Source organism: Methylobacterium sp. NFXW15 (genome assembly GCF_049887755.1).
In the GTDB taxonomy this organism is placed as follows: Bacteria; Pseudomonadota; Alphaproteobacteria; order Rhizobiales; family Beijerinckiaceae; genus Methylobacterium.
The window spans coordinates 223,724-333,563 of the sequence record NZ_JAGEKG010000005.1 but is presented as its reverse complement, the minus strand read 5'-3'; the positions used below and the strand labels follow the sequence as shown (position 1 = coordinate 333,563).

The following is a 109,840-nucleotide window of genomic DNA, read 5'->3' as shown; positions in this document are numbered from 1 at the left end:
AAGAGGTAGTCGATCTCGCCGCGCTTCAGCGCGCTCTCGGCGGCGGCGAGGTCGGTGAAGTCCCGCGCCTTGGCCTTCGGGAAGAAGGCGCCGAGATAGGCCGCGTGGGCACTTCCCGCGATCACGCCGACGCTCCGTCCGTCGAGATGCGCGGCCGAGGGCACCGGCAGGCCCCTGTCCGTCCGCGCGGCGAAGCGCGCCGGCCAGCGGAAATACGGCCGTGTCGCCAGGAACTTGTTGCGGAGCCCGGCGGTGAGGGGAATGGCGGCGGCGACCACGTCGCCCTGCTTGGATTCGAGGGAATCGAGCAGGGTGTCGAACCGGCGCGATTGCACCGTGCAGGTGATGGCGAGTTTCTCGCAGACCGCGCGGGCCAGTTCCACGACGAAGCCCGTCGGGTTGCCGTCCGGCCCGGCGAAGTGGAGCGGTGGGAATTCGTCGTCGGTCAGGAAGCGCACGGCACGGCCGGTCTGCGGGGCCTCGACCCGCTCGCCTCGGCTGCGCGGGTTCCAGAAATCCGGCACCGCCACGGACGGCACGGGCGCCCTCGCCTCCTGAGGTGCCGCCAGCACCGGAGGGGCAGCGAGGGCGAGCCACAGGGCGGTGCCCACAGCCCAGGCCCGGCTGGCGCTTGACCGTGAGAGACGGGGGGTGCTCCACACGGAGCGGGGACGGGACGGAGGGCTCACCGCCCTCCCCTAGCACGGCTCGAGCCCGCTGCGGGAGCGGAACCTGCGGTGACGATTCTCGTCTCTGCCCGGGACACGTCCCTCGGTCTCCCACCGGACATCGCCTTCCTTCTGTCCGAGGGGGTGGACGAGCGCACGCTCGCCCGCGCCGCGGCGGAGGGCAGGGCCGCCGGGACCGATGCCGCCACGGCGCTGCTCCAGGTCGGGCTGATCGACGAGGAAGGCTATTACCGCGCGCTCGCCCGGACCCTCGGCCTCGCGTATCTCGACGGGCCGATCCCGCTCGCCCGGGACCTTCCCTATCCCGGCTGCCTCCTCGCGGGCCGTGCGCCGTTGGCATCGGGGATGGGCGCCGCCACGGTGATCGCCCCGCGCGGGCAGGCCATCGCGGTCCTGCTCGCCCGAAAAGGCCGTCTGGCGGAGATCGCCCTCACGTCTCCGACGCGGCTGCGCGCGGCCGTGTTCGCGCGGATGTCCGGCCCCATCGCCGCGCTGGCGAGCCAGGGCCCGCAAGGCGCCGCCGCGCCGCTCGCCCGCCCTCTTCTGATCCTCGGCGGCGGGCTCGCGGCCCTCGCGCTGACCCTTGTCCTGGCGCCGCCCCTGCCCGCTCAGGCGCTGGTGATCGTTCTGCAGGCCCTTATCCTGGCGATGATGGCGGTCCGCCTCGCGGCGTTGGCAATCCGGCCGCCCTCCATCGAGGCGCCGCCGCTCCCGGATGCAGACCTGCCGGTCTATACGATCCTCGTGCCGCTCTATCGGGAGCGGCGGTCGGCGTATCCCCTCGCCAAGGCGCTGGCGGCCCTCGACTATCCGGCGGCCAAGCTCGACATCAAGCTCCTGATCGAGGCCGATGATCGCGAGACCGAAGCCGCCCTCGCGCAGATCCCCTTCCCGGCGCGGTTCGAGGTTGTCACCGTGCCGCCGGGCTGGCCGCGCACCAAGCCGCGTGCCCTCAATGTCGGCCTCGCCCTCGCCCGAGGGCGCCTGCTGACCGTCTACGATGCCGAGGACGTGCCGGAGCCGGACCAGCTCCGCAAGGCGGCGGCGCTCTTCGCCGTCGAGCCCCCCACGACGGCCTGCCTCCAGGGCCGCCTCGTCATCGACGACCATGCGGATGGGCTCCTGCCGAAGCTGTTCGCCGCCGAATATGCCGGGCTGTTCGATGTGCTGAATCCCGCCCTCTGCGCCCTCGACCTGCCGGTGCCCCTCGGCGGAACCGGAAGCAAGTGGCAAGCTCCGAAAAATCTAATTATTTCAATGGATATTGGTCCTGCGGTGAGACTTCAGCACAACAGCTGTCCAATAAGCCTACGTGAAATCACGTGGAGTCTACCGCCCGCACTGGATGCGCGAGCGGCGTCCGTGATGGTCAATCCAAAGCCTGTTGCAGACCGGTAACAATCCGCGCGGATATCGTTCGAGCCCGCACAAACCGACTTCAAATCGGCATTTACTGTTTAAGCCTTGCTGGCCTTCCGAGGCCAAACTTGAACAGGCGCGTCAGTAGCCCGATCTGGCGCGCCTGCTTCTTTCAGCGTGGAGCAATGCTGACACAACTCTCCCTCACTATCGGGCCAGCGGTGCTGACAGCGTTCGTGGCCATCCTCTGGGCGACCTACGTCTCACCCTAAGTTCAGCTTAGCCCCTAACTTCGAACCCCGCCCGCCGGGCGAGGTCGTTGGCGAGACCCACCCGCCGCCTTGATCGGGCGAAGGCTTCATCAGCCTCCCGCATCAGCAGGTCGGATCGCGCGAGGTCGTGCCGGGCGAGCCGGATTTGCGCGACCGCGAGCAGGGAGAGGATCAGGCGCATGGCATGCCCTCCTTCCAATCGCAGCCAACCGTGCTGAGAACGAGAGCGGCGCGGGTCGAGGGCAGCGTAGCGGGAGGGTGCTCGAATTTGTCCCGTCGAGGGTTGAGCGTCCGGTTGTCCTGACACCATTCGCGGCGAAACTTCATGATCGCCAGCGAATGGGCGTGGCTGGTGCTTGGCGCCAGAGCGCACCGCTCAATGAGGGCCTCGCCGTACTCGACAGCTAGCCAATCGGTGTAGCGATCCAGAAGGCCGAGGGTGCAGGGCTCGGCGACAGCAGTCGGCGAACCAATAAGCGTCACGCCACCCCCGATGAGAGGAAGCGAGACGAGGCCGCGCAGGAAGCCGCGGCGCTGCACAGGGGCGTTCATGGCCGGTCCCCTACGACCGCCTCATGAGCCTCCTTGTACTGCTCCCTCAATCGCTGCCCGATTGCACGAAGCGGATCGGAGAAGGCCGTCAGGCATTCGGGCTCGATCATGTGCGGGCTCGCCGCCATGTGAGAAAGAGCCTGCGCGTACCGGAGCACGCTGCAGATATCGTCTTCCATCTGAAAGACGGCATGGATGGCTCGATTGCGCTCGATCATGCCCGGCCCCCGGCATCCAGCGCGTCGAGCAGGGCGATGTCGGCCTCGATCCGCTCGGCGATCCGGCGGCGCAATTCGCGAATGCGCTGGCGGTCGGGATCGGCGACATGCATAGCCGCGAGGGCGATGCTGACAGGACCTCGCTGTGCGGAAGGCAAGCGCGGGCGTTCACCGCCGCGAATGGGCGGTGTAAGGTGGTGGATAGCCATAAACAGCACTCCTGGTGCGGTTGGTGGTCAGGGCCGTCACGGTGTTGGTAGCACCTTGGCGGCCCGTACCGTTTCTGATATTGTCAACTCATGTCGTTGTCAATATCAAAAACTAAGAGCAAGGGTGGTCGCCCTCGCACCGACGCGACGCCCATCATGGTGCGCGTGGCACCTGCGCTGCTTATTCCCTTAGATGCCTGGATCGCCGCGCAGCCGGACCCGAAGCCATCCCGGCCAGAAGCTATCCGTTACGCCATTACAGACTGGCTGAAGACACAGGGCTACACGCAGCTCTAAATGCAGTTTGTCTCGGGCTTTCTAATTCGTTCAAACATCGCATCGTATTGCCGGGCTTAGAAATGAACACACTAGGCTTAAGATCTGCGCCGAAAAGTGTTACTTTCGCAATTTACAACACCGATCAGCGGCGCATTCTCAACGTTGAGAACTTGATAATTCCAATAGCTTTTGCGCGACCAGATGCACTAAAGTTCATCAGAGTAAATATATTAGATATTATTCGGGAATATCAGGTTGTAAAAGCGGGCGTACGTGTTGCCGAGTCTGTTGCGCAAGGTGATCATACCGAGAGGACGCAAATAGAGGGAGTGATACAGGAAGCATTCGCAAGCAGCGAACTCAATTCGTATTACATTGGTCAAGTTTCAAACATTTCATCCAAGGTTGGATTTGATCGAAGGTTGTTTAAGAGCTACGTGGACGGCGATGAATGTTTTAATGGAGTCGAGGGCTGGGAAGAAATGAATAAAGTGCAGCGAGAAGCTGTACTGTGCGCCATTGGGGCTGAAAATGCTTAATCCAATCGATATTGCTTGTGTAAGCTTTCGCGAGATCCAAGAAATTGGAGCCGACGGACGTAATTCAAGGACTTTTATTGCTCACGACAATCATTTAGATGCAAGAATCGTTATCAAAAGTATGCTTAAAGCCGGGATGGCGTCATTCGCCGATTTCTTTAGCGAGTCTAGAATTCTGTATCTGAGTAGTCATCCTAACGTTTGCCAAGTACATTATGCATGCTACAACAACGATCAAATCTTCATTGCGATGCCGTTGTACAATCGAGGCTCCCTAAAGCAGTGGATGAGTCGTGAATTTTTGACCATTCGAGAAATCATCGTTGCTGGATGCCAAATACTGAGCGGCCTGTCCAACATTCACTCTAAAGGCTTAATTCATTTTGATATAAAGCCCGATAATATCTTGCTTTCGGATCGAGGCGAAGCATTAGTAGCAGACTTCGGTCAGGCTAAGCAAATTGATTTGAACGGCCAAGCAGCACAAGACAGACTTTACTATAAAACTATCCCGCCGGAGGCTTTTCAGGGAACGGCATCAGACCGTCGCTTCGATATTTATCAGTTCGGACTGCTGTTATATCGTCTCTGCAACGGGAACGATGATTTTTACCAACAACTGTCTCGGTTTGAAAATCAGGGCGTCTTCGATTTCCCATCCTTTCGGCAAGCTGTCATTGACGGAGCTTTCCCAGATAGAAACAAATTTCTTCCGCACGTGCCTCAAGCTTTGCGGCGAGCAATTCAGACCTGTCTTGCGCCAGACGCCGCTAATCGCTTTCAGAGTGCAATCGCCGTCTCAAATTCTCTCGCGACAATTGGTTGCAGTCGCTTGGACTGGCGCTATGATCCAGCAGGAGATAAGCAGACTTGGGTGAAGAACGTAAAGGGAACAACGGTCGAGTTCATTCGAAATTCGGATGGTTCGACCGAAATGTATAGAATATCTGCAGGAGGAAATCGTCAGAGGGTTAAGAAAGAGTTCAAGGCAGCGGCTTCAGACGCACAGGTGAGAACCATACTTGGTCAATACTAATGGCTCAAATTAAAAATGATAGACAAAAGTACATAAGCCGCGAGGCGATGTCCCGCGCAAATGCTGAAGCACGCGCCTCAATCAAGCCTTGTGTTAATGAAATTCGGACTGAGCGTGATTTTGCAGGTTTACAGATTGATGAGAGGGGCTACATCGATTTGAGCAAGCGGAGCAAGTAGTGCCAGATACATTGGCCTGCAATTGCTCATAGTTCGCTTCCTCCTCCCCGCCGATGCGCCTACCCGATCGTTGCTCGGCTTGTTAAGAGCCTTCAGTCCCAGTCAATCTTGAGCGATCGCTCAAAGGCAGCCGCAGGGAGTTCTTTGCCTCTGTGGTCAATGACCACGACCTCGCGGAAGCCGCGTCGTTGCAGCTCCCATGTCTTCTCCATCGCTTGCTCGTCGGTACCGCAGGCAAAGGTCATAGCCCTGCCTTTCGAATCGATCCCCTTCACTTTGAACACGACAACCTCTCTGCCTTAGACAGAGATAGCTCGCACCACGGCATGTTGCACGTCTCGAAAAAGATACAACCGTACCTTGGCAGCGCGCCTCGCACTGGTGTGCGATAGTCAGTCCATGACGAACGTAATCCGCCCCACTTTCCGCCGCGCCGAGGCCGAAGCCCCTCCTGAAACTGTCGAGGCTTTCAGCCCCCTTCAGGTTTACGGTGCCGCTGTCGGCCACTTCGTAGCGCTGATCCGCGCCGAGGACGAGAAGGTCGGCATGACCCTACAGGTGATCATCGGGCGCGAGGGCGGCGGGAATGCGGAGGCGGTCGCGCTCTTTCCCGACAACGCCGAGGGCGAGACGGACGCCGAAGCGACGGCGTTCGCGGTCATCCGTGCGCTGGAGATCGTGAAAGAGGCGATGGTCGGGCCCCAATAGCCCACTACCGCCCCTTCCCACTCCTGGCATACTCCCAGACCGGCACGCCCCACACCTGCCCCGGCTTGTTGCGGCGGGCAGATCCGCGAGCCGTCACGATCCGGGTTGCCTCGACGGCCGAGGGGTGAAGCTCCGTCATCATGAGCGCGCCGCAGTAGTCGATGCGCAGCGTCCCGTGTTCCGGGTGGACCGCGAACAACTCGGCCGCCGTCCACCCCAGCCGGTGCGCCTCGGCCCCGTGCCGATCGCAGAAGGCGATCGCGTCCTCGCGGATCGCCGCCCACTTCGCGGGGACGAGATAGCGGCACGGCGAGGCGTGCGGCGACAAGTTGTCGAGCGCGTCCCGCCACCGGGCGACGGGATCGGGAAGAGGCGACGGGGCGGGACTGACTGACATGCGGCCGAGCTACCGCAGTCGCCTTGCGTGAGCCATGCGGTCACAGGCAATGCCTCCATACCGACGCCGCCCTAGCTTGGCCGTATGGAAGACTTCCTCACCAACGCCTACGTCGCTCAGGACGCGGCCGAAGCCCTCATTGCGCTCGGCTGGCCTATCCAGCCGCACGGCGACGATATGGACCGCTGGCGGATTGGCGACCTCATCATGACGGACGAGGAGTTGATTGGCCTGGCCATGCGTCGTGGGATCCAACCCGTCAGCGAGCAGCTTCAGTAGCTCGGCGGTAGGTCGGGCCGCCGCTGCGAGTCGTAGCGAAGGTCTGTGTACTCGACCCGGCACCCGGGCCGCATCGCCGTCCCCTTGTTCTCTAGGCGGTGGCACGGCTTCGCCAGTTCGCGCCGAACCCGATCCAGGTCCGCGTCGGCACCGAAGTGGGCGACCAGCCGGGCAAGGCGATAGCGCCCCTGTCGAGGGCACAGGTCGCACCTCAGGCGCACCACGACGAACGGGAAATCGGCGAGCGTCTTCGGAAAGGCCATGGATCAGCCCCACCGTAATGACGCGCAAAATGGCGCGTTGCGATCCGATCCGATTTGGAACATCCGTGGAACAAACCCGACCGGTTGCCCTAGTTCAATGGCTTCAGCGGGGCGCGTGGCAGGGCTATGGGGACGGGTGTGGACGCCTTCAAAAACGACCAATGAGAGCGAAGGCTTATGCGGCCCCGGTGCCTCTGCCGCTGCGCGGCAAGCAACTGGCGGCTCTGCGTGCGGTAGCGTCCGCACCCGGTGGCTTGCGCTTTGGCGCGTACCCGAGCGTGATGCCGCTGTTGATGCAGATGGGCTTGGTCGAGGAGCGCCCGGCTTCACGCGTCGCGCACCGCGACGGCAGGGCGTGGTTCCTCACCCCAGATGGGAAGACGACCGTGCGGGCCTACGGCGAGGACGAGGGGTAGGCCCGCACTCGGCGGGACCGGACCGCTCGGCCCCGCCCCGATCCGATCACGGGGCGGGGGAGCGTCCGATCTCACCAGCGGGGCCGGTACGCAACGCGGCCTCATTAAAGGATAATGGATGAGGGTTAGCGGGCCGTCTTTTGTGCGGGCCGTTCGCGGTCCCATACCGGGACCAGGGGACGAAAAAGCCCGCCACGGCTAACCGGGCGGGCTAAAATCCAAACAGCTTGCAAGGGGCGGTTAGAAGATACCCGGCCGCCCGTATCCATAGCCGCGACCGTAGCCACGCCCATATCCGCGACCGGGACCGAAGCGGTGCCCGTAACCATAGCCACGGCCATATCCGTAGCCACGACCACGAAAATGAGGCCGACCATAGCCTCGCGGGCCATACCCGAAACGCGGGCCCCCATAGCCGTACTGAACTTCGTGCACCGCATTACCGGTCTCAGGGACGGCGCCGACGCCGATCTGAGCTGCGGATGCCTGAACAGGTGCGAGGAACATGCTGGCTGCGAACAGACCGGCTGTCAGTGTCGGTACTTTGAACAATGGCTTACTCCGGGCCCCGCCTGCGAACTTGCGGCGTTGCCCAGAGCCAACACGACCACTTCTCAGACCGTTCCAGCCTTGAGATCTCTCAGACCATCATGCCGGGCGCTGCGCCGAATGGATGTCGCGATTTTAGCGAAGCATAGCGCTAGAGCCTACTCTTACTGGGAAAACCTATCGGATCGCTGTCTGGACGTTCCGCAAGCTCATGTCGTGTGCCTGACCCACCCCGCGCGTCACGGCCGAGGCCGTCGCCTGCGGATCGCTCGCTCCGTTGATGTTCACCGTCACCGGGTTGTTCTGAGAGACGGTGCGGCTGTTGTCGTTGCTGGTGGATGTCGAGCCCATCGGCTGCGAGCGCATGTAGTCGCTGGGGTTAAAGGTGTTCGGCGTGGTGCTGAAGCGCGGCGCCGGAGGACCCTTTGGTGCATCTGCCCCGGCGCGATAGGGCGCATAGGGGCCGTTCGAAGCGCCGGGCTCGTAGGCAAATCGGTTGCCGCCGATCACAGGCGCATCCCGATGTTTCTGATACCAGGGCCCCCGGTAGCTCCCCGCACGATAGGCGTTCGAACCGTTGGTGTTATCGGGCACGCCTCCTGACGCAATGGCGCGGATGCGGGATTGAATAAACTCCGTCTCGGATGCGTTGGCCTTTGAGCCTTTCCACGCGGCCTCATACTGGCCCGGCGCCGTCGCAACGTCCAAAAGGTTCTTGCTCGGCCCCCAGCCCTTCGATCCGACCCGGTTCATCATGTTGTTGATGACGGCATCGATACTCTCAGGGTTTCTGCGGATCGCCTCGCCTGCGATGATATCCGCCGTGCGTTGGCTGAGGTCCGCATCCGAGAGCGCGTAGACGGGGCGGTACTTGCCTGCCGCTTCCGGCGCGCGGGCCTGCATGCCGTCCATGGACCCACCGAGGCCGAGGGCACGCTTGACCGCGTTCACGCCGCGCTGGACGATGCCGGGCTTGCCCTCTTTGGCGGTCGTGTCGCCCTCGCCATTCGTCGCTGCCTGCGCCGACAATGGCGTGATGAAGTCCAGAAACTTCTCTCGGAAGTAGCCGGGGTTAATGCCGCCGAGCAGCTTCCCGATGGGGCTGTTGCGGACGTACTCGAACAGCACCACGAACTGATCGTAGAGCACCTTGACCCAGTTTATCAGTTCTTTGATAGCAGCGATGGGCTTGTCGAAGTAGGCTGCGAACGCAGCAACGTTTTCGTCATTCGTGAGGAAGTTGAGCAGGTCTGTCATCCCTTTTGCCACCGCCTCGATGGCGGGCAGGAAGAACGACACGAGCTTGTTCTTCAGCACCTCAATGACGGCACTAAACTCGCCCATCGCACGGCTGATCGACGTGGAGGCGCGAGCCATCTCCCCGCCGTTCACGCCGAAGGTGCGTTGCAGATCTTTATACTGCTTATCGAATTGCGCGATCTCCTTGCGGTAGCGGACCCAATGATCCACTTCATCGGGGGAGATGCCAAATAACCCTGCGATTTGCTGCGATGTGTACTGCGGGTGACGCTTGGTAACTGCGTCTAGCGCATTTGACAGAACCTCGCTGCTATCACCCTGCGTGCTCACCCCGTAGCTGCGGAGTAGCCCGTCGATGCCTGGATTGGAGCGGCGAGCGCGGGCGAAGTTGTCTACCGCCTGAAGCGCGGCCTCGGCGGAACTACCGGTCTGCGCGAACGCATAGCCCAGCGCCTTTAGGTTGTTGACCGAAGCGCCCGACCGGCCGGAGATGTAGTAGAGCCGGTCGAACTCGCCGATGGTGTTCTTGATCGCGACGGCGAGAGCGCCCATCGCGGCACCGGCCACCGTGGCAAAGCCTGCAACCGCGACGCCGACCATCCGAAGCGAGGAAGCAACCTCGGCGGCGCGGAGGGTCTGAGCGGCGACGCGCGCCTTCTCAGCGGCATCGCGCTCGCGAGCGGCTTTGTCATTCGCGACCAGCTGCTTCTCGACGCCTGCGATAAGTTCAGTCGTCCGCTTTGCTGCGCTCTCGTTGGGCTTAAATCCAACCGCGATCAGAAACTCTTTCAGAACTTCCGTAGACATGACTTCAGCCGTTCAGATCAGTTGCGGATGACATAGGAGATCGAGCGGAGCAGCTGCCCCGTATCAATCAAGGGCTTCATGTCCGAGCCACTGCGCCGGTTCTTCTTGCGATGAAGGCGGGCGTAGACGGTGCGCTCAGCCAGCGGCGGCGAGAGGCCAGCGGTGATCCGGCCCTGAATGATGGACACGGCTTTGAGCCCGGCACGATGCAAACCATCGGTCAGGGCTGCTTTCCCCGCCGACACGTCGCCCTGAACGGCAGCGAGGGAGATCCCCTTCGCGAATGCCTTCGCCAGTTCGTCCACGATCATGGACTGGGCGGCTTCCATGCCGGGCATGAGGAATGGGCGCGCTGGGATGTTGGCTTCCGGCGCTCCGTACTCATGGATGTAGCCGAGCGTGGCGTTGTTCGGGCCGCCGTCGCCCCGCTCCGCCTTCTCGGCCGGGATGCCGATTAGCAGCCGTTGCCGGGTCGCAAACTTGCGGACCCTATCGACGTTCAGCATGGCCTCACCGGCCGTGCGAGGCTTCGCCATCAGGAAGCCCCCAGCTTCGGGGACGTCGGCCGGTCGTCGGCAGTTAGGGCCGGGAGGCGCTTGTGAGCGATGGCCAGCACCGCCTTGGCCATCTCGATGTGTACACCGATCTGGCGCGCCCAGTCCTCATCGGGATGCCCCTCCGGCCACTCGCCAGAGGCGATCACCATGTCCGGTGCATCCGGCGCGCGGACGACGATGTTCCACTCGTGCGGTGGCTCGGGCTTCTCGATCCGGCCGAACACGACCGTGAGCGCGCCGGTCGCGGCGTACTCAACGACGTTCTGCATCACGGCAGTCGTCGCGACAGCCCGCTTCAGCCTGACGATCTCACCCATGCCGGACCTCATGCCCTTGCCAGGATGCCCCCGGCACCAACTGCGCCGGGGGCTGTGTCGGAAGACGCCGACTCCAATGGGAAAGAGCCTCGTCGTCTGCTGGCGGTTACTTGGTGAGCGCCACTTGCCAGCTTGGCGCCGCGCGGGGTGAAGCCCGTGAAGGCCCCGCACTCGCTGCGCGGCCGGACCCCGCCCTGTCAGGCAATCCGGTGATCGCGCTGCATCAGGCGGCCGAGCGCGGTGACGGCTCGGCGAATACGTCCTCCGGCATCGGGAGGCGGGCGTCAGGATCGGAGGCGAGACGGTCCCGTACGGCCTGCCACGGGCAAGGGGGCAGGGTTGGGAGACCTGCAACGGTGTGGTGCTCGGCCATGGTCTGGGCCTTGCCGGGCAACCACACGGTCAGCGCGCCGCCAATGGCGCGGTCCAGCATCCGCAGCCGGGTCTTCAGCTTGGCGTACTCGGCGACCGCTGCCGCCGTGGCGGGCTCGGCGACGATGACGGCGCCCGCTGCCTCCCTCACCGTATCGGCCGCCATGCTGTGCGCACTTTCCAGCAGCCGAAGGTCGCTATCGATCACCCCTTCCTGCTCGCGCAGGCGGGCGACCTCGGCGTTCACCGTCTCAAGCTCGGCCTGCATCGCCTCAAGCGGGGTAGCCTCCGGGGGCGTCTCGCCACTCAAGAGCGCATCCAGCCGCGCTGTGTCGCTCGGCGGCGTGCTGCGCCGGTACTTCAGATCGTCTTCCAGAGCGAACCGCCGCGACCAGAGCGGCTGATACTGCTCCATCATAGCGGCCTTCTCGGCGCTCTTGGCCTGTACCAGCGCGGCCCGGCGGTCGCGCTCAAGGATGGCATCGGCAAGCTTCTGCCGCTCCGGCGTGCGGGCCGGGGAGATCAGGGAAAGAGAAGCCTTCGCCATCGGCTTAGTGCTTCTTGAACATGTGCGGGAACGCGGCCGCTGACTCAGTGCGCTCGGCCTCCGTCATGGGCTTGGCCTGCTTGGCTGTCATTGGCTTGACGAAGCCGACGTTCGAGCCGTCCCCGATGCGGAACATGTTCGGATGCAGCGCCAGGATGGCATCGCGATCCGCCACAATGGTCTGCGCGGCGCGCTTTCTCTCGACCTTGTAGCCGCGCAGCGCGCAGTCCATCGCCAGCTTGGCCCGTCGCTTGATCGCGGCATCGGCGGCAATTTCCTTCGCCGGAACCTGTTTTGCCATCATCTCTTCGAGAGTCATCAGATCCTCATCGGGGATCTTGCCCATGCAGAATTCGAGAATGCTTTCCATGGTCTGTGGGGTCATGGGTTATACTCCTTCGAATGCGTGAGGGTCAGTTCGTCCAAGGGACGAAGTTCGCGGATGGGACGTCGCTCGGCTTCTCGGCAACGGGGTAGAGTTCGACCACGCCGCCATCGGCGGGGTTGCCCGTGACGCGGGACGCCGCAGCCCAAGCCGGGGCCATGAGGTCGGAAGGGCTGACGATAAGGAATGACCGGGTGTCGCCCGTGATGCCGGTGTAGGCGGCGGCGTTGACGCGACGGCCACGGCGGCCATCGGCAGTGAGCGCAGCGGTGTCGTAGAGGCAGACGCGATAGGCCATCAGAGCGTGCTCCCGTAGCGGTGGCGGTCGCGGTTTCGACCAGGACCGGGGCCTGCGAAGGCGAGGACGGCCTCGCGGCTGACGATGAGGGGCCTGCGGGCATTTCCAACGCCGACGATGGCGCCCGCTACTGCGTTCGCTACGTCGTCGTGGGCTCCGGGTGCGTGATCGATGCTGTCCCGGCCGCCCCGCGCGGTGCGACGCTCCAAGGTGATCAGCTGCGTCGCCAGTGCGGGGACATCGAGCAGATCGACCTCGCCCGAGTTCAGCTTCGGCAGCAGATCAAGGTAAAGCGCGCTCTTGGGCTTCTCGGCAGGCTCGTAGGTGATGCCGTGGCGCTTGAAGGCTTCACGGGGCCACTCGCCCGCGTACCGGTCGCCGACCACGCTCTTAAGGTGGTAGCGCTTCAGCAGGTCCGAGAACTCCGAGACCACGGCCTCTGGGCTGAAAGGCGCCTTCCGCTCGCGCAAAGCGTCGAGAATGACGCGATCACCTTCCCGGTGAGCGACGGCGATCGTCATCGAGTCCGACGCGCCCCCGCTGGGGTCCGCGAAAGCGAAATAGTGAACCTTCGACAGGGGCGGCCGCTCAACCACGCCGCGAGTGATGGCTGCTTCGACCACCTCGCGGGAGATGAAGCTCTCCACGTCTGACCGGAACTGCGCGAGGTATTCCGCCGATGCGCTCGGCAGATCCCGCTCAAGGGCCTCGTCCACCACCGACTGCGGGATGGTGGGGTTCATCACCCGCGTACCAGCCTGCCAGACGAGCGCGGGGGCCCCGTCCTTGCCGAAGTGCCGACGATGAGCGTCGTAGAGGGCGCCACGCCGAGCATAGGGCGACGAAGCGCACAGCAGCACCGCGCCGGGGATCGTCGCCATAGCAGGGCGCAGCGCATCGAGGATGGCGTAGTCGGGCTCGGCCGCGTCGTCGGTCGGCCAGAACGCGATCTCGTCACAAAGGGCTGCCGCGAGGGTGCGGCCACGAACGGCGCGGTACGAGGACGTCCCGACCTCGATGGTGACGCGGTTGGTGAGGTCGAACTCGTCGGCGGTCTCACGGGCCACCATGCGGGCGAGCATCGGCACCTCAGTGAGAAGGGCCTGCATGTAGCGAAAGATCACCCGCGCCTGTCTGCGGTCGGCTGCGAGGATCAGAATGGTCGCCCGCTCGCCCGGCGAGAGGAACTGGCGGTAGTCGCGGAAGGCGGCGAGGTAGACCGCCGTCAGCGCCATGATGAAGGACTTGCCGCCGCGCCGACCGCAGACAAGCCACGCCTCGCTGTAGGGGGCCTCAGGAAGCGATTGGCGGGCCGTACAGGCGCGGTAGACGTCGGCTTCTGCCTCGGACAGCGGCAAGCCGAACAGGGCACCTAGGAAGGCACGCCAAGCCGTCCACGTCGCCTCGTCCTTGAACCAAGGGGCGAACAGCTTCGGGTCGGTGGTGGCCTGTAGCAGGTTCATACCACTGGCCTCGCGTCGATGTAGTCACGCAGGTCAGGGGTCACATCACGGGCCCGGCGGCGCAGCCCAACTGCTTCGAGCAACCGACGCAGATTTCCGCTCGTCCGCGAATAGAGGTCCAAGGCTTCGGCATCAGCCTCGCCATCGGTAGCGAAGCGCTCCTCCATCCGCTCCAACTCGACGGTGAGGGTAGCGACCCGGCGGACGATGGATCTCTCAGCAGCGGACACCGCACCGTCGCCGCCGAGGTCGGAGATGTGCAGTTCCATGAGGTCGCGCATGCGGCGCGCCCACGTCGAGCGGCCGTCCACGTTCGCCAAGAGAGCCGAGCCGTTCGTGACGCGGCTTCGATGCGACGGCTTCTGCGCAACAATGTTCGGGCTATCTGCCACCGACCCGCGCGCCTTATTAGACATTCGTTGGGTAAGATAGTTTAGATCGAGCGCTAAGTCATTGGCGCATAACGTTTCACTGCGCTCCACTTAGCTGTTTATTCGCCGTGAGACGGCAATGCTGCGAGATTTGCCAGCAAAAACCGGCGAACTGCTTGGCTTCCCGGGCGCCATCAAAGGCCCGATCACGACCGTCTCAACGACCGGACAAACCGGACAAACCGGACAAATGTCCCGGATGTCTGCGTGTCCGTTTCCGGACGGACAGGACAAGGACACTAGGGAGTGTCCTGTCTGTCCGGTCTCGGATGTCCGGTTAGTCCGTGCTCGGTTTCAGCCAGAGGTGGTCGATGCCGCTCAGTGCGACCGAGCCGATCAGACTGCGGCCTAGACAGGTATCGACGGCACGCTTGAATGCCTTCCGCTTGGCTTCCGCGCGCTTGGCATCGTCGTCGCCGTCTGCCGGGTAGATGTCGTTGAAGCTGGCGCGCACGGTTTGCAGGGGGACGGCGCGAACCTCGCCCTGGTCGGCTCCGTAGGGCCACGCGCGGATGCCATGATCAGCAAGGCTGGAAAGCAGCGCCTCCCTGAAAACCTTCAGCGAGGTAGGCCACCGCTCTTTGGCTACCGCAACTGCCGCCGCCGAGACCCGATCTGTCTGCCAGTTGACGATACAGGTGGTGATCGGCTCGCGGTCGTAGGTCTCGCCAACGGTCACGACGTCGAGGGCATAAGGGATCTCGTATCCGCACCGCCCGCCGCGAACCTTGCGGATTGCCATGCGGGTGTTGCTTATGCTGCCAGCCTCGTCGCGAGTAGCGAGCATAGCCAGCACGACGTCGGCGGCAGATTCCTTCGCGGAGCTTCCACGAGTGCCAGTCTCAAGGGCCTTGCCGAAGTGATCGACGCCGAGGACGAAGGCGCCGGTCTTGTGGCTGATGGCTTCCAGCGCGTTCATCACACGCTGCGCTTCGGCGGCCGAGTTCTCGTCCATGAACCCAGCGCCTGCCGCTACCGTATCGACCACGACCAAGGCTAGCGGCAGGTCGAAGGCTTCGGCCAAGTGCTCGGCCGCCATCGTCGCAACCGCCACCAACTGCGGAACCGCATCGGCATCGAGAAGGCGGGGGCATTCTTCGATCCAAGCGAATGGCAACCGCTCCGGCGCCTCCGGCCCAAGCTTGCCCTGAACGAGGCCCCGAAGGCGGATAGGGATCTCGTAGGCTCCCTCGGCGGCGATGAAGAGGACGCCGCCTTGCCGAGCAACCTTCCGACCGGCGAACGGCTGTCCGGTCATCACCGACGCACCAAGATCGAGAACCGCAAAGGTTTTGCCAGCGCCCCACTGACCAGAGGCCAGCCCCTTGCCGGTCTCTGGGATCAGGTCCCGCACCAACCATGCGCGGTCGGCATTCGGATCAGCATCGCCGTGCCAGCGGAGAGCGAAGGCCGCCCCGGCGCGAAGCCTGTCACCGAGACGGGACTCCGGCCGCTGCTTAGGCCGACGCAGGATGTCTGGGTCCGGTCCCGGCCAACCGTGGAATGGATTGGCCGTGTCCATTGTCGGGCCGTTGTAAGCACGCTCGGACATCAAGCGCCTCCTCGTCGGCCAGAGGGCGGGCGCAGCATCTCGACGGCTTGGGTAGCCGTGAGCAGCGAGGCTCCGGCGCACCGAAGGGCATAGGCAGCGCCGCGCGCATCGTTCACAGCCGCGAACCGCACGGCCATGTCCGCATAGTTCGCGGCGAGTTCAGCCGCCTCTCCGATGGCCTCGAAGTTGAGGCGGGCTAGGGCGATCCGGTCGGGCTCAGTCGTTGACGGCTTCATGCGGCACCTCCCTTTGCGAAGGTGTCGGCGGCGAACCGAGCAAGCAGGGCAGCATCGCTGCGCCCGTGGTCCTTCTTCCGGCTGAAGCTCTCGGCCGAAGCCGGGAACAACCGGAGGGCAAGCGCCCGGCTTGCCTCTTTCGGATCGGCAGCCGCGAGGATTCCGTGATGCCGCTTCCAGACGGATGGCGTCACGAGATGGATCGGCAGATGGCAGAGTGCGGCGACGGTCTTCACCGTGGCGAAGGCCGAGCCGATGCCGAATGCCTGTCGGCAGCCGTCGCGAGGCTGCGGGCCTTGCCGCTCGATAGCCGCGAGCGTCGGGCCGAGTTGCTTGATCCGCCGCTCCAAGGTGTGCGGGTCTACCTCGCCGTTCACCACCGGCATGTCCTCGACGGACACGCGTTCGGGGACGGCAGGGAAGTAGAAGGCCACCGCGCCGGTCAGGCCGGGGTCAATCGCGACGATGCAGAGTTCGGGAGGGGTGCTCATGCCCGGCCTCCCATCTGCGCCATCGTCATCAGCTTATCGAACTGGGTGAAGAAGCCGATCTCCACCGCCTCCAAATGATCAGCGAGAAGACTGGCGTCCCGAACCTTCTGCGTCACGAACGACGATTCAATTGCCGCCTTCAAGCCGCCAATAGCCCGCATCAAGAAGATACTCTGCTGCGTCGGCGTGAGGCTCGGACTAGATGAGATCTGAAGATAAACCGTCGCGGCGAAATCGACGCCAAGCGCTCGGACATGATCGATGCCAATCTTCCGAACCTCGGCGCCATCTTGGGCTGCCAACAGTCGTGCGTCGGTCTCGCGCAGGATGTTGAGGAGGGTATCGCTGCTCATCGCGTCGCCCTCCATGTGTCAGAGGTCGCGAAAGCCAGTTCGGCCACAACGCCAGCGATAGATGGCGTCAATCCAAAGCGGCTGATGAGATAGGGGGCTTGCCGAGGCGCCTCGGTTGGCGCATATCTCTCAAAGCGATCTTGCCGGACGCAATTTGAGAGACCCGCCGTCGCCCCGCGATGCGCGGGTTTCTTCATGGCTCAAGCAGCCTCCTGCTCAGCAGCAGCTTCAGCGGCGCGACGGAGCGAGGCCGGAAGCGGGTTGTCCTGAATGCTCTGGCGCCAAGCCATCTCATCCTGCGAAAAGATAATAACTCTCCGTCCGACGCGCGTAGTCTTAGGCGCACGCCCGATAGCTCTCATGTAAAAGTAAGAGCTTTCGCCGATCTTGTTGCGGAAGCAGAACTCAGAGATGCTGTAGGCACCCGTATCTTCTGCTCGAAAATCTCGAACCGGCTTTGGGTTGGTTGCGACGGAGGTCTCTGTCGGAAGCTGAAAACTCCTGCGAGGCATTGGCTAACTCCGCAAATCCACAAGGGGCTTGGTGGAGTCGAATTAGCCTGCCGCGACAGCGCTCATAATGCCCCGAACGGCGAAAAACTTATTGGGGTAGGGCCCCTTTAGTTGTGATGCTTATGGGGACGGGCCCGGCCTGACACCACTTCACTACTCGTCTCTTCATAGCGTCGATGTCGCCATTCTCATTGAGGCTCACCATGAAGATCCGGGTTACCGGGGCATGCGGGAAATCTTTGGGGAACGGCCCAAAAAGATCGCGTACCATCGTAGCTATTGATCTGGCATGCGCCCGTAGTGGATCGGACGTTTCGTGACTTTCAAGGACACGCGGATTGTTCGCCATGAGGCGAATTTGGGCCTGATCGAACAAATAATCTCTCGTTGCCTTGAGAGCGCTGACAATTTCTTCGTTGAGGAGACGTGGCGGATTGCCCCAAGATGGAATTGACTCGATTTTAATTGAATCATCGCATAGTTTGACTGCTTCGAGATAAGGCTTCGCCATATCTCTCGCCTCGGCGACTGTCCAGGTCATAGGCTTCTCAATTTGGCTAAGCGTGAGAATGACCTGATAATACAAAGCCGCAGCTAATCGGTCGAAATCACTTAATGGTGCGCCGACATCATTGTATTTTTCTGGTGAGCAGCCTGGGCTTATGAATTTCGATCTCTCTTGCATGTAGGAGGACGGAGGATGGTAGCTCGGTGTCGGTGCATCGCCTCGCGGAACTAGTTTCCGCAGTTCAGTCCATGCCGCCTTCATACGCGGGTCTGTCAGCAGACGCCGGGCGCATTCGTTCTTAAGCGGACCCACCTCGTACATGAGGCGCACTCCATCTGGGACCCATCCGGGGATGGTCAGGGCCTCATTCATCCCACGCTCCGCAGTTGCGCCGGAGAGGGCGTGACGAGGGAGACTGCGGCCAGCGCTGCCAGCTCGTCCAAAGCCGTGACGATGTATGCGGAGTAGTGCGCCTCAATCATCGCGGTGGAGGTGTCGTGGAGTGCGGCGACGAGGCGGACGGGCAAATTGGCCCGCAGGCCACGGACTATGCTGCTGTGCCGCAAGGCGTAAGGTACGACATCGCCCGGCAGGCCAGCCTTCTCCAAGATCGCGCGCCAGACGTAGCGCATCTCGGTAGCCTCCTGCCACGGGACATGATCGACTTTCCTCCATTCCCTCACTGTCACCATTTGCCACTTCGGACGCAGGAGCAGCGGTTCCGTTCCGCGACGACCGACTACGGCTGGACGGAGCGCAGCAATCACATCAGGCGCCACGCGAACCCCGATGTGAGAAGTCGGGCGACGGCCGGTGCCTTTCCGGCTCACCGGCACCATGAGTCGGTTCTGTTCCATTTGAACGTCCGCGACGGTCATCCGAATAATTTGGGAGAACCGCAGCCCGGTGGCAGCCAGCACCAAAACGAGGCGCTGCAAATCGCCGTCCCAACCACTTTCGGCGTCCACCACGGCCGCCGCCGCGACAATGCGGCGGACATCTGCATCCGGGAGGATCTGAGCGTTGCGTGCGACGGGAGCGGAAGCCGTTGGAGGGGTTAGGCCATTGCGGATCGTCGTCGTAATCGTCGCGGGAAGTTTGTCAGCCTGCCGCCGGATCGCAGCATAAAGTGCTGCTCGAAAATCATTGGTGATCCGGCGGATACTGCCATCGGCAAGTGCCGTAGAAGCGTGAGCGCGCCAGCTTTGCAGGTCATCGACTGTGAGCGCCTGCAACGCTTTGGCGGACAGCGCTTCATCGGAAAGCACATGCTTTGTCAGCCGACAGCGGGTGTGCCGCCTAAGCGCCACACCATTCTTGTTCTTCGCCTCTCTGGTTTCGCAGACTTCAATATAGGCAGTGATAGCGTTGCGCACCGTGATCGTAGGTCCAAGCGCCGCGATGCGTTCGGCCTCTTCTAACTCTTTGATCCTGCCGCGCGCGCGGTCCTGAGCCTGCTGAAAGGTGAGAACAGTGCTGCCGTTGGCCGCCTGACGATCATCGGCTCGGCCCAGCGCCTCGACGGCATATCGCTCCTCGCCGAGATAGCGACGTGCGACCCACGTGCCCCCAGTTTTGCCCTTGCGGTATCCGAGGTGGAGACCGCGATCGATGGCGCGGAAGTAAGGTTTTGCCTGCACCTTCAGCTTCGACCTCGCAGTCGGAGAATCCAGGACGGTATCGCGCACGCGCTTGGCCATCGTGATCATCCTGTCCAATATCTGTCCAATGTAGCTGTGTGAACTACAGTGAACAAGTGTGATGCTGTGTAATGCTCATCGCGAGGCGTTAAGAGCCCTGGTGAACACTGGTGGAGCCTAATATTGCCCCTCGGCGGAACCACCATGCATCTGCGGACGGATGTCCTGCGCAAATTGGGCGGCTGGGATGCCTACAATGTCACGGAGGATGCCGATCTCGGCATTCGCCTCGCCCTGGCGGGCTACCGGACGGGGGATCTGCCGAGCGCGACCTATGAGGAGACGGCGCGGGGATTGCCGCGTTGGACCGGCCAGCGCACCCGCTGGCTGAAGGGCTACCTGCAGACGAGCCTCGTTCACGGTCGGCGGCCCCTCGCCCTCCTGTCCCGCCTCGGCCCCCTCGGGGCGTTGACCTTCCTCGCCCTCGTCCCCGGCACCGTCCTCTCAGCGCTCGCCTATCCGGTCTGCCTCGTCCTAGTCGCCCGGGATGCCTTGGCCGGACGGCTCGGCCCCGCTCCGACCCTCCTCGACAACATCGCCACCGGTCTTGCGCTGACCCTGCTGCTGGCGGGTCTCGCCGCCATGGTCGCCCCGGCCTTCCTCGGGTGCCGCCGACGCGGTTGGCGCGACCTGTACAAGGTCCTGCTCCTGCTGCCCGTCTACTTCGTGTTCGTCAGCGTTGCGGCCTATCGCGCCGTGGCCGAACTGGTCCGCGCGCCCCATCACTGGACCAAGACCGATCACGGCTTGTCGCGCTCGTCGCGCAGCGGCAGGCGCGACATCGGAGGAGCGCAACGGAACGCTGTGTCGAGTCGTTGACAGGCCATGAGCGAGTCCCCCGCCACCATCGCGATCCTGATCGGCACTCCGGCCGGTGCCCGGCTCCTCGCCTCGGGAACCGAGCGCGACGCGGCCCGCGCCGCCGAACTCTTTCTCCTGCGCCTGCCCTCCCGCGCCCTCCCCGCGCCACTCTGGGTCCAGTGCGGCGATCGGGTCGCGGGCGATCGCCTCACCGCCTACCTCGCGGATTTCCAGGCCGAGCGGGTGCGCGAGCGAGACGGGATGACCACGCCGGGCTTCTGATGCACCGCCGCGGAAGGTGCTAGACCGGACCGCCCAAGAACAGCGGACGGCCTCACCCGTGACGATTCCCCCGGACAGCCCGATCCAGGTTCTGCTGCGCCTCATGGCGGATCTGCGCGATCCCGAGCGCGGCTGCGCCTGGGATGTGGCGCAGACCTTCGAGACCATCGCCCCCTACACGATCGAGGAAGCCTACGAGGTCGCCGACGCCGTGGAGCGGGGCGACCGGGACGAGATCCGCGACGAATTGGGCGATCTGCTGCTGCAGGTGGTCTTCCATGCCCGCATGGCGGAGGAGGAGGGCAGCTTCGCCTTCGACGACGTGGCCCGCGCCATCGCCGCCAAGCTGATCCGCCGCCATCCGCATGTCTTCGAGGCGGACGGCACGCTCCTGCCCCCCGGCTCGCCCCGGCGCGACCCGGCCGAGGTCGAGGCGCAATGGGCGGCGATCAAGGCGCAGGAGCGGGCTGCCAAGCCCGCCAAGGCGCCAGATCCGCTCGGTGACGTCGCCCTCGCCCTCCCCGCCCTCACGCGCGCCGAGAAGGTCTCCCGCCGGGCGGCCTCCTACGGCTTCGACTGGGACGAGGCCGCCCAGGTCATCGACAAGGTCCGCGAGGAGACCGACGAGGTCGCCGAGGCCCTAGCGCTCGGCGACAAGGGACCGCTCGCGGAGGAGATCGGCGACCTCCTGTTCTCCGTCGCCAACCTCGCCCGCCATGCGGGCATCGACCCCGAGGCGGCCCTCCGTGACGGCACCGCCAAGTTCGAGCGCCGCTTTCGCGCCATGGCCGAGGCCTTGCGCGCGGATGGCGGCGAACTCGGCCGCTCCGACCTCGCCGCGATGGAGGCCGCGTGGCAGACGGTGAAGCGCGGGGAGAAGGGATAAGCTCCAACAGCGCCGGGTCGGCGCTCGGGTCGTTTGCCTCACACGGCGATTCCCTCGAGCAGCAGCAGCACCAGCGGCAGGGCCGCCCCTGCGAGCACCGTCTGGAGGGCGATGATGCCCGCCATCAGCGGTGCGTCGCCGCCGAGTTGGCGGGCCATGATGTAGGAGGAGGAGGCGGTCGGCAGCGCCTGGAACAGCAGGGCCGTGGCCGCCGCCGGGCCCCGCAGGCCGAGCGCGAGGCAGGCGAGCACCGTCGCCAGCGGCATCAGCCCGAACTTCACCGCCGAGGTGACGGCGAGCGGCCGGATCCAGGTCCGGGCCGTGCCGAAATCCAGCGCGGCGCCGACGCAGAGAAGCCCAAGGGGCAGGGAGGCCTGCCCGAGGGCCTTCAGCACCGGCTCGATTCCGGGGGGCAGGGTCAGTCCCGTGGCCTGGAGGGCGATGCCGATGGCGCTGGCGACGACGAGGGGGTTGAGGGCGAGTTGCCGGAGGATGGCAGCCGGAGCCAGCCGCCCCCCGGACCCGAACCACGCGAAGACCAGCACGCACAGGATGTTCACGGTCGGCACGATGGCCGCGTTGGCCACCGCCGCGAGGGCGATCCCCTGCGCGCCGAACAGGCCCGCCGCCGCCGAGACTCCGACATAGTTGTTGAAGCGGATCCCGCCCTGGAACACCGAAGTGAACGCCGCTCCGTCGAGGGCAAGGCGCGGCCTCAGGGCGAGCAGGACGAGGGCGACCGCGACCGTCGAGCCGACGAGCACGGCCGCGAGAGTGAGGACCGGTACTCCGTCGAGCCGCGCGGTGGCGAGCCCGTGTATGAACAGGCTCGGCAGCAGCACGTAATAGCCGAGCCGCTCCGCCTGCGGCCAGAAACTCTCGGCCAGGAACCGCGCCCGGCGCAGGGCGGCACCGAGGGCGATCAGCAGGGCGATCGGCAGCAGGGCGAGGAGGAGCGCGCCGGTCACGGGGCGCGGCTTCTCAGGTCACGCTGCCATACAGGTCGTAGGCCTCGGCCCGGTCGATCTTGACGGAGACGATGTCGCCCACGCGCACCGGGCGGCGGAAGCTCGCATGGACGGTACCGTCGATCTCCGGCGCGTCGGCCTTGGACCGGCCGCGCGCGACCCCACCCTCGACCGCGTCCACGATCATCGGCATCCGCTTGCCGACCTTGGCCTTCTGCAGGCGCAGGGCGACGGCGTTCTGTGTCTCCATGAAGCGGCGCTTGCGCTCGGCCTTCACCTCTGGCGGCACCGGCTCGGCAATGGCGTTGGCGGTGGCACCTGCCACAGGTTCGAACTCGAAGCAGCCGACGCGGTCGAGCTTGGCCTCCTTCAGCCATTCGAGCAGCTCCTCGAACTCGGCCTCGGTCTCGCCGGGGAAGCCGACGATGAAGGTCGAGCGGATCGCGAGGTCCGGGCAGGCGGCGCGCCACGCCCGGATCCGGTCGAGCTGCTTCTCCTGGTTGCCGGGGCGGCGCATCCGCTTGAGGACGGACGGACTCGCATGCTGAAGCGGCATGTCGAGGTAGGGGAGCACCTTCCCCTCCGCCATGAGCGGGATCACCTCGTCCACGTGGGGGTACGGGTAGACGTAGTGCAGCCGCACCCAGGCCCCGAGCTCTCCGAGTTCCTTGGCGAGGTCGTAGAAGCGGGCGCGCACCTGCCGGTCGCGCCAGGGGCTCTCCGCGTAGCGGATGTCGAGGCCGTAGGCGCTCGTATCCTGAGAGACGACCAGTAGCTCCTTCACGCCGGCCTTCACCAGCTTCTCGGCCTCGCGGAGCACGTCCGCCGCCGGGCGGCTCACGAGGTCGCCGCGCAAGCTCGGGATGATGCAGAAGCTGCAGCGGTTGTTGCAGCCCTCCGAAATCTTCAGATACGCGTAGTGGCGCGGCGTCAGCTTGATGCCCTGCGGCGGCACGAGGTCCAGGAACGGATCGTGGGCCGGAGGCGCCGCCTCGTGCACCGCCGCCACCACCGATTCGTAGGCCTGGGGGCCGGTGACGGCGAGCAGGTCCGGGTACTTCTCGCGGATCTCCTCCGGCTGCGCGCCCATGCAGCCGGTGACGATGACCCGGCCGTTCTCGGCCATGGCCTCGCCGATGGCGGCGAGCGATTCCGCCTTCGCCGAATCGAGGAAGCCGCAGGTGTTCACGATGACGACGTCCGCTCCGTCATGCTTGCGGGCGAGCTCGTAGCCTTCCGCGCGCAGGTGCGTCAGGATCCGCTCGGAATCCACCAGCGCCTTCGGGCAGCCGAGGGAGACGAAGGAGATTTTCGGGGCGCCCGGGGAGGCAGGCTTGCTGTCGGGCGAGAGCGTGCTGGTCATTGTCGGCTTCGGATGCGGCGCGGCCCGCGCGGCTGAGGCGCTGCGGGGACGCTGGCAGTCTTCGGGATTGGCCCCGATATAGCGGTTTCCGCCCGGCTGTGCGAGGCCGGGTCGCGGATGCCCCCGCTTCCCCCGAGGCATCGCTTGTGCGAGGGCGTCCGGACGGCGCGGAGGGATGCCGTATGACGAAGGCGCGAACCCGGTTCATGTGGACCCGAGACCTGCCCCCGATCGATGCGATCGCCGCCGCCGCGCGGCTGCGCTCCCTGCCGGGGCTCGCCCTGCTCGACAGCGCCATGCGCCACGATGCGCTGGGCCGCCTCTCCGTGGTCGCGGCCGATCCGTTTGCCCGGTTCCGCTTCCGCGACGGTCAGGCGACCCTGGACGGGCGCCCCGTTCCCGGCGGACCGTTCGACGCCCTGCGCGCCTGCCTTGCCCCCTACCGGCTCCCGGCCGATCCGGCCCAGCCCTTCCCCGGCGGGGCGATCGGCTATTTCGCCTACGATCTCGGTGCCAGCCTGGAGAAGGTGGCGGCTCCCGCCCGCCGGGCCGGGCTGACCGACGACATCGCCCTCGACCTCTACGACACGGTGCTCGTCCTCGATCATGCCGCCGGCACCGCCCGGCTCCTGGCCACGGGCTTCCCCGAGACGACGCCGGAGGCTCGCGAGGCAAGGGCGCAGGCCCGGCTCGCGCACTTCGCCGAACTCCTGAAGGACGCCGCCGCCCCCCGGCGGGACGAAGCCTCCAGCATGCTTGCGTGGCGATCGAACTTCGATCGCCAAGCCTATGAGGATGCGGTGGAAACCGTGCGAGCCTACATCCGCGCGGGCGACATCTACCAAGCCAACATCGCCCAGCGGTTCACGGCGGACCTGCCGCCGGGCTTCGACCCCTTCGCGCTCTACCGGCGCCTGCGCGAGACCAACCCGGCGACCTTCGGCGCCTACCAGGAATTCGAGGGGCTGACGGTCGCCTCCTCCTCGCCGGAGCGGTTCGTGCGGCTCGACGGGCGCCATGTCGAGACCCGGCCGATCAAGGGCACCGCCAAGCGCCTGCCCGACCCGGAGGAAGACCGCGCCGCCGCCGAGGGGCTCGCCGCCTCGGCCAAGGACCGGGCCGAGAACGTGATGATCGTCGATCTCCTGCGCAACGACCTGTCGCGGGTCTGCGAGCCGGGGAGCGTGGACGTGCCCGTGCTCTGCGGGCTGGAGACCTATGCGGGCGTGCACCACCTCGTCTCGGTGGTCACGGGGACGTTGCGCGACGGGCTCGACGGGCTCGACCTCCTAGAGCGGACCTTCCCCGGCGGGTCGATCACCGGGGCGCCGAAGATCCGCGCCATGGACATCATCGCGGAGATCGAGGGCGACGCCCGTGAGATCTATTGCGGCGCCATCGGCCGGATCGGCTTCGATGGGGATCTCGACACCTCCATCGCCATCCGCACCGTGTTCATGGACGAGAGCACGGCCGTGCTTCAGGCGGGGGGCGGCGTGACGCTGCTGTCCGAGCCGGGACCGGAATACGACGAAACCCTGGCCAAGGCCGAGCGCGTCTTCAGGGCCTTCGCATGATCCTCGTCCTCGACAATTACGATTCCTTCGTCTTCAACGTCGTCCGCTACTTCGAGGAGTTGGGGCAGACGGTGCGCGTGGTGCGCAACGATGCCCTCGACGTCGCGGGCATCCGCGCGCTGGCGCCGGAGGCCCTGGTGGTCTCGCCCGGCCCGTGCAGCCCGGCCGAGGCCGGGGTGTCCCTGCCCGCGATCCGCGACCTGTCGGGCAGCCTGCCGATCCTCGGCGTGTGCCTCGGCCACCAAGCCATCGGCGCGGCCTTCGGCGGCAAGGTCGAGCGGGCGCGGCGCCCCCTGCACGGGCAGGCGACGCCCATCGCCCATGACGGCCGACGCCTGTTCGCGGGCCTGCCCGCGCCGATGCCCGTGGCGCGCTACCACTCCCTCGTGGTGACGCCGCAGCCCGGCATGGAGGACCACCTCGCGGTCGATGCCGTCTCGGACGAGGGCGAGGTGATGGCCCTCTCCCACCGCCATCACCCGACCTACGGTGTGCAGTTCCATCCGGAATCGGTGCTCACCGAGAACGGCCACGCCCTCTTCGCCAACTTCCTCGACCTCGCCCGCGCATGGCGGGAGGACACGCGCGATGCTGTGGCGTGACGGGCATGTGATCGAGGGCACCAGCGCGCCCCTCGACCATGCCGACCGGGGCCTGACCCTCGGCGACGGGCTGTTCGACACGGCGCTTGCCCTGAACGGCCGGATCGCCTTCGAGGAGGAGCATGTCGCCCGCCTCGTCGCCGGGGCGGCGGCCCTCGCCATTCCCACCGGGGCGGACGCAATCCGCACAGCGATGCGCGCCCTCGCGACCCGCGGCGACCGGCTCGCCATCCGCACCACCCTGACCCGGGGGGCCGGGCCGCGCGGCCTCAAGCCGCCGGACGTCGCCCACCCGACCCTCTTCGCCACGGCCGCCCCGAGCGGCCGGGCCATCGCCTTCGCTCCCCTGCGGCTCCTGCCGACCGGCATCGCCCGCAACGACACGTCCCCGGCCGCACGGCTGAAGACGCTGGGCTATCTCGACGCCGTGCTCGCGGCGGGCGAGGCGGCACGGCAGGGCTTCGACGAGGCCCTGTTCCTGAACACCAAGGGCCATGTCGCCTGCGCCGGAACGGGCAATGTGTTCTGCCTCCTGCCCCCGTCATTGCTTCGCTCCGCTCGCAATGACGCGGAGGGTTCGGACGGAGAGGCGCTAGCCCTCGTGACCCCACCCCTCTCGGACGGCGTGCTGGCGGGCATCGTCCGGGCGCAGGTGCTGACCCTGGCCCCGGCTTGCGGGCTGTCCGTGGAGGAGCGATCGCTGAGCCCGGATGATCTGCTCGCGGCGCGGGCGGTGTTCGTCACCAATTCCCTGCGCCTGCTGGCGCCGGTCGGCGCGATCGGCGGCATGGGGTTCGACAGCGCGGGCCATCCGGCCTTCGCCCGCCTGCGCGCGGCCCTGCGCGCGGCGGTTGCGGAATCCTGCGGCGTCGCTGCGGAGGAGGTCGCGTGAGCGAGGGCCGGGGACGGACGATCCTGCGTTGGGGGCTCGCCGGGGTCTACGCCTTCATCGGCGTGGTGCACCTCGTCGCCACCGACGCGATGTTGCCGCTGATGCCGGATTGGGTGCCCGAGCCCCGGCTCGTCATCCAGGCGACCGGCCTGTGCGAACTGGCCGGGGCGCTCGGCCTGCTCATTCCGGCGACGCGGAAGGCTGCCGCCATCGGCCTCGCCCTCTATGCGGTGTGCGTCTACCCAGCCAACGTGAAGCACGCCGTCGAGCACATCCACATCGCGGGCATCCCGGATTCGTGGTGGTATCACGGCCCCCGGCTCGCGTTTCAGCCGGTCTTCGTCTGGGCCGCCCTCTGGGCCGGCGGGCTGATCGACTGGCCGTTCCGGCGGGAACGCTGATCGACAACCTTGACCCACCTCCCCCGTGGTTGTCATTGAACGGACCGGGAACATCGAGGGGCGATCCGGCGATGGAGGCGCAGCCTCTCCGGAAGATCATCCATATCGACATGGACGCGTTCTACGCCTCCGTGGAGCAGCGCGACGACCCGTCGTTGCGCGGCAAGCCGCTCGCGGTGGGCGGCGCGCGGGAGCGGGGCGTGGTGATGGCCGCGAGCTACGAGGCGCGACCCTTCGGCGTGCGCTCGGCCATGCCGGGGGCGACCGCGCGGCGGCTCTGCCCGGACCTCGTCTTCGTGAAGCCGCGCTTCGAGGTCTACCGGCAGGTTTCGGAGGAGATCCGCGCCGTCTTCGCCCGGCATACCGAGATCATCGAGCCGGTCGCCCTGGACGAGGCCTATCTCGACGTCACCGAGAACCTACTGGGGCTGCCCACCGCGACGGCGGTGGCGAAGGCGATCCGCGCCGAAATCCTGGAGCGCACCGGCCTCGTGGCCTCGGCGGGGGTGTCCTACAACAAGTTCCTGGCCAAGGTCGCCTCGGACCACCGCAAGCCGAACGCCCTGTTCGTCATCACCCCGGCCATGGGCCCGGATTTCGTGGCGGAGCTGCCGATCGGGCGCTTCCATGGCGTCGGGCCCGTGACCGAGGCCAAGATGAAGCGGCTCGGCATCGAGACCGGCGCTGACCTGCGCGCCTGGAGCCTGGAGCGGCTGAAGGAGACCTTCGGCTCGTCCAGCAGCTACTACCACGCCGTCGCGAGGGGCATCGATGAGCGGCCGGTACGGGCGCACCGCATCCGCAAGTCGATCGGCGCCGAGACCACCTTCTCCGACGATACGGCCGCCTACGAGGTGCTGGCCGAGCGGCTGGCGCCGATGGTGGACAAGGTCTGGCGTGGCGCCGAGGCGAAGGCCATGCGCGGACGCACGGTGACGCTGAAGCTCAAATTCTCGGATTTCTCCCTCGTGACCCGTGCCCGCTCCCTGTCGGCCCCGGTGCCTGATCGGGACAGCCTTGAGCGGATCGGTCTCGAACTCCTGCGCGGCCTGTTGCCCCTGCGCCGGACCGCCCGGCTGATCGGCGTCTCGCTCTCCGGCTTCTCGCAGGGTGAAGAGGACGAGGCTCCGGCTCAGCTCGGCCTCGGCCTGTAGAGCGAGGGGAGGCCGCGCCTCCCCGGCCCCTTACTTGTTCTTGCGCGGCCGGTGGTTCGGATCGACGCCGCCTTCCGGAGTCGTCTCGTTCTCGACATCACCCTCGAAGGTGGAATCGGCTTCCAGCTCTTCCGGGTCCGCCCCGGCCATGCCCTTCGAGGTGCCGATGCCGGGGTTGCCCTTGAGGTCGGCATCGGTCGGTGTGGTGGTCTTCGGGTGCTTGTCGGACATGTCGCCTCCTGATGAACAGGGGCAACTCCGGTTCTCGCAACGCGTCCCGGCCCTGCGGCTCTTAGCCGTCAGCTGATATCGGCCATCCCGATCCTGCCGATGCCGAGGGCCTCCATCCGCGCCCAGGCGGCGGCGACGGAGCCGCCCGCCGACGAGGGCACGTCGATGCCCGCCACGGCATCCTCCACCACCAGCACCTCGAACCCGGCTTCCCGCGCGTCGAGCGCGCTCCACAGGACGCAGAAATCCGTCGCGAGACCGCACAGGACGACCCGACGGATGCCCCGCTCGTGGAGGGCCCCGGCGAGCCCGGTGCGGGTCGTCCGGTCCGCCTCGAGGAAGGCGGAATAGCTGTCGAGGCGGGGGTTGAGGCCCTTGCGCACGATCAGGCCGGCGCGGCTCGTCTCGAGCCCCGGCGCGAAGGCGGCGCCCACGCTCCCCTGCACGCAATGCTCCGGCCACAGGGCCTGCTCGCCGTAGCCGAGCGTCACCGTCTGGAACGGCTCCCGGCCGGGATGGCTCGTCGCGAACGAGACATGCCCCGGCGGATGCCAATCCTGCGTCAGTGCGATGTGCCGGAACCGCTGCTGTAACGCGTTGACCGGCCGGACGACGGCGTCGCCGTCCGGCACGGGAAGCGCCCCGCCGGGGAGGAAATCGACCTGCACATCGATGACGAGGAGCAGGTCGGCGGGGTCCGGCTTCACGGGGCGGGCCTTACGGCACCATCACCGTCGAGCCGGTGGTCTCGCGGCCCGCGAGGTCGCGATGCACCTCTTGCGCCTCGGCCAGCGGCCGCACGGCGTTCACGGCGATCTTCACCGCGCCGGAGCGGACGGCGCCGAAGAGGTTGGCAGCGGCCTCCTCCAGCACCGGGCGCTGGCCCGCGAAGGTCGCAAGCGTCGGCCGGGTGACGAAGAGCGAGCCCTTGGCCGCGAGCAGGCCGAGATCGAGCCCGCTGATCGGCCCGGAGGCCGAGCCGAAGCTCGCGAGCAGGCCGGTGGGGGCGAGGCTGTCCAGCGAGCCCATCAGGGTCGCTTGGCCGACGCCGTCATAGACGACCGGCACGCCCTTGCCGTTGGTCAGTTCCCGCACGCGCTTGGCCACGTCCTCGCTGCGGTAGAGGATGACGTGATCGCAGCCATTCGCCTTGGCGAGTTCGGCCTTCTCCTCGCTGCCTGCGGTGCCGATCACCGTGGCACCGAGATGCTTGGCCCATTGGCAGGCGATGAGGCCGACGCCGCCCGCCGCCGCGTGCCAGAGGATCGTGTCGCCGGGCTTCACCCGGTAGGTCCGGTGCAGCAGGTACTCGGCGGTGAGGCCCTTGAGCATCATCGCGGCGGCAGTCTGCGCGTCGATGCCGTCCGGCATCGGCACGGCGGCGGCGGCGGCGATCACCGGCTCCTCGGCGTAGCAGCCATCGGCCACCGAGCCGTAAGCGACCCGGTCGCCGACCTTGAACTGCGCCACGCCCTCGCCCACGGCGGTCACGGTGCCCGCGCCCTCCTTGCCGGGCGTGAAGGGGAGCTGCGCGGCCTTGTAGGCGCCGGTGCGGAAGTAGATGTCGATGAAGTTGACGCCGATCGCCTCCTGGCGAACCCGGATCTGGCCGGGGCCCGGCTCGGCCAGCGGCACGTCCTCGAGCTTCATCACCTCGGGGCCGCCGTACTCGTAGACCCGGATCGCCTTCGGCATCGTTCTCTCCCGTACTGTCACACCCCGCCCCGCAGCGAGATAGACTCGCGGAAGCGGGAAGCAATCCGAAAATGGGGATCCCAAAGGGCCCTGCCCTTTGGCGGGTGTAGGGCGGAGCCCTACGACAACCCAGGGACTTCGCCCCTGGACCCCACCAAAGGACCTGTCCTCTGGAAACCCCGTTACAGGCCCAGCATCAGCGACAGGTTCTGGACCGCCGCGCCGGAAGCGCCCTTGCCGAGGTTGTCGAGGCGGGCGACCAGCACTGCCTGGCCGTGCTCGGCCGAGCCGAAGACGCGCAGTTCCAGCCGGTCCGTGTCGTTGAGGTCCTCGGGCTCGATCTTCTCCCGATGGGAGCCGTCGGCGCCCGGCACCACCTGCACCAGGGGCTGGCCCCGGTACCAGTCGGCAAGGGCGGCCTCCAGATCGGTCGCCTTCGGGCGGCCGGGCAGGGTGTCGAGGTGCAGCGGGATGCTGACCAGCATGCCCTGCCGGAAGTTGCCCACGGAGGGCACGAAGATCGGCCGGTGGGTAAGCCCGCTATAGAGCTGCAATTCCGGCAGGTGCTTGTGCGCGAAGCCGAGGCCGTAGAGTTGGAAGGCCGGGGCGCGGCCTGCCTCGAAATCCTCGATCATCCCTTTGCCGCCGCCGCTGTAGCCGCTGACCGCGTTGACGCTGACGGCATGATCGGCCGGGATCAGCCCCGCCTCGATCAGAGGCCGCAGGAGGGCGATGCCGCCGGTCGGATAGCAGCCGGGATTGGCGACGCGCTTGGCCTGCGCCACGGCCTCCGCCTGCCCCGGCGCCATTTCCGGAAAGCCGTAGGTCCAGCCGGGGGCGACCCGGTGGGCGGTGCTGGCGTCGAGGATCTTCGGGCCGCCCCCGGTCAGGCCGTCGGCGAGAGCCACGGTCTCCTTGGCGGCCGCATCCGGCAGGCACAGGACCACGAGGTCCACCTGAGCGAGGAGATCGCGCTTGGCGGCCGGGTCCTTGCGGTGCTCAGGTGCGATGCTCACGAGGCGCACGCGGCCTTCGCGCTCCAGGCGCTCGCGGATGCCGAGGCCGGTGGTGCCCGCCTCGCCATCGATGAACACGCTCGGCCGTGCCGTCTCGTCTACGCTCGCCATCATCGCCTCGCATGCCGGACCCTCGATCCGGCCTGTCGCCGCGCAGGTGGGGGTAGGGCGTGGCCCCTGTCAACGCCCCCCGCCATCCACAGGCGGCCGATCGGTCGCGGGAACACCGGGGGTGCCTCCGCTTTGACGGCGCAATCGCATGTGCACGTGAAGGAGATGAGACGATGGCCGGAACCGCCAAGAAGACCGACCCCAAGCTCTGGGAAAAGGTGAAGAAGGAGGTCACGAAATCCGACAAGGGCGGCAAGCCCGGCCAATGGTCGGCGCGCAAGGCGCAGATGGCGAGCGCCGAATACAAGAAGGAAGGCGGCGGCTACGCGGGCAAGAAGTCCAAGGACAACCACCTGCAGCAATGGACCGACGAGGAATGGGACACCAAGTCGGGCAAGGAGAGCGGCAAGACCGGCGAGCGCTACCTGCCCAAGAAGGCCCGCGAGAAGCTTTCGGACAAGGAATACGCCGAATCGACCGCCAAGAAGCGGGCCGACACCAAGAAGGGCAAGCAGTTCTCGAAGCAGCCGAAGGCGGTCGCCGAGAAATCGGCCAAGGCCCGCAAGGAGAGCAAGACGTCGGACAAGACCGAGCCGACCAAGGCGGAGCTGATGAAGAAGGCCAAGGCGCAGGACATTTCCGGCCGGTCCAAGATGTCGAAGGCCGAGCTGGCCAAGGCCGTTCACGCCTGAGGGCGCTCCTCCTGGGCGCGGCGCTGCGGAACGGCGCCGCCGCGCTCGCCATACCGGCGACGATGATCTACCGAACGGGCAGATTACCGACGCCGCGATGATTCTCGAAGACCGTCTCGCCCACCTGCCCCACCCCAAGCGCCGGGACCTCGCCCGAGCCGTGGCGATCCTGTTCGAGGAGTTCGAGGCGTTTCAGGCGGGCAAGCTGTCCGGCAGGAAGAAGCGCGGGCGCATCGTCCGCGTCGTCCTCTACGGCTCCCACGCCCGAGGCGATTGGGTCGAGGACCGGGCCTCCGGCTACTTTTCGGATTACGACCTGCTGGTGGTGGTGAACCACGAGGACCTCGTGGACGAGGTCGACCTGTGGGACCCGGTGCGGGACCGGTTCATCCAGATCGAAATGCTCAAGTCGTTCCATACGGCGTCGGTCAGCCTTATCGTTCATAGCCATGCGGACGTGAACGACCAGATCGCCCGCGGGCGGCCGTTCTTCGTCGATATCTTTCGCGATGGCATCACGCTCTACGAGGCGACCGGGTTTCCCCTAGCCGAGCCGGGGGCGCTCACCCCGGAAATGCGCCATGAAGAGGCATGGCTCCACTACGACACTTGGTTTCCCGATGCACAGTATTGGAGTGTCCAAGCTCGGCGGGCCATTCAGGACGGGCAGTTGAAGCACGCGGCCTTCAATCTCCATCAAGCTACAGAGGGCCTCTATCACTGCACGTTACTCGTGCTGACGCTCTACAGCCCCCAGCTTCATGCCCTGCGTCGGCTGCGCCCGATGGCCGAGGGGGCCGACCGGCGGTTGGTCGAAGCATGGCCCCGCAACACCCGGCTCAGCCGGCGCCGGTTCAACCTGCTGCACGACGCCTATGTGAAGGCGCGCTACTCGCGCCACTACACGATCACCGCCGAGGAGCTGGACTGGCTCGCCGCGCGCATCGATGCGCTTCAGCGGATCGTCGGGGAGGTCTGTCTGGAGCACCTCGGCCCACGCCCGGCCGTAGACTAGTGACCGTCATTGCGAGCGCAGCGAAGCAATCCAGGGGGATGCGGCCCCATTCGGAAGCGGACCGCTGCCCTGGGTCGCTTCACTGCGTTCGCGATGACGGCGCGGGTGTCACCTCCGTCATTGCGAGCGCAGCGGTGGAGCGGCCCCCAAACGAAAAAGGGCGGTGCCTCGCGGCACCGCCCTTTCTCTGCGTGAAGGAAGCCGAAACTTAGCGCTTCGAGAACTGGAAGCTGCGGCGAGCCTTGGCGCGGCCGTACTTCTTACGCTCGACGACGCGGGCGTCGCGGGTGAGGAAGCCTTCGCGCTTCAGCGGGGCGCGCAGCTCCGGCTCGTAGTAGGTCAGGGCCTTGGACAGGCCGTGGCGCACGGCGCCCGCCTGACCGGAGAGACCACCGCCCGCCACCGTGACGGTGATGTCGTACTGGTCGACGCGGCCGGCGATCTCCAGCGGCTGGCGCAGGATCATGCGCAGCACCGGACGGGCGAAGTAGGTCTCCACCGGGCGCTTGTTGACGACGACCTTGCCGGTGCCGGGCTTGATCCAGACGCGGGCGACCGCGTCCTTGCGCTTGCCGGTGGCATAGGCCCGGCCCTGGGCGTCCAGCTTCTGGACGTGGACGGGGGCTTCGTTGGCCGGATCGACCGCGCCGGTGTTGGCCCGGTTCAGGTCTGCGAGGGACTGAAGGGTCGCCATGATCACGCGCTCACGTTCTTGCGGTTGAGGGCGCCGACGTCGAACGTCTGCGGCTGCTGGGCCTCATGCGGATGCTCGGCGCCCTTGTAGACGCGCAGGTTGCCGAGGATCTGGCGGAAGAGCGGGCCACGGGGGAGCATGCGCTCGACGGCCTTCTCCACGACGCGCTCCGGGAAGCGCCCTTCGAGGATGAACTTGGCCGTACGCTCCTTGATGCCGCCCGGGTAGCCGGTGTGGTAGAAGTAGCTCTTCTGGTTGTACTTGCGGCCGGTGAACTTCACCTTCTCCGCATTGATAACGATCACGTTGTCGCCGCAGTCGACGTGAGGCGTGTAAGCGGCCTTGTGCTTGCCGCGCAGGCGCATCGCCACGATCGAGGCGAGGCGGCCGACCACAAGGCCTTCCGCGTCGATCACGATCCACTTCTTGTCGACCTCGGCGGGCTTCAGCGAGGTGGTCTTCATAGCCTAATCCCGTCAGGTGCCGGAAAAGCAAGCCGCCGCGTGCGGACACGCGGCGGCGATGGCGGCTCAATAGCCGCGCCGGCCCGGCGGGTCAACCACAAACCGCGCACGCAAACGTAAAAACGCGTGTTCCGAGAGCAGGTTCGCTGATGCGGTATCAAGATACCGTGTCGCTATGAGCGTGGGGTCCGGCGGTCGGCGATGGTGAGCTTCTGCACCCCGCCCTTGGCGAGGACGGGCTTGCGCGCGCTGAGGATGCGGGAATTCACCCCCGTCCAGCCGATCTCGCCGGAGAGGCGGCCGTACTCGATCTTCGGGCAGCGGTTCATGACGACGGTGACGCCCCGCGCCTCGGCACGGGCGGCGGCTTCGTCGTCGCGCACGCCGAGCTGCATCCAGATCACCCGAGGCAGGGGATCGAGGGCCAGCGCTTCATCCACCAGCGGCCCGGCGGCGGCGGAATTGCGGAAGATCTCGACCATGTCGATCGGCGCTCCGCCGAGGCTCTCCTGAACCTCCGCGAGGGTCGCCGCCACCTTGCGCCCGAGCAGGTCCTGCCCGGCGAGGCCGGGATTGACCGGCGTGACGGCATAGCCCCGGTCCAGGAGGTATTTCAGCACGATCCAGCTCGGCCGGGCGGGATTGGCCGAGGCACCCACCAGCGCGATGGTCTTGGTGGAATCGAGGATCGCGCGAATGGCCGAATCGGCATAGCGCGCATGCCGCGCGGCGACGTCCTGCGGGTCGGGGTTCATCGCCGGGCTGCTCATGGGTGCTTGTGGATCGGATCGATCCAATGGACGGTCTCGGGCCGCTCAACCGGCTCGACATCCGGGATGTTGACCACCACCGCCTCGTTGTCCGAGCGCACCAGCACGCAATGCAGGGGCTCGTCGGTGGAGGCGTTGATCTCCTGGTGGGGCACGTAGGGAGGCACGAAGATGAAGTCGCCCGGCCCGGCTTCCGCGACGTATTCGAGCTGGTCGCCCCAGCGCATCCGGGCGCGGCCGGAGACGACGTAGATCACGCTCTCCAGCGCGCCATGGTGGTGGACGCCGGTCTTGGCGTCGGGCTGGATCGCGACCGTCCCCGCCCAGATCTTCTGCGCGCCGACCCGGGCGGCGTTGATCGCCGCCTGCCGGTACATGCCCGGTGTCTGGGCGGTGTTGTCATCGAGCTTGTCGCCGGGGATCACCCGCACGCCATCGTGCTTCCAGCGTTCCGCAGGGGGCGCATGATGGGATGCATGATCGTGCGAATGGTCGTGATCCTGCCCCATGCCGCCCTCCCGAACGCCTGTGTTCGGACGTGGCTACGCCCTCCCCCGCCGCGGCGTCAACGCGCGACGGGGGGCGTTCAGGGGACTCACGCCTCGCGCACGCCCGGCTTGGCGTTCGTGTCGAAGGTGAAGGCGACGCCCGCCTGCTCCAGGGCGCGGCGCACGGCCATCACCGTGTCGTGCCGCGGACGGACGGGGGAATTCGCATCCTCCAGACGCACGATGGTCGAGATCGAGACCCCCGCCATCTTGGCGAGCTCTTCCTTCGACAGGCCGACCATGCCCCGGGCGGCACGGACCTGCGCGGCGGTGAGCGCGCGATCCGAAAAATCGGGTTCCACCGGGTCGGGCGTCAGCACGCCCTGCTGGCCGTAACGGCTCTGGCCGGGCACGTTGAGGCAGATGCCGACCCATTCGCGCACGGAGCCGTCCTTGTTCAACACCGGCGCGGCGCGGGAGTTGAACCAACGATAGATGCCGTCCGCGCAGAGGATCCGGTACTCGGTGTTGTAGGCTGAGGCGTGCTGCACGGCGGTGGTCCAGGCCGCCAGGGTGCGGGCGCGGTCCTCCGGATGGACGGCATCCACCCAGTGCGTGCCCCGGGTCTGGGCGTAGCTCTGCCCGGTCAGGTTCATCCACTGGGCGCACTCGTTCAGTTCGCCCTGATGGTTCGTGGTCCAGAAGGCTGCCGCCGTGACCGTAACGAGGGCGTTGAGCCGGTCGTGACGCTGCAGCACGGCCTGCATCGCGTCATGACGGGCGGTCACGTCGAACACCACGCCCATGCCGTAGGTCGGGCGGCCGTCGGTTCCGAGGGCGACCTCACCCCGGTGCTGGATCCAGCGCTGCGTCCGATCCGGACGGACGATGCGGAACTCGCGATTGATCGGCTGCCCGGCATTCAGCACGGCGAACTGGTCGCCATGGACCGCCCGGTCATCCGGATGGATCATGTCGAGAACGATGCCGACGGGCAGTTCCGCCGCCGGCTCCAGGCCCAGGATCCGGTAGAGGCCCGGCGTGGCGTCGAGGGTGCCCGATCGCAGGTCGGCTGACCAGAACCCGACCTCGCCCGTATCCTCGATGATCTTCAGAAAATTGCGCGACGAGAAGAAGCGCGAGGCGCCTCCCCTCGGAGGGGCGGGCTCTGCCTGAACGCGCATGAGGGAACGGGTCGGCATGGTTGTTGGGCCTGTCGCGGCGGTGATGGCGGCTTGCCCGCCGTACCGGCGGGAGTGACGGGGGCCAAAGATCGATCTCGCGTCAGGGCGTTCGTCCAAAGAGCCCTTTTGCGCATCATATCGTGTCCCCGCTCCCGGGGCTGGCGTCTCTCTCAATGAATGAACGGGCAAAATGCGCAAGCACGTCCGGGCCACATTGCGGTGACTTCTTGTCGCATTAATGAGTTGTTTGTAGTCTACCATGCTGTCATCTGATGAAGAGGCGCCTGGTAATTTTGAATTAATTGGCGCTCTTAGTTCATCATTTCGAAGCATAGTGCGGAGATGCTTGCGATCTTGATCGAGATGAACGTGCTGATCACACATAGCATTCCGAATAATGCAGAATAAAATGATCCTTCTAATAATAGTGCTTAATGGGGCCGATCGTGAAACACGCCACTTTGGAGCCATTATAAGTTGGCTCTACCCTGGCAAGCCGACATTCAAATTGAGGGCGTGAATGGAATGGCCTTGCGTTCTCCCCGGAAAAGCCTCGCATCATAACAATCTAGGGAGGGACCATGAGCCTTTTCGTGGTCGTTGCCTTTCTTTTCATCAGCGAGCCAGCCATTCTTCGCCTCATCACAAAAAGGGGCATGGCCGAATTCTGAGCTCGTTTCTTTGCCAAAGTCGCGCATATTCGAAGTTGCGCGAAGTAAAAATTATTGTGAGCGGCAAGGGAAGTCGCTGATCCGGACGACTATGAACGTTTTTATTTTAGAGAGGATGCTTTCGAGTCAATTTGTTTCTTTTTGACTGCAGAGGGCTCGATTTCCCTTCGGGGCGTCTGGAGATGGGCCGGTTGGCCTCAAGTTCCCCGCACCCAGGGAGCAGCGACGAGGGTCTTGGCCAGATAATCGATCATGGCAGTGATTCGCGCTGGGCGGGGCTCGCCGGGCGGCGAGACCAGATGCAGTGCGATCGGCGGCGGCGACCAGTCCGGCAGGACGCGCTCCAGGCGGCCTGCGGCCAGATCCTCGTGAATCATGAAATCCGGCTGCAAGGCGAGGCCGAGGCCGGCCCGCAGGGCCGGGGCCAGGGCCTCGGCATTGTTGGCCCGCATCGGACCGCCCGGAGCTACGCTCGCCTCCCGTCCGTCCGCATGGTGGAAGCGCCAGCGGTCCGGGGTGGGCAGATAGGCGTAGCCGAGGCAGGCATGGCGAGCGAGATCGTCCGGATGGACGGGCCGCCCGTGCCGTTCGAGATAGCCGGGCGTCGCCACGAGCGAGCGGTGGATCGGGCAGAGGCGCCGCGCCTTCAGGGAGGAATCCGGCAGCGCCGCGATTCGCAGGCCGAGATCGAATCCGCCGCCCACGAGGTCGACCACCGAATCGGCGAGGTGGAGTTCCACCGACACCGCCGGGTGCCGCGCCAGGAAGTCCGGTAGGAGCGGAGCCACGTGCATCACACCGAAGGTCATCGGCGCGGCCAGCCGTACCAGCCCCTGAGGCAGCGCCGTGGCGGCAGTGGCTCGCGCCTCGGCGGCCTCGCCTTCGGCCAGGATCCGCGCCGCGTCGTCCCTGGCCGCGAGCCCTGCCTCGGTCAACGCCAGCCGCCGGGAGGTCCGGTTGAACAGCCGGGCGCCGATCCGCGTCTCCAACCGGCCCACCGCCTTCGACACCGTGCCCTTCGACAGCCCGAGATCCGCGGCGGCTCCGCCGAAGGAGCCGGTCTCGACCACCTTCGCGAAGATGGCCCAGGCTTCGAAGTCGGGTAGGCGCATCGGTCATTTCCGGAAACGATGAGTTTCCATCGTTTCTATTTTCTCGCCTCATGGCAAGGTCCAGATTGGCTCCATCGCAAGCGGTTCGCCGCCAGCCCACGGAGACGATGCCATGTCCCAGACCGGCCTCCATCACGTCACCGCCTTTTCCGGCCCGATCGCGCGCAACCTCGACTTCCACAGCCGTGTCCTCGGTCTGCGCCTCGTGAAGAAGACGGTGAACTTCGACGATCCGGGCACCTACCACCTCTATTACGGCGACGAGGCGGGCCATCCCGGCTCGATCCTGACCTTCTTTCCGATCCCCCACGCGGCCCCCGGCCGGGTCGGCATCGGCGAGACGCAGGAGACCGCCTTCCGGGTGCCCCGCGCCTCCCTCGGTTGGTGGACTCACCGTCTCGTGGAGAAGGGCGTGCGCCACGAGGCGCTGGTGCAGGTGTTCGGTGAGCCGACCCTCCGCTTCCGTGATCCGGACGGGATGATGCTCGCCCTGGTCGGCGTGGACGATGCGGAAGCCGCCTCCGGTTGGACCGGTGGCGAGGTCCCCGCCGAGCACGCGATCCGCGGCTTGCACGGGGTGACGCTCCTCCTCGCGGAGGCCGAGGGCACGGCGGCGATCCTGACCGGCGTGCTCGGCTTCCACGAGGCGGGCCGGGAGGGTTCGCTGACCCGCTACTCGGGCGACGCGGTCTCCGGCCGTCACGTCACTTTGCGGGCGGTGGGGTCTTTCCTGGCGGGCCGCCAGGGGGCCGGTTCGGTGCACCACATCGCCTTCCGGGCCGCCGACGACGCGGCGCAGGAGGCCATGGCGGCGGCGCTCCGCGACCGTCACGGCCTCGGTGTCACCGAGCAGCGCGACCGGCAGTATTTCCGCTCGGTCTACTTCCGCGAGCCCGGCGGGGTGCTGTTCGAGATCGCCACCGACTCGCCCGGCTTCGCCGTCGACGAGCCGGAGGCCACCCTCGGTCAGGCGCTGAAGCTGCCGCCGGGCCTGGAGCGCCACCGCGCCGAGATTGAGGCCGTACTCCCGGCCGTCGCCTGATTCACCCGATCCGCCCCGCCTTGCCGGCGGGGCGGATCCTTCCCCACGGCGGAACGCCAGGGAGATCGTCATGTCCAGCCAAGCCCTCGCCTTCACCCATCGGTTCGAGCCCGGCGCCGCCGACCTGTCCCCGCTCCTGCTGTTGCACGGCACCGGCGGGGATGAATCCGACCTCCTGCCCCTCGGGCGGGCCGTCGCGCCCGGCGCCGCCCTGCTTTCCCCCCGTGGGCCGGTGAGCGAAAACGGCGCGCCGCGCTTCTTCCGCCGTCTCGCAGAAGGCGTGTTCGACGAGGCCGACCTGCGCCGCCGCACGGAGGACCTCGCGGATTTCGTCGCCGCCGCGCGGGATCGTTACGGCCTGCCCGCGCCTGTGGCGCTCGGCTTCTCGAACGGCGCCAACATCGCTGCCGCGATGCTGATGCAGCGGCCTGAGACTCTCGCCGGTGCGGTGCTAATCCGCCCGATGGTGCCCTTCGCCGTGCCGCCCCGGGCCGATCTCGGCGGACGGCCGGTCCTGGTCCTCTCGGGGGTAATGGACCCCATCGTGCCCGTCGAGAATGCCCGGCGGCTCGCCGCCCAGCTCACGGCGGCGGGCGCCGCCGTGGAGCACCGCGTCCTGCCGGCCGGGCACGGCCTGTCGCAGGCCGAGATCGGCCTTTCTGCCGACTGGATCCGCACCCTCCCCCGCCCGGCCCTCGCCTGACGGTCCCTCACCCCCGACGACAAGGCTCACGACCATGGCCGCCCCCTTCGCCCCCGCCCCCTCCTCCACCCACCCGGCTGCCGCGGGGCTTCTGCCCGCCGCCGGACGGGTCATGATGAGCGCGATCTTCCTTCTGAGCGGGGTCGGCAAGCTCGCCGCCCCGGCCGCGACGCTCGCCATGATCAAGGCAGCGGGTTTGCCCCTGCCGGAGGTGTCCTACGCCGCCGCCGCGTTCGTCGAGGTCGCTGGCGGACTCCTGCTCGTCGTGGGCTACCGGACGCGCCTCGTCGCCCTGGTCCTCGCGGCCTTCTCCCTCGCCACGGCGGTGACCTTCCACACCGCCTTCGCGGACCAGAACCAGATGATCCACTTCCTGAAGAACGTCGCCATGGCCGGCGGCTTGCTTCAGGTCGCCGCCTTCGGCGCCGGATCGCTCAGCCTCGATGCCCGCCGGGGCCGGATCTGATCCCGCCTCGCCCTTCTTCTCTCGTGCAGGAGCCGACCATGCCCTTCACCACCACGCAGGACGGGACCGAGATCTTCTTCAAGGATTGGGGCCCGAAGGACGCGCAGCCCATCGTGTTCCACCACGGCTGGCCGCTCTCGTCGGACGATTGGGACGCGCAGATGCTGTTCTTCGTCCGGCACGGCTACCGGGTGGTCGCCCATGACCGGCGCGGCCACGGCCGCTCGGCCCAGGTCTCGGCGGGTCACGACATGGACCATTACGCCGCCGACGCGGCGGCGGTGGCGCGGCATCTCGATCTGCGCAACGCCGTCCATATCGGTCATTCGACCGGCGGCGGCGAGGTGGCGCGCTACGTCGCCCGGCACGGCGAGCCCGAGGGGCGCGTCGCCAAGGCGGTCCTCGTGAGCGCCATCACGCCGCTGATGCTGAAGACCGAGGCCAACCCGGAAGGTTTGCCGATCGAGGTGTTCGACGGCTTCCGCGCGGCGCTCGCGAGCAACCGCGCCCAGTTCTTCCTCGATGTCCCGACCGGCCCGTTCTACGGATTCAACCGCGACGGCGCGACGCCCCAGCCGGGCGTGATCCAGAACTGGTGGCGCCAGGGCATGATGGGCAGCGCGCTCGCCCATTACGAGGGGATCAAGGCCTTCTCCGAAACCGACCAGACCGGCGACCTGAAGGCCATCGGCGTGCCGGTCTTGGTGCTGCATGGTGAGGACGACCAGATCGTCCCCATCGCGGATGCGGCGCTCAAGGCGATCACCCATCTGAGCCACGGCACGCTGAAGACCTATCCCGGCTACAGCCACGGCATGCTCACCGTGAACGCCGACGTGCTGAACGCCGACCTCCTCGCCTTCGTGCGGAGCTGACGCCCCCTCAGGCGAGGTAGCGTCCCTCCTTCGCGCCGGACTGGAGGTCGTGCAGGAGCGGATCGATATGCGCCGCCACATCCGGGTTGGCGGCGAGACGGTCTTGCGCATCGGCCAGCCCGGTCGACACGGCTGCCTCGGTGCTCACGGTCGTCGGTGCCGGCGCCGTACAGGAACTGAATGCCGTGGATGTCCGACGAGGTCAGGTCCTTGGTGCTGGCCGTCAGGACCGCGTTCATGATCGCGGGCGATGCCTGATGATGGTCGAGGCCAAGACCGTGGCCGCTCTCGTGCAAGGCGACCGGGAACAGGTTCACGCCCTGATCCGACACGCCCTGACTGCCGGAGACAAGCCAGTTCTCGCCGCTGTCGAAGGTGACGGATCCGCTCTGCGGCGAGCAATCGCAGACGACAGCGCTCCTTAAGACTTCGTTAGTATCTGCTCGAAGAGCCCCGTTGGGTCGGGCGCAAAAAATTCAACAATTCCTCATCATGAAGGGTCATGCGTCCCGGCTGGCGAACGGTTTAGCCGGCACGTCATGCGTCCGCGCAGAGATCTTAATTCTGCATATCACCGGCGTGACTCCGCCTTCTTTGAAACAGGTAATTAGATATTTGGTGAAACGATGCTTCCCAATGGTGGCGTCGCATGGGCCGTACCTGCCGCCACGCAAGGATAGCAGATTATGCGGCTGGTCGTCGGCACACTCGTAGTCTTCGCCTGCGTCTTCGGCAGCTACTCGCAGATGGGTGGCCACCTGGAAGTCCTTTGGCAGCCTTATGAATTCGTGATCATCCTCGGCGCGGCGATCGGGGCCTTCATCATCGGCAACGTCGGACCGGTGCTCAAGGCCACGCCCGGCATGCTGCTCACACTGGTGAAGGGCCCCAAATACACGCAGCAAAGCTATGTCGAATTGCTCGGCATGCAGTTTTCGCTGTTCAAGCTCGTGAAGCAGAAGGGGCTGATGGCCCTTGAGCCTCACATCGAGAACCCGAGCGAATCGACGCTGTTCAACGCTTTCCCGACCTTTGCCGCGAACCATCACGCAGTTGAATTCGTGTGCGATTACATGCGGATGGTGACGCTGGGCGTCAACAACGTCTACGAGATCGAAGTCCTCATGGACGAGGAACTGGAGACGCACCATCAGGAGCAGGAGCGCCTCGTGTCGGCCATGCAGGCGCTGGCCGACGGAACGCCGGCGCTCGGCATCGTCGCCGCCGTGCTCGGCGTGATCAAGACGATGGGCGCGATCAAGGAGCCGCCGGAGGTGCTGGGGCATCTGATCGGCGGCGCGCTCGTCGGCACCTTCTTCGGCGTCTTCATCGCCTACGGCTTCTTCGGGCCCATGGCACAGTCGCTCAAGAGCCTCTTCGCGGCCGAAGCCAAGTACTATCTCTCGCTCAAGGCAGGTCTGCTCGCCCATATCAGCGGCCAGCCGCCGGTGATGTCGATCGAATTCGCCCGCAAGTCGCTGATGAGCGAAGTCCGCCCGACCTTCAACGAAGTCGAAGAAGCCACGGCCGCCCTGCCCGCCTGAGGCGCAGTGGGACGAGGCGAAGAGCGGTTCGTCGCGAGACGACGCGCTGCCCCACATCACGCGAGCCGCCGGCCTGATTCCGTCAGGCCGTCGGCTTTTGATCCGGCTTCATTTTCAGCAGGGATTCGATGGCCACAATCATCGTCAAGAAGGTCAAGAAGGCCCATCACGGCCACCACGGTGGGGCCTGGAAGATCGCCTACGCGGACTTCGTGACCGCCATGATGGCGTTCTTTCTGCTGATGTGGTTGATCAGCATGACGACGCAGGAGCAGAAGATCGGTCTGGCGGAATACTTCGCGCCCTCGACCTTGAGCTCGTCGCAGAGTGGTGCCGGTGGCATGCTGGCAGGCAAGTCCCTGGACAAGTCGGGCAACAAGCCGTCCACGCCCAGCGACGCGGAGACCGGCTCCGCCGATCGAGGAGACAGCGCACGCGCATCGAGCCAGGGCCGCACCAGCAACTTCGATGTGAGCCGCCCGGATGCCAGCGTGCAGGCGAACTACAGCGCCATGGCCAGCCTCCGGCAGGCGCTCCAGACGCTTCCGGACATCAACGAGCTGTCACACAACATCCTCATCGAGCCGACCAAGGACGGCGTGAACGTGTCCCTCGTGGACGAGAACGGCCGGTCCATGTTCCGCGACGGCTCGGTCCAACCCTACGAGCACACCCGTCGCGTGCTGCAGGCGATCGCGCCCGCCCTGCGCCAGTTGCCCAACCGCCTGACGATCACCGGCCACACGTCCACCACGCGTCCGGGCTCGGCGCCCGCCGCCGAACCCTGGAACCTCACCGCCGGGCGGGCGCTCGCCGTGCGCGAGATCCTGGCAGGTGCCGGGGTTCGCAACGACAATTTCTCGTCGGTGGCGGGACGTGCCGATACCGAGCCGGTTTTCCCCGACGATCCCTACATCGCGTCGAACCGGCGGGTGACGATCACACTGCTCAATTCGAGCCCGCCCGCGCCCCCGAACCTGCTTCGCTGAGAGGAGCAGGCCGAACGCCAGGGTATAGGGCGTTCGGCCGTGGGAGGGATCGGCCGCCCCCGGCCAGGACGCAAAGAAGGGCCGCCGATGACCGCGCTCGATATGGACCACCTGCGCAGCTGGATCGGCCGCACCCGCGAGGTTCGCGACCTCGTCACGCCCCGTCTCGTGAACGAGTTCCGCGCCACCTTCGGCGGTGCCTTGGCCCCCGTGCCGGATACGGGCGCGCCCCTGGCGCTCCACTGGTGCCTCGCGCCGGAAACGCCCGCCGCCGATTCGCTTGGGCCGGACGGTCACGCGGCCAAAGGCGGCTTCCTCCCTCCGGTCCCCCTCCCCCGGCGCATGTGGGCGGGCGGCGAGATCGAGACCCTGGCGCCGCTCCGAATCGGCGACGAGGTCGTGCGGCGCGAGACCGTCTCGGATGTCGTCGCCAAGGAGGGGCGCACGGGCTCCCTCTGCTTCGTCACCGTCCGGCACGAGTACGAGACGCCGCGCGGCCTCGCCATCCGCGAGCGGCAGGACATCGTCTATCGCGAGGCCGCGCAGCCCGACGGGCTGATGGCGCCCCAGCCTTCGCCCCAGCCTTCCCCGATTACCGGCGAGCCCGATCGCGTCCGCGAGGTCGAGGCGACGACGACCCTGCTGTTCCGCTATTCGGCGATGACCTTCAACGGTCACCGCTTCCACTACGACTTCCCTTACGCGACCGAGGTGGAGGGTTATCCGGGTCTGGTCGTCCACGGGCCGATCCAGGCGACCCTGCTGTTCAACCTCGCCGCCGAGACCCTGGGCGCGGTTCCCCGCAGGATCCGCTATCGCGGCGTGTCGCCGATGATCGCCGGGCAGACCTTCCGGGTCGCCGGACAGCGGGACGGAGACGCCTTCGCCGGGGTCACACTCGATGCGCGGGGGGGAGCCTGCATGGTCGCGAATGCCGAGCGCTGATCCTCGTCACGGACCACCACGAAGGGGCCGCGATCGGCGTGATCGCGGCCCCTTTCATCGTCGTGAGATCTGAGCGGCGGCCGGTCAGGCGGGGCTCGCCAGGGCGGCCGGATGGGTCGCCCGGCGGTAGATGAGAAGCGTCGCGACGAGGCCACAGGCGCCGCCGAAGGCCATCCAGAGGCCGGGGGCGGCGCGGTTGCCGGTCGCCTCGATCAGCCATGTGGAGACCAGCGGGGTAAAGCCGCCGAGCAACGCGGTGGCCAGCGAATAGGCGAGCGAGAAGCCCGCCGTACGCACGCTCGCCGGGACCACCTCGGTCAGGGCCACGACCATCGCGCCATTGTAGCTGCCGTAGAGGAAGGACAGCCACAGGAGCGCGATCAGCATGTTGCCGAAGCTCGCATGGCCGACGAGCCAGACCAGCACCGGATAGGCGGTGAGCAGGGTCAGGGTCGAGAAGACGAGCAGGATCGGCTTGCGCCCGACCCGGTCGGACAGGGCGCCCATCACCGGCAGCCAGAACAGGTTGGACAGCGCGGTGCAGAAGGTGACCAGCAGGCTGTCGGTGTCGGACAGCTTGAGCACGGTCTTGCCGAAGGTCGGGGTGTAGACGGTGATCGTGTAGAAGGAGATCGTGGTCATGCCGACGAGCAGCATGCCGAGCAGGACGATCTGCCAGTTGCGGGCGAGCGAGCCGAACACCTCGTTCATCGAGGGGCGATGCTTGCGGGCCAGGAACTCCTCGGTCTCCTCCAGCGAGCGGCGGATGTAGAACAGGAACGGCACGATCGCGCAGCCGATGAAGAACGGGATGCGCCAGCCCCATTCGTTCATGTCGGCGGGGGTGAGGACGTGGTTGAGGACGAAGCCGATCACGGCGGCGAACATCACGGCGACCTGCTGGCTGCCGGACTGCCAGGACACGTAGAAGCCCTTCCGGCCGGGCGTCGCCATCTCGGCGAGGTAGACCGACACGCCGCCGAGCTCGACACCGGCCGAGAAGCCCTGCAGCAGCCGTCCGATCAGGACGAGGAAGGGCGCCATCAGGCCGATCGTGCCGTAGCCGGGGACGAAGGCGATCAGGATCGTGCCGGTGGCCATGATGCCGAGCGTCACGATGAGACCCTTGCGGCGGCCGATGCTGTCGACATAGGCGCCCAGGAAGATGGCGCCGAGCGGGCGCATCAGGAAGCCCGCGCCGAAGGTCATGAAGGTCAGCATCAGCGAGGCGAACTCGTTGCCGACCGGGAAGAACGTCTTGGAAATGTAGGTGGCGTAGAAACCGAACAGGAAGAAGTCGAACATCTCCAGGAAGTTGCCGCTGGTCACACGCAGGACCGTGGCGACTTTGGAGCTCGACGGGTGAGCCTGTGTCATTGCTGCCTCCCTCGGGCGCAGGGGCGGTGGGACCGCATGAGGGAAGCGTCGGTGCGACTCCGGCATGGCCGCCCGTGGCGGGCTGCAGCCGTGAACCGATCCTCCCTTGTCATCGCGCCGACTTCGCGGCGCTTGGGACGTCTGTACGCCGGTTTACCTGTCATGAACCTGTCGCGGATTCAGCGGCCCTCCATCGCCCGGCGCCAGCGCTTGAGCATCCGGGCCCGGCGGATCTGATCGAGATTGGCGAGCAGTTCCGGCCCGACCGAGACCGGCCGCAGGGCCGGGGCGGTGGCGACCGGATCGTCGGCCCGGCGGGCATCGACCCGGGCCGGTGTCAGCGAGCGCGAGGCGAGGTGCGACTGTCCCTCGCGGGAGAGCATGTAATCGAGGAACAACCGCGCGGCGGCAGGATGGCGCGCATCCTTCGCGATGAAGGCGATCCGCGAGACGAGGAGCGTGTAGTCGCTCGGCAGAACCACGCCGATCACCGGATCCTGCTTGGCCCGCTCCAGGGCGTAGGCCCCGAACACGCCGTAGGCGAGAAGGGTCTCGCCGTCCTTGATCCGGTCGAGCATCGTCTCGGTGCGCGTGTAGAGCTTCACCCCCGCCTGTCCCAGGGCGGCGACGAGGTCCCAGGTGCGGGGCGTGAGCTCGGCGTCCTGCGCGAGGACGAGCGACCCGACGCCGCTCCGCTCGGGATCGTAGGCCGAGACCTTGCCCTTCCACTCGTCCGGATGCTCCGTCAGCATGCGGATCAGGTCGGCGCGGCTCGACGGGACGTTCTCCGGGGGCAGGAGCGTCCTGTTGTAGGCGATGGCGATCGGCTCCGCCGTCACGCCGAAGGCCTCGTTGCGCCAGACGGCCCAGGCGGGGAGCGCGGCCGCCTCGGGCGAGGCGTAGCGGGCGGCGTAGCCATCGTTCACCAGCTTGATCTGGAGATCCATGGCCGAACTCCACACGATGTCGGCCGTGCCCGCCCCCGCGGCGGCTTCCTCCAGGAAGCTGTCGTAGAGAGTGGAGGAGTTCATCTTGGTGTAGGACACCGCCACGCCGGGATGCGCCCTGCGGAAGCCTTCGAGGAGACCGGCGACCTCGACCTCGTCGGTCGTGGCGCGCACGACCACCTCGGTCTCGCCCTTGCCCGCCTCGGAGCCCGGTTGCGGCTCGACCTGCGCTGGGGCCGGGCGAAGCCCGAGCAGCAGGGACAGGCCCGCGACGAGGAGGCCGAAAGCAGGGCGCGACCGCAACAAAGTCCCTCCTTTGTCCCCACGACGGGTCCGCGCCCGTGATGGGAGGCGTCGGAGGGAAATGCTAGACCCGATCCGCCGCTCCGGCCAAACCGAACCCTAGCGGGAGGAGCATGCGCGTTCTGGTCGTCGAGGACGATCCCGCCCTGGCCCGTGGCTTGTGCACCGCCCTCCGGCAGGGCGGGTACGCCGTCGATCACGAGGTGGACGGGGCGGATGCGGTGCAACTCGCCCTGAGCGAGCCCTACAGCCTCGTCGTGCTGGATCTCGGCCTGCCGGGGCTGCCGGGTTTCGACGTGTTGAAGGCCGTGCGGGCGGCCGGATCGACCGTGCCGGTGATGGTGCTGACGGCGCGGGATTCCGTGACCGACCGGGTCCGCGGCCTCGACCTCGGGGCGGACGATTACCTGCCCAAGCCCTTCGACCTCGCCGAGTTCGAGGCACGCGTGCGCGCCCTCGTCCGGCGTGGGCAGGCCGTGCCGAACCCGATCTTGCGCTGCGGCAACCTGGAACTCGACCGGACCTCGGGCACCGTCACCCTCGGCGGTGAGCCTGTCGCCCTCAGGCGGCGGGAACTCGCCGTCCTGACCATCCTGATGACCCGGGCGGGCAAGCCCGTGCCGAAGGAGCGGCTGAGCGCGGAGATCTTCGGCTTCGATGAGGCGGTGGCGCCGAACGCCCTCGAACTCTACGTCGCCCGCCTGCGCAAGAAGCTGCAGCCGGACGGCCCCGAGATCCGCACGATCCGCGGCCTCGGCTACCTGCTGATGCCGGTGTGAGCACGGCGCGCATCCCCTCGCTCCGGCGCCGCCTGCTCGTGCGCATGCTGCTGCCGGTGCTGGCACTGGCGCTGCTCCTCGGCTTCGCGGGGGCGCTGGTCATCGGCAACGTCGTGGAGACGACCCATGACCGCCTGCTCGACGGCTCGGTCCTGGCCATCGCCGAGCGCCTGACGGTGGAGGATGGCGAGGTCTCGGTCGACCTGCCCCGCGTCGCCCTCGGTATGCTGGAGAGCCAAGCACAGGACAGGATCTATTACAGCGTCACCTATCTCGGGGCGCTGGTGACCGGTTACCGCGATCTGCCGTTGGCCGATGTCGACCGCCTCACGCCCGGCGTCACGGCCCATCGCGACGGGATCGTCCGGGGGGCGAGCGTGCGCATCGCCGCCCAGGCGCGGCGGATCTACGGTAAGCCGAGCCCGGTTCTCGTCCAGGTGGCCGAGACCCGCGAGGCCCGCCAGACCCTGGAACGGCGCCTGCTCGCGGGGCTCGCCTTCGCCGAACTGGGGCTGCTCGGGCTGATCGGGACGCTGTCGTGGTACAGCATCGACAGCGGCCTGAGGCCGCTCACCCGGCTCAGCGACGAGATTGGCCGCCGGGCCGTGCCGGGCGCGATCAACCTCCAGCCGCTGGACGTCGCCGGGGTGCCGCGCGAGGCGATGGCCCCGGTCCTCGCCCTGAACACCCTGCTGCGCCGCCTGGAACACTCGATCGAGGGGGAGCGTACCTTCACCGCCGACGCCTCGCACCAGCTGCGGACGCCGCTCGCCGTGCTGCGGATGCATGTCGAACTCCTGCGCCGGGCCGCGCCGGGGGATCCGGCCCAAGCCGCGACCCTCGATGAGATCGAGGGCGCCGCCCGGCGGCTGGAGCGCCTGCTCGCGCAGCTCATCGCCCTCGCCCGCGCCGACGAGGGCGCCGGGGGCGGACCGGTCGCGACCACCGACCTGAACGAGGTCGCCGCCCGCGTGGTGACCGAGCAGGTCGCTCCAGCCCTGGCGCGGGGAACCGAGATCGTGCTCGACCGTCCCGACGGCGTGGTGCCGGTGCTGGGAGACCCGTTCATCGCCGGGGAGATCCTGTCGAACCTCGTGGACAACGCGATCCGCTACAACCGTCCCGGCGGGACGACGACGGTTCGCGTCGCGCGGACGGAATCCGGCGCCTGCCTCGAAGTCGAGGACGAGGGGCCCGGCATCCCCGCCGCTGAACGCGAGAAGGTCTTCGAGCGCTTCTACCGCGTCGTGTCCCGGGGCGGGCCGGAAGGCAGCGGTCTCGGCCTCGCCATCGTGCGGGCGCTGGCCGACCGGATCGGCGGCGCCGTCACGCTCAGGGCCCGCGCGGAGGGGCCGGGACTGGTGGCGCGGGTCGATTTCCGCGTCCCGCCCTCGGTGTAGCCTTCAGCGCTGCGCCTGCCGGTGCAGCAGGTTGAGGATCAGCGCCGTCCATCCGGTCTGATGCGAGGCACCGAGACCCCGGCCGGTATCCCCGTCGAAGAACTCATGGAACAGCAGGGCCTTCTCCCCGTCGCCGGGGCGGGTCTTGTCCCTGTCGCCGAGATAGGGCCGGTGGCCGTCGGGACCCTGTGTGAACAGGGCGATCAGCCTGTCCTCCAGGGCGGTGGCGATGGCCGAGAGCGACAATTCCCGGCCCGATCCGGTGGGGAATTCCATCGTGAACGCGTCGCCGTAGAAGGTATGGAAGCGGTGCAGCGCCTCGATGATCAGGAAGTTCATCGGCATCCAGACCGGGCCGCGCCAATTCGAGTTGCCGCCGAACATCGTCGAGGTCGAATCCGCCGGATCGTAGCGCACGGTGAACGACGCCCCGAAGGCATCCAGGGCATAGGGCGCGTCGCGATGAGCCTTGGAGAGCGAGCGGATGCCGTAGGGCGAGAGGAACTCCGCCTCGTCGAGCATCCGCCGGAGCAGCGACTTCATCCGGTGCCCGCGCAGGAGCGACAGGAGTTTGCGGTCCTTCATGCCGCCCTCGTTCCAGCGCGAGACCAGGGCGGCGAGGTGCGGGCGGTTGTCGAGCACCCAGTTGAGGCGTCGGGCGAAGTCCGGCAGCCGCTGCAACGTCAACGGGTCGATCACCTCGACCGCGAACAGGGGCACGAGGCCCACCATCGAGCGGACGCGTAAGGGGATCATCGTCCCGCCGGGCATGTCGACGGCGTCGTAATAGAACTCGTCCTGCTCGTCCCACAGGCCGACGCCCTCGCCGCCCATGTCGGTCATCGCCTCGGCGATGCCGAGGAAATGCTCGAAGAACTTCGAGGCCGTGCTCTCGTAGACGTCGTTGTGCAGGGCCAGTTCGAGCGCGATGCGCATCATGGTGAGCGCGTACATCGCCATCCAGGCGGTCCCGTCGGCCTGATGCACGGCGCCGAAGCCGGGCGGCGGACGGGAGCGGTCGAACACGCCGACATTGTCGAGGCCGAGGAAGCCCCCCTGGAAGACGTTCCGGCCCTGGGCGTCCTTGCGGTTGACCCACCATGTGAAGTTGATGAGCAGCTTGTGGAAGACACCTTCGAGGAAGGCGATGTCGCCCCGCCCGCCCCGGCGCTCGCGGTCGATCTGGAAGACGCGGTAGGCCGCCCAGGCATGGACCGGCGGGTTGGTGTCGCCGAACTCCCATTCGTAGGCGGGGAGCTGCCCGTTCGGGTGCATGTACCATTCGCGCGTCAGGAGCAGGAGCTGCCCCTTCGCGAAATCGGGATCGAGCAGGGCGAGCGGAAGGCACTGGAAGGCGAGATCCCAGGCGGCGAACCAGGGATATTCCCACTTGTCCGGCATGGAGAGGATGTCGGCGCTGGCGAAGTGCTTCCACGTGGCGTTGCGCCCGTCCCGCCGCTCATGGGGCGGCGGGGGCTGGAGCGGGTCACCGCAGAGCCAAGTCCGCACGTCGTAGCAATAGAGCTGCTTCGTCCAGATCAGCCCGGCGGCGGCCTGCCGGACGATGCGGCGACGGTCCGGGCAGTCGATGCCCTCGCTCAACGTGTCGTAGAAGGCATCCGCCTCGGCCGCGCGACGGCGCAGGATCCCCTCGGCGGAATCGACCCCGCGCCGACGGGACCCCGCCGAGAGGCGCAGGCGGATGCTGGCCTTCCCGCCGGGTTCGAGGTGGAAGCGGTAGTGCAGGCCGAGCTTCGTCCCGCGCGTCCCGCTGACGGCGGACAGGTCGCCCCGGACGATCGCGGCGTCGAGCCCGTCCTTGAACGGCCCCGCCGCCTCGGGCTGGCCGCCATGCAGGCGCAGGTTCGTGTCGTTCTCGCAGAATAGGAGCGAGGGCTCGCCCCCGTAGGACAGGCGATACCGGCCGAGCCGCGGATGGTGGCCATCGACGCCGCCCTCGGAAGCTTCGAGCCAGGGCCGCCAGGGGACGCGCCCCTCGCGCCAGCTCCAGATGTTGCGGAACCAGAGTTGCGGCACGAGGTGCAACTCGGCGGCCTCGGCCCCGCGATTGATCGCCGTGACGACCATGAACAGGTCGTCGGCATCCGCCTTCCCGTACTCGACCGTGACGGCGAAGTAGCGGTCCTCGTCGAAGGCGCCCGTCTCGCCGATCTCGTATTCCGGCTCGTCGCGCCCGCGACGGGCGTTGCCCGCGATCAGCTCCTCGTAGGGAAAGGGCCCGTGCGGGTAATGGTAGAGGAACTTGAGGTAGGCGTGGCTCGGGACCGCATCGAGGTGGTGATAGACCTCCTTCACGTCCTCGCCGTGATTGCCCTCCTCGTTGGTCAGCCCGAACAGGCGTTCCTTCAGGATCCGGTCGCGCCCGTTCCACAGGCTCAGCGACAGGCACATCAGCCCGTGGTCGTCGCAGATCCCCGCGATCCCGTCCTCGCCCCAGCGATAGGCGCGTGAGCGCGCGTCCTCGAAGGTCAGGGAGCGCCACGCATTGCCGTCGCGGCTGTAATCCTCGCGCACCGTGCCCCATTGCCGGTCGCTGAGATACGGCCCCCACAGGGACCATGCCGCGTCGCCGCTCGCCTGCTCGGTGATGCGCCGCCGCTCCGCCCAGCGATCGGCGTCGATCCGGTGCGGATCGGAGCCCGTCATGCTGCCGACCGGCCCGGCTCTACGCGGGCCTTTCGGCGAAGATCGCCTTCTTCACGATGGCGTGGACCCCCCAATTGCCGTCGACCACCTGGGTGATGCCGAAATCGACCGCGATCGACATGAGGGAGATCGCCTCGTCCTCGGTGAGGCCCTGGGCGTGCATGAGGAACTGGCGCATCTTGCGGAAGGCATCCCGCATGGCGAGATCGATCGAGGATTTCTCGAAGATCGCCGATTGGGCGTCCGGCCCGAGGTCGCGCAGGTAGTTCGGGTAGCTGAACCCGGACAGCACCCAGTCCTCAGCCGTCTCGATCATCGGGAAATCGAGGGATTCGAGGGAGGTCCCCGCGAGGTCGGCCTTCTTGTGCAGGATGAACTGGAACGTGCCGGTGAGCGAGCACTCGATGGCCGTTCCGCAGAGTTCGGAATCGCCCTGGCTCGCATGGGGATCGCCGACCGAGAACAGCGCCCCCGGCACCGCCACCGGATAGTACATCGTGGCGCCCTTCCCGATGCGCCAATTGTCGATGTTGCCGCCCGTGTAGCTCGGCGGGATGGAGTTCACCATCTCGGCCTCGGCGGGCGCGAGGCCCATCGTGCCGAAATGCGGCCGGATCGGGAGGCGGATACCCTTCAGCACCTCGAAGTTGCGCTTCGTCTTCGCGTGATCGACCGGCAAGCCGGGATAGTCGATCGTCGGGTGCTCGACCCCGTTCGGGTCGGTCACGCCGGGCCAGCGGAAGCTGTAGGCGGCCCGTGCCCAGTCGCGGCGGCCGGTGGCGTCGATCTCGTAGATCGTCACGACCTCGCGGGGCCGGTCCCCGGTCAGCAGATCCTTGTAATGGTAGCCCCACCACGCCGCCGCGTTGCTGCCGAAGGCGAGCCCCTTGAATTGCGGGTTCGCGCTGGGGCGCGGGGCCACGTCGAGGATGCGCACCTCCAGCACGTCGCCGGGCTCCGCGCCGCGGATCGCCACCGGCCCCGTGCAGATATGGACCCCGAGGCCGCCGCCCGGCCCGAGCTTGGCATCGTCCGGCCCGGCGCCCCGGCGCGCGACGCCCTTTGTCTCCTTGGTCCAAAGGAAGACGCTCTCGGCCCCCGGATCGCCCTTGACCATCCGTTCGGCATCGTCGTTGGCGTGGTGCGTCAGGGTTTCGATCGTGACGAAATCGCCCGAATCGATCTCCACCTGCGGCTTCAGGCTCTTGCTGAAATAGCCCCAGTGCACGGTGTCGGCATTGGCGGGCAGGTGGTAATGCGCCGTGTGTCCGGCCCCCTTCGCAGCCCTCGTCCCAGCCATCTTGGCCGCGCTCGTCTGGGCGAGGGCGGGGCTGACGAGGGAGGTGCCGCCCGCCAGCATCGCGGCGGCGCCGCCGGTGGCGGCGAAGGTGCTCTTCAGGAAGGCCCGGCGCTCCGGCTCCATGTCGCGCCGGTAGCGCAGACGATGCTCGGCGAAGGCCGCGCAGGTCGGATCGTCACCCAGGCACATGGCATTTCCCTACCGGCGTCACTCTTGCCGGGGCGCTATGCAAGCCGGCGGCCACGCTTCGGCGCGACCGCGCTTCGCGCTATGGCTATGAAGGCGGGATGCGAGACGGAGGATGGGTGTGGCGGGAGGCGGCGGGACCGCGCCGGTGCGGCGGCGGCGGCGGGATGGGGAGGCGCGCCGCGAGACCGTGCTCGACGCGGCCCTCGACATCTTCTCCACCGTCGGCCTGCACGGGGCCAGCATCGACCAGATCGCCGACCGTGCCGGGCTCTCGAAGGCGAACCTGCTCTACTACTTCCCCTCGAAGGAAGACCTCTACGTCGCGGTGCTCCGGCGGGTGCTCGACGTCTGGCTCGATCCGCTTCACTCGCTCCACGCCGACAGCGAGCCCGCCGACGCCCTGCGCCACTACATCCGCCGGAAGGTGACCCTGTCCCGCGACGCCCCGCAGGCCTCGCGCCTGTTCTGCCTGGAGATCGTCCAGGGCGCGCGTCTCCTGCGCGAGGAGCTGGAAGGCCCCCTGCGGAGCCTCGTGGAGGAGAAGGCCGCGATCCTCCGTGCCTGGATCGCGGCGGGCCGGATCGCCCCCCACGATCCGCACCACCTGATCTTCTCGATCTGGGCGATCACGCAGCACTATGCCGACTTCGCGACGCAGGTGGAGGCGATCACCGGGCGCAGCCTCGCCGATCCGGCCTTCTTCGAGGAGACCGTCGCGAACACGCAAGGTCTGATCCTCGGTCGCGTCGGCCTCGCCTGATTCGAGCCGGAAGAGCGGTTTTGCGCCCATATCCTGCGCAGATCCCGCTCGGCGTGCAGTCATTCGGCGGGAAGTTTGTGCAAACGGTCAAAATCGGCCGTTCGAAGTTTGACCGTTTGGTCCAATCGTCTCACTCTCAGTCTCACGAGCGGTCCTGAGCTTGCTTCGGCAAGTCGTCGCAAAGAGGATCTTTCCTCTATCGGCGTATTCGGAATGCCGGAGGCATCATCGACAGGTTTCTTCGCCTGTCGTGTGAGGGGAGAGTGCGATGGCCAACCCCATGAATGTCGGCGTGTTCATCCCGATCGGTAATAACGGCTGGCTCCTGTCGGAGAATGCGCCGCAATACAAGCCGAGCTTCGACCTCAACAAGGAGATCACCCTCAAGGCCGAGGGCTATGGGCTCGATTTCGCCCTGTCGATGATCAAGCTGCGCGGCTTCGGCGGCAAGACCGAGTTCTGGGACCACAATCTCGAATCGTTCACCCTGATGGCGGGCCTCGCGGCGGTGACGAGCCGGATCAAGCTCTACGCCACCGCACCGACCCTGTGCCTGCCCCCGGCCATCACGGCACGGATGGCCTCGACCATTGATTCCATCTCGCATGGGCGGTTCGGGCTGAACCTCGTCACCGGCTGGCAACGGCCGGAATACTCGCAGATGGGGCTCTGGCCCGGCGACGAGTACTTCGCCCGCCGATACGATTACCTTTCGGAATACGCGCAGATCCTGCGCGACCTGTGGGGTACGGGCCGCAGCGACCTGAAGGGCGACTTCTTCCAGATGGACGATTGCCGCCTGAGTCCGCAACCGCAGGCGGACATGAAGATCATCTGCGCCGGGCAGAGCGCGGCGGGGATGGACTTCACCGCGACCTACGCGGACTACAATTTCTGCTTCGGAAAAGGCGTGAACACGCCGACCGCCTTCGCCCCCACCGTGGCGCGGCTGGAAGAGGCCAAGGCCAAGACCGGCCGGGACGTGTCCTCCTACGTCCTGTTCATGGTCATCGCCGACGAGACCGACGCGGCGGCGCACGCCAAGTGGGAGCATTACAAGGCCGGGGCCGATCAGGAGGCCATCGCCTGGCTCGGCCTCCAGGGGGCGGCCGACACCAAATCCGGCAGCGACACCAATGTCCGCCAGATGGCCGACCCGACCTCGGCGGTGAACATCAACATGGGCACGCTGGTCGGCTCCTTCGCGACGGTCGCGACCCTGCTGGATCAGGTCATGACCGTGCCGGGCACGGGCGGCGTGCTCCTCGTTTTCGATGACTTCCTCAAGGGGCTCGATGATTTCGGCACCCGCATCCAGCCGCTGATGGAGACGCGGCGCCACGTCACCCCCGAGGCCGCGCCGCTGGCGGAGGTCGCCTGATGGGCGCACCCGCAGGCTACCGCGATCCGGCGGGCCGCCACGGGGCGGTGACGCTCCCGGCCCGGCCGGAGCCCATCGCCCTCGACCCCGCGACGACCGCGCTGATCGTGGTCGACATGCAGAACGCCTACGCCTCAAAGAACGGCTATCTCGACCGGGCGGGCTTCGACGTCTCGGCGACCGGGCCGGTCATCGAACGGATCGCCAGGGCGGTCGCGGCGGCGCGCGCCGCCGGGATCACCGTGGTCTGGTTCCAGAACGGTTGGGACCCGGCCTATGTCGAGGCCGGGGGGCCGGGCTCGCCGAACTGGCACAAGTCGAACGCGCTCAAGCACATGCGCACCCGGCCGGACATGAACGAGCCCCTGCTCGCCCGGGGCACCTGGGATTACGCCCTGGTCGATGAGCTGAAGCCCGCGCCCGGCGAGATCGTGCTCGGCAAGCCGCGCTACAGCGGCTTCTTCAATACGCCGCTGGACAGCATGCTGCGCGCCCGCAGCATCCGCACCCTGGCCTTCACCGGCATCGCCACGAATGTCTGCGTGGAATCGACCCTGCGGGACGGGTTCTTCCTCGAATATTTCGGGATCGTCCTCGCCGACGCGACCCATCAAGCCGGGCCGCCCGCGCAGCAGGACGCCGCCCTCTACAACATCGAGACCTTCTTCGGCTGGGTCTCCGACGTCGCCGCCTTCGAGGCCGCGCTGACGTAACCATCTCGTCTTTGCGAGTCCAGCGAAGTAATCCAGGGATCCGCCATATTCAACAGAAGTGATGCCGCCCTGGATTGCTTCGCTCCGCTCGCAAAGACGGCGAGAGGTTTGAACGAACTTCCAAAACTTCTTGAAAGGCCAGCAAGACCATGCCGAAGACCGTGATCATTCCCCCCGGCACGGGCAAGCCGCTCGCGCCCTACGTGCCCGGCACCCTCGCGGACGGGATCCTCTACGTCTCGGGCACCCTCCCCTTCGACAAGGACAACAACGTCGTCCATGTCGGCGATGCGGGCGCGCAGGCCCGGCACGTGCTGGAGACGATCAAGGGCGTCGTCGAGGCCGCGGGCGGCACGATGGACGACGTCACCTTCAACCACATCTTCGTGCGGGACTGGGCCGATTACGGGGCGATCAACGCCGTGTACGCGGAGTATTTCCCCGGCGACAAGCCCGCCCGCTACTGCATCCAGTGCGGCCTCGTGAAGCCCGATGCGCTGGTCGAGATCGCCACCGTCGCGCATGTCGGCAAGGCCGGGTGAGGCCATGGCGGCCCCCGTCCACCACGCGGTCGCGGGGCTCGCCACGGGGCGCCCCGTCCTGCTCTCGCCGGGCCTCGGCGGCTCGGCCGGGTATTTCGCGCCCCAGATGGAGGCGCTCGGCGCCGCCTTCCGCGTCGTCACCTACGACCACCGGGGCACCGGCCGCTCGCCGGGCCCCCTGGAGCCCGGCCACGACATCCCCGCCATGGCCCGCGATGCGCTGGGCGTGCTCGACGCCCTCGGCATCGCGCAGGCCGACATGGTCGGCCATGCGCTCGGCGGCCTGATCGCCCTGCAACTCGCCCTCGACCATCCCGGGCGGGTCGGGCGCATCGTCGTCATCAACGGCTGGGAGACGATGGACCCGGCCACACGCCGCTGCTTCGCCGCCCGTAAGGCGCTGCTGACCCGCGCCGGGGTCGAGCCCTTCCTGGCCGCACAGGCCATCTTCCTCTACCCGGCGGCCTGGATCAGCGCGAACGGTGATCGCCTCGCGGCGGACGAGGCCCATGCACTGGCCCATTTCCCCGGACAGGAGACGGTGCTCGCGCGGATCGCCGCCCTGGAGTCCTGCGATTTCGGCGGGCGCCTCGGCGCCGTCGCCCACGAGATCCTGGTGATGGCCGCGCGGGACGACGTGCTCGTGCCCTACACCGCCTCGGAGCGCCTCGCCGCCGCCCTGCCGAGGGCCCGGCTCGATCTCGCGCCGGAGGGCGGCCATGCCCACAGCGTCACCCGCGCGGAGCCCGTGAACCGCGCGCTCCTCGATTTCCTCGACCGGCCCTGAGGAGGCTTCCGGCATGGGATTGCGAGACCCTCTCCCGATGATCGACGGTGCCGCCTATCGCGAGGCGATGGCGCGACTCGCGGGCGCCGTGCATCTCGTCACCACGGACGGCCCCGGCGGACGGGCCGGCTTCACCGCCACGGCGGTGTGCAGCGTGAGCGACGCTCCGCCGACGCTACTGGTCTGCATCAACCGCGGCGCCTCGGCCTTTCCCGCCTTCGACCGTAACGGGCGGCTCTGCGTGAACCTGCTGGCCGCCGACCAGCGCGCCCTCGCGGATGTGTTCGGGCGCCGCCCGATGGACGAGCGGTTCCGCGTCGGGGCCTGGGACGAGGGGCTCGGGGGCGGCCCGCTTCTGGCGGGAGCGCTGGCGGCGTTCGAATGCCGGATCGTGCGGCGCGTCCCGGCGGGTACCCACGATGTGCTGTTCTGCGAAGTCGATGCCCTGGCGGGAGGGGGCGGCGACGCCCTGGTCTACGGCTTCCGCCGCTACCATGCCCTGGCGGCCGAGGCGGCCCCGGCCGAGCCTCCCCGCCTCGATCGCGCCCTCCGGGCACCGTCCCACGCTCTCCTCTGACGGCACGGAAAATGCTCGCAACCTTGGCAGGCCGCCGCCGCGCGGCCGAGGACGAACCCGGTGCCGCGCCCGCCATGCCCGCGTCTCAAGTCGCGTCCCTCCGGTCCGTGCCGTCCCCGGCCCCCACGCCGTCTCCCTCCATCGCGGAGCCCGCCGTCGCGGCGCGTGGCCTGTCCCTCACCTACGAGACAGCCGACGGTCCGGTCTTCGCCCTCTCGGGGGTGGACCTCACCGTCGCGCGGGGGGAGTTCGTCTCGTTCATCGGTCCCTCGGGCTGCGGCAAGACCACCTTCCTGCGCTGCGTCGCCGATCTGGAGCAGCCGACCGGCGGGACGCTGACCGTCAACGGCCTCGGCGCCGAGGCGGCGCGGCGGCGCCGGGATTACGGCTTCGTGTTCCAGGCGCCCGCCCTCTATCCCTGGCGGACGGTCGAGCGGAACGTCGCCCTGCCCCTGGAGATCTTCGGCATCCCCCGCGCCGAGCGCCGGGAGCGGGTGGCCCGCTACCTCGACCTCGTCCACCTGACAGGCTTCGGGCGCAAGTTTCCCTGGCAGCTCTCCGGCGGGATGCAGCAGCGCGCCTCCATCGCTCGCGCCCTGTGCTTCGAGCCGAAGCTCCTGCTGATGGACGAGCCCTTCGGCGCCCTCGACGAGATCGTGCGCGACCATCTCAACGCGCAATTGCTCGACCTCTGGCGGGAGACCGGCAAGACGGTCCTGTTCGTCACCCATTCCATCGCGGAGGCGGTCTACCTGTCGGGGCGCGTGGTGGTGATGTCGCCCCGGCCCGGCCGCATCGTCGACGTCGTCGATTGCACCGGCCTCGGGCGGGAGCGCCCCTTGGAGATCCGCGAGACGCCGGAATTCCTGGCGCTCGCCCACCGCGTCCGGGAGGGCCTGCGGGCTGGCAACGCCTATGAAGGCTGAGCCTTTGCAGCACAGCGGCAACGCCCTGCCGGTGGCGGGGGTGGTGCTCGCGATCCTCGCCCTGTGGTATCTCGGCGCGCTCCTCGGCAACTGGAACGGAGCGGCCGACGCCCTGATCCGGGCGGGTGAAACGCCGGATTTCGCCACGGTCGCCGCCGCGACCATGGCGCAGGAGAGGCCGGTCGTCCCGGCGCCGCATCAGGTCATGCAGGAACTCGCCCGCAGCCTGTTCGGCCTGCCGGTCACCTCGAAGCGCAGCCTCGCCTACCATGCCTGGGTCACCCTCTCCGCGACCCTCGTCGGGTTCGGGATCGGCGCCGCGCTCGGTCTCGTCCTGGCCATCGCCATCGTCCACCTGCGCAGCGTCGAGCGCAGCCTCATGCCGTGGATCGTCGCCTCGCAGACGGTACCGATCCTGGCGGTCGCGCCGATCGTGATCGTCGCTCTCGGGGCGGCCGGGCTGACCGGTTTGCTGCCCAAGGCGGTGATCGCCGCCTATCTCTGCTTCTTCCCGGTCACGGTCGGGCTCGTGAAGGGGCTCACCTCCCCCGACCGGATGCTCTGCGACCTGATGCGGACCTATTCCGCCGGGCGCGCGCAGACCCTGTGGCGGCTGCGCCTGCCCGCCGCCCTGCCCTATCTGTTCGCGGCCCTGAAGATCGCGGTGGCGGCGAGCCTCGTCGGGACCATCGTCGGCGAATTGCCGACCGGCGCGCAGGCCGGAATCGGCGCGCGCCTGCTCGCGGGTTCCTATTACGGGCAGACGATCCAGATCTGGGCGGCGCTTTTCGCCGCCGCCGGGCTTTCGGCTCTCCTCGTCTCGGCGGTGTCCCTGGCGGAAGCGGGCACGGCCAGACTGACGGGGGCGCGGCGATGACGGGACCCCGTCGCCATCCGGGCCGCGCCCTCGCCCTGACCGGGGCGTCCTGCGCCCTCGGGCTCGCCCTCTGCGTCCTCGCCCACCGCCCGGACATCGCCGGACAGGCGGGACCGGGTGTCTGGGGCGCGACGCTCGGTCTGTGGCTGCTGGCGAGCCTCGCCGCCTCCGACCTTGCCGCCCTGAGCCCGTCCCGCCCCGTGGGACGCCGGGTCGTGGCGCTCGGGCCGCCGCTGCTGTTCGGGTTCCTCGTGGTCGCGCTCTGGGAGATCGTGACCGTGGGGGCGGGCGTGCCCACGGTGCTGATGCCGCCGCCCTCAAGCGTCGCGGCGCGCTTCGCGAGCGCGTGGCCGGTGCTGGCGGCGGATTTCGTGCAGACCTTCGTGAAGGCGGCCCTGCCCGGCTACGCCCTCGGCAACCTCGCCGGCCTCGGTCTCGCGATCCTCGCCGACCGGGTGCCGGTGCTGCGGCGGGGCGTGATGCCGGTGGCGAACTTCGCCTCGGCCCTGCCGATCGTCGGCGTCGCGCCGATCATGGTGATGTGGTTCGGCTTCGATTGGCCGTCCAAGGCCGCCGTGGTCGCGCTGATGACCTTCTTCCCGATGCTGGTGCAGGCGAGCGCGGGCTTGGCCGCGACGGGCCGCCTCGAACGCGACCTGATGCGCAGCTACGCGGCGGGGTACGGGCAGACCCTTCTGCTGTTGCGCCTGCCCACCGCCCTGCCCTTCCTGTTCACGGCGCTCAAGGTCAACGCGACGCTGGCGCTGATCGGGGCGATCGTGGCCGAGTTCTTCGGCACGCCCATCGTCGGCATGGGCTTCCGCATCTCCATCGAGGCGGCGCGGCTCGCACTGGACATGGTCTGGGCCGAGATCGCCCTCGCCGGGCTCGCGGGCTCCGGCTTCTACGGACTTGTCGCGCTCATCGAGCGGGCGACGACGCACCGGCCGCCTCCGGCGCGGACGGCCTGAACACCCATCACGATCGGCAGGGGGATCCGGAATGGCGAGCGAGCGGACGATGGCGGGACGGGGTGCGTGGGCGGGCCTGCTCGGGGCCCTCGCCCTCTGCCTGGGACAGGGCGGTGCGTGGGCGGCGGAGCCCGTGACGCTGCAGCTCAAATGGGTGCCCCAGGCCCAGTTCGCGGGTTATTACGTCGCCCAGGCCAAGGGCTTCTACAAGGAGGCCGGGCTCGACGTGACGATCAAGCCCGGCGGGCCGGACGTGGCGCCGCCGCAGGTCATCGCGGGCGGCGGGGCGGATGTGGTGGTCGATTGGATGCCCTCGGCGCTCGCCGCGCGGGAGAAGGGCGTACCGCTCGTCAACATCGCCCAGCCGTTCAAGCGCTCGGGGCTGATGCTCACCTGCCGGGCCGAGACCGGCATCAAGACCCCCGCCGACCTCAAGGGCCGGACCCTCGGCGTCTGGTTCTCGGGCAACGAGTATCCGTTCCTCGCCTGGATGGCGAAGCTCGGCCTCAAGACCGATGGCTCACCCTCCGGCGTGAAGGTGCTGAAGCAGGGCTTCAACGTCGATCCGCTGATCCAACGCCAAGCTGATTGCGTCTCGACCATGAGCTACAACGAGTATTGGCAGGTGATCGACGCCGGGTTCAAGCCGGAGCAACTGGTGGTGTTCCGCTACGAGGACCAGGGCGTCGCCACCCTTGAGGACGGGCTCTACGCCCTCGAGGGCAAGCTCAAGGACAAGGCCTTCGTCGCCCGGCTGGCCACCTTCGTGAAGGCCTCCATGAAGGGTTGGGCCTATGCCGCCGCGCATCCCGACGAAGCCGCCGGTATCGTCCTCGACAACGATGCCAGCGGGGCGCAGACCGAAAAGCACCAGACGCGGATGATGACCGAGATCGCCAAGCTCCTCGACAAGGGGGATGGGCGCCTCGACCCGGCCGATTACGAGCGCACCGTCGGCATCCTCCTCGCGAACGGGACCGATCACGCGGTGATCACCAAGACGCCCGAGGGGGCCTGGACGCAGGCCGTGTCGGATGCCGGGCGCTGACGGAACGATCCTTGCCTGACGGGCGCGAGCGTAGCCGTCGAAGGTCCCAGCATGTCGTCCGATCCCGTCGCCACCCCAGACCTCGAAGCCGTCATGGAGGCGAGTGCGGGCCTCCTCGGCCTGACCCTCGCACCCGAATGGCGTGAGCCGGTCCTGGCGAATCTGCGGGTGCTCCGGGCGGCCTCGGCCCTGGTCGAGGGCTTCCCCCTCCCCGACGAGGCCGAGGCCGCCCCGGTCTTCGAGGCCTGACCCGTGGGAGAGATCAAGGACTGGTCCGTCGCCACCGCCGCCGACATCGCGGCGGGGGTCGGCTCGAAAGCCGTGAGCGCGCGCACGGTCGTGTCCGCCGCCCTGGCCCGAATCGCGCGGATCGACCCGGCGGTGAACAGCTTCACCGACGTGCTGGCCGAGCGCGCCCTGGCGCGGGCCGAGGCCCTCGACGCGGGTCTCGCCCGCGGGGAGGCACCGGGCCCGCTCTGCGGTGTGCCCTTCGCGGCGAAGAACCTGTTCGACGTGGCGGGGTTTCCGACGCGGGCCGGTTCGCGGATCAACCGCGACCGCCCCCCGGCGGACCGGGACGCCGCGCTGATCCGGCGGATGGAGGCGGCGGGCGGCGTGCTGGTCGGCGCCCTCAACATGGGCGAATATGCCTACGATTTCACTGGCGAGAACATCCACGACGGCGACACCCACAATCCGCACGATCTCACGCGGATGTCGGGCGGGTCCTCCGGCGGATCCGGAGGTGCGGTGGCGGCGGGTCTCGTGCCCCTGGCGCTCGCCTCCGACACCAACGGGTCGATCCGGGTGCCCTCTACCTTCTGCGGCTGCTTCGGGCTGAAACCCACCTATGGCCGGACGAGCCGGGCGGGCAGCTTCCCCTTCGTCGGGAGCCTCGACCATCTCGGGCCGATGGGCCGCAGCGTGACCGATCTGGCCCTCGCCTACGATGCGATGCACGGGCCCGATCCCGACGATCCCGCCTGCGCGAAGCGCCCGCCCGCCCCGGCCTTTTCCAGCCTCGAAGAGGGTATCGGCGGCCTGCGCATCGCCGTGGCGGGCGGCTACTTCGCCAGCGCTGGCGAGCCGGACGCCTTCGCGGTGGTGGAACGGGCCGCCGACGCCCTCGGCGCCACCGGCCGCATCGAGATCCCGGAAGCCGCCCGCGCCCGGGCGGCGGCGTACCTGATCTCCGCCGCCGAGGGCGCCACCCTGCATCTCGACCGCCTGCGCCACCGCGCCACCGAATTCGACCCGGCGGTCCGCGACCGGCTGATCGCCGGGGCGATGCTGCCTGCGCCCTTCATCGAGCGGGCGCAGCGCTTCCGGCGCTGGTACCGCGCGGCGGTGCTGGAGCTGTTCCGCGATGTCGATGTGATCCTGGCTCCCGCCACGCCCTGCCGGGCTCCGCGCGGCGGGCAGACGACCTTCGTGCTCGGCGGGGTCAAGTTGCCCGTGCGGCCCAATATCGGCCTCTACACCCAGCCGATCTCCTTCATCGGGCTGCCGGTGGTCGCGGCGCCAGTCTGGCCCGATGACGGCCTGCCGCTCGGCGTGCAGGTGATCGCCGCCCCCTGGCGGGAAGACCTCGCCCTGCGGGTGGCGCGGCATCTCGAACAGGAGGGCGTGGCGCGGGCGCCCGTGGCGAGGCTGTGATGGTGATCGACGATCCCGCCGTGAAGGCCGAGGTCGAGGCGGCCTTCGCCGTCTACGAACAGGCCCTCGTCACCAACGACGTGCCCGTGCTGGAAGCGCTGTTCCACGACGATCCCCGCACGATCCGCTACGGCGCGGGGGAGAACCTCTACGGCATGGACGCGATCCGCGCCTTCCGCCGGGGGCGCTCGCCGCAAGGTCTCGCGCGGGACCTGAAGCAGACGGTGATCACCACCTATGGCCGGGATGTCGCCGTCGCCATGACCCTGTTCACCCGCGCGGGTGCGCCGGGAAAGGTCGGCCGCCAGAGCCAGACCTGGGTGCGCCTGCCCGAAGGCTGGCGGGTGGTCGCCGCCCACGTGAGCATCATCGACGCCTGATGGCCCGATCCGTCGCGAGGACCCGCGCATCATGTCCATGCCCGCATTCCCGACCCTGGCCGCGCTCCACGCCGCCTATGCGGACGGCCTTTCGCCCGAGGCGGTGATCGCCGAGACCTACCGGCGGATCGCGGCCGTTTCCGATCCCGGCATCTTCCTCGCCCTCGTCCCCGAGGCGGAGGCGCTGTCCGCCGCGCGGGCGCTGGGGCCGTTCGACCCCCTGGCGAAACCGCTCTGGGGCCTGCCCTTCGCGGTGAAGGACAATGTCGACGTGGCGGGGCTTCCGACCACCGCCGCCTGCCCCGATTTCGCCTACAGCCCCGCGGCGACCGCCCCGGCCGTGGCGAACCTCCTCGCGGCGGGCGCGGTCCTCATCGGCAAGACCAATCTCGACCAGTTCGCCACCGGTCTCGTCGGCGTCCGCACGCCCTACCCCGCGCCGCGCAACGCCTTCGATCCCGGCATGGTGCCGGGGGGCTCCTCGTCGGGCTCGGCCGTGGCCGTCGCGCAGGGCCTCGTCACCTTCGCCCTCGGCACCGACACGGCGGGGTCGGGTCGCGTCCCGGCCGGGCTCAACAACATCGTCGGGCTGAAGCCCTCTCTCGGTAGCGTCTCCGGCCGGGGCATGGTCCCGGCCTGCCGGACGCTGGACACCCTGTCGGTCTTCGCGGGCACGGTGGCGGATGCCGATGCCGCCTACCGGGTGATGCTCGGCCACGACCCCGAGGACGCCTATTCGCGGTCCTTGCCGGTCCCCGCTCGTCCGGCCTCGGTTCCGCCGGGGCTGCGCCTGGGCGTGCCCGACGCGGCGGGCCTGTCCTTCGGCGGCGACGCCCTGTCCAAGGAGGCCTTCGCCGCCGCCCTCGCCGATCTCGCGACTGTGGTGCCGGGCGGAGCCGTGCCCGTAGACCTCGCCCCGTTCCAGGCGGTGGCGGCCCTGCTCTATACCGGCCCCTGGGTGGCCGAGCGCTACCAAGCCATTCGCGCCGTCATCGAGACACGCCCCGAGATCCTCCACCCGACGACGCGGGCGATCATCGCTTCCGCGACGAAACACTCGGCCGCCGACGCCTTCGCCGGGCTCTACCGCCTCGCCGAGCTGCGCCGGGCGACGGAGGCGGTCTGGTCACGGATCGACGTGCTCGTCGTGCCGACCTATCCCCGGCCGCGCTCCTGCGCCGATCTCGCCGCCGATCCGATCGGCCCCAACAGCGAGCTCGGCACCTACACGAACTTCGTGAACCTGCTGGACCTCTGCGCCCTGGCGGTGCCGGGCCGGTTCCGGGCCGATGGCTTCCCCTCCGGCGTGACGCTCATCGCCCCGCGCGGCGCGGATGGCCTCCTCGCCACCCTCGGCGCGCGGCTGCACGAAGCCGCCGGGCTGACGCTCGGCACGAGTGGCGCGCCGGTTCCTCCGGCCTCCGAGGCGCCGGAAATCGCGCGGGCGGGCTCGGGCGAGATCGAGATCGCGGTGGTCGGGGCGCACCTGTCGGGCCTGCCCCTGAACGGCGAGATCACCGGGCGCGGCGGTCGCTTCCTACGCGCCGTCCCGACGAGCCCGGATTACCGCTTCCATGCCCTACCCGGCGGACCGCCCGCCCGGCCGGGCCTGATCCGCGTCGCGGCCGGAACCGGCACGGCCATCGAGACGGAGGTCTGGGCGCTTCCCGCTGCCGGGTTCGGCACCTTCGTCGCCTCCGTGCCCGCACCTCTCTCGATCGGGACACTCCGGCTCGCGGACGGCACCACGCCGAAGGGCTTCCTGGTCGAGCCTGAAGGCCTCGCCGGGGCGACGGACATCAGCGACTATGGCGGGTGGCGGCGGTATCTCGGCCGCTCGCAGCTGTGACCCGGCCCTCACCCTCGTCCCGGGAAGCTCCCCCTCAATGGTGCCCCGCCATGTGACGCCCGATCGTGCCCGCTTCGGCTTGCGCGGCGGCGGTCTCGTAGACGAGGCGGCCCTCCGACATCACGAGGATGCGGTCCGAGAGTTCCAGGATCTCGTCCAGATCCTCGCTGATCAGCAGCACGGCGGCGCCCTCGTTGCGGGCGGTGACGATGCGCGTGCGGATTTCCGCCACCGCCGCGAAATCGAGCCCGAAGCACGGATTGACCACGATCAGGAGATCGACCGGATCGGTCAGTTCCCGCGCCAGGACCGCCCGCTGGACATTGCCGCCGGAGAGGGTCGCGATCGGTGCCTCGGACGAGGCGGTCTTGACCTTGAATCGCTCGATCAGATCCTTCGCCCGCCGGGACATGGCCCGCCGGTCGAGCCAGAAGGTCGGCGGGCCGGACGGATCCTCGCCCCGCCGGTCGAAGGCGCGGAAGGCGAGGTTCTCGGCTACGGACATGCGCGGGGCGCAGGCTTCCCGCAGGGGCTCCTCGGGGATGAAGCGCACACGCCGCGCCCGGCTCTGGGCGCGGGTGCCGGTATAGGGCTCGCCTGCCACCACGACGCGCCCGCCCGCTGCCCGGATCCGGCCGCCCAGCACGTCGGCGAGTTCCTTCTGGCCGTTGCCGGAGACGCCCGCGATGCCCAGGATCTCCCGTGCCCGCACCCTGAGATCGGGAATGTCGATACGGCGCAGGCCGGACACGTCCGTCGCCGCGAGATTCTCGACGCGCAGGATCTCGCGGGCGGGGTCCGGCTCGCCGACGCGGGCAGCAATGGGCCGCACGACGCGCTCGCCGATCATCATCGCCGCCATGTCCGCCCGCGACAGGGTCCCCACCGCGCCGCCGCCGACCAGGCGGCCCCGGCGCAGGACGCTGAGGGAGCGGGCGAAGGTCTCGACCTCCCGGAACTTGTGGCTGATCATCAGGACGGTGAGATCGCCTCGGTCGGTCATGGCGCGCAGCAGACCCAGAACCTCTTCCGCCTCGCCGGGTGTCAGCACCGAGGTCGGTTCGTCGAGGATCAGGAAGCGGGCCTTCAGGTAGAGCTGCTTGACGATCTCGAGCTTCTGCTTCTCCCCCGCCGCCAGTTCGGCCACCGGCCGGTCGAGGTTCAGCCGGAACGGCATGCCCTCCATGAAGGTGGCGAGCGCCGCCCGCTCGGCCTTCCAATCGAGGATGGCGGGAGCGTCGGCGCGGCTGATCACGAGGTTCTCGGCCCCGGTCAGGGACGGCACCAGGGTGAAGTGCTGGTAGACCATGCCGAGGCCCCGCCCCTGCGCGCCCTTCGGGTTGGTGATCTCGACCTCGCGGCCATCCACCAGGACGCTCCCGGATGTGGGGGCGTAGAAGCCCATCACGCATTTCACGAAGGTCGACTTTCCCGCGCCGTTCTCCCCCAGCAGCGCGTGGAAGCCGCCCGCCTCGATCTTCATCGACACGTCGTCCAGCGCCGCGAAGGCGCCGAAGCGCTTCGTCATGCCGATGGTCTCGACGCCGAGGGCTCCTGAGAGCGTGTCGGGGGGCGGAGCCTCGCTCATGCGTGTACGCCCATCGCAGCGATCACCGCGGCCGAGGCGGCGACGGCGCCGAACACGCCGCCCTGCATCGTCACCATCTTCAGCGCCGCCTCATGGTTGCCGGGATCGGTCGCGGCGGTGCCGTCCGACACGATCACGCATTCGAAGCCGCGGTCGTTGGCCTCGCGCATCGTCGTGTGGACGCAGACGTCGGTGGTGATGCCGGTGAGGATCAGGTTGCGGATGCCCCGCTGGGTGAGGATCAGTTCGAGATCGGTGGCGCAGAACGAGCCCTTGCCCGGCTTGTCGATGACCGGCTCCCCCGGCCGCGGCGCCAGTTCGGGGATGATCTCCCAGCCGGGCTCCCCCCGGACCAGGACCCGGCCGCAGGGGCCGGGATCGCCGATGCCCGCGCCGATCCGGCGGGAGCGCCAGCGTTTGTTGGCGGGCAGGTCCGCGAGGTCCGGCCGGTGGCCCTCGCGGGTATGGATGACATGGTAGCCTCCGGCCCGCGCCGCCGAGAGCAAGCGTCCGATCGGCCCGATCGGCGCGCGCGTCAGGGCGAGGTCGTAGCCCATCGCATCGACGTAGCCGCCCTTGCCGCAGAAATCCGTCTGCATGTCGATGATGACGAGGGCGGTGTTCGCTGGGCGCAGGTCGCCGTCATAGGGCCAGGGATAGGGCTCGGCGGCAGCGAAAGTGCCGACGGTCCCGCTCATTCGGCGGCCTCCCGCCGGGAGGGCTGGTCGTAGACGCGGGTCGGCGCCGGGAAGCCGCAGGACGTGCCGTCCGTGACCGCGACCTGATCCTCCCAGGGCAGGCGGTAACGCCCCGCCGCGAGGTCGGTCATGTAGGTGTAGGGGCAATCCTGCGCCCCGCCCTTCACCGCCGTGTAGCCCCGGTGGCCGAACTGATAGATGTTGTTCTCGACGCCCCAGTGGACACGCGCCTCGCGCACCAGATCGGGGCGGACCTCGGCGGTGATGATCTCGTCGACGCGGCCGGTGGTGCCGTGGGCGAGCACCGTCCCGTCGAAGTTGCAGATCATCCCCTCGCCCATCGAATCGAACGTGCCGTCCGAGCCGCACAGGCAGACATTGGCCGTGACCATCAGGTTGCAGAAGGCGTTGGATTGGTTGGTGAAACGCCAGGATTCGCGGATCGGGGCCGTGTAGCCGGCCGTGCGGATCATGATCTCGGCGCCCTTGTAGGCGGCCTCCCGCGCCATCTCCGGGAACATACCGTCGTGGCAGATGATGAGGCCGATCTTCGCGCCCTTCGGCCCCTCGATCACCGGGATGCCGAGGTTGCCCGGCTCCCAGGGCTCGACCGGCACCCAGGGATGCATCTTCCGGTAGTAGAGCTTCAGCGCGCCCTGATCGTCGATGATCAGGCCGGAATTGTAGGGCATCCCGCCGGGATTGGCCTCCATGATGGAGAAGCAGCCCCAGATCCGGTGCTCGGCGCAGGCGCGCTTGAAGGCGGCCACCTCCGGCCCGTCGAGGGTGCACAGGATCTCCGGGCGGATGTCCATGGACAGGCCGTGGAGCGCGTATTCCGGGAAGACCACGAGATCCATGGTGCCGAGATTGGCCCGGGCCTTGGCGACCAGGGCCACGATCCGGTCGGTCTGCGCGGCGATGTCGGCGCGGGTCTCGATCTTTGGCAACTGCAATTGCACGAGACCGATCACCACGCCGTTGGGCGACTTGTTCAATCCTCCGAGGCCGTTCATCGGCTGACACTCACTTCGACAGGGACAACTCGCCCGGTGCCCCCACCAATGCCCGGTGGGGCGAGGAGGTGGCGATGAGGAGGACGAGGGTGAGGACGTAAGGCGCGGCGTAGAACAGGTAATAGCCCTGCGAGACGCCGACCGATTGCAGGGCCGGGCCGAGCGCCCCCGCCCCGCCGAACAGGAGCGCCGCCCCGAAGCAGGCGAGCGGGTTCCAGCGGGCGAAGATGACGAGCGCCACCGCCATCAGCCCCTGGCCGGAGGAGATGCCCTCGTTCCATGAGCCCGGATAGTAGAGCGAGAGGTACGAGCCGCCGATCCCGGCAAGCACCCCGCCGAGGCCGGTGGCGACGAGGCGCACCCGGTCGACGTCGTAGCCGAGCGCCCGGGCCGCGTCGGCGCTGTCCCCGACCACGCGCAGGATCAGCCCGGCCTTGGTGTTGCGAAAGCCCCACCATAGGGTGACCGAGAGGGCCGCGCCGGCCAGGAACAGCACATTGACCCTGAGCGCCGCCTGGACCTGCGGCAGGTCCGACCACGCCCCGAAGGGAATGGCCGGGAGCGGCGGCGCGGGGGGCTGGATGAAGGGCTTGCCGAAGAAGAAGGCGAGGCCCGTCCCGAACAGCATCAGCGCGATGCCGATGGCGACGTCGTTCACCTTCGGGAACTTGCAGATGGTCCCGTGGAGCAGGCCGAACAGCCCGCCCGCGAGCCCCGCCACCGCGACCCCCGCCCAGGGCGAGTTGGTCAGCACGGCGGTCGCGTAGGCCGACATCGCCCCGAACACGAGGGTGCCTTCGAGCCCGAGATTGATCCGCCCCGAGCGTTCGGTGATCGTCTCGCCGAGGCTCACGAACAGGAATGGGGTCGAGACACGGATCGCGCCGCCCAAGATCGCCAGCGGGACCGTCCAGAGGCCGAGATCGTCGCTCATGCGGTGACGGCCTCGCGCTTCTGGGCCCAGAGATGCGGATTGAAGAGCTTGAACCGGCCGTAGAGCGTCTCGCTGAGCAGCACGACGAGGAAGAGCAGCCCTTCGAGCACCAGCACCGTCGCATCCGGCAGTTGCATCCGGCGCTGGATCAGCCCGCTCGACGCCTCGATGCCGCCGAGGAGGAACGCGACCGGCATGATCGCGATCGGGTTCTGCCGGGCAAGGAAGGCGACGAGGATGCCGGTATAGCCGTAGCCCGCCGCGAGCGTGCCATTGGCGTTGCCCTGGACCGCCGCGACCTCGAAATAGCCCGCGAGCGCCGCGAAGGCCCCGCCCAGCGCGGTGAAGCCGACGATCAGCCGTCCGACCGGCAGGCCCTGGATCTGCGCCGCCTTGACGTTCCCGCCCGCGATCCTCGCGGCGAAGCCGAGGGTCGTGCGGTCCATGAGCAGGTAGGCGACCACGCAGGCGATGATCCCGCAGCCGAGCCCCCAATGGACGCCGATCACCGGCATCGGCCCGAGCATGAACGCGTCGCCCACCGGGAGGGTCGAGGGTTTGTTGAGGCTCGCGGGATCACGCAGCGGCCCCTCGATCAGGTGGTTGGCCAGCGCGATGGCGATGTAGGACAGGAGCAGGCTGGAGATCGTCGCGTTGACGTTGCGATAGGCCTGGAGCCAGCCCACGGCGCCGATCCACACCGCGCCCATGAACGCCGCCGCCCCGGCCATCAGCGGAACCGCAATGAGCGCGGGCAGGCCGGAAAGCGGTTGGGCGGCGGCCGCAGCGGCGAGGCCGCCGAGGACGATGGCGCCCTCCCCGCCGATCACCACGAGGCCGAGCCGCGCGGGTAAGGCCACGCAGAGCGCCGCGAAGAGCAGGGGCGCGGCGCGCTGCAAGCTGTTGCCGAGGGCGAAGGGCGAGCCGAACCCGCCGCGCCAGACGATGTCCACGAGTTGGAGGGGCGACTTGCCGAGCGCCATCAGGAAGAGGCCGAACAGCAGGAACCCCACCAGGGCGGCCCCGACCGGGATGGCCAGAGCTTCCAGGCGACGGGCCAGCCACGCCCTCAGGGGAAGCGTGGTCCAGGCTCGCGGCTTGTCGCCAGCGAGCTTCGAGGGGGCGGCGTCCGCGACCACGTCTTCAGGTTCCTCCGCGATGGCCTTCCCGAAGAGCGCCGCAGAAACCGTGCCAGCCGGGCTCAGAAACCTCCTCGGTCATTGCGAGCGGAGCGAAGCAATCCAGGGACGCGCCACGGCCGGAGACGTCCCGCTGCCCTGGGTCGCTTCGCTGCGCTCGCGATGACGGGGAGGGCGTGACGGGGCCCTCAAACCGAGCCCTTCACGCCCTCGACGAGGTAGTTCGTGCTCTCCAGCTCGGTCGCCTTCTCGGCGTAGGCCTTCCCGGCGGGCATCACCTCCTTGCCGGTGTTGTCCTTGAGCGGGCCCTTGATGATCTCGTAGCCGCCCTTCAACATCTCGGCCTTCACGGCGTCCGCGTTCCGGCGGGCACCGTCTGACACGGCCGGGCCATAGGGGCTCATCTTCACGTAGCCGTCCGCCAGCCCACCGCGGACGAAATGCGCCGGGACCTTGCCCGCCTGCATCGCGGCGATGGCGTCCTTGTAGATCGGCAGCCAGTTCCACTCGGCGCCGGTCAGATACTTCTGCGGCGCCAGCGGCGACTGATCGACATGGTAGCCGCAGACGAAGGCGCCCCGGCGGGCGGCGGTCTCGACCACGACCTTGGGGCTGTCGACGTGGCAGGTGATGACGTCGGCCCCTCCATCGACCAGGGCGTTGGTGGCCTCGGCCTCCTTCACCGCCAGGGACCATTCCCCCGTGAAGATCACCTGACAGGTGATCGACGGATCGACGCTGCGGGCGCCGAGCAGGAAGGCGTTGACGTTGTTCAGGACCTGGGGGATGGGCTTGGCCGCGACGAAGCCGATCTTCTTCGACTTGCTGGCATGGGCGGCGGTGATGCCGTTCAGATACTGCGCCTGTGCGATATAGCCGAAATAGGAGCCGGCGTTCTGCGGATCCTTCTCGGTCCAGAGGCCGCCGCAATGGCGGAACTGGATCTTCGGATTCTTGCGCGCCTCGTTGAGCAGATACGGGCTGTAATAGCCGAACGAGGTCGGGAACAGCAGCGTCGCTCCATCGAGATTGATCATGCTCTCCATGGTCTTCTCGACGGCGTTGGTCTCGGGGACGCGCTCCTCCTCGGTGATCTCGAGGCCGCCCATCGCCTTCAGGGCCTTGGCGGCCTGGGCATGGGCTTGGTTGTAGCCGTAATCGTCCTTCGGCCCGACATAGATGAAGCCGACCGTCAGGGGCGTCGCGGCCCGGGCCCGTCGCCCGGTCGCCGCGTCGAGCCCGAGGAATGCGCCCGCACCGAGCAAGGTTCTGCGCGTAAAAGGAAGATGTGCCACGCGTCGATCACCCCGTTCGTCCCGCAAAGATGGCGGGCGGAGCGGGATGTTATGCGCCGGTTCTTACACGGCGAAGCCGATAATTTCGGCACTCACCCGGCTGATCTGGCCTTGGGCCAAACCCTGTGTCGACAGGCCGACGCACAAGTCTCGAGCGGCCGGTGGTGAAAAGCGCGGCAGTTCAACCAAGCCTCGAAGTCTGCGCGGACGACGCCTCGGCCCGTCCGCGCGACTTGTCCCTCAGCGGCTGCGATCGTAGCGGCTGCCGAAATGGTGCGGGATCGAGCCCGTGACCGCGACGCCGTCATCCCGGATGACCGCATAGCCATCGACATTGCGCGAATCCATCAGGTTCGGCACGGCAGCCCGGCCCTGGACTCCGCCGGGGGCGGTGACGGCCGGGATGCCGGCGGGAGCGGTGAAGCTCTGCGCGAAGGCGGTCGTGGAGAGGGAGAGGCCGAGAACGGCGCCTGCGAGAAGACGGTAAGACATGGCGGACATCCGAAAGTTCGGAGCGGTGCGCCGGACGTCTGGCGCTCGCTACGGGTCATCAAATGAGCAGCAATGCCTCCGGATCCAACGCGGAAAGCTCGAATATTGTGCGTTTACGCACGATCGTACCGGACTCTGACCAACGGGTGTGGCCGAAAGGTGCGAATTTTTCCGTTTGAAAAGAATGATTTATAGGGCCTCATTACGAAGGTGGGCATGCCCTGTGCGTTCTGGCACGGACCTTTCCCGGCTCGGCCGATGCCGGATCAATGGGCTTCGGCGGCTCTCGCTTGGCGAGCCGCTGCATGGCGTGCCGCCTCCGCCGTGCCGACCCCGTTGAAGAACAGGTTCAACAGAACCGCCGACAGGGCGCAGAGCAGGATGCCCGAATCCAACAGGGGATGCAGCGCATGCGGCATCTCCTTGAAGAAGTTCGGCGCCACCAGGGGGATCATGCCGAAGCCGACCGAGACCGCGACGATGAACAGGTTGTTGCGGTTGCCGGCGAAATCGACGCCGCCGAGGATGCGGGTCCCGGTGGCGCCCACCATCCCGAACATGACCAGCCCTGCTCCGCCGAGGACGCATTGCGGCACCGCCTCGACCAGGGCCGCGAGCTTCGGCACGAGGCCGAGGCCCAGCATGATCCCTCCGCCGACGACGGCCACGAGGCGTGTGCGCACGCCCGTCACCCCGACGAGGCCGATATTCTGGGAGAAGGACGTGTAGGGGAAGGTGTTGAACACCCCGCCGATCATCGTGCCGAGGCCATCCGCGCGCAGACCCCGGACGAGCCGCGCCTCATCGAGCGGTTCGGCGCAGATCTCGCTGAGGGCGAGGAACATGCCGGTCGACTCGACCATGACGACGATCATCACCACGCACATCGTGACGATCGAGACCGGATCGAAGGTCGGCAGGCCGAAGGCGAAGGGGCGCACCACGTCGAACCATGGCGCGGTGACGACATGGCCGAGATCGACCAGCCCGAACGGCGCGGCCACCAGCATCCCCGCCACGATCCCGATCAGGACGGAGGCCGAGCCGACGAACCCGGTGCAGAAGCGGGTGACCGCCAGGATCACGCACAGGACGAAGGCTGCGATGGCGAGATGCAACGGCGCGCCGTAATGCGGGTTGCCGACCCCGCCTGCCGCCCAGTTCACCCCGACGCGCATGAGCGAAATGCCGATGACGAGGATGATGGTGCCGGTGACGACCGGGGGGAACAGGGGCAGGAGCCGCCCGATGAGCGGCGCGGCGAGGATCGCGAACAGGCCCGCCGCGATCACCGCGCCGTAGATGCCGGTGAGGCCAACTTCCGGGCTCAGACCCATGGCGACCATCGGTGTCACCGCCGCGAAGGTCACGCCCATCATCACCGGCATGCGGATGCCGATGCCGGGAAGGCCCCAGCTCTGCACGAGGGTGGCGAGGCCGCCCGCGAACAGGTCGGCGCTGACCAGCAGGGCGACCTGCTCCGGCGGCAGCTTCAGGGCGCGCCCCACGATCAGCGGCACCGCCACCGCGCCCGCATACATCACCAGCACGTGCTGGAGGCCGAGGAGACCGAGCGCGGCGGGGCGCGTGACGGGATCGGGCCGGGCGGCGCTCGACATGGTTGGATCGTCCCTGACGACCGTCCTCCGCCCTGCGAATGACCGGGCGCGAAGCGGCTGACGGACTTGCGCAATCCATGTGCCAAAGGGCCCCGCCCGGCCCTGCATCTGGCCTGTTGTCTGCTAGAGCGCATTCCGACGAAGTGGTTACCGGTTCACGGCTCCAGGGTCGCGGGGGCCGAACCGGAAACCCGTTCGGTGTACGGGAGGAAAGCGGATGGGAATGCGTCGTTCTGGATCAATCGCCATCCTGGCGGCGATGGCGTGGTTCGGGCTCGGGGCCGCCATCGATGCGAGCGGATCGCTCCGGCCAACCCAGGCGGCGGCGCAGGGAAGCCTGACGCCCCCCGCAGGCCAGCCGCGCGCCACCGCGCCCGGCGGTCTGCGCGGTCGCGCCATCCGCCGTCATCATCGCCACCACGTGCCGCACCGGCGGCGCTGACGCGAAATCACCACGGGCACCGGCACGACGGGAACTCGCCGCGTTCCCGGCCATTCGTCCTGCTCTCCGAGAGCGAGACGACCATGGCACGCGCGCTGACCCTTACCTTGGCTCCCACCCTGGCCCTCTGCGGGCTGCTCGCGACGGCCGCCGCCGCGAATGCGCAATCGGTCGGCGCCCCGGCCGGGCGCGACCCCGCGACGGCGCCCGGCGGCACGGAAGGTCTCGCCGGGCCGCGCAACACGGCCGAGGCGATCCGCAGCGGCGACGCGATCCCGGTCGCGCCGCGCACGGACGGGATCCCGGCCGGGGAGCAAGGGGCTCTGCCCCCGGACGCGTCGCGGGTGCCCGCCCCGCGTTGATGGCCGCTCTTACTGCGGCAGCTTGTCGTCGATCCCCTTCACGTACCAGTTCATGCCGAGGATCATCGGGTCGGGGGCGGTCTCGCCGTCCTTGACGGCCACGGTGCCGTCCTGCTTCGTCACCGGACCGGCGAAGGGCTGGACTTTGCCGGAGGCGATGTCCTTCACGGTCGCCTCGGCCATGGCCTTCACGTCGTCGGGCATGTTGGTGAAGGGCGCGAGGACGACCATGCCGTCCTTGATGCCGCCCCAGGTGTCGTGACTCTTCCACGTCCCGTCGAGCACGGCCTTGGCCTCGGCGATGACGTAGCCGTTCCAGTCATCCACGATCGAGGTGAGCTGCGCCTTGGGGGCGAAGCGGTACTGGTCCGAGGACTGGCCGAAGGCGAGCTTGCCCTGTTTCTCCGCCTCCTGCAGCGGGGCGGCGGAGTCGGTGTGCTGGGACAGGATGTCGGCCCCCTGCGCCAGCAGCGCCTTGGCGGCCTCCGCCTCCTTGCCGGGGTCGAACCACGTGTTCACCCAAACAATCTTCACCTTGATGTTCGGGTTCACCGATTGCGCGCCGAGCATGAAGGCATTGATGCCGCTCACGACCTCGGGGATCGGGAAGGAGGCGATGTAGCCGACCGTGCCCGTCTTCGAGAGCTTGGCGGCGATCTTCCCGCACACGTAGCGGCCCTCATAGAACCGGGCCGAGTAGGTCGAGACGTTATCGGCGCGCTTGTAGCCGGTGGCGTGCTCGAACTTCACCTTCGGGAATTTCCGGGCGACCTTCAGGGTCGGCTCCATGAAGCCGAAGGAGGTGGTGAAGATCAGCCCCATGCCGGAGCGGGCCAGCTTCTCGATGGCGCGCTCGCTGTCGGCCTCCGGCACGTTCTCGAGGTAGGTGGTTTCGACCTTGCCGGGCAGGGCCTCGGCGAGCGCCTTGCGGCTCAGGTCGTGTTGGAACGAATAGCCGTAATCGGCCACCGGCCCGACATACACGAAACCGACCTTGAGCTTGTCCTCGGCCTTCGCCGCGCCGGAGAACAGGAGAAGCGCGCCGAGGCAGGCGCCGAGAGTCGTCCGCAACATCCGCATGGGTCCTTTTCCGTGGTGTCTAACGGTGTGGGGTGAAGTCCCGCCCTAGGGCGGCGGGGGCCAGGGAGCCGCCCCGCCGACGCCCGAGCGACAGCAGGACCAGCGCCAGGATCGTTGCGAGGTAGGGGAGCGCCGAGAGCAACTGCCCCGGCAGGCCGATGCCGGACGCCTGGGCATGGAGTTGCAGCACGGTCGCGCCGCCGAACAGGATCGCGCCCGCCACCACCCTCCCCGGCCGCCACGAGGCGAAGACGACGAGGGCCAGCGCGATCCAGCCGCGCCCGGCGGTCATGGCGGGTGCCCAGAACGGCGTGTAGGCGAGCGAGAGATAGGCGCCTGCGAGCCCCGCGCAGCCGCCCCCGAACAGCACCGCGAGGAACCGCACGAGGCGCACCGGCAACCCGAGGGAATGGGTCGCGGTGTGGTCGTCGCCCACGGCCCGCAGGATCAGCCCCGTCCGCGTCCGCCACAGGAACCACGCGACGCCGAGCGCCAGGGCGAGGCCCGCATAGACGAACCCGTCCTGCCCGAAGACGAGACGGCCCACGATGGGCAGGTCGGTGAGGAAAGGGAGGTTCAGATGAGGCGCGGGCTCCCGCTTCAGCCCGACATAGCCCGCCCCGACGAGCCCCGAGAGGCCGAGGCCGAGAATCGTAAGGGCGAGCCCCGAGGCCACTTGGTTCGCCGCGAGCCCCACGGTCAGAAGGCCGAACAGGGCGGCAAGGGCGATCCCGGCGCCGATCCCGGCGAGGGCCCCCGCGAAGGTCGAGCCGCTCTCCACCGCTGCCGCGAAGCCGATGGCCGCGCCGCAGACCATCATGCCCTCGACGCCGAGGTTGAGCACGCCCGCCCGCTCGGCGACGAGTTCCCCGAGCGCGGCGATGATCAGCGGCGTCGCCGCCGCCAGCACCGTGGCCAGCACCATCGGAAGCAGATCGAGGCTCATCGCGCGGTTCCCGGCACGAGGCGGACCTTGAATCGCGTGAGCACGTCGGCCCCCAGCACGAGGCCGAGCAGCAGCCCCTGGAAGGCCCGCGTGAGGTCGAGGGGCAGCCGCAGGTCGATCTGCGCCGCCTCCCCGCCGATCGTGGTGACCGCGATGACGAAGGCCGCGACGAGGATGCCCACCGGCGACAGCCGCCCGAGGAAGGCGACGATGATCGCGGTGAAGCCGTAGCCTGGCGAGATGGTCGGCTGGAGCTGGCCGATCCGGCCCGCGACCTCGACGATGCCCGCGAGGCCCGCCGCGCCGCCGGAGATCGCGAAGGCCAGGAGCGTCAGCCGTCCTTCGCTGAACCCCGCGAACCGGGCGGCGCGGGGGCTCGCGCCGACCACCCGCATCTCGAACCCGAACAGGGAGCGGCCGAGCACCACGACCGCCAGCACGGTCGCGACGAGGGCGAGGAGGACGCCCGCATGGAGTGTCTCGCCCTCCCAGAGGTAGGGAAGCCGCGCGGCGGGATCGAAGGACACGCTCTGCGGGAAGTTGAACCCCGCCGGATCGCGTAACGGCCCGCGCGCCATGTAGTCGAGTAGGAGTTCCGCCACATAGACAAGCATCAGGCTCGTCAGGATCTCCGAGACGCCGAGCTTCACCCGCAGGATGGCGGGGATCATCGCGTAGGCGATTCCCGCCAGCGTGCCGGTGACGAGCATTGTTGGCAGGATCCAGGTAGTGGCGCCGGTGCTGCCATGGGTGGCGATGGCGATCATGCCCCCGGCAAGGCCGCCGACGACGAACTGGCCCTCGGCCCCGATATTCCAGAGGTTCGCCCGGTAGCAGAAGGCGAGCCCGGTCGCGATGAGCGCGAGGGGCGCCGCCTTGATGGCGACCTCCTGCAGGGACCACGCTTCGGCAAGCGGCGCGATGAAATAGGCAGCGAAGGCGGCGCCCGGCGACACGCCCATCGCGAAGACGGCGATCCCGCCGATCAGCACCGCCGCGAGGAAGGCGAGCGTCGGCGACAGGGCTTCCGCCCACGGCGAGCGCTGGCCGCGCGGCACGAGGTCAAGACGCATGGGCGGCCTCGGGAGGGAGCGGGATGGCCGACGCGGATGGCGCCGCCTCGCCGCCGCCCATCAGCAGGCCCACCGCCTCGCGGCTGGTCTGCCTGCGCGGCACGGCGGGCGAGAGCTGCCCGGCATGGAGGACGGCGATGGACTCGGCGATCTCGAACAATTCGTCGAGGTCCTGGCTGATCGCCAGCACGGCGCTGCCGCTCGCGGCGAGGTCGATCAGCGCCTGCCGGATGCGCGCGGCCGCCGCCGCATCGACGCCCCAGGTCGGCTGATCGACCACGAGGAGCCCCGGCGCGGCCAGGATCTCGCGCCCGACGACGAATTTCTGGAGGTTGCCCCCGGACAGGGTTCCGGCGGCGGGGTCGGGCCCCGCCTTGCGCACGTCGAAGGCCTCGATCACCCGCGTTGCGAGGACCTGGGCGGTGCCCCGGCGCAGGAAGCCGAAGCGGGTCAGCGGCGCGGTGGCGTGGCGGGAGAGCACAACGTTCTCGGACAGGCTCATGGCGGGGGCGGCGGCGTGGCCGTTGCGCTCCTCCGGCACGAAGGCCGCGCCGAGGCGCCGCCTTGCATTGACTCCGAGATGACCGGCGGGCTTCCCGTCGATGAGCACGGCCTCGGCTCGCCCGGCCAAAACCTCGCCGGAGAGGGCGGCGAAGAGTTCCGCCTGCCCGTTCCCCGCGATGCCCGCGATGCCGAGGATTTCGCCGCCCCGGATCGTCAGGCCGATCTCCTTCAGGGCGGTGGCGTGCAGGCCGGGGGCGGGCAGCGACAGCCTGTCGAGGCGCAGGCGCTCCCCACCGGGTCGCGCGGCGGCCGCGGGGGCGATCTCGCGGACCTGCGCGCCCACCATCATCGCGGCGAGGGAGGCGGCGCTCTCCTGCCGGGGATCGCAGGCGCCGACCACCTTACCCGCGCGCAGGATCGTCGCCCGCGCGCAGAGACGGCGCACCTCGTCGAGCCGGTGCGAGATGTAGAGGAGCGCCCGCCCCTCGTCGCGCAGCCGCTCCAGCACGGTAAACAGCAATTCGGCCTCGCCCGGCGTCAGCACCGAGGTCGGCTCGTCGAGGATCACGAGCTTCGGATCCTGAAGCAGGCAGCGGACGATCTCGATCCGCTGCCGTTCCCCGGCGGACAGCGACCAGACCGGCCGGTCCGGTTCGAGATGCAGGCCGTAGGTGTCTCCCAAGGCCGCGATCCGGCGCGCCAGTTCGGCCCGGCTCAGGCCACGCCCCATCACCAAAGCGATGTTCTCGGCCACCGTCAGGTTCTCGCAGAGCGAGAAGTGCTGGAACACCATGCCGATGCCGAGCCGCCGCGCGGCCTCGGGATTGGCGAGCCGCACCGTCTGCCCGAGATGGGTGATGGCCCCCTCCGTCGGCTCCAGCAGTCCGTAGAGGATCTTCATCAGCGTGGACTTGCCCGCGCCGTTCTCGCCGAGCAGGGCGTGGATTTCCCCGGCCCGGATCTCGAGATCGACATGGTCGTTGGCCGTGAAGTCGCCGAAGCGCTTCACGATGCCGTAGGCGCCGAATAACGGGCGCGGATCGCCTGCCGGGGCCGGCGGGCCGGGTGTGGGCCGTTCCTGAATGCCGGACCCCACCGGTCAGAACACGTGGAAGGCGACGCCGGCGAGGAAGCTCTTTTCTTCCGTGCCCTTGAAGTTGGCGGTCTCGACGTTGCCGAACTTGTTCAGCCAGTACTGGAAGCCGATGAACACATCGACGCGGTTGGGCTGGTCGTAGACGAGCTTGCCGAGGTCGAGGACGAGGTTGGTCCGCGACAGGAATTCGAGGCCGCGCGGCGGGTTGAACGGGAAGGCGGCCACGTTCTGCACGCCGCGGCCCTTGGGCAGGACGATGTTGTTGAAGCCGGTGACGCTCAGCGGCAGGCCGGTGAAGGTCAGCGGGAAGCTGTAGACCACCTCGAACTCCGGCACCGTGTCGAAGCTCTGGTCGCGATCGGGCTGAACGTTGAAGCCGTTGCGGTTCCATTCCTTGTAGGCGTGGACGGAGAGGTTGAGGAACCCGGCGGGCACGTCGAAGGCGAAGTTCAGGCCGCCGACCACGTCGCGCTTCTTCGAGCCGAAGGCGTCGTTCTGCGAGTTGGCGTCGAAGCCGAAGGCCAGGGAGACGTCCTTGACGAGGCCGGGGATGGTGAAGGCCTTGGTGCCGGACAGGGCGTTGAGGCTGAGGGTGCCGCGATACAGGCCGTAGGCTTCGGTGTTGCCGTAATCGGCGAAGAACGGGTTGGCGATCGATCCGGGGGGATTGGTCGTGCCTGCGGGGAACTGCGAGCCGGACTTGAGGATGTCGAGGGAGAAGAAGTTGGTGCCGTAGGCCCAGGCGTCGGCGTGGGAGATGTTGAGGATCTGCTTGGGCGCCTCGCGCGAGACGAAGCTGCCGTCGGCCCGCTGAATCTGGACGCCCGGCGAGACGGTCGGGAACTGGTAGCGGTAGCTGATCTGCGTATCGGAAAACAGGAAGAACGACGGTTCCTTCGCGGGAACGACTTCGGGGGCCTTCTTCAGTGTGTCGAGATCGGCCGCGAAAGCTGCACTGGTGACGCAAAGTGAAAGGGCGGCCGCCAACACACGCTTGAACATCTTTCCGGTCCCCCGAGTCCTCAAAAAGTTTCCGAGAAATCAGCAACCCCTATGCCAGCGATGAGAATGGCTAGAGCGACTGGGTGCAATGTTGCGGAAACGTCACAAAATCTGCCGTTTCCGCTCAGAATGCCTTTGGAATGGTCACGCCGGGCGCTTGAATGACGCCGATCATCCGCTGAACGGCTGTGCATGCTTTTTGCAAAGCGGGGCATCATCCCCCCGAGTGATCATCGGGCTTGCAGGGATTGGCGCGAGAGAGGGCCATGCCGACAGCCACCCCCACCGTCCATCTCGAGGCCGAGCCCGCTCCCCTCGCCTTCGATCCTGCGGCGACGGCCCTGGTCATCATCGACATGCAGCGGGATTTCCTGGAGCCGGGCGGCTTCGGGGAGAGCCTCGGCAACGACGTTTCGCGCCTTGCCGCTGCCATCGCACCGGCCGCCTCCCTGCTCGACGCGGCCCGCCGGGCCGGCCTCCTCGTGATCCATACGCGGGAGGGGCACCGGCCCGACCTGTCGGACGCCCCGCCCGCCAAGATCGCCCGCGGCGCACCCTCGGCCCGCATCGGCGATCCCGGGCCGATGGGCCGGATCCTGATCCGGGGCGAACCCGGTCACGACATCATTCCGGCCCTGCGGCCCCTGCCCGGCGAACCGGTGATCGACAAGCCCGGTAAGGGCGCCTTCTATGCCACCGACCTTGCGGGCATCCTGTCCGCCCGGCGGATCGACACGCTGCTCGTCTGCGGGGTGACGACGGAGGTCTGCGTCCACACCACCGTTCGCGAGGCCAACGACCGGGGCTACCGCTGCGTGGTGATCGCGGATGCCTGCGCGTCCTATATTCCGGCCTTCCACGAGGCGGGGCTGGCCATGATCAAGGCGCAGGGTGGGATCTTTGGCTGGGTGTCCCACTCCGCTCAGGCAATCTCCGCGCTCGGCGGCGCGGCCTGACATGACGGAGGGATCGCCCCGTCCCCGGCGGCGGGCCGTGCGCGGCCGTGCGGTCAGCCTGTCGGGGAACCCGTTCCTGGCCGAGGGCTGCCTCGACCATGTCGAGGACGCGCTGATCCTGATCGAGGATGGGCGGATCGCCGCCTTCGGCCCCTACGCCGAGACCGTGGGACGCCTCCCGGCGGGCGTCACGGTGGAGCGGTACGAGAACGCGCTGATCCTGCCGGGGCTGATCGACACCCATGTCCATTATCCGCAGCTTCAGATGATCGCCTCCTACGGCGAGCAACTGCTGGCATGGCTCGACAAGTATACCTTCCCGGCGGAACTCCAGTTCGCCGACCAAGCCCATGCCGAGCGCGTCGCCAAGCTGTTCTTCCGCGAGATCCTGGGGGCCGGGACGACCACGGCGATGGTCTATTGCACGGTCCATCCCGGCTCGGTCGAGGCGTTCTTCGCCGAATCCGAACGGTTCAACACCCGCATGATCGCGGGCAAGGTCCTGATGGACCGCAACGCCCCCGCCGCGCTCCTCGATACCGCGCAGAGCGGCTACGACGAGAGCAAGGCCCTGATCGCCCGCTGGCACGGGCGCGGGCGGCAACTCTACGCGGTCACGCCCCGCTTTGCCCCATCCTGCACGCAGGCGCAGCTCGACGCGGCCGGAACGCTCCTGTCCGAGCATGACGGGCTCTTCCTCCAGACCCATCTCTGCGAGAACCCGGACGAGGTCGCCTGGGTGATGGACCTGTTCCCGGACCGGGCGAGCTACCTCGACGTCTATGCGCGCTCGGGGCTCGTCGGCCCGCGCTCGGTCTTCGGCCATGCCATCCACGTGACCGAGGAGGATTTCTGCACCTGCCACCGGGCGGGGGCGGCGCTGGCCCATTGCCCGACCTCGAACGGCTTCCTCGGCAGCGGCCTGTTCCGGCTGTTCGACGCCCTCGATCCGAAGCGGCCGGTGCGGGTGGGGCTCGGCAGCGATGTCGGAGCCGGGACGACGCTCTCGCTCCTGAAAACCCTCGGGGACGCCTACAAGGTCGCCGCCCTGCGCGGCACCAAGCTCGATCCGGCGCGGGCCTTCTGGCTGGCCACCCTCGGCGGCGCCGAGGCCCTGCGCCTCGATGACCGCATCGGCCGCATCGGCCCCGGCTACGAGGCGGATCTCTGCATCCTCGACCTGGCGGCAACGCCGTTGCTCGGATTCCGTACCGGTACCTGCCGGGACATCGAGGAGTTGCTGTTCGTCCTGATGATCCTCGGCGATCACCGCACGGTGCGGGCGACCTGGGTGGCGGGCGAATGCGTCTACGATAACCGTCGCGCGGGCGATCCTCTTCGCTATCCGGAGTCCGGTTTTTCCAAATAATGACGTCCAGTCGTGGCGCGACTCTTGCTGCAATTCACACGTGAATCGGAGGTGAGCGATGCGGACTCTGTGTCTTGGTTTGTGCGTTGTGATCGGGATGTCGAACGCGGTCTTGGCGCAAAGCTACGTCTCGCCCAGCCCGACGGATGTGCCGACCACGGGCACGCGGGAATTGAACAAGGCCGACCGGAAGATGGCGTGCACCCAGGCCGCCGACCGCCGCAACATGAAGGGCCTCTCCCGCCAGCAATTCCGCGCCGCCTGCCGGGGCCGTCCCATCCCGAAGCGGGTCAACCCCTGAGAGCTCTTAGTACCGGGCGTTCGCGTAGCCGCTGTCGCGGCCCATCACGCTCCGGATCACCTCCTTCGTCGACGGGCTGATGCCGCCATCCTCGCGCAGGCGGCGCCCGTCGGCGCGCTCGAGCCGCGCGACATCGTCGGAGCAGCGATCGAGGGCGTAGCGGACCCTGGCCGAGGCCGGACCGCCGCGCGGGACGCCGGGCCCCTTCATCTCGAAGCGCAGGCAAGACGCGAGATAGCCCTTCAAGTCGTCGAACGCGGCGGCCTGGGCGCCCGAGACGAGGGCGCTCGACGTCAGCATCACCAGTGCGAGGGTGGACCGGGCGAGCATCGCTCTCTCCAATCGGAAGCAACTGAACGCGCCAACGCGCGAAGCTCGCTTTGGTGGCAAGTCGTTGCAACGCGTGATTGCGACCGCGAGCCTCAGGGACCTCCCATGGATGAGCGGCGGCGGTTCACTCTCTGCATCGATCCAGACAAGGGCGTCGGCCGTATCTGGAAAGATTGATGCATCAACAGGGAGCTAGAGCCTTATCCGACCGAGTTGAGCCGCCCCCGTCGATGGATTCCCGGCCGTCTTTGCGAGCGTCAGCGAAGCCATCCAGGGAGGCGCACCGTTCTGACGCCTCCCGCTGCCCCGGGATTGCTTCGCTGACGCTCGCGAGGACGGAGGCACGTAAGCCAACTTGATTGTTAATGGCTCTAGCATCCTGCATTCGCGGCAATCGCCCTTGTCCGACTGTCAGGATGACCGGAATGCCGTCCGCGGTCGCGAAAAACGACAGATATCCAGTAAATTCTGCGATACCATCAGAAATTGATCTTATAACTCAGATCAGGTTCCGAGGTTTTTAATAGGATATTCATTTATTTAGAATTGAATGCACGGTCGGGCGGTATTGGGGATGAGGCATGTTTTTTTCGCGGTCGGATAGTCGCGTAAAGTTGGATGCGATCGGTAACTCGCACGCTCTGATCGAGTTCGATCTCGATGGAAAAATCGTCGCAGCCAACGAAGTCTTTTTGTCCCTCGTGGGCTACGCGTTGGAAGAGATCCAGGGCCAGCATCACTCCCTGTTCGTCGATCCGACCGAGCGCGAGGGCGCGGCCTACCGGCAGTTTTGGGACAGCCTGCGCCGGGGCGAGCATCAGAGCGCCGAATACAAGCGTATCGCGAAGGGCGGGCGCGAGGTCTGGATCCAGGGCAGCTACTGCCCGCTCAAGGACCGGAACGGCAAGACCTACGGCGTCTTCAAATGCGCCAGCGACGTCACGGCGCAGAAGCTGCGGAACGCCGATTTCGAGGGCAAGCTCAACGCCCTCGACCGATCGCAGGGCATCATCGAGTTCAACCTCGACGGCACGGTCATCACGGCCAATGCCAATTTCCTCGCGATACTCGGCTATTCCCTCGATGAGGCGAAGGGCCAGCATCACTCCCTGTTCGTCGACCCGGCCGAACGCGAGAGCCCAGCCTACCGGATCTTTTGGGAGACGCTGCGCAAGGGCGAGTTCCAGCAGGCGGAATACAAGCGCATCGGGAAGGGTGGGCGCGAGGTCTGGATCCAGGCGACCTACAATCCGGTCCGCGATGCCTCCGGCCGACTCGTGAAGGTGGTGAAGTTCGCCACCGACATCACGGCGGCCATGGCCGAGCGCCACCGCCGGGCGGAACTCCACCGCGGTGTCGACCGCGACCTCGACGGTATCGCGGAGGCCATCTCGCGCGCGTCCCACCAGGCTGTGGGCGCCGCGAGCGCGGCGGAGCAGGCGTCCGGCAACACGCAGAGCGTCGCCGCCGGCTCCGAGGAACTGGCGGCCTCGGTGGGCGAGATCAGCGAACAGGTGAACCGCGCGTTGCAGGTCACCGGCCGGGCGGTCGAGCAGGCGGTCGCCACCTCGGAAGTGGTCACCGGTCTCGCCTCCGCCGCCCAGCGGATCGGAGAGGTGGTCGAGATGATCAATTCGATCGCCGGGCAGACGAACCTTCTCGCCCTCAACGCCACGATCGAGGCCGCGCGGGCGGGCGAGGCGGGCAAGGGCTTCGCGGTGGTCGCCGCCGAGGTGAAGGCCCTGGCGGCCCAGACCGCCAAGGCGACCGAGAGCATCGGCAGCCAGATCGTGCAGACGCAGGCCGCCGCGAGCGAGGCCGCCACGGCCATTTCCGGAATCGGCAGGACCATCGGCGAGGTCAACGAGATCTCCTCGGCCATCTCGACCGCCGTCGAGCAGCAGGCCGCCGTCGCCCAGGAAATGTCGCTCAACATGCAGGCCATGACCCAGGCCGTGTCGGAGATCAGTCAGAACATCGGCTTGATCGCCACCGCGACACAGGAGGTCGATGCCTCGACGCGGCAGGTTCGCGAGGCTTCGCGAGCCATGGTGGCTTGATCCGTGCCGCCGCCGCCCCGGTCGCCGGGGCGGCGCGGTGAGAGGCAGGCTGATTGCGAGCGGCGACCGGACGAGACCGCGTCAGCGCGAAAGCGGGCGCCGATCAGGATCGTCTTCGTCGCGCGGGAGTGGCGCTGCGACGGCGTGGGACAGGCAGTCCCGCTCTAAAAGGCGAAGGGGTTGGGGTCGTCCTCGATCACGGCTCAATCGAGGAATGGTGGAGACGACAGGGATCGAACCTGTGACCTTTCCCATGTCAAGGGAATGCACTACCGCTGTGCTACGTCTCCGCACCGGCATCCGTTCGGTGCCGGTGGGCGGGGGCTATAGCCGCTGTGCGCGGAGGGCGCAAGCCGGATTTCGAGGCTCGTGCGTCGAAGGCTTGGCGAGGTCACCCGTATTGTAGAGATCCGACCGCTCCTGTAAGCCCCGCCTCGCACACCCGGCCGTCGACGTCCCGTTCCGCCATCCCGAACGGGTTTATCGGGTTCGGCACGAGACCCGGAGCATGCGGTTCCACATCGATTACGACGCCGGCACCATGATCCAGGGTTGGATCGTGCCCGACAATCCGCTCGCCATCAGCCGGGTGGTCGTTTCGTCCGGCGGGCGGCGCATCGCCGATGTTCCCGCCGCCATCTTCGATGAGAATTTCAAGCAGTTCGGCTGGCACTCCACCGGCCAGTGCACCTTCCAGCTGTCCGAGGCCCAAGTGCCCGGCATCGCTGAGATGCGCGACCTCGAACTCTACGATTCCGACACCAACGTCCGCATCTATCGGCGCCTGCCGGACGAGGGGCTGCTGCAGAAGCGGTTTCTTCTGGTCAACACCGGCATCGAGCCCGAGACCGGGCTTCAGACGGCGCTCTTCCCGTTTTTCCGGCATTGCTATTTCGGCCTGCACCGGCTGACCGACGAGGTGCTGACCAGCGTCCTCGGCAGCGAGGTGATGCCGTCCCTGTTCCTGTCCGGGGCGCTGATCGTGCCCCGCTACGAGAACTTCATGATGCCGGACATGATGCTCACCAGCATCCTCGTCCAGGATCCCTATATCGAGATGGCGACCCGGATGCTCTGGCTGCGCGACCGGGGCGAGGAGGGGGCCGATCCGGCCCGTCGCTGGCGGCTCGGGCCCCTGGCGGAGGCGGCCACCTTCGGCGCCGAATACGACCTGACCGATCTGCGCAGCCTGAAGCGGTATTTCCGCATGATGCCGGAGCCCGCCTACCGGCTGCTCTACAATCCGCTGATCCGCCAGCTCGCCACCCGCATGCCGGAGGACCGGCTCTTCCCCGGCCACTCGATCGCGGCCATCGAGGTGATCGCCCGCGTCGGCATCGTCGGCCACCGGGAGCGATACGACGCCTTCGTTTCCAGCCTCATGGACCGGCTGGAGATCGACGCCGACGTCCCCGATGCAGCGCCCCCCTCCGCCGAGGTCGCCGCCCTCGCGGAGCGGCTGCGGGCGGTCAAGCCGGTGCAGGAGATGCTGGTCTACGACGTCGCCCTCACCGACGCCGTGAAGGACACGGTCGACAAGATCTGGAAGGCGTGAGCATGCGCTCCGCCGCCTCCGGCCCGCCCCTGCAGGAGGGGCATGACGGTCTTCGGCTGCCCGTCTCGGCCCTGCGCGGACGCTGGGTCGACCTGCGCCTCACGGACGACCCGGCGGCCGAGGCCGTGGGCTTCGCCCTCGCCTTCATCGGTCCGGACGGGCGTCCCGGCCCCTTGCTGCACGAGGAATCGATCGGTGGCGGTGTCCATCTCTGGACCGGGCGCGTGCCGCCGGAGGCCGTCGCGCTGCGCATCGCCACCCGCCTCGGCAAGGTGCCGCCCGCCTTGCGCCGTGTGCGCATCCGCCGCCTCCTGCGGCCATGGCTGTTGCTACGCGGCCTCCGGCGCTCGCCCGATCTCGCCCTCAAGGCGCTGAAATGGCGCGTCGTCGGCAAGAAGGTCCGCGCCCGCGGACTGATGGAGCGGGCCCTGAACGGGCGCCGCGAGACCGGCTACCCGCGCTGGATCCTCGCCAACCGGCGCCGCGCGCCGGAAAAGGCCGCCCTCGCCACCGAGATCGCTGGTTGGCGTGATCCGCCCGTCGTCTCCGTGCTGATGCCGGTCTACAACCCCGCGCCGAAGGTATTGCAGGCCGCCCTCGCCTCGTTGAAGGCGCAGATCTACCCGCATTGGGAACTCTGTGCCGTCGATGACGCCTCGACGGATCCGGCCGTGGCGCGCCTGCTCGCCCGCGCCGCTGCCGCCGATCCGCGCATCCGCGTTCTCCGCCGGACGGAGAACGGCCATATCGCCCGCGCCACCAACGACGCCCTGGCGATGGCCGAGGGCGCATGGTGCGCCTTCCTCGACCACGACGACGTGCTCGCCGAGGATGCCCTCTACGAGATCGCCCGCGTGGCGCGGGAGGATCCCGGCCTCGTCCTCGTCTATAGCGACGAGGACAAGATCGACGCGCGGGGCCACCGGTTCGAGCCGCATTTCAAGGCGGATTTCGACCGCGAACTCCTCTACGGCCAGAACTACATCAACCACCTCACGGCCGTGCGCACCGATGCCCTGCGGGCGACGGGTGGACTGCGCCCCGGCTTCGAGGGAAGCCAGGATCACGATCTGCTCCTGCGGTTGACGGCCGGGCTCGACCCGGCGCGGATCCGCCATGTGCCACGCGTGCTCTATCATTGGCGCGCCGAGGCGGGTTCCGGCTCGTTCTCCGACAGGGCGCTCGGCCGGGCCGAGGAGGCGCGGCTGCGTGCGCTCGAAGAGGTCGCCGCCGTCACGGGCGCCCGCGCCGAGCGGGGGCCGGAAGGGTTCAACCGCCTGGTCCACCCCCTCCCCGATCCCCCGCCGCGCGTGTCGGTGATCATCCCGACCCGCGACCGGGCCGAGTTGCTGAAGGTGACACTCGACGGGCTCCTGACCCGCACCGATTACCCGGATATTGAGGCGGTGGTCGTCGACAACGACAGCTGCGAGGCCGCGACGACCGCGCTGTTCGCCGAACTCGCGCAGGATCGCCGGGTGCGGGTGGTGCCTGTCCCCGGCCCGTTCAACTTCTCCGACCTGTCGAACCGGGGCGCGGCGGCGGCGACCGGGCCGGTGCTCCTGTTCCTCAACAACGACATCGAGGTCATCGAGCCGGGCTGGCTCACCGAACTGGTGCGGCAGGCGGTGCGGCCGGAGATCGGCGGTGTGGGGGCGAAGCTCCTGTATCCCGACCGGACGATCCAGCACGGGGGCATCGTGCTGGGCATCGACGGGGTCGCCGGACACAGCCATCTCGGCGTGCCGGATTCAGAGCCCGGCTATTTCGCGCGCATGAAGATCGCGCACGAGGTCTCGGCGGTGACGGGCGCCTGCCTCGCGATGCGGGCCGCCGTGTTCGAAGAGGTCGGCGGGTTCGATGCCGAGGCGCTGAAGGTGGCCTTCAACGACGTCGATCTCTGCCTGAGGATCCGCAAGGCGGGGTACCGGCTCGTCTGGACGCCCTTCGCCACGCTGATCCACCACGAATCGAAGAGCCGCGGCCCGGAGGACACCCCGGAGAAGAAGGCGCGGTTCGAGGCCGAGACCCGGGTGATGCTCGGCCGCTGGGGCGCGGAACTGCGCTCCGATCCCTATTACAACGTCAACCTGTCCCGGAACTCGGCCCATTACCGGGTGTGACCCCTTTGCGTGAGAGGTGAGCGATGGCCTTGAGGCCACTGACGCGATGGCTCCGCAGGCGCCTCGGCCTCTCGGGACGGCCGAAGGCGGGCATCATCGGCCATGTCGACACCGCCTGCGAGACCTTCCTGCGGGGCTGGGCGCTCGACACCGCCGACCGCGAGAGGGCCGTGGGCATCGCGGTGCTGCACCGGGGCGCGATCATCGCCAGCGGCATCACGGACATTCCCCGCGAGGATGTCGCCAAGGCTGGGCACGGCAGGTTGCTGACCGGCTTCCGCCTCGACCTGCCGCCCTCTGCCTCCTTCGCCGAGGGTGACACGGTCGAGATCCGGGATGCCGCCACGGGACAGCCGATCCTCGGCAGTCCCGTGCGAATCGACGTGAACCCGAACTTCGTGCGCTTCCGCGACCGCCTGCGCAGTCTCCCCGAGGCGACCGTCGCGCGGTTCATGCGCCGCCACGGCCGGGCCGACGCCCCCGGCATCAGCATCGTCATGCCGGTCTACAACACGCCGCCCGCATGGCTGGAACAGGCCATCGCCAGCGTCAGGAGCCAATGGCACGAGCGCTGGGAGTTGGTCTGTGTCGACGATTGCTCGACGATGCCGGAAACGGCGGACATCCTCGCTCGCCACGCCGCCGAGGATCGCCGCATCACGCTCCTCAAGGCCGAGACGAATGGCGGCATCTCGAAGGCGACCAATCTCGGCGTGGCCGCGGCCGCCTACGACATCGTCGCCTTCATGGACCACGACGACGTGCTGGAGCCCTCGGCGCTCCACGCCATGGCGGGGGCCTTCCTCGGCGAGGAGGTCGATCTCGCCTATAGCGATGAGGTCGTGACCGACGAGAACACGGACCATTTCCTCGAATTCAGCGCACGACCCGCGCTCTCCTTCGATTACTACCTCTGCCACCCCTACTTCGTGCACTTCGTCGCCTGCCGAAAGGCGCTGATCCAGGCAGTGGGGGGCTTCGACGAGAGCCTGTCGGTCTCGCAGGACGTGGACTTCCTCTTGCGGGCGCTGGAGCGGGCCAGGGCGGTCGCGCATCTGCCGCTCTTTCTCTACCGCTGGCGGACGCATCTCACGAGCACCGGCCACGACAAGCGCGATCAGGTCACCGCCAACACCTGCCGGGCGCTGTCCCGATCCCTGGCGCGAATTCATCCCGGCTGCACGGTGGCGGCGGGCCACACGTTCAACACCTACCGGATCACGTGGCCGGACGTGCCGGGCAGGACCCTGATCGTCGTGCCGACGAAGAACGCCCTCTCCTTCCTGAAGACGACGGTCGAATCGATCGAGCGCCATACCGCCCGGGCCGATTACGAGCTTGTGATCGTCGATCACGAGTCCGACGACCGGGCGACGCGAGACTACCTCGCCCGCCTCGCGGCAGAGGGCCGCGCCCGCATCCACCCCTATCGTGGCCGGTTCAACTTCTCGCGGATGAACAACGAGGCCGTCCGGGCCTGCGGCGAGGGCTGCCCCTTCGTCCTGTTCCTCAACAACGACGTCGAGATCCTCTCGGCGGGCTGGCTGGCGCGCCTGCGCTCCCTGGCCGGGCGGCCCGATGCCGGAGCCGTCGGGCCGATGCTGGTCTATGGCAACGATCTCGTCCAACACGCAGGCGTCGTGCTCGGCCTCAACGGCCCGGCGGAACACGCGTTCAAGCTGGTGCCCGCCTATCTCGATCGGGTGCGCAATGCCGGGCCCAACGCCGCGCTCACCGCGACGCGGGATGTCTCCGCCGTCACCGGGGCCTGCCTCATGATGCGCCGCAGCGTGTTCGAGGAGGCGCAGGGCTTCGACGAGACGCTGGATATCGGCTTCAACGACACCGACCTGTGCCTGCGGGTCGGGAGCCTCGGGTACCGCATCCTCTACGATGGCGATGTGGTGATCCGGCACTACGAATCGGCGACGCGGAACGCCGCCGAGGCGCTGCTGAAGCACCCCGAGAACACCGCGACCTTCACGGCACGGTGGGCGGGGACGATCGCGGCGGGAGACCCGTTCTACAACCCTCAGTTCGCGAGCGAGGGAGCGGACCACGTATTGCGCCGCAACAAGCCCCTGCCCCGGCAACGCGCGATCCGCGTGAGGCGGCCAAGCTCGGCCGGAGGCATGCCCGGGAGCGCTGCCTAGAGCAAAAGCTTGGCAGGCCTCGGCGAATCGGTCTCCGCCTGAGCACATTGTCGCGTGCGCGCGGGGTGCGCCCAGAGGATGCGGTCCGGTGCGGGGGGGTTATGCTTCCAATGAAGGTTGCAGTGCGGCCAGACATGCCGCAAGAGGCAGTCCAGGTCGGAATCGCAACGACCGACGGGCGGTAGCCGGCGAATGAGCGCGAACACATCCATTTCATCCAGCACCGGTCTCGAGCGGGACGCGCAGCGCGCCATGGGCGACCACAAGGTCGCGCCCAGTGAGATCGCGATGGGCGTCGTCATCGGACGCGCCTCCGAGTATTTCGACTTCTTCGTGTTCGGCATCGCCTGCGTGCTGGTGTTCCCGAAGGTGTTCTTCCCCTTCGTGGATCCGCATACGGGCACGCTCTACGCCTTCGGCATCTTCGCCCTCGCCTTCGTGGCCCGACCGTTCGGCACGGCCCTCTTCATGGCGATCGACCGGCGGCACGGGCGCGGTGTGAAGCTCACCACCGCCCTGTTCCTGCTCGGCGGCTCCACCGCCGCGATCAGCTTCCTGCCGCGCTACGACTCGATCGGCATTTCCTCGGTATACCTGCTGGCCGCCCTGCGGGTGATGCAGGGCCTCGCCCTCGGCGGTGCCTGGGATGGGCTCGCCTCGCTGCTCGCCCTCAATGCCCCGAAGGACCGGCGCGGCTGGTACGCCATGGTGCCCCAGCTCGGCGCGCCGATCGGCTTCATGGTGGCGAGCGCCCTGTTTTCCTTCTTCATCGTGAACCTCTCGCCCGAGGATTTCATCGATTGGGGTTGGCGCTTCCCGTTCTACTGCGCCTTCACGATCAACGTCGTGGCGCTGTTCGCCCGCCTGCGCCTCGTGGCGACGGACGAGTTCGTCCGCATGATGGATGCGGACCGGCTGAGCCCGGTGCCGGTGCACGAGCTGTTCCGGAACCATCTGAAGGAGGTTCTGCTCGGCGCCTTCGTGCCGCTCTCGGCCTTCGCCCTGTTCCACCTCGTCACGATCTTCCCGATCGCGTGGCTCGCCCTCAACAACCTCGACCGGTCGCCCGGCGAGTTCCTGATGGTGCAGTTCTCCGGCGCGATCATCTGCGCAGGCGCCGTGGCCGCCTCCGGCCTGATCGCTGACCAGATGGGCCGCCGCGCCTCCCTGATCATGAGCGCAGGCCTGATCGGCCTGTTCGCCCTGGGCTCGATCCTCGCGCCGCTGCTGTTCGGCGAGAGCGCCATCGGCCAGACCATCTACGTGACGACCGGCTTCATGCTGCTGGGCCTCGCCTACGGCCAGTCCTCGGGCGCGGTCACCGCGCGGCTCGGCAAGCGCTACCGTTACACCGGCGCGGCGCTGACCTCGGACTTCGCATGGCTCTTCGGCGCGGGCTTCGCGCCGCTGGTGGCTCTCTATCTCGCGGACCGCTTCGGTCTGGCCGTGGTCGGGGTCTACCTGCTCTCGGGCGCGGCCTGCTCCCTGGCCGCCTTGTTCATCGACCGCTCCGAGATGCGACAGATGTAAGCGACAGCCGCGCCCTTCGTGGTGCGGCCTTGCCGCTGACTTGAGTGAGGGGCCGGATATGCCGGCCGGCGACGCCGCGCCCGCGGCACGGGATGACGAGACGAGAGCAGTGAGTTCTTCGACCCTTCGACCGGACCGGACCCCGCCGGCAAGCCGCCGCGGACCCTTGCGCCGTCTTGCGCCGCTCCTGGCGCTGCCGCCGCTCCTAGCGCTGCTCGGCGGCTGCAACCTCGTGGTGATGCAGCCTGCCGGATTCATCGCCGAGCAGCAGCGCAATCTCGTGCTGGCCTCCACCGGCCTGATGCTCCTGATCATCGTGCCGGTGATCGTCTGCACGCTGTTCTTCGCGTGGCACTTCCGCGCGAACAACGACAAGGCGGTCTACGATCCCGACTGGCACCACTCGACCCAGCTCGAGGTGCTGATCTGGACGGCCCCGCTCCTGATCATCATCGCGCTCGGCGCGCTGACCTGGATCGGCACCCACACCCTCGATCCGTTCCGGCCCCTCACCCGCCTCGACGCCAAGCGCCCGCTCCCGGCCGGCGTGGAGCCGCTCCAGGTCGAGGCGATCGCCATGGATTGGAAGTGGCTGTTCCTCTACCCGCAATACGGGATCGCCACGGTCAACGAATTGTCCATCCCGGTCGACCGGCCGGTGACCTTCAAGATCACCGCGACGGACGTGATGAACACGTTCTACGTGCCGACGCTCGCGGGCATGATCTACGCCATGCCGGGCATGGAGACGAAGCTCCACGCGGTGGTGAACAAGGCCGTCGATTCCGAGGGGCGCACCGCCCATTACAGCGGCGCCGGCTTCTCCAACATGTTCTTCAAGTTCCGCGGCGTCGCCGACAAGGACTTCGACGCCTGGGTCGCCAAGGCCAAGGCCGAGGGCTCGGACCTGACCATGGATGCCTACCTGAAGCTCGCCGAGCCGACGGAATCCGAGCCGGCACGCTACTTCAAGTCCTATGCCGAGGGGCTCTACACCAAGATCATCGGCCTGTGCCCGAAGCCTGGCCAGATGTGCGTCTCCGAGATGATGGCCATCGACGCGCGGGGCGGCCAGGGCGGCACCGAGGGCGAAGAGAACTACAAACGGCTGCAATACGACAACCACTTCGCCCGGGAAGGCCACGAGGCTCCTGGCGCGACGGGCCCGGCCACAGGCCGGGGTGCGCACGGGCAGACACAGCCCGAGGGCATGAAGCCCCGCCCCGACATGGGTAATCCCGACTCGCGCGGTGCCGAGCCGGGGAAGGCACAGCCGGATACCGGGAGCGATTCGCCGAAGGGCGAGCAGGTCGCGCCCAAGCAGATCAATCAGTGACGGCACTCCACCAGTGACGAAGTGAACCAGTGAGGTAGGCCGGCGCGAAGGATATTTTGGAATCCAACGCGACGGCCGCCTTCGAACCTTCTGAACGGTCCGATTTCATGTTCGAAAACGCAAATCTCCAGCAGCTGGTCTTCGGTCGGTTCACGCTCGACCAGATCCCCTTCCACGAACCGATCCTGATCGGGACCTTCGCCGGCGTGGCGGTGGCGGGCCTCGCTGTGCTTGCCACCATCACCTACTTCCGGTTCTGGGGCCCGCTATGGCGGGATTGGGTGACGTCGATCGACCACAAGAAGATCGGCATCATGTACTGCATCTTCGCGATGATCATGCTGCTGCGCGGCTTCGCCGACGCGCTCATGATGCGCGCGCAGCAATCCATCGCCTTCGGCGACCAACAGGGCTTCCTGCCGCCGCACCACTACGATCAGATCTTCACCGCCCACGGGATGATCATGATCTTCTTCGTGGCGATGCCGTTCGTCACGGGTCTCATGAACTTCGCGGTGCCGCTGCAGATCGGCGCCCGTGACGTGGCCTTCCCGTTCCTGAACAATTTCAGCTTCTGGATGACCGTCTCCGGCGGCATGCTGGTGATGGTCTCGCTCTTCGTGGGCGAGTTCTCCCGCGCCACCTGGCTCGCCTATCCGCCTCTGTCGGGGGCCGCGATGAGCCCCGGTGTCGGCGTGGATTACTACATCTGGGCCCTGCAGATCGCGGGTGTCGGCACGACGCTCTCAGGCATCAACCTCGTCGCGACCATCGTGAAGATGCGCGCGCCGGGCATGACCATGATGAAGCTGCCGGTCTTCGTGTGGTCCTCGCTCTGCACGAACATCCTGATCGTCGCGGCCTTCCCGATCCTCACCGCCGTTCTCGTGCTCCTGTCCCTCGACCGCTACCTCGGGATGCACTTCTTCACGAACGACCTCGGCGGCAACTCGATGTTGTACTTCAACCTCATCTGGATTTGGGGTCACCCGGAAGTCTACATCCTGATCCTGCCCGCCTTCGGCGTGTTCTCGGAGATCACCTCGACCTTCTGCGGCAAGCGCCTGTTCGGCTACACCTCGATGGTCTACGCGCTGGTGGTCATCACCATCCTCGCCTACCTCGTGTGGCTGCACCACTTCTTCACCATGGGCTCGGGCGCCGACGTGAACTCGTTCTTCGGGATCACGACGATGATCATCTCGATCCCGACGGGCGCCAAGATCTTCAACTGGATGTTCACGATGTACCGTGGGCGCATCCGGTTCGAGGTGCCGATGATGTGGGTGGTGGCGTTCATCGTCACCTTCGTGATTGGCGGCATGACCGGCGTGCTGCTCGCCGTTCCCCCGGCCGACTTCGTGCTGCACAACTCGCTGTTCCTGATCGCGCACTTCCACAACGTGATCATCGGCGGCGTGCTGTTCGGCATGTTCGCGGGCGTCACCTTCTGGTTCCCGAAGGCGTTCGGCTTCAAGCTGGACGAGTTCTGGGGGAAGATGGCCCTCGGCTTCTGGGTCACCGGCTTCTACGTCGCCTTCATGCCGCTCTACGTGCTCGGCCTGATGGGCGTGACCCGGCGCATGCAGCATTTCGACGATCCGTCGCTGCAGCCCTGGTTCATCGCGGCGGCCGTCGGCGCCCTGCTGATCGCCTGCGGCATCGGCTGCCAGGTCATCATGTTCGTGGTGTCGATCCGCAACCGCGAGGCCCTGCGCGACGTGACCGGCGATCCGTGGGGTGGCCGGACCCTGGAATGGTCGACCTCGTCGCCCCCGCCGGACTACAACTTCGCCTTCACGCCGGTGGTCCACGACTCCGATGCGTGGTGGGACATGAAGGCCCGCGGCTTCAGCCGCCCGATGACCGGCTACAAGCCGATCCACATGCCGAAGAACACCGCAGCCGGGGCGATCCTGGCGGCCCTGAGCTTCGTCTGCGGCTTCGCCATGGTCTGGTACATCTGGTGGCTCGCCGCCCTGTCCTTCGCGGCGATCATCGTCGCGGGCATCATCCACACCTTCAACTACGACCGCGAGTACTACATCCCCGCCGAGACGGTCTCGCGGGAAGAGGCCAAGCGGACGCGCGAACTGGAGCTGGCGTGATCCGATGATGCACACCGAAACCGCACCGCCCGGTACGGCTGCGCCGGTCTTCTTCGTCACCGACGAGGAGGGCCACCACAGCGAAGGCTCGACGATGCTCGGGTTCTGGCTGTACCTGATGAGCGATTGCCTCATCTTCGCGACCCTGTTCGCGACGTATGGGGTGCTCGGGCGCAACTATGCGGCGGGTCCTTCGCCCAAGGACCTGTTCGATCTCACGGGCATCGCGGTGAACACCGCGATGCTGCTGTTCTCCTCCATCACCTATGGCTTCGCCATGCTGGAGATGGACAAGAACGACCAGCGCAAGACCCAAATGTGGCTGGCCGTCACCGGCCTGTTCGGCGTCGCCTTCGTCGCGCTGGAGATCCGGGAGTTCGTCCACTTGTTCCACGAGGGCGCGCCCCCGTGGCGCAGCGCCTTCCTATCCTCGTTCTACACCCTGGTCGGCACCCACGGCCTGCACGTCTCCTTCGGCATCCTCTGGCTCGTGACGCTGATGGTGCAGGTGAAGAAGTACGGGCTCGTCGCGGCCAACAAGCGCCGCCTGATGTGCCTGTCCATGTTCTGGCACTTCCTCGACCTGATCTGGATCGGGGTGTTCACCGTCGTCTATCTGATAGGAGTGCTCGAATGAGCGCGGACGCCACCCACGCTCACGGGTCTCACGACCACGCCCATACCGAGGGCGGCCATGGCAGCGTGAAGTCCTACGTGACGGGCTTCGTCCTGTCGGTCATCCTAACGGTGATCCCGTTCTGGCTGGTGATGGGCAACGTGCTCGACAACAGCCTTGTGACGACGCTCGTGATCCTCGTGCTCGGCGGCGTGCAGATGGTCGTGCACGTCATCTTCTTCCTGCACATGAACACGAAGTCCGAGGGTGGCTGGACCTTCATGGCGCTGATCTTCACGATCACGCTCGTCGCCATCCTGCTCTCCGGCTCGGTGTGGGTGATGTACCACATGAACCGGAACATGATGCCGGCCTCCGGGCACGAGATGATGCAAAAGATGCGGTGAGCGAGCCTCACCGTCAGAGCGGGGGCGGCCCGTCCGCCCCTGCCCCTTCCCATTCGCCGCTCCGCCGGGTCGTCTTCGGCCTCGGGGCGGCTTTCGTTTTTCTGACCCTCCTCGGGCTTGGGACGTGGCAGGTCCAGAGGCGGAGCTGGAAGCTCGACCTGATCGCGCGGACCGAGGCGCGGGTCCACGCTCCGGCGATCCCGGCCCCCTCCCCGGCCGAGTGGAGCCACGTCGGCCCCGACGATGCCTACCGGCATGTCACCCTCTCGGGCCGGTTCCTGAATGAGCGCGAGACGCTCGTGCAGGCGGTGACCGATTACGGCGCGGGATTCTGGGTGCTCACGCCCCTCCGGCGGGAGGATGGCAGCCTCGTCCTCGTCAATCGCGGCTTCGTGCCGGGGGACCGGAAGGATCCGGCGAGCCGTCCGGCGGGGCAGATCGCCGACACGGTCCAGGTGACGGGCCTCCTCCGGCTCACGGAGCCGGGTGGTGCCTTCCTGCGCTCGAACGATCCGGCGGGGAACCGCTGGTACTCGCGGGACGTAGCCGCCATCGCCGCCGCGCGGGGGCTCACCGGCACCGCCCCTTACTTCGTGGATGCCGATGCGACGCCGAACCCCGGCGGCCTGCCCATCGGCGGCCTGACGGTCGTGGCGTTCCCCAACAGCCACCTCGTCTATGCGCTGACGTGGTACGGCCTCGCGCTGATGCTCGGCGGGTTCTTCGCCTTTCGTGGGTTTCTGCGCCGCAAAGGTCGGTCCAACGGGGAGTAGCCGCTGCGTGCGGCGCGGCTATAATGGCGTGACAAGAAGCACGACGAGTCACGCCATGACCTCCCGCATCCCGGATTTCGCCTCTCTGCCCCTGTCCGGCGATCCGTTGGCCGTAGCGGCCCCGGTGCAGGGCGAGCCGTGGATGACGCCGGAGGGTATTCCGGTGAAGGGCCATTACGGCCCGCAGGATCGCGAGGGCATCGAGTTCCTGAACACATGGCCGGGCCTCGCGCCGTTCCTGCGCGGCCCCTACCCCACCATGTACGTCACCCAGCCCTGGACGATCCGCCAATATGCGGGCTTCTCCACGGCCGAGGATTCGAACGCCTTCTACCGGCGCAACCTCGCGGCGGGGCAGAAGGGCCTGTCGGTCGCCTTCGATCTCGCCACCCACCGCGGGTACGATTCCGACCACCCGCGCGTCTCGGGCGATGTCGGCATGGCGGGCGTGGCGATCGATTCGATCTACGACATGCGCACGCTCTTCTCAGGGATTCCCCTCGACGAGATGACCGTGTCGATGACCATGAATGGCGCGGTGCTGCCGATCCTGGCCCTCTACATCGTCGCCGCAGAGGAGCAGGGCGTGCCGCCTTCGAAGCTCGCGGGCACGATCCAGAACGACATCCTCAAGGAGTTCATGGTCCGCAACACCTACATCTACCCGCCCAAGGGGTCGATGCGGATCATTTCGGACATCTTCGCCTATACGTCGAAGAACATGCCGAAGTTCAACTCGATCTCGATTTCCGGCTATCACATGCAGGAAGCCGGAGCGACGAACGACCTCGAACTCGCCTACACGCTGGCCGACGGCGTCGAGTACATCAAGGCGGGCCTCGCCGCCGGGCTGACCATCGACCAGTTCGCCCCGCGCCTGTCGTTCTTCTGGGCGATCTCGACCAACTTCTTCATGGAAGTCGCCAAGATGCGGGCCGCGCGCCTGATCTGGTCGAAGCTCGTGAAGGAGTTCGAGCCAAAATCCGAGAAGTCCCTGGCCCTGCGCACGCACTCGCAGACGAGCGGCTGGTCGCTGACGGCGCAGGACGTGTTCACCAACGTCACCCGCACCAACATCGAAGCGATGGCGGCCACACAGGGCGGCACCCAGTCGCTGCACACCAACGCGCTGGACGAGGCGCTGGCCCTGCCGACCGACTTCTCGGCCCGCATCGCCCGTAACACCCAGCTCTTCCTGCAGCAGGAGAGCGGCACCACCCGGATCGTCGATCCGTGGGGCGGTTCCTACTATGTCGAGAAGCTCACCGCCGACATGGTGGCCCGCGCCTGGGAGCATATCCGCGAGGTCGATTCGCTCGGCGGCATGGCCAAGGCGATCGAGGCAGGCATCCCGAAGCTGCGCATTGAGGAGGCCGCCGCCCGCGCCCAGGCGCGGATCGATTCCGGCCGCCAGACCATCGTCGGCGTGAACAAGTTCCGCGCCGACGACGAGATGGCGATCGAGTTGCTGCGGGTCGATAACGGCAATGTCCGCCGCCTGCAGATCGACAAGCTGAAGCGCCTGCGCGCCGAGCGCAACGAGGCCGATGTCACGGCCCGGCTCGAAGCCCTGACCAAGGCCGCCGACGGCAGCGAGAACCTGCTCGAACTCGCCGTGGAGGCGGCCCGCGCCAAGGCGACGGTCGGCGAGATTTCCGAGGCCCTGGAGAAGGCCTGGGGCCGTCACCGGGCCGAGATCCGCTCGATCTCCGGTGTCTACAAGCGCGAGGTGGGAACGATGTCGCCGGTGGTCGAGGAAGTCCGCACCCTGGTCGAGGCCTTCGAGGAGGCGGATGGGCGCCGCCCGCGCATCCTCGTCGCCAAGATGGGCCAGGACGGACACGATCGCGGCCAGAAGGTCATCGCCTCGGCCTTCGCCGATCTCGGCTTCGACGTGGATATCGGGCCGCTCTTCGCCACCCCGGCGGAGGCCGCGCGGCAGGCGGTGGAGAACGACGTTCACATCGTCGGCGTCTCGTCCCTGGCGGCGGGCCACCTGACGCTGGTGCCGGAACTGAAGGCCGCCCTCACCGAGCAGGGGCGCGGCGACGTGATGATCGCGGTGGGCGGCGTCATCCCGCCGGGCGATTACGACGCGCTGCGTGCCGCGGGCGCCTCCGCCATCTTCCCGCCGGGCACGGTGATCGCCGAAGCCGCGATCCACCTGATCCGCGAGCTGAATGCACGGCTCGGTTACGAGACGCGGGAAGCGGCGGAGTAGTCTCCGTCTTTGCGAGCGAAGCGAAGCAATCCAGGGATCCGCGAGGGTTGGAAACGGCCCGCTGCCCTGGATTGCTTCGCTGACGCTCGCAAAGACGGGGGGCGCCTCCCTGTAACCACCATCGGGAATCGTTCAGGAAACATCCGCCATGACGGATGACGCCGCCTCGGCGGCCGGGCACAAGAGCCCCGATCCATCAGGCCGAACGCCCGGAGGCCCCCGTATGACGATGACGCCGACGACGATCCCGACGACGCCGTATTCCGATCAGAAGCCCGGCACGTCGGGTCTTCGCAAAAAGGTTCCGGTCTTCCGGCAGCGGCATTACGTCGAGAACTTTGTTCAGGCGATCTTCGATTCCATCGCCGACACAGCGGGCAAGACCCTGGTGCTCGGCGGCGATGGACGCTTCCTCAACCGCGAGGTGGTGCAGATCATTCTGCGACTCGCGGCCGGGAACGGGTTCGGGCGGGTGCTGGTCGGGCGCGGCGGCCTGCTCTCGACGCCCGCCGCCTCCTGCGTCATCCGCAAGCACAAGGCGATCGGTGGCATCATCCTCTCGGCGAGCCACAATCCCGGCGGGCCCGAGGGCGATTTCGGCATCAAGTTCAATGCCGCCAACGGTGGCCCCGCGCCGGAATCCCTCACCGACGCGATCTTCGCGCGGGCCAAGGCGATCACGGCCTTCACCCTCGTCGAGGCCCCCGATCTCGACCTCGACCGGCTCGGCGAGACGCGCCTCGGTGCCATGGCGGTCGAGGTGATCGATCCGGTGGCCGATTATGCCGAGCTGATGCGCGAGCTGATCGACTTCGAGGCCATCTCGACGATGTTCGCCTCCGGCTTCCGCATGCGCTTCGATGCGATGAGCGCCGTCACCGGTCCCTACGCGACGGCCATCCTCGAAGGGATGCTCGGCGCGCCCCAGGGCACGGTGGTGAACGCCACGCCGAAGGAGGATTTCGGTGGCCACCATCCGGACCCGAACCCGGTTCATTGCCACGACCTCTACGACCTGATGCAGGGGCCGGACGCCCCGGATTTCGGCGCGGCCTCGGATGGCGACGGCGATCGCAACATGATCGTGGCCCCTGGCCTGTTCGTAACCCCAAGTGACAGCCTCGCCCTGCTCACCGCCCATGCCCATCTCGCGCCGGGCTATGCCGGGGGTCTGAAGGGCGTCGCCCGCTCCATGCCGACGAGCCGCGCCACCGACCGGGTGGCGGCGTCGCTGGGCATCGGCGCCTACGAGACGCCCACCGGCTGGAAGTTCTTCGGCAACCTGCTCGATGCCGGGCTCATCACCCTCTGCGGCGAGGAGAGCGCGGGCACGGGCTCGAACCATGTCCGCGAGAAGGACGGGCTCTGGGCGGTGTTGCTCTGGCTCAACATCCTCGCCGCGACGGGCGAGCGGGCCGATGCCCTGGTCCGCGCCCATTGGGCGCGCTTCGGGCGCGACTACTATGCCCGCCACGATTACGAGGAGGTCGATTCCGACGCCGCCAACGGGCTGATGGATGCCCTGCGGGCCAAGCTCGGCGGCCTGCCGGGCACGCGGATCGGCGACCTGACGGTCTCCACGGCGGACGAGTTCGCCTACAAGGACCCGGTGGACGGCTCCCTCACCGAGCGCCAGGGCATCCGCATCGCCTTCGCGGAGGATGCGCGCGTGGTGTTCCGCCTGTCCGGCACCGGCACCGCCGGGGCGACGCTCCGGGTTTATCTCGAACGCTACGAGAACGACCCCACCCGCCTCGACCTCCCCGTCGCGGAGGTGCTGGCCCCCGTCGTGGCCGCCGCACGGGCCATCGCGGAGATCGCGCCTCGCACTGGAAGGCCTGAGCCGACCGTCGTGACCTGAGAGCCTGACCGAGGAGGCCTCAGGGATCGCCCTCTTTGCGAGCGAAGCGAAGCAATCCAGGGGGCCGCCACGTTCGGGGACGTTCCGCCGCCCTGGGTCGCTTCGCTCACGCTCGCAAAGACGGTGAGGGTGTCAGGCCCGCCAACGACCGCCCCGGCCAAGCCTCGGGGCGCTGCGTCCTTTTAATCCCTGGGCTGACAGGAAATTTAATATCGCCGCTTAGGTTGAGCCCTACATGACACAACCATGACACCAACCTTCGGGGCGGGTGTCTGGCACGGGGTGCAGCCAGCGATGAACGTCCATGTCCGCCTCGATCAGGGTCGTGAGGCCGAGCTGTTGCGGACGCGGCGCCTGTGCAAGATCGCGGCATCGCCCCTCTCCTATGTGAGGGGTTCGACCGCCCGCTTCTACGAATGGCTCGCGGATTTCCCCCCGGATGCTCTCCCCGTGGGTCCGCCGATCTGGATCTGCGGCGATTGCCATCTCGGCAATATCGGCGCCCTGGCCGATTCCGAGGGCAAGGTGCGGATGCAGATCCGCGATCTCGACCAGACCGTCATCAGCAATCCGGCCTACGACCTCGTACGGCTCACCCTCTCCCTGGTGACAGCCGGCCTCACCGCGCCCCTCTCCGGTATCGCCGTCGCCCGCATGATCGAGGCGATCGCGGTGGGCTACGTCGCGGGCCTTGAGGATCCCGAGGAAGAAGTGGGCGACGACGAGGATTCCGCCATCGTCGAGACGACCCGGAACCGGGCACTGGGCCGGCGCTGGCGCCACCTGTCGGAGGAGCGCCTGCGCGGCAAGTCCGCCCGCCTGCCCAGGGGCAAGCGCTTCCTCGACCTGTCGCCGGACGAGGAGGCGGGCTTCGCGGCCCTGCTGGACGCCCCCGGCTTCCGCACGCGGGTTCTTGGCCTCGAACCCGATGGTGAGGAGACGGTGGGCCTCATCGACGCCGCCTACTGGATCAAGGGCTGTTCCTCCCTCGGCAAGATGCGGCTTGCCGGCCTGGTGCGGATCTCCGGGGCGAAGGATCGCGCCAAGGTGGCGCTGATCGACGTGAAGGAGGGTGTGCCCTACCTCGCCCCGGCCGCGTCCGGCGTGACGATCCCCGAGGATCACGCGCAACGGGTCGTGGAGGGCGCCCGCGCCCTGTCGCCGGCGCTCGGCGAGCGGATGATCGCCGCCCATGTCGGCGAGACCCCGGTGATCGTCCGCGAGTTGCTGCCTCAGGACCTCAAGATCGTCGCCGAGCAATTCTCGAAGGACGAGGGCGTCCGCGTGGCCCGCAGCCTCGCGGCGGTGGTCGGCCGGGCGCATGGTCGGCAATTGTCGCCCGAGGCCCGGCATGCCTGGCGCAGCCGTGTCGAGGCCGATGGCTGGCACGAGCGCGCCCCGCACTGGCTGTGGTCCTCCGTCACCGACCTGATGGGCCTGCATCAGAGCGGCTATCTCGCCCATTGCCGGGATGTCGCCAGCGACAAGAGCCTCGCCGCCGCCCTCTGACCGCCCTGCCCCACCGCGATGCTCGTCGATCCCACGATCGAGGTCTTCCTCACGCGCCTTGCCCTCAGCTTCGGCGCGGCCTTTCTCCTTGGCTGGAACCGCGAGGAGCTGGGCCATCCGGCGGGCCTGCGCACCCATGTGCTGATCTGCGTCGCCGCCTGCACGGCGATGCAGCTCGGCGTGTGGCTGCTGGCCGAGACCGGCTCGACCGGGAATTCCCTGTTCCGGCTGGACCTGATGCGCCTCGCGCAAGGGGTGCTCGCGGGGATCGGATTCATCGGCGCGGGCACGATCCTCAAGCAGGGCAACATCGTGCGCGGTGTCACCACGGCGGCGACCGTCTGGCTCGTCACGGTGATCGGCCTGTGCTTCGGCGCGGGGGCGTGGCGGCTCGGCCTCTGCGCCACGGGGACGACGCTCGCCACCCTTCAGGGGCTCGGCTGGGTCGAGAAGGCGCTGAAGCAGCGCAGCTACGGCATCGTGACGGTGGAGTTCGACCCGCGCGAGACCTCCCATGCCGTTCTGCTGGACCTCCTCGACGGGATGGGCCTCACAATCCGCTCTCGCTGCCTTGAGCAGGAGGATGGCGCCGGGCGGCTGCGCTGCGTCGGCGCCTTCAAGGGCGATGAGAAGGCGTGGTCCCTCCGGCTCATCCAGGGCCTGCGCGGGGCGCAGGGTGTCGGGCGGGTCTCCTGGGAAGAGATGGGCTGACGGTTGACCCCGGCGCGTGTCTCCCGTATGGAACCGGCCGTCGACGGGGCTCCTCAATGGGGCCCCGCGGCGTTTTACGCGCACCCGTGGGCCGGCATTCCGCCGCCCTGTCGTCCCGGGCCTTCAGGCATCGGGAAGAGGAGGGCGCGTTCCTCATATCTCGTCACGAGAGGACGCGAAGTCATGTCGAAGCGGATTCAGGCCAAGCACAAGCTCGACCGCCGCATGGGCCAGAACATCTGGGGCCGCCCGAAGAGCCCCGTGAACCGCCGCGAATACGGCCCGGGCCAGCACGGCCAGCGCCGCAAGGGCAAGATGAGCGACTTCGGCACGCAGCTGCGCGCCAAGCAGAAGCTCAAGGGCTACTACGGCAACATCACCGAGAAGCAGTTCCGCCGTTACTACGCCGAGGCGATCCGCCAGCGCGGTGACTCGGGCGAGAACCTGATCGGCCTGCTCGAGCGCCGCCTGGACGCCGTGGTGTACCGCTCGAAGTTCGTCGCCACCCCCTTCGCCGCCCGCCAGTTCGTGAACCACGGGCACATCAAGGTGAACGGCGTGCGCGTCAACATCCCGAGCTATCAGGTGAAGGCCGGCGACCTCATCGAGGTCAAGGAGTCCTCCCGCCAGCTCGAGATCGTCATCGTGGCGAGCCAGCTCGCCGAGCGCGATGTGCCGGACTACATCGAGGTCGACCACGCCAAGATGACCGCCCGCGTCACCCGCGTGCCGGGTCTCTCCGAGGTCCCCTACCCGGTGCAGATGGAGCCGAACCTCGTGATCGAGTTCTACTCGCGCTGAGGTCCACCGGACACGGAACGACACAGGGGGCTGCCTTCGGGCGGCCCCTTTTTCGTTGCGCGGTCGATGGCGAACTTCTCCCATTGTCAATGCATATGCAAAAGCATATCTATTCCAGCAGAGACCGGCGGGATGGAGTTTGACGGTTTCGATTGGGACTCCGGCAATAGGGACAAGTGCCGGAAACACGGTTTGTCGATCGACGAGATCGAGACCGTCTTCAAAGGCACGTTGTGGGTCGGTCCCGATCCCTACCCCATCCGGGAGGAGGCCCGCTTTCGTGCGGTTGGCCAATCACCCGTGGGCCGTTACGTCTTCGTCGTGTTCACGTGGCGATTTCGGAATGAGTCGACGCTGCTTCGTCCGCTGAGTGCCCGGTACATGCACAGGAAGGAAGTCGCCCGCTATGAAGAGGCCGTTTCCCGAGCTGACCGACGATAAGGCAGCGGAAGACTTGGTCGATTCCACAGACCTGAGCGATTACGACTTTTCCGACATGGTGCCGGTTCGCTTCGAGCTTCGGCGTAAGGACAAGTCGGTCAGCCTGCGTCTGCCCGAGAGCCTGCTCGATGCCGTCCGGGCCCGCGCCGAACAAGCGGGCATGCCGACCCAGCGCTTCATGCGCCTAGCGATCGAGCGCGCGCTGCTGGAGCCCGTTTCCCGCTGACGGGCGCCTCAGCACCCGTGGCAGATCGAACTCATCGTCCGGTGCATCTTCGTGTCCCAGGCCTTGGCGCGGGCTTCCGTGGCCTTCTGAGCCTTGAGCAGGTCGGCGTTGACCGCCGCCTTGGCCGGGGTCTCCACCGCGGCGTTGCGCGGAGGGGGCATGGTCCGGCCGGTCGAGGAGATGGTACGGCCGACCTTCGGGCTTGCCGCCGGGTCCGTCGCGGCGGTCTGCGCCAGGGCCGGGGTGGTGGCGAGGATGACCGCCAGGGCCAGGGTGCGGCGCAGGCTGGACGAGACGAACGTGCTCATGAGACCGTACCCCCGGCGGTATCCCGCCTTGCAGAGAGCCTTGGGCACGATCCTATCCGATCCCGCCCCGAAGACCATGGCATGACTGACAGAAACCCGTTGGGCCCGGAAGCGATCCCCGACCGTCGTTCAGCCGTGGCGGGGGCTCTCCTGCGTCTCGCCCCACGCCTGCCGCCCTTCGAGGCGGGTGTCGTGCTCGACCGGGCGCTGGCAAGCCCAGGCCTGCGCCGTGCGGCGCCGGAAACGGCTGCGCGGCTCGCCCTGGTCGCCTATGCGAGGCATGTCTTCACCGAATACGACGCGTTGCTCGCTGACGACTACGACCGCGAGAGCGCCCGGCATTTCGTCCTCGACGATCTCAACGAGGCGCTCGCCGCATGGGGGGCCAAGCCCATTCCGGAAGAGGCGGACGAGGTGACCGAGGGTGACGACTGAGCCGGTCGCCACCCGCCGCGCGATGGGGTAGGAGCCCGCAGCGCCACGCGGCGCGCCGCGAAAGGAGATCCCGACCGCATGAAGATCAGCGCACGCAACGTCCTCAAGGGCACCGTCGTCTCGATCGACAAGGGCGCGACCACCGCGCACGTGAAGATCGAGATCAGTCCCGGGCAGATCGTGACGGCCTCGATCACCAACGAGTCGGTCGACAGCCTGAAGCTCGTGACCGGCGGCCCGGCCTACGCCGTCATCAAGTCCTCCGACGTGATGGTCGCCGTCGACTGATTCGTGTGAGACCATGCCCGCCCCCGCGACGTGCGGGGGCGGGACGGGACAAGGGGAATCCGCCACGTGAAGACCGTGCTCGGCATCGAGACCACTTGTGACGAGACGGCGGCCGCCATCGTCTCGGTCGATTCCGATGGGCTGCCGTCGATTCGCGCCAACGAGGTGCTGAGCCAGATCGCGGAGCACGCGGTCTATGGCGGCGTCGTGCCCGAGATCGCCGCCCGCGCCCATGTCGAGGTGCTGGACCGGCTGATCGCGCGCGCCCTCGAACGGGCCGGGACGCGGCTCGCCGACCTCGACGGCATCGCCGTCGCGGCCGGGCCGGGGCTGATCGGCGGCGTGCTCGTCGGCCTCGTCACCGCCAAGACCCTGGCGCTCGTGGCGCAGAAGCCCCTGCTCGCGGTCAACCACTTGGAGGCCCATGCCCTCACGGCCCGGCTGACCGACGGGCTCGACTTCCCCTACCTGCTGCTCCTCGCTTCGGGCGGGCACACGCAGCTCGTGGCCGTGCGCGGCGTCGGCGATTACGTGCGCCTGGGCGGCACCATCGACGATGCGATCGGCGAGGCCTTCGACAAGGCCGCCAAGCTCCTCGGCCTCGGCTATCCCGGCGGGCCGGAGGTGGAGCGGATGGCGGAGGGCGGCGATCCCGAGCGGTTCGCCCTGCCCCGCCCGATGCTGGGCCGTCGACAGCCGGACTTCTCCCTGTCCGGCCTCAAGACCGCCCTGCGGATCGAGGCCGAGCGGATCGCGCCCCTGGCCGAGCGTGACGTGGCCGATCTCTGCGCGGGTTTCCAGGCGGCGGTGGTCGATGTGGTGATCGACCGTGCTCGGATCGCCCTGCGCGGCTTCGCCGATACGGCCGGGCGGCCGACCGCCCTCGTCGCGGCGGGGGGCGTCGCGGCCAACGGCGCCATCCGCCGGGCGCTGGCAGCGCTGGCGGGCGAGGCGGGCCTTGCCTTCGTCGCCCCGCCCCTCAACCTCTGCGGCGACAACGGCGCCATGATCGCCTGGGCCGGGCTGGAGCGCCTGCGACTCGGCCTCGTGGACGACATCACCGCCCCCGCCCGCCCGCGCTGGCCGCTCGCCGTGGAGTCCGCGCCGGTCACGGCGGCATGAGCGCGGCGGTTCCCGCCGACCGGCGCGCGGTCTGGCGCGATCTCGTGGAGCGGCGCCTGCCGGAGGCCGCCCGCACGCATCCGGACTGGCCGGTGCGTCTCGACCATTGCTTCGCCCGCATCCTTCTGGATCAGGCCTGCGGCGGACCGTGGCGTGACAGCGTCCGCCCGCCCGCCCACGCGAACATGCCCCTCGACCGGCTTGAGGAGGCGATCAGCC

118 protein-coding genes, 1 tRNA gene and 2 pseudogenes (2 of these 121 cut by a window edge) are annotated in these 109,840 nt (G+C 67.8%); 65 read left to right on the top strand and 56 right to left on the bottom strand.

The window, feature by feature from the left end:
- A protein-coding gene (locus tag J4O73_RS14195; RefSeq protein WP_426218388.1) for a transporter substrate-binding domain-containing protein crosses the window boundary here: on the bottom strand, window positions 1-599 show its 5' portion. 235 nt of this gene lie to the left of the window's left edge; 599 of the gene's 834 nt are visible here — the first part of the coding sequence; its start codon is at window positions 597-599; the stop codon falls past the left edge of the window.
- Between the two features lie 138 nt (window positions 600-737).
- Between J4O73_RS14195 and J4O73_RS14190 the strand changes: the two genes are divergently transcribed.
- The gene (locus tag J4O73_RS14190) at window positions 738-2,087 is read left to right on the top strand and encodes a glycosyltransferase (RefSeq protein ID WP_426218267.1); all 1,350 of its coding nucleotides are present in this window, start codon (window positions 738-740) and stop codon (window positions 2,085-2,087) included.
- A gap of 240 nt (window positions 2,088-2,327) precedes the next feature.
- Here the strand turns inward: J4O73_RS14190 and J4O73_RS14185 are convergent, their stop codons facing one another.
- The 4 genes from J4O73_RS14185 to J4O73_RS14170 are packed head-to-tail and all read right to left on the bottom strand — an operon-like array spanning window position 2,328 to window position 3,299.
- Window positions 2,328-2,501, bottom strand: coding sequence for a hypothetical protein (locus tag J4O73_RS14185; RefSeq protein WP_426218265.1), 174 nt, complete (start codon window positions 2,499-2,501; stop codon window positions 2,328-2,330).
- Entirely contained in the window at window positions 2,492-2,872 is a 381-nt protein-coding gene (locus tag J4O73_RS14180; RefSeq protein ID WP_426218264.1) for a hypothetical protein, read from the bottom strand. Before J4O73_RS14180 ends, J4O73_RS14185 begins: the two co-directional genes overlap by 10 nt.
- On the bottom strand, window positions 2,869-3,090 hold the full coding sequence (locus J4O73_RS14175; protein ID WP_426218262.1) for a hypothetical protein: 222 nt from the start codon (window positions 3,088-3,090) through the stop codon (window positions 2,869-2,871). Before J4O73_RS14175 ends, J4O73_RS14180 begins: the two co-directional genes overlap by 4 nt.
- Window positions 3,087-3,299, bottom strand: coding sequence for a hypothetical protein (locus J4O73_RS14170; RefSeq protein WP_426218261.1), 213 nt, complete (start codon window positions 3,297-3,299; stop codon window positions 3,087-3,089). The genes J4O73_RS14175 and J4O73_RS14170 overlap by 4 nt, the downstream gene beginning before the upstream one ends.
- A gap of 359 nt (window positions 3,300-3,658) precedes the next feature.
- On the opposite strand from J4O73_RS14170, the gene J4O73_RS14165 reads away from it, so the two are divergent.
- Together J4O73_RS14165 and J4O73_RS14160 are read left to right on the top strand one after the other, a co-directional pair.
- Complete coding sequence (locus J4O73_RS14165) at window positions 3,659-4,117, top strand: hypothetical protein (RefSeq protein WP_426218259.1); 459 nt, start codon at window positions 3,659-3,661, stop codon at window positions 4,115-4,117.
- Window positions 4,110-5,153 (top strand): serine/threonine-protein kinase, encoded by a 1,044-nt coding sequence (locus J4O73_RS14160; protein WP_426218257.1) that lies wholly within the window; start codon window positions 4,110-4,112, stop codon window positions 5,151-5,153. Before J4O73_RS14165 ends, J4O73_RS14160 begins: the two co-directional genes overlap by 8 nt.
- A 271-nt stretch (window positions 5,154-5,424) precedes the next feature.
- Here J4O73_RS14160 and J4O73_RS14155 read toward each other — a convergent pair whose 3' ends face one another.
- On the bottom strand, window positions 5,425-5,616 hold the full coding sequence (locus J4O73_RS14155) for a hypothetical protein (RefSeq protein ID WP_426218256.1): 192 nt from the start codon (window positions 5,614-5,616) through the stop codon (window positions 5,425-5,427).
- 115 nt (window positions 5,617-5,731) lie between these two features.
- Here J4O73_RS14155 and J4O73_RS14150 point away from each other — a divergent pair, with 115 nt between their 5' ends.
- Window positions 5,732-6,040, top strand: a complete 309-nt coding sequence (locus J4O73_RS14150) for a hypothetical protein (RefSeq protein WP_426218254.1) — start codon at window positions 5,732-5,734, stop codon at window positions 6,038-6,040.
- 4 nt (window positions 6,041-6,044) lie between these two features.
- Here J4O73_RS14150 and J4O73_RS14145 read toward each other — a convergent pair whose 3' ends face one another.
- On the bottom strand, window positions 6,045-6,437 hold the full coding sequence (locus J4O73_RS14145) for a hypothetical protein (RefSeq protein WP_426218252.1): 393 nt from the start codon (window positions 6,435-6,437) through the stop codon (window positions 6,045-6,047).
- Between the two features lie 84 nt (window positions 6,438-6,521).
- Between J4O73_RS14145 and J4O73_RS14140 the strand changes: the two genes are divergently transcribed.
- Window positions 6,522-6,716 carry a hypothetical protein gene (locus tag J4O73_RS14140; RefSeq protein ID WP_426218250.1) on the top strand — a complete coding sequence of 65 codons (195 nt, stop codon included), beginning with the start codon at window positions 6,522-6,524 and terminating at the stop codon, window positions 6,714-6,716.
- On the opposite strand, the gene J4O73_RS14135 is transcribed toward J4O73_RS14140, so the two are convergent.
- Complete coding sequence (locus tag J4O73_RS14135; protein WP_426218248.1) at window positions 6,710-6,979, bottom strand: hypothetical protein; 270 nt, start codon at window positions 6,977-6,979, stop codon at window positions 6,710-6,712. The genes J4O73_RS14140 and J4O73_RS14135 overlap by 7 nt on opposite strands.
- Before the next feature lie 161 nt (window positions 6,980-7,140).
- Here J4O73_RS14135 and J4O73_RS14130 point away from each other — a divergent pair, with 161 nt between their 5' ends.
- Window positions 7,141-7,395, top strand: coding sequence for a hypothetical protein (locus J4O73_RS14130; protein WP_426218247.1), 255 nt, complete (start codon window positions 7,141-7,143; stop codon window positions 7,393-7,395).
- 726 nt (window positions 7,396-8,121) lie between these two features.
- Here the strand turns inward: J4O73_RS14130 and J4O73_RS14125 are convergent.
- The 14 genes from J4O73_RS14125 to J4O73_RS14060 form a co-directional block, all read right to left on the bottom strand.
- Window positions 8,122-10,011 (bottom strand): hypothetical protein, encoded by a 1,890-nt coding sequence (locus J4O73_RS14125; RefSeq protein ID WP_426218245.1) that lies wholly within the window; start codon window positions 10,009-10,011, stop codon window positions 8,122-8,124.
- Window positions 10,012-10,028: 17 nt separating this feature from the next.
- The gene (locus J4O73_RS14120; RefSeq protein WP_426218243.1) at window positions 10,029-10,547 is read right to left on the bottom strand and encodes a hypothetical protein; all 519 of its coding nucleotides are present in this window, start codon (window positions 10,545-10,547) and stop codon (window positions 10,029-10,031) included.
- A complete protein-coding gene (locus J4O73_RS14115; protein ID WP_426218241.1) occupies window positions 10,547-10,885 on the bottom strand; it encodes a hypothetical protein in 339 nt (112 codons plus the stop codon). The genes J4O73_RS14120 and J4O73_RS14115 overlap by 1 nt, the downstream gene beginning before the upstream one ends.
- A 223-nt stretch (window positions 10,886-11,108) precedes the next feature.
- Window positions 11,109-11,804: a hypothetical protein gene (locus J4O73_RS14110; RefSeq protein WP_426218239.1), complete on the bottom strand. Its 696-nt coding sequence runs from the start codon at window positions 11,802-11,804 to the stop codon at window positions 11,109-11,111.
- Between the two features lie 4 nt (window positions 11,805-11,808).
- Entirely contained in the window at window positions 11,809-12,189 is a 381-nt protein-coding gene (locus tag J4O73_RS14105) for a hypothetical protein (RefSeq protein WP_426218238.1), read from the bottom strand.
- A gap of 28 nt (window positions 12,190-12,217) precedes the next feature.
- Window positions 12,218-12,487 (bottom strand): hypothetical protein, encoded by a 270-nt coding sequence (locus tag J4O73_RS14100; protein WP_426218236.1) that lies wholly within the window; start codon window positions 12,485-12,487, stop codon window positions 12,218-12,220.
- The gene (locus J4O73_RS14095; protein ID WP_426218234.1) at window positions 12,487-13,950 is read right to left on the bottom strand and encodes a hypothetical protein; all 1,464 of its coding nucleotides are present in this window, start codon (window positions 13,948-13,950) and stop codon (window positions 12,487-12,489) included. The genes J4O73_RS14100 and J4O73_RS14095 overlap by 1 nt, the downstream gene beginning before the upstream one ends.
- Entirely contained in the window at window positions 13,947-14,231 is a 285-nt protein-coding gene (locus J4O73_RS14090; RefSeq protein WP_426218232.1) for a hypothetical protein, read from the bottom strand. The genes J4O73_RS14095 and J4O73_RS14090 overlap by 4 nt, the downstream gene beginning before the upstream one ends.
- A 427-nt stretch (window positions 14,232-14,658) precedes the next feature.
- Complete coding sequence (locus tag J4O73_RS14085) at window positions 14,659-15,933, bottom strand: ATP-binding protein (RefSeq protein WP_426218230.1); 1,275 nt, start codon at window positions 15,931-15,933, stop codon at window positions 14,659-14,661.
- The gene (locus J4O73_RS14080; protein ID WP_426218228.1) at window positions 15,933-16,169 is read right to left on the bottom strand and encodes a hypothetical protein; all 237 of its coding nucleotides are present in this window, start codon (window positions 16,167-16,169) and stop codon (window positions 15,933-15,935) included. The genes J4O73_RS14085 and J4O73_RS14080 overlap by 1 nt, the downstream gene beginning before the upstream one ends.
- Complete coding sequence (locus tag J4O73_RS14075) at window positions 16,166-16,660, bottom strand: hypothetical protein (RefSeq protein ID WP_426218226.1); 495 nt, start codon at window positions 16,658-16,660, stop codon at window positions 16,166-16,168. The genes J4O73_RS14080 and J4O73_RS14075 overlap by 4 nt, the downstream gene beginning before the upstream one ends.
- Entirely contained in the window at window positions 16,657-17,013 is a 357-nt protein-coding gene (locus J4O73_RS14070) for a hypothetical protein (protein ID WP_426218224.1), read from the bottom strand. Before J4O73_RS14070 ends, J4O73_RS14075 begins: the two co-directional genes overlap by 4 nt.
- 600 nt (window positions 17,014-17,613) lie before the next feature.
- Entirely contained in the window at window positions 17,614-18,405 is a 792-nt protein-coding gene (locus J4O73_RS14065) for a hypothetical protein (RefSeq protein WP_426218223.1), read from the bottom strand.
- A complete protein-coding gene (locus J4O73_RS14060; protein WP_426218221.1) occupies window positions 18,402-19,733 on the bottom strand; it encodes a tyrosine-type recombinase/integrase in 1,332 nt (443 codons plus the stop codon). The genes J4O73_RS14065 and J4O73_RS14060 overlap by 4 nt, the downstream gene beginning before the upstream one ends.
- Window positions 19,734-19,877: 144 nt before the next feature.
- Between J4O73_RS14060 and J4O73_RS14055 the strand changes: the two genes are divergently transcribed.
- Genes J4O73_RS14055 through mazG form a run of 3 tightly spaced genes read left to right on the top strand, consistent with a single transcriptional unit; the run spans window position 19,878 to window position 21,702 of the window.
- Window positions 19,878-20,552 carry a glycosyltransferase family 2 protein gene (locus tag J4O73_RS14055; RefSeq protein ID WP_426218219.1) on the top strand — a complete coding sequence of 225 codons (675 nt, stop codon included), beginning with the start codon at window positions 19,878-19,880 and terminating at the stop codon, window positions 20,550-20,552.
- A gap of 6 nt (window positions 20,553-20,558) precedes the next feature.
- On the top strand, window positions 20,559-20,816 hold the full coding sequence (locus J4O73_RS14050) for a hypothetical protein (RefSeq protein ID WP_426218217.1): 258 nt from the start codon (window positions 20,559-20,561) through the stop codon (window positions 20,814-20,816).
- Window positions 20,817-20,874: 58 nt separating this feature from the next.
- Complete coding sequence (gene mazG / locus J4O73_RS14045; protein ID WP_426218215.1) at window positions 20,875-21,702, top strand: nucleoside triphosphate pyrophosphohydrolase; 828 nt, start codon at window positions 20,875-20,877, stop codon at window positions 21,700-21,702.
- Window positions 21,703-21,740: 38 nt separating this feature from the next.
- Here mazG and J4O73_RS14040 read toward each other — a convergent pair whose 3' ends face one another.
- Both J4O73_RS14040 and rimO read right to left on the bottom strand, forming a co-directional pair.
- The gene (locus tag J4O73_RS14040; protein WP_426218213.1) at window positions 21,741-22,670 is read right to left on the bottom strand and encodes an AEC family transporter; all 930 of its coding nucleotides are present in this window, start codon (window positions 22,668-22,670) and stop codon (window positions 21,741-21,743) included.
- A 13-nt stretch (window positions 22,671-22,683) separates the two neighbouring features.
- On the bottom strand, window positions 22,684-24,033 hold the full coding sequence (gene rimO, locus J4O73_RS14035; protein WP_426218211.1) for a 30S ribosomal protein S12 methylthiotransferase RimO: 1,350 nt from the start codon (window positions 24,031-24,033) through the stop codon (window positions 22,684-22,686).
- A 206-nt stretch (window positions 24,034-24,239) separates the two neighbouring features.
- On the opposite strand from rimO, the gene pabB reads away from it, so the two are divergent.
- From pabB to dinB, 5 genes are all read left to right on the top strand, one after another.
- Window positions 24,240-25,610, top strand: coding sequence for an aminodeoxychorismate synthase component I (gene pabB / locus J4O73_RS14030; protein WP_426218386.1), 1,371 nt, complete (start codon window positions 24,240-24,242; stop codon window positions 25,608-25,610).
- Complete coding sequence (locus tag J4O73_RS14025; RefSeq protein ID WP_426218210.1) at window positions 25,607-26,212, top strand: anthranilate synthase component II; 606 nt, start codon at window positions 25,607-25,609, stop codon at window positions 26,210-26,212. Before pabB ends, J4O73_RS14025 begins: the two co-directional genes overlap by 4 nt.
- On the top strand, window positions 26,199-27,104 hold the full coding sequence (locus J4O73_RS14020; protein WP_426218207.1) for an aminotransferase class IV: 906 nt from the start codon (window positions 26,199-26,201) through the stop codon (window positions 27,102-27,104). Before J4O73_RS14025 ends, J4O73_RS14020 begins: the two co-directional genes overlap by 14 nt.
- Window positions 27,105-27,127: 23 nt before the next feature.
- The gene (locus tag J4O73_RS14015; protein WP_426218384.1) at window positions 27,128-27,505 is read left to right on the top strand and encodes a DoxX family protein; all 378 of its coding nucleotides are present in this window, start codon (window positions 27,128-27,130) and stop codon (window positions 27,503-27,505) included.
- A 71-nt stretch (window positions 27,506-27,576) separates the two neighbouring features.
- Window positions 27,577-28,659, top strand: a complete 1,083-nt coding sequence (dinB, locus tag J4O73_RS14010; protein ID WP_426218205.1) for a DNA polymerase IV — start codon at window positions 27,577-27,579, stop codon at window positions 28,657-28,659.
- A 30-nt stretch (window positions 28,660-28,689) separates the two neighbouring features.
- Here dinB and J4O73_RS14005 read toward each other — a convergent pair whose 3' ends face one another.
- The 4 genes from J4O73_RS14005 to argC form a co-directional block, all read right to left on the bottom strand.
- Window positions 28,690-28,890, bottom strand: coding sequence for a hypothetical protein (locus J4O73_RS14005; protein ID WP_426218203.1), 201 nt, complete (start codon window positions 28,888-28,890; stop codon window positions 28,690-28,692).
- A gap of 68 nt (window positions 28,891-28,958) precedes the next feature.
- On the bottom strand, window positions 28,959-29,597 hold the full coding sequence (locus J4O73_RS14000) for a nicotinamidase (protein WP_426218201.1): 639 nt from the start codon (window positions 29,595-29,597) through the stop codon (window positions 28,959-28,961).
- 10 nt (window positions 29,598-29,607) lie between these two features.
- Window positions 29,608-30,585 carry a quinone oxidoreductase family protein gene (locus J4O73_RS13995; protein ID WP_426218199.1) on the bottom strand — a complete coding sequence of 326 codons (978 nt, stop codon included), beginning with the start codon at window positions 30,583-30,585 and terminating at the stop codon, window positions 29,608-29,610.
- A gap of 182 nt (window positions 30,586-30,767) precedes the next feature.
- Window positions 30,768-31,712, bottom strand: a complete 945-nt coding sequence (gene argC, locus J4O73_RS13990) for an N-acetyl-gamma-glutamyl-phosphate reductase (RefSeq protein ID WP_426218197.1) — start codon at window positions 31,710-31,712, stop codon at window positions 30,768-30,770.
- Window positions 31,713-31,885: 173 nt separating this feature from the next.
- On the opposite strand from argC, the gene J4O73_RS13985 reads away from it, so the two are divergent.
- A complete protein-coding gene (locus J4O73_RS13985) occupies window positions 31,886-32,404 on the top strand; it encodes a hypothetical protein (RefSeq protein ID WP_426218195.1) in 519 nt (172 codons plus the stop codon).
- A gap of 97 nt (window positions 32,405-32,501) precedes the next feature.
- The gene (locus J4O73_RS13980) at window positions 32,502-33,419 is read left to right on the top strand and encodes a nucleotidyltransferase and HEPN domain-containing protein (protein ID WP_426218194.1); all 918 of its coding nucleotides are present in this window, start codon (window positions 32,502-32,504) and stop codon (window positions 33,417-33,419) included.
- Window positions 33,420-33,627: 208 nt separating this feature from the next.
- Here J4O73_RS13980 and rpsI read toward each other — a convergent pair whose 3' ends face one another.
- The 6 genes from rpsI to J4O73_RS13950 form a co-directional block, all read right to left on the bottom strand.
- Window positions 33,628-34,113: a 30S ribosomal protein S9 gene (rpsI, locus tag J4O73_RS13975; protein WP_378972653.1), complete on the bottom strand. Its 486-nt coding sequence runs from the start codon at window positions 34,111-34,113 to the stop codon at window positions 33,628-33,630.
- Between the two features lie 2 nt (window positions 34,114-34,115).
- Entirely contained in the window at window positions 34,116-34,577 is a 462-nt protein-coding gene (gene rplM, locus J4O73_RS13970) for a 50S ribosomal protein L13 (RefSeq protein ID WP_238202209.1), read from the bottom strand.
- A gap of 173 nt (window positions 34,578-34,750) precedes the next feature.
- Window positions 34,751-35,347 carry a CoA-binding protein gene (locus J4O73_RS13965; RefSeq protein WP_426218191.1) on the bottom strand — a complete coding sequence of 199 codons (597 nt, stop codon included), beginning with the start codon at window positions 35,345-35,347 and terminating at the stop codon, window positions 34,751-34,753.
- On the bottom strand, window positions 35,344-35,856 hold the full coding sequence (locus J4O73_RS13960) for a cupin domain-containing protein (protein WP_426218189.1): 513 nt from the start codon (window positions 35,854-35,856) through the stop codon (window positions 35,344-35,346). The genes J4O73_RS13965 and J4O73_RS13960 overlap by 4 nt, the downstream gene beginning before the upstream one ends.
- A gap of 86 nt (window positions 35,857-35,942) precedes the next feature.
- On the bottom strand, window positions 35,943-37,037 hold the full coding sequence (locus J4O73_RS13955; protein ID WP_426218187.1) for a PAS domain-containing protein: 1,095 nt from the start codon (window positions 37,035-37,037) through the stop codon (window positions 35,943-35,945).
- Between the two features lie 850 nt (window positions 37,038-37,887).
- Complete coding sequence (locus J4O73_RS13950; protein ID WP_426218186.1) at window positions 37,888-38,802, bottom strand: LysR family transcriptional regulator; 915 nt, start codon at window positions 38,800-38,802, stop codon at window positions 37,888-37,890.
- A 112-nt stretch (window positions 38,803-38,914) separates the two neighbouring features.
- Between J4O73_RS13950 and J4O73_RS13945 the strand changes: the two genes are divergently transcribed.
- The 4 genes from J4O73_RS13945 to J4O73_RS13930 all read left to right on the top strand — a co-directional run bounded on the left by J4O73_RS13945 (window position 38,915) and on the right by J4O73_RS13930 (window position 41,888).
- The gene (locus J4O73_RS13945; RefSeq protein ID WP_426218184.1) at window positions 38,915-39,844 is read left to right on the top strand and encodes a ring-cleaving dioxygenase; all 930 of its coding nucleotides are present in this window, start codon (window positions 38,915-38,917) and stop codon (window positions 39,842-39,844) included.
- A 70-nt stretch (window positions 39,845-39,914) separates the two neighbouring features.
- Window positions 39,915-40,547, top strand: a complete 633-nt coding sequence (locus J4O73_RS13940) for an alpha/beta hydrolase (RefSeq protein ID WP_426218182.1) — start codon at window positions 39,915-39,917, stop codon at window positions 40,545-40,547.
- Between the two features lie 34 nt (window positions 40,548-40,581).
- The gene (locus tag J4O73_RS13935; RefSeq protein ID WP_426218180.1) at window positions 40,582-41,013 is read left to right on the top strand and encodes a DoxX family protein; all 432 of its coding nucleotides are present in this window, start codon (window positions 40,582-40,584) and stop codon (window positions 41,011-41,013) included.
- Window positions 41,014-41,051: 38 nt separating this feature from the next.
- Window positions 41,052-41,888 carry an alpha/beta fold hydrolase gene (locus tag J4O73_RS13930; RefSeq protein ID WP_426218178.1) on the top strand — a complete coding sequence of 279 codons (837 nt, stop codon included), beginning with the start codon at window positions 41,052-41,054 and terminating at the stop codon, window positions 41,886-41,888.
- A 7-nt stretch (window positions 41,889-41,895) separates the two neighbouring features.
- Here J4O73_RS13930 and J4O73_RS13925 read toward each other — a convergent pair whose 3' ends face one another.
- Window positions 41,896-42,036: a hypothetical protein gene (locus tag J4O73_RS13925; protein ID WP_426218176.1), complete on the bottom strand. Its 141-nt coding sequence runs from the start codon at window positions 42,034-42,036 to the stop codon at window positions 41,896-41,898.
- A 28-nt stretch (window positions 42,037-42,064) separates the two neighbouring features.
- Window positions 42,065-42,364, bottom strand: a pseudogene (locus J4O73_RS13920) (matrixin family metalloprotease); the annotation flags it as partial.
- Between the two features lie 210 nt (window positions 42,365-42,574).
- Between J4O73_RS13920 and motA the strand changes: the two are divergent.
- From motA to J4O73_RS13905, 3 genes are all read left to right on the top strand, one after another.
- The gene (motA, locus tag J4O73_RS13915) at window positions 42,575-43,432 is read left to right on the top strand and encodes a flagellar motor stator protein MotA (protein WP_426218174.1); all 858 of its coding nucleotides are present in this window, start codon (window positions 42,575-42,577) and stop codon (window positions 43,430-43,432) included.
- A 128-nt stretch (window positions 43,433-43,560) separates the two neighbouring features.
- Window positions 43,561-44,421 carry a flagellar motor protein MotB gene (locus tag J4O73_RS13910; RefSeq protein ID WP_426218172.1) on the top strand — a complete coding sequence of 287 codons (861 nt, stop codon included), beginning with the start codon at window positions 43,561-43,563 and terminating at the stop codon, window positions 44,419-44,421.
- A gap of 87 nt (window positions 44,422-44,508) precedes the next feature.
- Window positions 44,509-45,366, top strand: a complete 858-nt coding sequence (locus J4O73_RS13905; protein WP_426218171.1) for an FAS1-like dehydratase domain-containing protein — start codon at window positions 44,509-44,511, stop codon at window positions 45,364-45,366.
- An 84-nt stretch (window positions 45,367-45,450) separates the two neighbouring features.
- On the opposite strand, the gene J4O73_RS13900 is transcribed toward J4O73_RS13905, so the two are convergent.
- Both J4O73_RS13900 and J4O73_RS13895 read right to left on the bottom strand, forming a co-directional pair.
- Entirely contained in the window at window positions 45,451-46,743 is a 1,293-nt protein-coding gene (locus J4O73_RS13900; protein WP_426218169.1) for an MFS transporter, read from the bottom strand.
- A gap of 179 nt (window positions 46,744-46,922) precedes the next feature.
- Complete coding sequence (locus J4O73_RS13895; RefSeq protein ID WP_426218167.1) at window positions 46,923-47,993, bottom strand: ABC transporter substrate-binding protein; 1,071 nt, start codon at window positions 47,991-47,993, stop codon at window positions 46,923-46,925.
- Between the two features lie 113 nt (window positions 47,994-48,106).
- Between J4O73_RS13895 and J4O73_RS13890 the strand changes: the two genes are divergently transcribed.
- Both J4O73_RS13890 and J4O73_RS13885 read left to right on the top strand, forming a co-directional pair.
- Window positions 48,107-48,772, top strand: coding sequence for a response regulator (locus tag J4O73_RS13890; protein WP_426218165.1), 666 nt, complete (start codon window positions 48,107-48,109; stop codon window positions 48,770-48,772).
- Window positions 48,769-50,172, top strand: coding sequence for a sensor histidine kinase (locus J4O73_RS13885; RefSeq protein WP_426218163.1), 1,404 nt, complete (start codon window positions 48,769-48,771; stop codon window positions 50,170-50,172). Before J4O73_RS13890 ends, J4O73_RS13885 begins: the two co-directional genes overlap by 4 nt.
- Before the next feature lie 3 nt (window positions 50,173-50,175).
- On the opposite strand, the gene J4O73_RS13880 is transcribed toward J4O73_RS13885, so the two are convergent.
- Both J4O73_RS13880 and J4O73_RS13875 read right to left on the bottom strand, forming a co-directional pair.
- Complete coding sequence (locus tag J4O73_RS13880) at window positions 50,176-52,839, bottom strand: MGH1-like glycoside hydrolase domain-containing protein (RefSeq protein WP_426218161.1); 2,664 nt, start codon at window positions 52,837-52,839, stop codon at window positions 50,176-50,178.
- Window positions 52,840-52,858: 19 nt separating this feature from the next.
- Entirely contained in the window at window positions 52,859-54,328 is a 1,470-nt protein-coding gene (locus tag J4O73_RS13875) for an acetamidase/formamidase family protein (protein ID WP_426218159.1), read from the bottom strand.
- 112 nt (window positions 54,329-54,440) lie between these two features.
- Here J4O73_RS13875 and rutR point away from each other — a divergent pair, with 112 nt between their 5' ends.
- The 14 genes from rutR (at window position 54,441) to atzF (ending at window position 66,795) form a co-directional block, all read left to right on the top strand.
- Window positions 54,441-55,088 (top strand): HTH-type transcriptional regulator RutR, encoded by a 648-nt coding sequence (gene rutR, locus J4O73_RS13870; RefSeq protein WP_426218158.1) that lies wholly within the window; start codon window positions 54,441-54,443, stop codon window positions 55,086-55,088.
- 280 nt (window positions 55,089-55,368) lie between these two features.
- On the top strand, window positions 55,369-56,469 hold the full coding sequence (gene rutA / locus J4O73_RS13865; RefSeq protein WP_426218382.1) for a pyrimidine utilization protein A: 1,101 nt from the start codon (window positions 55,369-55,371) through the stop codon (window positions 56,467-56,469).
- Entirely contained in the window at window positions 56,469-57,182 is a 714-nt protein-coding gene (rutB, locus tag J4O73_RS13860) for a pyrimidine utilization protein B (protein WP_426218156.1), read from the top strand. Before rutA ends, rutB begins: the two co-directional genes overlap by 1 nt.
- Before the next feature lie 149 nt (window positions 57,183-57,331).
- Window positions 57,332-57,724 (top strand): pyrimidine utilization protein C, encoded by a 393-nt coding sequence (gene rutC, locus J4O73_RS13855; RefSeq protein WP_426218154.1) that lies wholly within the window; start codon window positions 57,332-57,334, stop codon window positions 57,722-57,724.
- A gap of 4 nt (window positions 57,725-57,728) precedes the next feature.
- Window positions 57,729-58,511: a pyrimidine utilization protein D gene (gene rutD / locus J4O73_RS13850; protein WP_426218152.1), complete on the top strand. Its 783-nt coding sequence runs from the start codon at window positions 57,729-57,731 to the stop codon at window positions 58,509-58,511.
- A gap of 37 nt (window positions 58,512-58,548) precedes the next feature.
- Window positions 58,549-59,088 (top strand): flavin reductase, encoded by a 540-nt coding sequence (locus tag J4O73_RS13845; protein ID WP_426218151.1) that lies wholly within the window; start codon window positions 58,549-58,551, stop codon window positions 59,086-59,088.
- Between the two features lie 11 nt (window positions 59,089-59,099).
- Window positions 59,100-60,014 carry an ABC transporter ATP-binding protein gene (locus tag J4O73_RS13840; protein ID WP_426218149.1) on the top strand — a complete coding sequence of 305 codons (915 nt, stop codon included), beginning with the start codon at window positions 59,100-59,102 and terminating at the stop codon, window positions 60,012-60,014.
- Window positions 60,004-60,891: an ABC transporter permease gene (locus tag J4O73_RS13835; RefSeq protein WP_426218147.1), complete on the top strand. Its 888-nt coding sequence runs from the start codon at window positions 60,004-60,006 to the stop codon at window positions 60,889-60,891. The genes J4O73_RS13840 and J4O73_RS13835 overlap by 11 nt, the downstream gene beginning before the upstream one ends.
- On the top strand, window positions 60,888-61,862 hold the full coding sequence (locus tag J4O73_RS13830) for an ABC transporter permease (RefSeq protein WP_426218145.1): 975 nt from the start codon (window positions 60,888-60,890) through the stop codon (window positions 61,860-61,862). Before J4O73_RS13835 ends, J4O73_RS13830 begins: the two co-directional genes overlap by 4 nt.
- Before the next feature lie 49 nt (window positions 61,863-61,911).
- Window positions 61,912-62,910 (top strand): ABC transporter substrate-binding protein, encoded by a 999-nt coding sequence (locus tag J4O73_RS13825; protein WP_426218381.1) that lies wholly within the window; start codon window positions 61,912-61,914, stop codon window positions 62,908-62,910.
- A gap of 51 nt (window positions 62,911-62,961) precedes the next feature.
- Window positions 62,962-63,159, top strand: coding sequence for a DUF4089 domain-containing protein (locus J4O73_RS13820; RefSeq protein WP_426218143.1), 198 nt, complete (start codon window positions 62,962-62,964; stop codon window positions 63,157-63,159).
- Window positions 63,160-63,162: 3 nt separating this feature from the next.
- Window positions 63,163-64,566 carry an AtzE family amidohydrolase gene (locus J4O73_RS13815; RefSeq protein WP_426218142.1) on the top strand — a complete coding sequence of 468 codons (1,404 nt, stop codon included), beginning with the start codon at window positions 63,163-63,165 and terminating at the stop codon, window positions 64,564-64,566.
- A complete protein-coding gene (hpxZ, locus tag J4O73_RS13810; RefSeq protein WP_426218140.1) occupies window positions 64,566-64,946 on the top strand; it encodes an oxalurate catabolism protein HpxZ in 381 nt (126 codons plus the stop codon). Before J4O73_RS13815 ends, hpxZ begins: the two co-directional genes overlap by 1 nt.
- A gap of 31 nt (window positions 64,947-64,977) precedes the next feature.
- Complete coding sequence (atzF, locus tag J4O73_RS13805) at window positions 64,978-66,795, top strand: allophanate hydrolase (RefSeq protein WP_426218138.1); 1,818 nt, start codon at window positions 64,978-64,980, stop codon at window positions 66,793-66,795.
- A 34-nt stretch (window positions 66,796-66,829) separates the two neighbouring features.
- Here the strand turns inward: atzF and J4O73_RS13800 are convergent, their stop codons facing one another.
- The 8 genes from J4O73_RS13800 to J4O73_RS13765 all read right to left on the bottom strand — a co-directional run bounded on the left by J4O73_RS13800 (window position 66,830) and on the right by J4O73_RS13765 (window position 75,576).
- Complete coding sequence (locus tag J4O73_RS13800; RefSeq protein WP_426218136.1) at window positions 66,830-68,383, bottom strand: ABC transporter ATP-binding protein; 1,554 nt, start codon at window positions 68,381-68,383, stop codon at window positions 66,830-66,832.
- Entirely contained in the window at window positions 68,380-69,081 is a 702-nt protein-coding gene (locus J4O73_RS13795) for a cysteine hydrolase family protein (RefSeq protein WP_426218134.1), read from the bottom strand. The genes J4O73_RS13800 and J4O73_RS13795 overlap by 4 nt, the downstream gene beginning before the upstream one ends.
- Window positions 69,078-70,097, bottom strand: a complete 1,020-nt coding sequence (locus tag J4O73_RS13790) for a formamidase (protein WP_426218132.1) — start codon at window positions 70,095-70,097, stop codon at window positions 69,078-69,080. Before J4O73_RS13790 ends, J4O73_RS13795 begins: the two co-directional genes overlap by 4 nt.
- A gap of 10 nt (window positions 70,098-70,107) precedes the next feature.
- Complete coding sequence (locus J4O73_RS13785) at window positions 70,108-71,031, bottom strand: ABC transporter permease (RefSeq protein ID WP_426218131.1); 924 nt, start codon at window positions 71,029-71,031, stop codon at window positions 70,108-70,110.
- A complete protein-coding gene (locus tag J4O73_RS13780; protein ID WP_426218129.1) occupies window positions 71,028-72,170 on the bottom strand; it encodes an ABC transporter permease in 1,143 nt (380 codons plus the stop codon). The genes J4O73_RS13785 and J4O73_RS13780 overlap by 4 nt, the downstream gene beginning before the upstream one ends.
- Window positions 72,171-72,358: 188 nt before the next feature.
- Complete coding sequence (locus J4O73_RS13775) at window positions 72,359-73,465, bottom strand: BMP family ABC transporter substrate-binding protein (RefSeq protein ID WP_426218127.1); 1,107 nt, start codon at window positions 73,463-73,465, stop codon at window positions 72,359-72,361.
- Window positions 73,466-73,705: 240 nt separating this feature from the next.
- Window positions 73,706-73,957, bottom strand: a complete 252-nt coding sequence (locus J4O73_RS13770; protein ID WP_426218126.1) for a hypothetical protein — start codon at window positions 73,955-73,957, stop codon at window positions 73,706-73,708.
- Between the two features lie 266 nt (window positions 73,958-74,223).
- Window positions 74,224-75,576 (bottom strand): nucleobase:cation symporter-2 family protein, encoded by a 1,353-nt coding sequence (locus J4O73_RS13765; protein ID WP_426218124.1) that lies wholly within the window; start codon window positions 75,574-75,576, stop codon window positions 74,224-74,226.
- 223 nt (window positions 75,577-75,799) lie between these two features.
- Here J4O73_RS13765 and J4O73_RS13760 point away from each other — a divergent pair, with 223 nt between their 5' ends.
- Window positions 75,800-76,018, top strand: coding sequence for a hypothetical protein (locus tag J4O73_RS13760; RefSeq protein ID WP_426218122.1), 219 nt, complete (start codon window positions 75,800-75,802; stop codon window positions 76,016-76,018).
- An 83-nt stretch (window positions 76,019-76,101) separates the two neighbouring features.
- On the top strand, window positions 76,102-76,380 hold the full coding sequence (locus tag J4O73_RS13755; RefSeq protein ID WP_426218120.1) for a hypothetical protein: 279 nt from the start codon (window positions 76,102-76,104) through the stop codon (window positions 76,378-76,380).
- Window positions 76,381-76,389: 9 nt separating this feature from the next.
- Here the strand turns inward: J4O73_RS13755 and J4O73_RS13750 are convergent, their stop codons facing one another.
- From J4O73_RS13750 to J4O73_RS13730, 5 genes are all read right to left on the bottom strand, one after another.
- Window positions 76,390-77,454: a BMP family ABC transporter substrate-binding protein gene (locus J4O73_RS13750; RefSeq protein WP_426218118.1), complete on the bottom strand. Its 1,065-nt coding sequence runs from the start codon at window positions 77,452-77,454 to the stop codon at window positions 76,390-76,392.
- Window positions 77,455-77,479: 25 nt separating this feature from the next.
- Window positions 77,480-78,406, bottom strand: a complete 927-nt coding sequence (locus J4O73_RS13745) for an ABC transporter permease (RefSeq protein WP_426218117.1) — start codon at window positions 78,404-78,406, stop codon at window positions 77,480-77,482.
- The gene (locus tag J4O73_RS13740; protein WP_426218116.1) at window positions 78,403-79,479 is read right to left on the bottom strand and encodes an ABC transporter permease; all 1,077 of its coding nucleotides are present in this window, start codon (window positions 79,477-79,479) and stop codon (window positions 78,403-78,405) included. Before J4O73_RS13740 ends, J4O73_RS13745 begins: the two co-directional genes overlap by 4 nt.
- Complete coding sequence (locus tag J4O73_RS13735; RefSeq protein WP_426218115.1) at window positions 79,469-80,992, bottom strand: ABC transporter ATP-binding protein; 1,524 nt, start codon at window positions 80,990-80,992, stop codon at window positions 79,469-79,471. The genes J4O73_RS13740 and J4O73_RS13735 overlap by 11 nt, the downstream gene beginning before the upstream one ends.
- Window positions 80,993-81,082: 90 nt before the next feature.
- Window positions 81,083-82,081, bottom strand: a complete 999-nt coding sequence (locus J4O73_RS13730; protein WP_426218114.1) for a hypothetical protein — start codon at window positions 82,079-82,081, stop codon at window positions 81,083-81,085.
- A gap of 266 nt (window positions 82,082-82,347) precedes the next feature.
- On the opposite strand from J4O73_RS13730, the gene J4O73_RS13725 reads away from it, so the two are divergent.
- The 3 genes from J4O73_RS13725 (at window position 82,348) to J4O73_RS13715 (ending at window position 84,707) form a co-directional block, all read left to right on the top strand.
- Window positions 82,348-83,037 (top strand): cysteine hydrolase family protein, encoded by a 690-nt coding sequence (locus tag J4O73_RS13725; RefSeq protein ID WP_426218113.1) that lies wholly within the window; start codon window positions 82,348-82,350, stop codon window positions 83,035-83,037.
- 1 nt (window position 83,038) lies between these two features.
- The gene (guaD, locus tag J4O73_RS13720) at window positions 83,039-84,406 is read left to right on the top strand and encodes a guanine deaminase (RefSeq protein ID WP_426218112.1); all 1,368 of its coding nucleotides are present in this window, start codon (window positions 83,039-83,041) and stop codon (window positions 84,404-84,406) included.
- A 97-nt stretch (window positions 84,407-84,503) separates the two neighbouring features.
- Entirely contained in the window at window positions 84,504-84,707 is a 204-nt protein-coding gene (locus J4O73_RS13715) for a hypothetical protein (protein ID WP_426218111.1), read from the top strand.
- A 6-nt stretch (window positions 84,708-84,713) separates the two neighbouring features.
- Here J4O73_RS13715 and J4O73_RS13710 read toward each other — a convergent pair whose 3' ends face one another.
- Window positions 84,714-85,037, bottom strand: coding sequence for a hypothetical protein (locus J4O73_RS13710; RefSeq protein ID WP_426218110.1), 324 nt, complete (start codon window positions 85,035-85,037; stop codon window positions 84,714-84,716).
- Window positions 85,038-85,618: 581 nt separating this feature from the next.
- On the opposite strand from J4O73_RS13710, the gene J4O73_RS13705 reads away from it, so the two are divergent.
- Window positions 85,619-87,097 carry a methyl-accepting chemotaxis protein gene (locus tag J4O73_RS13705; protein ID WP_426218109.1) on the top strand — a complete coding sequence of 493 codons (1,479 nt, stop codon included), beginning with the start codon at window positions 85,619-85,621 and terminating at the stop codon, window positions 87,095-87,097.
- A gap of 215 nt (window positions 87,098-87,312) precedes the next feature.
- Here the strand turns inward: J4O73_RS13705 and J4O73_RS13700 are convergent.
- Window positions 87,313-87,387, bottom strand: a tRNA-Val gene (locus tag J4O73_RS13700).
- Window positions 87,388-87,605: 218 nt separating this feature from the next.
- On the opposite strand from J4O73_RS13700, the gene J4O73_RS13695 reads away from it, so the two are divergent.
- The 16 genes from J4O73_RS13695 (at window position 87,606) to J4O73_RS13620 (ending at window position 107,468) form a co-directional block, all read left to right on the top strand.
- Window positions 87,606-88,652, top strand: coding sequence for a hypothetical protein (locus J4O73_RS13695; RefSeq protein WP_426218108.1), 1,047 nt, complete (start codon window positions 87,606-87,608; stop codon window positions 88,650-88,652).
- A gap of 2 nt (window positions 88,653-88,654) precedes the next feature.
- Entirely contained in the window at window positions 88,655-90,775 is a 2,121-nt protein-coding gene (locus tag J4O73_RS13690; RefSeq protein ID WP_426218379.1) for a glycosyltransferase family 2 protein, read from the top strand.
- 23 nt (window positions 90,776-90,798) lie between these two features.
- Window positions 90,799-92,928: a glycosyltransferase family 2 protein gene (locus J4O73_RS13685; RefSeq protein WP_426218107.1), complete on the top strand. Its 2,130-nt coding sequence runs from the start codon at window positions 90,799-90,801 to the stop codon at window positions 92,926-92,928.
- A gap of 192 nt (window positions 92,929-93,120) precedes the next feature.
- Complete coding sequence (locus J4O73_RS13680; protein ID WP_426218106.1) at window positions 93,121-94,458, top strand: MFS transporter; 1,338 nt, start codon at window positions 93,121-93,123, stop codon at window positions 94,456-94,458.
- Between the two features lie 166 nt (window positions 94,459-94,624).
- Complete coding sequence (gene cyoA, locus J4O73_RS13675; protein WP_426218105.1) at window positions 94,625-95,794, top strand: ubiquinol oxidase subunit II; 1,170 nt, start codon at window positions 94,625-94,627, stop codon at window positions 95,792-95,794.
- Between the two features lie 107 nt (window positions 95,795-95,901).
- Window positions 95,902-97,902 (top strand): cytochrome o ubiquinol oxidase subunit I, encoded by a 2,001-nt coding sequence (cyoB, locus tag J4O73_RS13670; protein WP_426218104.1) that lies wholly within the window; start codon window positions 95,902-95,904, stop codon window positions 97,900-97,902.
- Between the two features lie 7 nt (window positions 97,903-97,909).
- Window positions 97,910-98,539, top strand: coding sequence for a cytochrome o ubiquinol oxidase subunit III (gene cyoC / locus J4O73_RS13665; protein ID WP_426218377.1), 630 nt, complete (start codon window positions 97,910-97,912; stop codon window positions 98,537-98,539).
- Window positions 98,536-98,925 carry a cytochrome o ubiquinol oxidase subunit IV gene (gene cyoD, locus J4O73_RS13660; RefSeq protein ID WP_426218103.1) on the top strand — a complete coding sequence of 130 codons (390 nt, stop codon included), beginning with the start codon at window positions 98,536-98,538 and terminating at the stop codon, window positions 98,923-98,925. The genes cyoC and cyoD overlap by 4 nt, the downstream gene beginning before the upstream one ends.
- Window positions 98,922-99,698 carry an SURF1 family protein gene (locus J4O73_RS13655; protein ID WP_426218102.1) on the top strand — a complete coding sequence of 259 codons (777 nt, stop codon included), beginning with the start codon at window positions 98,922-98,924 and terminating at the stop codon, window positions 99,696-99,698. Before cyoD ends, J4O73_RS13655 begins: the two co-directional genes overlap by 4 nt.
- 55 nt (window positions 99,699-99,753) lie before the next feature.
- Complete coding sequence (gene scpA / locus J4O73_RS13650; protein ID WP_426218101.1) at window positions 99,754-101,919, top strand: methylmalonyl-CoA mutase; 2,166 nt, start codon at window positions 99,754-99,756, stop codon at window positions 101,917-101,919.
- A gap of 229 nt (window positions 101,920-102,148) precedes the next feature.
- On the top strand, window positions 102,149-103,780 hold the full coding sequence (locus J4O73_RS13645) for an alpha-D-glucose phosphate-specific phosphoglucomutase (RefSeq protein ID WP_426218375.1): 1,632 nt from the start codon (window positions 102,149-102,151) through the stop codon (window positions 103,778-103,780).
- Between the two features lie 246 nt (window positions 103,781-104,026).
- Window positions 104,027-105,289, top strand: coding sequence for a DUF2252 family protein (locus J4O73_RS13640; protein ID WP_426218100.1), 1,263 nt, complete (start codon window positions 104,027-104,029; stop codon window positions 105,287-105,289).
- A gap of 18 nt (window positions 105,290-105,307) precedes the next feature.
- Complete coding sequence (locus J4O73_RS13635) at window positions 105,308-106,000, top strand: MgtC/SapB family protein (RefSeq protein ID WP_426218099.1); 693 nt, start codon at window positions 105,308-105,310, stop codon at window positions 105,998-106,000.
- A gap of 183 nt (window positions 106,001-106,183) precedes the next feature.
- Entirely contained in the window at window positions 106,184-106,801 is a 618-nt protein-coding gene (gene rpsD / locus J4O73_RS13630) for a 30S ribosomal protein S4 (RefSeq protein WP_238249136.1), read from the top strand.
- A gap of 66 nt (window positions 106,802-106,867) precedes the next feature.
- Window positions 106,868-107,242 (top strand): BrnT family toxin, encoded by a 375-nt coding sequence (locus J4O73_RS13625; protein ID WP_426218098.1) that lies wholly within the window; start codon window positions 106,868-106,870, stop codon window positions 107,240-107,242.
- The gene (locus J4O73_RS13620) at window positions 107,208-107,468 is read left to right on the top strand and encodes a CopG family antitoxin (RefSeq protein WP_426218097.1); all 261 of its coding nucleotides are present in this window, start codon (window positions 107,208-107,210) and stop codon (window positions 107,466-107,468) included. The genes J4O73_RS13625 and J4O73_RS13620 overlap by 35 nt, the downstream gene beginning before the upstream one ends.
- 8 nt (window positions 107,469-107,476) lie before the next feature.
- Here J4O73_RS13620 and J4O73_RS13615 read toward each other — a convergent pair whose 3' ends face one another.
- A complete protein-coding gene (locus J4O73_RS13615; RefSeq protein WP_426218096.1) occupies window positions 107,477-107,824 on the bottom strand; it encodes a hypothetical protein in 348 nt (115 codons plus the stop codon).
- Between the two features lie 33 nt (window positions 107,825-107,857).
- On the opposite strand from J4O73_RS13615, the gene J4O73_RS13610 reads away from it, so the two are divergent.
- The 4 genes and pseudogenes from J4O73_RS13610 to J4O73_RS13595 form a co-directional block, all read left to right on the top strand.
- A complete protein-coding gene (locus J4O73_RS13610; RefSeq protein WP_426218095.1) occupies window positions 107,858-108,211 on the top strand; it encodes a DUF2293 domain-containing protein in 354 nt (117 codons plus the stop codon).
- Between the two features lie 78 nt (window positions 108,212-108,289).
- Complete coding sequence (locus J4O73_RS13605) at window positions 108,290-108,499, top strand: TOBE domain-containing protein (protein WP_378972548.1); 210 nt, start codon at window positions 108,290-108,292, stop codon at window positions 108,497-108,499.
- A 66-nt stretch (window positions 108,500-108,565) separates the two neighbouring features.
- Complete coding sequence (gene tsaD, locus J4O73_RS13600; protein WP_378972546.1) at window positions 108,566-109,621, top strand: tRNA (adenosine(37)-N6)-threonylcarbamoyltransferase complex transferase subunit TsaD; 1,056 nt, start codon at window positions 108,566-108,568, stop codon at window positions 109,619-109,621.
- A pseudogene (locus tag J4O73_RS13595) lies at window positions 109,618-109,840 on the top strand (GNAT family N-acetyltransferase); its annotated part runs 77 nt beyond the window's last position; the annotation flags it as partial. The gene tsaD and the pseudogene J4O73_RS13595, both read left to right, overlap by 4 nt.

Coding starts and splice junctions, on each gene's coding strand:
- J4O73_RS14185 (WP_426218265.1), bottom strand. CDS start 2,501: ATGCGCCTGATCCTCTCCCTGCTCGCGGTCGCGCAAATCCGGCTCGCC.
- J4O73_RS14180 (WP_426218264.1), bottom strand. CDS start 2,872: ATGAACGCCCCTGTGCAGCGCCGCGGCTTCCTGCGCGGCCTCGTCTCG.
- J4O73_RS14175 (WP_426218262.1), bottom strand. CDS start 3,090: ATGATCGAGCGCAATCGAGCCATCCATGCCGTCTTTCAGATGGAAGAC.
- J4O73_RS14170 (WP_426218261.1), bottom strand. CDS start 3,299: ATGGCTATCCACCACCTTACACCGCCCATTCGCGGCGGTGAACGCCCG.
- J4O73_RS14165 (WP_426218259.1), top strand. CDS start 3,659: ATGAACACACTAGGCTTAAGATCTGCGCCGAAAAGTGTTACTTTCGCA.
- J4O73_RS14160 (WP_426218257.1), top strand. CDS start 4,110: ATGCTTAATCCAATCGATATTGCTTGTGTAAGCTTTCGCGAGATCCAA.
- J4O73_RS14150 (WP_426218254.1), top strand. CDS start 5,732: ATGACGAACGTAATCCGCCCCACTTTCCGCCGCGCCGAGGCCGAAGCC.
- J4O73_RS14145 (WP_426218252.1), bottom strand. CDS start 6,437: ATGTCAGTCAGTCCCGCCCCGTCGCCTCTTCCCGATCCCGTCGCCCGG.
- J4O73_RS14140 (WP_426218250.1), top strand. CDS start 6,522: ATGGAAGACTTCCTCACCAACGCCTACGTCGCTCAGGACGCGGCCGAA.
- J4O73_RS14135 (WP_426218248.1), bottom strand. CDS start 6,979: ATGGCCTTTCCGAAGACGCTCGCCGATTTCCCGTTCGTCGTGGTGCGC.
- J4O73_RS14130 (WP_426218247.1), top strand. CDS start 7,141: ATGAGAGCGAAGGCTTATGCGGCCCCGGTGCCTCTGCCGCTGCGCGGC.
- J4O73_RS14125 (WP_426218245.1), bottom strand. CDS start 10,011: ATGTCTACGGAAGTTCTGAAAGAGTTTCTGATCGCGGTTGGATTTAAG.
- J4O73_RS14120 (WP_426218243.1), bottom strand. CDS start 10,547: ATGGCGAAGCCTCGCACGGCCGGTGAGGCCATGCTGAACGTCGATAGG.
- J4O73_RS14115 (WP_426218241.1), bottom strand. CDS start 10,885: ATGGGTGAGATCGTCAGGCTGAAGCGGGCTGTCGCGACGACTGCCGTG.
- J4O73_RS14110 (WP_426218239.1), bottom strand. CDS start 11,804: ATGGCGAAGGCTTCTCTTTCCCTGATCTCCCCGGCCCGCACGCCGGAG.
- J4O73_RS14105 (WP_426218238.1), bottom strand. CDS start 12,189: ATGACCCCACAGACCATGGAAAGCATTCTCGAATTCTGCATGGGCAAG.
- J4O73_RS14100 (WP_426218236.1), bottom strand. CDS start 12,487: ATGGCCTATCGCGTCTGCCTCTACGACACCGCTGCGCTCACTGCCGAT.
- J4O73_RS14095 (WP_426218234.1), bottom strand. CDS start 13,950: ATGAACCTGCTACAGGCCACCACCGACCCGAAGCTGTTCGCCCCTTGG.
- J4O73_RS14090 (WP_426218232.1), bottom strand. CDS start 14,231: ATGCGCGACCTCATGGAACTGCACATCTCCGACCTCGGCGGCGACGGT.
- J4O73_RS14085 (WP_426218230.1), bottom strand. CDS start 15,933: ATGTCCGAGCGTGCTTACAACGGCCCGACAATGGACACGGCCAATCCA.
- J4O73_RS14080 (WP_426218228.1), bottom strand. CDS start 16,169: ATGAAGCCGTCAACGACTGAGCCCGACCGGATCGCCCTAGCCCGCCTC.
- J4O73_RS14075 (WP_426218226.1), bottom strand. CDS start 16,660: ATGAGCACCCCTCCCGAACTCTGCATCGTCGCGATTGACCCCGGCCTG.
- J4O73_RS14070 (WP_426218224.1), bottom strand. CDS start 17,013: ATGAGCAGCGATACCCTCCTCAACATCCTGCGCGAGACCGACGCACGA.
- J4O73_RS14065 (WP_426218223.1), bottom strand. CDS start 18,405: ATGAATGAGGCCCTGACCATCCCCGGATGGGTCCCAGATGGAGTGCGC.
- J4O73_RS14060 (WP_426218221.1), bottom strand. CDS start 19,733: ATGGCCAAGCGCGTGCGCGATACCGTCCTGGATTCTCCGACTGCGAGG.
- J4O73_RS14055 (WP_426218219.1), top strand. CDS start 19,878: ATGCATCTGCGGACGGATGTCCTGCGCAAATTGGGCGGCTGGGATGCC.
- J4O73_RS14050 (WP_426218217.1), top strand. CDS start 20,559: ATGAGCGAGTCCCCCGCCACCATCGCGATCCTGATCGGCACTCCGGCC.
- rimO (WP_426218211.1), bottom strand. CDS start 24,033: ATGACCAGCACGCTCTCGCCCGACAGCAAGCCTGCCTCCCCGGGCGCC.
- pabB (WP_426218386.1), top strand. CDS start 24,240: ATGTGGACCCGAGACCTGCCCCCGATCGATGCGATCGCCGCCGCCGCG.
- J4O73_RS14025 (WP_426218210.1), top strand. CDS start 25,607: ATGATCCTCGTCCTCGACAATTACGATTCCTTCGTCTTCAACGTCGTC.
- J4O73_RS14020 (WP_426218207.1), top strand. CDS start 26,199: ATGCTGTGGCGTGACGGGCATGTGATCGAGGGCACCAGCGCGCCCCTC.
- dinB (WP_426218205.1), top strand. CDS start 27,577: ATGGAGGCGCAGCCTCTCCGGAAGATCATCCATATCGACATGGACGCG.
- J4O73_RS14005 (WP_426218203.1), bottom strand. CDS start 28,890: ATGTCCGACAAGCACCCGAAGACCACCACACCGACCGATGCCGACCTC.
- J4O73_RS13995 (WP_426218199.1), bottom strand. CDS start 30,585: ATGCCGAAGGCGATCCGGGTCTACGAGTACGGCGGCCCCGAGGTGATG.
- argC (WP_426218197.1), bottom strand. CDS start 31,712: ATGGCGAGCGTAGACGAGACGGCACGGCCGAGCGTGTTCATCGATGGC.
- J4O73_RS13985 (WP_426218195.1), top strand. CDS start 31,886: ATGGCCGGAACCGCCAAGAAGACCGACCCCAAGCTCTGGGAAAAGGTG.
- J4O73_RS13980 (WP_426218194.1), top strand. CDS start 32,502: ATGATTCTCGAAGACCGTCTCGCCCACCTGCCCCACCCCAAGCGCCGG.
- rpsI (WP_378972653.1), bottom strand. CDS start 34,113: ATGGCGACCCTTCAGTCCCTCGCAGACCTGAACCGGGCCAACACCGGC.
- rplM (WP_238202209.1), bottom strand. CDS start 34,577: ATGAAGACCACCTCGCTGAAGCCCGCCGAGGTCGACAAGAAGTGGATC.
- J4O73_RS13965 (WP_426218191.1), bottom strand. CDS start 35,347: ATGAGCAGCCCGGCGATGAACCCCGACCCGCAGGACGTCGCCGCGCGG.
- J4O73_RS13960 (WP_426218189.1), bottom strand. CDS start 35,856: ATGGGGCAGGATCACGACCATTCGCACGATCATGCATCCCATCATGCG.
- J4O73_RS13955 (WP_426218187.1), bottom strand. CDS start 37,037: ATGCCGACCCGTTCCCTCATGCGCGTTCAGGCAGAGCCCGCCCCTCCG.
- J4O73_RS13950 (WP_426218186.1), bottom strand. CDS start 38,802: ATGCGCCTACCCGACTTCGAAGCCTGGGCCATCTTCGCGAAGGTGGTC.
- J4O73_RS13945 (WP_426218184.1), top strand. CDS start 38,915: ATGTCCCAGACCGGCCTCCATCACGTCACCGCCTTTTCCGGCCCGATC.
- J4O73_RS13940 (WP_426218182.1), top strand. CDS start 39,915: ATGTCCAGCCAAGCCCTCGCCTTCACCCATCGGTTCGAGCCCGGCGCC.
- J4O73_RS13935 (WP_426218180.1), top strand. CDS start 40,582: ATGGCCGCCCCCTTCGCCCCCGCCCCCTCCTCCACCCACCCGGCTGCC.
- J4O73_RS13930 (WP_426218178.1), top strand. CDS start 41,052: ATGCCCTTCACCACCACGCAGGACGGGACCGAGATCTTCTTCAAGGAT.
- motA (WP_426218174.1), top strand. CDS start 42,575: ATGCGGCTGGTCGTCGGCACACTCGTAGTCTTCGCCTGCGTCTTCGGC.
- J4O73_RS13910 (WP_426218172.1), top strand. CDS start 43,561: ATGGCCACAATCATCGTCAAGAAGGTCAAGAAGGCCCATCACGGCCAC.
- J4O73_RS13905 (WP_426218171.1), top strand. CDS start 44,509: ATGACCGCGCTCGATATGGACCACCTGCGCAGCTGGATCGGCCGCACC.
- J4O73_RS13900 (WP_426218169.1), bottom strand. CDS start 46,743: ATGACACAGGCTCACCCGTCGAGCTCCAAAGTCGCCACGGTCCTGCGT.
- J4O73_RS13890 (WP_426218165.1), top strand. CDS start 48,107: ATGCGCGTTCTGGTCGTCGAGGACGATCCCGCCCTGGCCCGTGGCTTG.
- J4O73_RS13880 (WP_426218161.1), bottom strand. CDS start 52,839: ATGACGGGCTCCGATCCGCACCGGATCGACGCCGATCGCTGGGCGGAG.
- J4O73_RS13875 (WP_426218159.1), bottom strand. CDS start 54,328: ATGTGCCTGGGTGACGATCCGACCTGCGCGGCCTTCGCCGAGCATCGT.
- rutR (WP_426218158.1), top strand. CDS start 54,441: ATGGGTGTGGCGGGAGGCGGCGGGACCGCGCCGGTGCGGCGGCGGCGG.
- rutA (WP_426218382.1), top strand. CDS start 55,369: ATGAATGTCGGCGTGTTCATCCCGATCGGTAATAACGGCTGGCTCCTG.
- rutB (WP_426218156.1), top strand. CDS start 56,469: ATGGGCGCACCCGCAGGCTACCGCGATCCGGCGGGCCGCCACGGGGCG.
- rutC (WP_426218154.1), top strand. CDS start 57,332: ATGCCGAAGACCGTGATCATTCCCCCCGGCACGGGCAAGCCGCTCGCG.
- rutD (WP_426218152.1), top strand. CDS start 57,729: ATGGCGGCCCCCGTCCACCACGCGGTCGCGGGGCTCGCCACGGGGCGC.
- J4O73_RS13845 (WP_426218151.1), top strand. CDS start 58,549: ATGATCGACGGTGCCGCCTATCGCGAGGCGATGGCGCGACTCGCGGGC.
- J4O73_RS13840 (WP_426218149.1), top strand. CDS start 59,100: ATGCTCGCAACCTTGGCAGGCCGCCGCCGCGCGGCCGAGGACGAACCC.
- J4O73_RS13835 (WP_426218147.1), top strand. CDS start 60,004: ATGAAGGCTGAGCCTTTGCAGCACAGCGGCAACGCCCTGCCGGTGGCG.
- J4O73_RS13830 (WP_426218145.1), top strand. CDS start 60,888: ATGACGGGACCCCGTCGCCATCCGGGCCGCGCCCTCGCCCTGACCGGG.
- J4O73_RS13825 (WP_426218381.1), top strand. CDS start 61,912: ATGGCGGGACGGGGTGCGTGGGCGGGCCTGCTCGGGGCCCTCGCCCTC.
- J4O73_RS13820 (WP_426218143.1), top strand. CDS start 62,962: ATGTCGTCCGATCCCGTCGCCACCCCAGACCTCGAAGCCGTCATGGAG.
- hpxZ (WP_426218140.1), top strand. CDS start 64,566: ATGGTGATCGACGATCCCGCCGTGAAGGCCGAGGTCGAGGCGGCCTTC.
- atzF (WP_426218138.1), top strand. CDS start 64,978: ATGTCCATGCCCGCATTCCCGACCCTGGCCGCGCTCCACGCCGCCTAT.
- J4O73_RS13800 (WP_426218136.1), bottom strand. CDS start 68,383: ATGAGCGAGGCTCCGCCCCCCGACACGCTCTCAGGAGCCCTCGGCGTC.
- J4O73_RS13795 (WP_426218134.1), bottom strand. CDS start 69,081: ATGAGCGGGACCGTCGGCACTTTCGCTGCCGCCGAGCCCTATCCCTGG.
- J4O73_RS13790 (WP_426218132.1), bottom strand. CDS start 70,097: ATGAACGGCCTCGGAGGATTGAACAAGTCGCCCAACGGCGTGGTGATC.
- J4O73_RS13785 (WP_426218131.1), bottom strand. CDS start 71,031: ATGAGCGACGATCTCGGCCTCTGGACGGTCCCGCTGGCGATCTTGGGC.
- J4O73_RS13770 (WP_426218126.1), bottom strand. CDS start 73,957: ATGTCTTACCGTCTTCTCGCAGGCGCCGTTCTCGGCCTCTCCCTCTCC.
- J4O73_RS13765 (WP_426218124.1), bottom strand. CDS start 75,576: ATGTCGAGCGCCGCCCGGCCCGATCCCGTCACGCGCCCCGCCGCGCTC.
- J4O73_RS13760 (WP_426218122.1), top strand. CDS start 75,800: ATGCGTCGTTCTGGATCAATCGCCATCCTGGCGGCGATGGCGTGGTTC.
- J4O73_RS13755 (WP_426218120.1), top strand. CDS start 76,102: ATGGCACGCGCGCTGACCCTTACCTTGGCTCCCACCCTGGCCCTCTGC.
- J4O73_RS13750 (WP_426218118.1), bottom strand. CDS start 77,454: ATGTTGCGGACGACTCTCGGCGCCTGCCTCGGCGCGCTTCTCCTGTTC.
- J4O73_RS13745 (WP_426218117.1), bottom strand. CDS start 78,406: ATGAGCCTCGATCTGCTTCCGATGGTGCTGGCCACGGTGCTGGCGGCG.
- J4O73_RS13740 (WP_426218116.1), bottom strand. CDS start 79,479: ATGCGTCTTGACCTCGTGCCGCGCGGCCAGCGCTCGCCGTGGGCGGAA.
- J4O73_RS13730 (WP_426218114.1), bottom strand. CDS start 82,081: ATGTTCAAGCGTGTGTTGGCGGCCGCCCTTTCACTTTGCGTCACCAGT.
- J4O73_RS13725 (WP_426218113.1), top strand. CDS start 82,348: ATGCCGACAGCCACCCCCACCGTCCATCTCGAGGCCGAGCCCGCTCCC.
- guaD (WP_426218112.1), top strand. CDS start 83,039: ATGACGGAGGGATCGCCCCGTCCCCGGCGGCGGGCCGTGCGCGGCCGT.
- J4O73_RS13715 (WP_426218111.1), top strand. CDS start 84,504: ATGTCGAACGCGGTCTTGGCGCAAAGCTACGTCTCGCCCAGCCCGACG.
- J4O73_RS13710 (WP_426218110.1), bottom strand. CDS start 85,037: ATGCTCGCCCGGTCCACCCTCGCACTGGTGATGCTGACGTCGAGCGCC.
- J4O73_RS13705 (WP_426218109.1), top strand. CDS start 85,619: ATGTTTTTTTCGCGGTCGGATAGTCGCGTAAAGTTGGATGCGATCGGT.
- J4O73_RS13695 (WP_426218108.1), top strand. CDS start 87,606: ATGCGGTTCCACATCGATTACGACGCCGGCACCATGATCCAGGGTTGG.
- J4O73_RS13690 (WP_426218379.1), top strand. CDS start 88,655: ATGCGCTCCGCCGCCTCCGGCCCGCCCCTGCAGGAGGGGCATGACGGT.
- J4O73_RS13685 (WP_426218107.1), top strand. CDS start 90,799: ATGGCCTTGAGGCCACTGACGCGATGGCTCCGCAGGCGCCTCGGCCTC.
- J4O73_RS13680 (WP_426218106.1), top strand. CDS start 93,121: ATGAGCGCGAACACATCCATTTCATCCAGCACCGGTCTCGAGCGGGAC.
- cyoB (WP_426218104.1), top strand. CDS start 95,902: ATGTTCGAAAACGCAAATCTCCAGCAGCTGGTCTTCGGTCGGTTCACG.
- cyoC (WP_426218377.1), top strand. CDS start 97,910: ATGCACACCGAAACCGCACCGCCCGGTACGGCTGCGCCGGTCTTCTTC.
- cyoD (WP_426218103.1), top strand. CDS start 98,536: ATGAGCGCGGACGCCACCCACGCTCACGGGTCTCACGACCACGCCCAT.
- scpA (WP_426218101.1), top strand. CDS start 99,754: ATGACCTCCCGCATCCCGGATTTCGCCTCTCTGCCCCTGTCCGGCGAT.
- J4O73_RS13645 (WP_426218375.1), top strand. CDS start 102,149: ATGACGCCGACGACGATCCCGACGACGCCGTATTCCGATCAGAAGCCC.
- J4O73_RS13640 (WP_426218100.1), top strand. CDS start 104,027: ATGACACCAACCTTCGGGGCGGGTGTCTGGCACGGGGTGCAGCCAGCG.
- J4O73_RS13635 (WP_426218099.1), top strand. CDS start 105,308: ATGCTCGTCGATCCCACGATCGAGGTCTTCCTCACGCGCCTTGCCCTC.
- rpsD (WP_238249136.1), top strand. CDS start 106,184: ATGTCGAAGCGGATTCAGGCCAAGCACAAGCTCGACCGCCGCATGGGC.
- J4O73_RS13625 (WP_426218098.1), top strand. CDS start 106,868: ATGGCGAACTTCTCCCATTGTCAATGCATATGCAAAAGCATATCTATT.
- J4O73_RS13620 (WP_426218097.1), top strand. CDS start 107,208: ATGAAGAGGCCGTTTCCCGAGCTGACCGACGATAAGGCAGCGGAAGAC.
- J4O73_RS13610 (WP_426218095.1), top strand. CDS start 107,858: ATGACTGACAGAAACCCGTTGGGCCCGGAAGCGATCCCCGACCGTCGT.
- J4O73_RS13605 (WP_378972548.1), top strand. CDS start 108,290: ATGAAGATCAGCGCACGCAACGTCCTCAAGGGCACCGTCGTCTCGATC.